We start from the raw sequence: 115,343 nt of genomic DNA on the forward strand, positions 1-115,343 counted from the left end.
CGATGCTTTTGTCGATGTCCCGGAGGATACGCTGTTGCAGGCGTTGCAGCACGATCTGCTGGAGCTGGAAGATAATGCGGTGATCGGGCTGGATGCAGAAGAGCTGAAAAGCAGCCATAAAAAGCGCTGCCTCGATCCCCAGGATCGATCCGTGGTGGTACATGTCTGTCACAGCCCGCAGCGTGAAGTGGAAGTTTTGCAGGATCAATTATTGGCCATGATGGAGGCGGATCCCTCGCTAACCGCTCGCGATATTATCGTGATGGTGGCCGATATTGATGCCTATACGCCATATATTCAGGCGGTATTCGGCAACGCATCTTCAGATCGCTATCTGCCTTTTGCCATTTCGGATCGCCGCGCCAGCTTCGCCCATCCGGCGATTATGGCCTTTCTTAACCTGCTCGCTTTGCCGGAAAGCCGCTTCGCCTGTGAAGAGGTGCTGGCGCTGCTGGAGGTACCGGCACTGGCAACGCGCTTTGCTATTGATGAGGAAGGGCTGCGCCGGTTGCGTATGTGGGTCGAGGAATCCGGTATTCGCTGGGGGCTGGATGATGATAACGTGCGTGAGCTGAAGCTACCGCCCACCGGTCAGCATACCTGGCGTTTTGGCATCACGCGTATGTTGCTCGGTTATGCCATGGAAAGCATGCATGGCGACTGGGACGGCATCCTGCCTTACGATGAATCCAGCGGATTAATCGCCGAGCTGGCCGGTAATCTGGCAGAACTGCTGATGCAGCTTAACCACTGGCGTCAGGTACTGGCTCAGCCGCGTACGCTGAGCGACTGGCAACCGCTGTGCCGCGAAATGCTGCAAACCTTTTTTGCTGCCGATGTGAATACCGATGCTGCGCTGATGCTAATTGAAGAGCAGTGGCAGCAGGTGATGGCCTATGGTCTGCAGGCGCGCTACGTTGATAGCGTTCCGGCTACGCTGCTACGCGATGAGCTGGCCTCACGCCTCGATCAGCAGCGCATCAGCCAGCGTTTCCTGGCCGGGCCGGTTAACTTTTGTACCCTGATGCCGATGCGTTCGGTGCCGTTTCGCGTGGTATGTCTGCTGGGCATGAATGACGGCGTCTATCCGCGTACGCTGCCGCCGCTGGGGTTTGATTTAATGGCGCAGCAGCCGCAAAAGGGCGACCGCAGCCGCCGCGACGATGACCGCTTCCTGTTCCTGGAGGCTTTGCTTTCAGCCCAGCAGAAACTCTATATCAGCTATATTGGCCGCTCGATTCAGGATAATACGGAACGATATCCTTCGGTGCTGGTCACTGAACTGGTGGACTATATTGGGCAAAGTTTTCATCTGCCGGGCGACGAGGCACTGGATGTTGACAGCAGCGCTCAACGGGTACTGGCGCATCTGCACTGTCTGCACAGCCGTATGCCGTTCGATCCGCAAAACTTCGCGCCGCAGGCGGAGTATCGCAGTTTCGCCCAGGAGTGGCTGCCTGCTGCGCGTGGCAGCGGCGAGCCACATCCACCATTTATGCAGCCGCTGCCGCCGCTGGAGATCCATGAGCTGAGTTTTGAACAGCTGCTGCGTTTCTGGCGGCATCCGGTTCGCGCCTTCTTTACCATGCGCCTCGGCGTCAGTTTTGCGCTGGAGCAGACCGAACTGCCAGATGCCGAACCCTTTGTACTGGATGCGCTCGATCGCTATCAGATCAACGCCCAGCTGCTAAACGCGCTGATTGAAGAGGAAGATACCCAACGACTGTTCAATCATCATCGTGCGGCGGGCGTATTGCCATATGGCGCTTTCGGTGAACTCTTCTGGCAGACGCAGCAGGAAGAGATGATGCCGCTCGCTGAACAGGTCAGGGCGTTGCGCGCTGAAAGTCGCAGTATGGAAATCGACCTGACCATTGCCGGCGTCAAACTTAACGGCTGGTTGCCGCAGGTGCAGGATAGTGGCCTGCTGCGTTGGCGACCTGGCGTGTTGAACTTTACCGATGGGCTGGCGCTGTGGCTGGAGCATCTGGCGTGGTGCGCGTTGGGTGGAAAAGGGCAGAGCCGTATGCTGGGGCGCAAAGAGAGCAGCTGGTGCTTTGACGCGATCGATGCGCAGCAGGCGCAGGAGTGGCTTACGCGCTATGTCGAAGGCTATCGTGACGGCATGTGTTCACCGTTGCTGCTGCTGGCGAAAACCGGTGGTGCCTGGCTGGAAGCGAGCTATGACGCTAAAAACGACATCATGCTAATGGATGAGGCCACGCAAACCAAAGCGCGGGCGAAGCTGTTAACCGCCTGGCAGGGCAACTATCAAATGGAAGGCGAGGGGAGCGATCCCTATCTGCAACGGCTGTTCCGCACGCTGGAAGCGGCGCAGCTTGATGCCATTTGCTCTGCAGCCGAACAGTGGCTGTTGCCGCTGCTGCGTTTTAACCGCAGCGATACGCAGAAAAATGATGAGTAGCCAGTTTGACTTACAGTAGATGCGCCTGGCGGGAAGCCAGCCCGCCAGATTTTAGTGGTGATAGTTGTTTTGATCAGCGACACCGCGTTGGAAAAAGGATAACACTCAAGGGGACTAAATGAGAAAGTACGCTGTCTGGACAGCCAGTCTGTTACTGATGTTCACCATGTTTAGCCAGGTGGCCAGCGCTGAGAAAGGCTGGCAGCCTCTCGATCGGACCATTCAAAAGAGCAATAAAGATCCGCGTCACTATCAGGCGATTCGTCTGGATAATGAGATGACGGTATTGCTGGTTTCCGATCCCCAGGCAACGAAATCGCTGGCCGCGCTGACGCTGCCGATTGGTTCGCTGGACGATCCCGATCGGCAGTTGGGCCTGGCACATTATCTTGAGCATATGGTGTTGATGGGCTCGAAGCGCTATCCGCAGCCGGATAACCTGGCAGAGTTTCTGAAGAAACATGGCGGCAGCCATAATGCCAGCACTGCCTCTTACCGCACCGCTTACTATCTGGAAGTGGAAAATGATGCGCTGGCCCCGGCCGTTGATCGCCTGGCGGACGCCATCGCCGAGCCGCTGCTTGATCCGGTTAATGCCGATCGCGAGCGGAATGCCGTTAACGCTGAGCTGACGATGGCGCGTTCCCGCGACGGACACCGGATGGCTCAGGTTGGAGCGGAGACGTTAAATCCGGCGCATCCAGCGGCGCGCTTCTCCGGCGGTAACCTGGAGACGTTGAGCGACAAACCAGACAGCAAACTACACGATGCGCTGCGTCAGTTTTATCAGCAGCACTACTCGGCCAACCTGATGAAAGCGGTTATCTACAGCAATAAACCGCTGCCGGAGCTGGCGACTATCGCCGCGCAGACGTTTGGGCGCGTGAGCAATCGTCACGCCAGCGTCCCTGCGATCAACGTGCCGGTGGTCACCGACCAGCAAAAAGGCATTATCATTCATTACGTCCCGGCCCAGCCGCGTAAACAGCTGCGTCTGGAATTCCGAATTGATAACAATAGCGATCGCTTTCGCAGCAAAACCGATACGCTGATCAGTTACCTGATTAGCAACCGCAGCAAAAATACGCTTTCCGACTGGCTGCAAAGTCAGGGGCTGGCCGATTCCATTGATGCCGGTGCCGATCCGCTCATTACGCGTAACGGTGGTATATTTGGCATTAGCGTTTCGCTAACCGATAAAGGCCTGGCGCAGCGCGATCGGGTAGTCGCGGCGATTTTTGATTATCTTGCTATGCTGCGCGATAAGGGTATCGATAAACGCTATTTCGATGAGATGGCGCATGTGCTGGATATCGATTATCGCTATCCGTCGATTACGCGCGATATGGATTATATCGAATGGCTGGCGGATACCATGCTGCGGGTGCCGGTTGAGCATACGCTTAATGCCTCCTACCTTGCTGACCGCTATGATCCGGCGGAAATCAGCGCGCGCCTGAAAGAGATGACGCCGCAGAATGCGCGCATCTGGTATATCAGCCCCAACGAGCCGCATAACAAAGTCGCTTATTTTGTCGAAGCGCCTTACCAGGTGGATAAAATCAGCGCCGATCTGTTCAATAAGTGGCAGCAGGACGCCGAAAATATCAAGCTGGATCTGCCCGCCCTGAATCCCTATATCCCCGATGATTTTAGTTTAATCCCGGCATCTGAAAAGCCGATAACCCATCCGCAACCGCTGATTAATGAGCCGGGGCTGCGCGTCTTTTATATGCCAAGCCGCTATCATGCCAGCGAGCCGAAAGCCGATATTATGCTGGCATTACGTAATAAGGCGGCGATGGATAGCGCCCGTCATCAGGTGCTGTTCGCCCTGAATGATTATCTGGCGGGTCTGGCGCTTGATGAATTGAGCTCACAGGCGGCGGTCGGCGGCATTAGCTTTTCCACCAGCGGAAGCGATGGCGTCATTTTTAGCGCCAGCGGCTTTACTCAACATCTGCCCAGACTGCTGGTTACCCTGCTGCAGGGCTACGTCAACTATGTTCCGACGGAAGATCAGCTGGCGCAGGCCAGGTCCTGGTATAAAGAACAACTGGATGCGGCAGAAAAAGGCAAAGCTTTTGAGCAGGCGATTCAGCCGGTACAGATGTTGTCGCAGCTTCCCTATACCGAGCGCAGCGAGCGCCGTAAGCTGCTGGACTCCATTAGCCTGCAGGAGCTGAACGACTATCGCCGCATGCTGGCAGAGCAGGCGACGCCGGAGATGCTGGTAGTAGGCAACATGTCCCCGCAAATGGTGACGTCGTTAGCGCGTGAAGTTAAGCAGCAGATTAACTGTCAGGGCAAAAGCTGGTGGCACAGCGAAGATATCCTTATTAACCAGCCGCTACGCGCCAATATTCAGAAGGCGGGCAGCAGCAGCGACTCGGCGCTGGCTGCGGTTTACATTCCTGTGGGCTACGGTGAAGAACAAAGTATTGCTATCAGCTCGCTGTTGAGTCAGATTATTCAACCCTGGTTTTATAACCAGTTACGTACTCAACAACAGCTGGGCTATGCGGTATTTACCTTCCCGATGTCAGTGGGACGCCAGTGGGGCATCGGTTTTCTGCTGCAAAGCAACAGCAAACAGCCCGCTCTGCTGCTGCAACGTTATGAAGCTTTCTATGCCGATGCTGAAAAGCGGCTGCGGGGGTTAAGCCAGCAGGATTTCGCCCAGTATCAGGCGGCGCTGATTAATGAACTGCAGCAGCGTCCGCAAACGCTGGATGAAGAGGCGGCGCGCTATGGCAAAGATTTCTATCGGGAAAATTACGCTTTTGATACCCGTGACCAGGTTATTGAACAACTTAAAACGCTGACGCCGCAGAGCCTGGCAGATTTCTTCCACCAGGCGGTGATCGCTAAGCAGGGACTGGCTATGCTGTCGCAGATTTCCGGCAGCCAGCATGGAAAAGCTGACTATGCATCACCGCAAGGCTGGAAAACCTGGCCGAACGTCAGCAGCCTGCAGCAGACGCTGCCGGTGACAAGCGAGAAGAAATGAGTGACAACAATCCCCAGCGGCTCGATCCGCTAACACTGCCGCTCCGTGGTGAGCGGCTTATCGAGGCGTCAGCGGGAACCGGGAAAACCTTTACTATCGGCATACTCTACCTGAGGCTGTTGCTTGGCCTCGGGCAGGATAATGCTTTTCATCGTCCGCTGTCGGTGGAAGAGATTCTGGTGGTGACCTTTACCGAGGCGGCCACCGCTGAACTGCGGGGACGTATTCGGCAGAATATCCATGAGCTGCGGCTGGCCTGCGTGCGTGGCAGCAGTGCCAATCCGATGCTGGCAGCGCTGATGCAGGAGATTAGCGATCCTGCTGATGCCGCCGCGCTGCTGCTGGCTGCCGAACGGCAAATGGATGAAGCGGCAATTTTTACCATCCACGGATTTTGTCAGCGGATGCTAAACCTCAACGCTTTTGAATCCGGGATGCTGTTTGAGCAGCAGCTGATTGAAGATGAATCTGCGCTGCGCCGTCAGGCCGCTGCCGACTTCTGGCGTCGCCACTGTTATCCTCTGCCGCTGACGATTGCCAAAGTCATTGCGCAGGAGTGGACCGGTCCGGAACAGCTGCTCGCCACCTTAACGCCGTGGCTGCATGGCGAATCGCCAGCGTTAAAATATGCGCCGGATAGTGAAGAAACGCTGGCGCAGCGCCATGAGAAAATCGTGGCGCGCATTGATAACCTGAAGGCGCAATGGCGTGCGGCAGCAGCAGATTTGCGCGATCTGATTGAAAAATCTGGCGTTGATAAGCGGAGTTACAGCAGTAAGCATTTACCAGCCTGGCTGAATAATGTGGCAGCCTGGGTGGAAGAAGAGACTCAGGGTTATACGGTGCCTAAAGATCTGGCACGTTTTCGCCAGAGCGTGCTGCTGGGGAAAACCAAAAAGGGCGAGCCGCCACGCCATCCGCTGTTTACGGCGGTGGATGACTTCTTTGCCGAGCCGCTTTCGCTACGCGATCTGATTATTGCCCGGGCGCTGGAAGATATTCGCCTGGCAACCCGCAGAGAGAAAAAGCTACGGGCGCTGCTCGGCTTTGATGATTTGCTGAGTCGTCTGGATGAAGCACTGCAGCAGCCCGGCGGCGATCTGCTGGCGGAAGCCATTCGTGCCCGCTATCCGGTTGCGTTGATCGATGAATTCCAGGATACCGACCCGCAGCAGTATCGTATTTTCCGGCGGCTTTATATCGCTCAGCCGGAAAATGCGCTGCTGCTGATAGGCGATCCCAAGCAGGCGATTTACGCCTTTCGCGGCGCGGACATTTTTACCTATATGCGTGCCCGTAGCGAAATCAGCGCGCACTATACGCTGGATACTAACTGGCGTTCATCGCCAGCGATGGTCGCCAGCGTCAACCAGCTTTTTTCCCGGCTGGATAATCCGTTTTTATTCAGTCAGATCCCTTTTATTGAGGTGAACGCCGCGCCGTCCAATGAAACGCGCGGTTTCCATCTTGACGGCGCGGTGCAGCCAGCGCTGCGCTTTTGGCTGCAGCCCGGCGACGGTGTGGGCGTTAGCGAGTACCAGCAGTGGATGGCGCGTCAGTGCGCGGCGGAAATCCTCCACTGGCTGCAGGCTGGCCTGCGGGGTGAGGCGCTGGTGGGCAAGCAGGGCGACCAGCGTGCGGTCAGAGCCTCCGACATTACCGTTCTGGTGCGCAGCCGCAGCGAGGCTGCGGTGATACGCGATGCGCTGGAAAGTCTTAATATCCCTTCGGTCTATTTATCTAACCGCGACAGCGTGTTTACTACGCCGGAAGCGCGTGAGCTGCTGTGGCTGCTGCAGGCGGTGCTGGCACCGGAGCTGGAGCGTACCCTGCGCAGCGCGCTGGCCACCAGTATCCTGGGGCTGGACGCCGCCACCATCGACGCCATGAGTCAGGATGAAGATCGTTGGGACGCGCTGGTTGAAGAGTTTGCGGCCTATCGTCAACGCTGGCAGCAGCGCGGCGTGCTGCCTATGCTGCGTGAATTAATGACCCGGCGCAGCATTGCAGAAAATCTGCTGGCCTCAGAAAGCGGCGAACGGCGTCTGACCGATCTGCTGCACCTTGGGGAACTGTTACAGGAGGCCGCCGCGCAGCTGGATAGCGAACATGCGCTGGTGCGCTGGCTGGCACAGCAGGTCGCGCAGCCTAACCATCAGTCCGCCAGTCAGCAGCTGCGTCTCGAAAGCGACCGTCATCTGGTGCAGATTGTGACTATTCACAAATCCAAAGGGCTGGAGTATCCGCTGGTCTGGCTGCCGTTTGCCGCTAACTTTCGCGAGGCGGCGCAGGGGCTATATCACGATCGACAGACTTTTCAGGCGTTGCTGGATTTGAGCGATGATGAAGAGAGCCTGGCGCTGGCCGAGCAGGAAAGGCTGGCGGAAGATTTGCGCCTGCTCTATGTGGCGCTGACCCGCTCTGTTTATCACTGTAGCATCGGCATTGCGCCGCTGATTAAGGGCAACCGTAAAAAAGAAGGTGACAGCGATCTGCACAAAAGCGCGGTGGGCTATCTGGTTCAGCGTGGTGAAGCACTAAACGCCAGCGGATTACAGGAAGCGCTGTATGGCCTAAGCAACGACGCGATAGAGATAGTGATGCCGGAAGAGGCTACGGAAGGGCGCTGGCAGCCGGAAGGCGATAGCATGCCGGAGCTGGACAGCCCGGTGATTTCCCGACCGCTGCAGGATCACTGGCGCGTTACCAGCTACTCCGGTCTGCAACAGCATGGCCCGACGGTTGCGCTCGATCTGGCGCCGCGTTTTGATGTCGATGCGGCAGGAGAAACCACAGACGTTGTTGCGCCAGCACTAACGCCGCATACCTTTCCGCGCGGCGCTTCGCCGGGTACTTTTCTGCATGGCCTGTTTGAAACGCTGGATTTTAACCAGCCTCCGGATGAGACATGGCTGGCGGAGCAGCTACAGCTGGCTGGCTTTGGCGAACAATGGTTGCCGATGCTGTCCGACTGGATTAGCCGGGTATTGCAAACGCCGCTTAATCAGGACGGCATTCATCTGGCGGGATTAACGCCGGGCCGCTATCTGGTCGAGCTGGAGTTTTATCTGCCGATGCATCAGCTGCTAACTGCGCCAGCGCTGGATGCGGTAATGCGTCAGCACGATACGTTGTCGGCACGCGCGCCGGAGCTGAATTTTCAGCAGGTGCAGGGGATGCTGAAAGGCTTTATCGATTTGGTCTTTTGCTGGCAGGGAAAATATTACCTGCTGGATTATAAATCTAACTGGCTGGGCGAAGAGAGTGCCGCCTATACGCCGCAGGCGATGGCGGAAGCGATGATTAGTCACCGCTACGATTTGCAGTATCAGCTTTATACGCTGGCGCTGCATCGCTATTTGCGCCATCGTGTAGCGGATTACGATTATCAGCGCCACTTCGGCGGTGTGTTTTACCTTTTTTTGCGCGGAATGGACGGCAGCGCCAGTGAAAACGGCGTGTTTCATTACCGTCCGTCTGCAGATTTTGTCATGGCGCTGGATCGCCTGTTTACCGGAGACAAGGTGGAAGCGGAATGAGAAAAATCAGCGAGTTGCTGCGCGAGGCGGTAGAAAAACGCCTGATACGCGCGCTGGATCTGCAGTTCGCCCATATGCTGGCGGATGATGAGCAACCCGCGCTGATGCTGGCTGCGGCCTGCGTAAGCGCCGAGGCGGGAGAAGGACACGTTTGCCTGCCGCTCGATCATTTTCGTGACGGTCAACTGTTCGCCGGACGTCAGCCAGAGCTGGCGGCGGAAATCTGGCGCACAGTAGGTCAGCCGGAGGACTGGCAGCATTTGCTTCTGCAAAGCCACGCGGTAAGCGATGGCTCAAAGCCGACGCCGCTGGTGGTCGCGCAGCAGCGGCTTTATTTGCACCGCATGTGGCGAGGCGAAGGCCATGTGGCGCGTTTTATCGCCACCGGGCAGGCGGTGCCCGCTTTCAATGACGCCGATCTGCAGCAGATATTAAATGAGCTATTCGGCGATCGCCCGGACGACTGGCAGAAAATCGCCGCCGCCGTGGCCATTACCCGTCACATCTCTGTGATTTCCGGTGGGCCGGGTACCGGTAAAACCACCACCGTGGCTAAACTGCTGGCGGCGCTGATTCGTCTTTCGCAACAAAAACTGCGTATTCGTCTGGCTGCGCCCACCGGTAAAGCCGCCGCGCGGTTAACGGAGTCGTTAGGCAAGGCGCTGCAGGCGTTGCGGCTAAGCGACGCTGAGCGTACAGCCTTTCCCGAAGAGGCGACCACGCTGCATCGTTTGCTGGGCGCGCAGCCCAACAGCCAGCGGCTGCGCTACCACGCCGGTAACCCGCTGCATCTTGATGTGCTGGTGGTGGATGAAGCCTCAATGGTGGATTTGCCGATGATGGCAAATCTGATTGCCGCTCTGCCAAAACATGCGCGGGTCATTTTCCTGGGCGATCGCGATCAGCTGGCATCGGTCGAAGCGGGCGCGGTATTGGGCGATATTTGCCGCTGCGCTGAAGCGGGCTACAGTACGGCGCGTGCCCGGCAGCTGGCGCTGCTTACCGGCTGCCAGCTGGATGGGGCGGACGGTGAGGATATGCCTGACGTGCGCGACAGTATCTGCCTGCTGCGCAAAAGTTATCGTTTCGATGCCCGTTCCGGTATCGGTCAGCTGGCGCAGGCGGTAAACGCGGGCGATGCCAAAGCGGCGGAAAAGGTTTTCGGCGCGGGCTTTGAGGATATTTGTCGCAGCGAGCTAAGCAGTGCTGAACATTATCAGCAGCTTTTAGAGCAGGGCATTGCAGGTTATGAAGAGTATTTAACGCTGCTACAGCGCAATGCGGATGCAGATGACGTGTTGGCAGCCTTTGCCCGTTACCGGCTGTTATGTGCGCTGCGCGAAGGACCATTTGGCGTGGCGGGTTTGAATGAGCGTATCGAACGCCAGTTGCTGAAGCAGCGACGTATTCGGCGTCCGCAGGCGCAAAGCCGCTGGTATATTGGCCGGCCGGTAATGATTGCACGCAACGACAGCGCGCTGGGGCTGTTTAACGGCGATATTGGCGTTGCGATGAACGATGCCAGCGGCGCGCTGAAAGTATTCTTTCCACTGCCCGACGGCACGATTAAGGCGGTACAGCCAAGTCGTTTACCGCCGCACGATACCGCCTGGGCGATGACGGTGCATAAATCGCAGGGCTCGGAATTCGAACATACGGCGCTGGTGTTGCCTAACCACTATCTGCCGGTGCTGACGCGGGAACTGGTTTATACCGCCATTACTCGCGCACGCAGCCGATTAACGCTCTATACCGATCGGCAAATTTTTGCGCGCGCGGTTGCCGTGCGCACCCAGCGGCGCAGCGGACTGGTGGAGCGCCTGCGCGCCCCGCATCAGGAGATCCTGTTCTAAACCGGTCAGGTCAGATCGGCCATCAAGACTTTAGAACGACGCTGGTAGTTATACATTTGCTTCTTGCTTTCCGGCAGCAGCTCGATATCTACCGGCGTAAAACCGCGCTCCTGGAACCAGTGAATGCTGCGGGTGGTTAATACAAACAGTTTTTTCAACCCCAGCTGACGCGCCTGCAAAGCAACACGCTGCAGCAGCATTTCGCCGCGTGAAGAGCTGCGATAGTCAGGATGAACCGCCACGCAGGCCATTTCACCAATCTGCTCATCCGGGAAAGGATAGAGCGCCGCGCAGGCGATGGTCAGGTTATCGCGCTCGATAATGGTGAATTTATCGATCTCCATCTCCAGCTGTTCACGCGAGCGACGCACCAGAATTCCCTGCTGTTCCAGTGGGCGGATCAGCTCCAGAATGCCGCCGATATCGTTAATAGTGGCGCGTCGGATCTGCTCTGCGGATTCCATCACGATTTGCGTGCCGATGCCGTCACGGGAGAACAATTCCTGTAACAGCGCGCCATCTTCCTGATAGCTGATCAAATGGCTGCGACGCACGCCGCTGCGGCAGGCCTTAACCGCACCGCGCAGAAAGCGCACCGTGCCTGAAAGGTAGTCACCACGCTGTTCCAGGGTTTCAATACGCGCCTGTGCCTCGTTCGGGAACAGTTCAGAAATAATATTGCCTTCATCATCCGTCGCGCCCTGCTCAGAGCAGAAGCCGATCATTTTTTCCGCTTTCAGTTTAATCGCCAGCTGCGTGGCCACCTCTTCCGACGTCAGATTAAAACTTTCTCCGGTCACCGACACGGCTACCGGGCCAATCAAAACAATGGCGTCGCTGTCGAGCTGACGGTGGATCGCCTCTTCATCAATACGGCGAATACGGCCGCTGTGGCAATAGTCGATGCCGTCATCCACGCCCAGCGGCTGAGAGATAATAAAGTTGCCGCTGACCACATTGATATGCGCGCCCTGTAGCGGCGTATTGCTCAGGCTCATCGACAGGCGAGCGGTAATATCCAGCTGCAAACGTCCGGCGGCCTGCTTAACCAGCTCAAGGGATTGTGCATCGGTTACGCGGGTATGCTTGTGGTAGACCGGTTCCAGCTGATGTGCTGCCAGGCTGGCATCAATTTGTGGCCTTGCGCCATATACCACTACCAGACGAATGCCGAGGCTGTGCAGCAGACCAATATCGTTAACTATGCTGGAAAAGTTATCATGCTCAATCGCCTCGCCGCTGAGCATAATGACAAAGGTCTTATCCCGATGGGCGTTGATATAGGGAACGGAATGGCGAAAACCCTGAACCAGTGCGGTACTACGTTCCTTCACGGCAAACCCTCTTTTTGCATGACTATTCGGTTTTTGTGTATTTTTATTCTTTTGTTGCCTGAAGTGCAAGCGGCTTTTATTATCGCTTATCATTTTTCACAATCGGATAATAAGGTTAACAGGCTGCATTTAAGGCTTTTTTCCGGATGACAGCATAAAAGCGATTGGGTTAAAGTTTTCGCCACATTTTTTTCTGGCTTTTTTTTAGACACAACACAGTATCTGGAGCGGCATGTCCGAATCTAATCCCGTTATCAGCCGTCGTCGGCTGTTACAGGGCGCTGGAGCAATATGGCTATTGAGCGTTAGCCGGGTGGGGTTAGCGGCCAGCAGTCATATTGTTGCGGTGCGCATCTGGCCTTCTTCCAGCTATTCCCGCCTGACCATTGAATCAAGCGTGGCCCTGAAATATAAGCAATTTGCCCTGAGTCATCCCGAACGTGTGGTGATCGATATTGAAAACCTGCACCTGAATCGGGTACTGAAAGGGGTAGGGCATCTGGTGCAGAAAAACGATCCCTATATCAAAGCGGCGCGCGTGGGCCAGTTCGATAAAAACACCGTACGCATCGTGCTGGAGCTAAAGCAAAATGTCGCGCCGCGTCTGTTTACGCTGGCACCGGTAGCTGGCTTCCAGCATCGCCTGGTGGTGGATCTCTATTCGGCGTACGACACCCAGGACGATCCGCTACTGGCGTTGCTCAAGGATTATAATCAGGGCGATCTGGAACGTACGCAGCCCGCCGAAGCGCCGCTGCCGGGTAAAGCCGGGCGCGATCGTCCTATCGTTATCATGATCGATCCGGGACACGGCGGCGAAGATCCCGGCGCGCATGGCCTGCATAAGACGCGTGAAAAAGATATCGTGCTGAAAATTGGCCGCCGCCTGAAGGCGCTGATTGATAAAGAGCCGAATATGCGTGCTTATATGACGCGTAATGAAGATGTCTTTATACCGCTGAAGGTGCGGGTGGCTAAAGCGCGTAAGCAGCGGGCCGATCTGTTTGTTTCCATTCATGCTGATGCTTTTACCAGCCGGGCAGCGCGCGGCTCCTCAGTGTTCGCGCTCTCCACTAAAGGTGCAACCTCAGCGGCGGCGCGCTTTCTTGCCCAAACGCAGAATGAATCAGATTTAATTGGCGGCGTAAGTAAAAGCGGCGATCGCTATCTTGACCATACCATGTTCGACATGCTGCAAAGCCAGACCATTACCGATAGCCTGAAATTTGGTAAGGAAGTGCTGACGCGTATAGGCAAAATTAACCACCTGCATAAGCGCAGCGTGGATCAGGCAGGATTTGCGGTATTAAAAGCGCCCGACATTCCATCGATTCTGGTGGAAACAGCCTTTATCAGTAACCCAGCGGAAGAGCGCAAGCTGCGTACGGCGCGCTATCAGCAGCAGGTGGCTGAAGCGATTCTTGGCGGCATCAAAGCCTATTTTTCGAAAGGGGCGGCGCTGGCGCACCATAAGAAGTGAGAGTACCGGGGAGCGCGCTTGCGGGCGAACCGGTTTTTTACCAAACGCCAGATACAAAAAAACACCCTTAAGGGTGTTTTAATGATTGGTTGCGGGAGCCGGATTTGAACCGACGACCTTCGGGTTATGAGCCCGACGAGCTACCAGGCTGCTCCATCCCGCGTCCGGATGTTGTCGCTTCCGTCACGACACGCTATTGCGTACTTCTTAATTGGTTGCGGGAGCCGGATTTGAACCGACGACCTTCGGGTTATGAGCCCGACGAGCTACCAGGCTGCTCCATCCCGCGTCCGTGGAAGCGCACTATACTCTTACCGGATTATGATGCAACCCCTTTTTGAAAATTAATTGGGTTAATAGCGTCAGTTGTTGAATATCTCCGCGTTTTGCTGATTAATCAAACAAAGTGTGCGACTCTTTTTCCGGTAACGCATTTCATTCTTATAACCCCTTTGCTATCTTGCCCTGCACGCAGCTGAGGTGAGAATACAATGAAAGGACGTTGGACGAAGTATTGGGTTACGGGCGCGCTGTTAGCACTGCTGGCGGGCTGTTCCTCTAAGCCGACCGATCGCGGTCAGCAATATAAAGATGGTAAAATTGAGCAGCCTCTGGAGCTGGTGAATCAGCCGAATGCCAAAGGGCGTCCGGTTAACGGTAAAGATTTCGGCGATCAGGTCAGTGAAATACGCTTTGCCTCTTCTTCTTTATATACACGTCAAAATAATACCTATAACGCTATTGAGAACTGGCTGCTGGCAGGGGGCGATACGCGCCAGCTGCGACTGTTTGGCCTGGATGCGTACCAGATGGAAGGGGTGGATAATTACGGCAACGTCCAGTTTACCGGTTATTACACGCCGGTTATCCACGCGCGCTATACGCGCCAGGGCGAGTTCCAGTATCCGCTCTACCGTATGCCGCCGCGTAGTAAAGGCCGCAAATTGCCGAGCCGGGCACAGATCTACAGCGGCGCGCTGGATGAGCGCTATGTGATTGGCTACAGCAATTCGCTGATGGATAACTTTATTATGGATGTGCAGGGCAGCGGCTATGTCGATTTTGGCGATGGGCGTCCGCTGATGTTCTTTGGCTATGCCGGTAAAAATGGCTGGGCCTATCACAGCGTCGGTAAAGAGCTGATCGATCGCGGCGAAGTGAAACGCGAAGATATGTCGATGCAGGCGATCCGTAAGTGGGCCGATGAGCACAGCCCGGAAGAGGTGCGTGCGCTGCTGGAAACCAATAATTCTTTCGTTTTCTTTAAGCCGGAGGAGTTTACGCCGGTGCGCGGCGCCAGCGCGGTGCCGCTGATTGCGAAAGCGTCGGTGGCGGCGGACCGTTCGCTGATCCCGCCGGGCACGGTGCTGCTGGCAGAAGTGCCGCTGCTAAATAATGACGGCAAGTTCACCGGTAAGTATGAGATGCGTTTGATGGTGGCGCTGGATGTAGGCGGGGCCATCAAAGGGCAGCACTTTGATATTTATCAGGGTATCGGGCCCGAGGCGGGGCATATGGCCGGCTTCTTTAATCATTATGGCCGCGTTTGGGTGTTGCGCGCTGCGCCGGGCACCGGCACTACGCTGTTCAGTAACGCGCAAAACAACCCGAATGGTTCAATGCTGGTCAGCGCCAGCCAGTAAACTTCTGTATAGCGGGCCGTTCTGGCCCGCTATTGACTATCAACAAAGGTTATTTCATGAGAGTTCTCTCTGACGCCTGGCGGCAGCGCTTTGGCGGTACGGCGCGCCTCTATGGTCAGGACGCATTACAGCTGTTTGCCGATGCGCACGTCTGCGTGATCGGCATCGGCGGCGTTGGCTCATGGGCGGCGGAAGCGCTGGCGCGTACCGGTATCGGTGCTATTACCCTGATCGATATGGACGACGTCTGCATCACCAATACCAACCGTCAAATTCATGCCTTACAGGGCAATGTTGGCAAGGCAAAAACGGAAGTGATGGCCGGGCGTATCCTGGCGATCAATCCGGAATGCACGGTTCACTGCGTGGACGATTTTATTACGCCCGATAATACTGCGGAGCTGATGGGCGCAGGCTACAGCTATGTGATCGATGCCATCGATAGCGTGCGGCCCAAGGCGGCGCTGCTTGCCTGGTGTCGCCGCAATAAGATCCCGGTGGTGACCACTGGCGGTGCTGGCGGACAAATCGATCCTACCCAGATCCAGGTGAGCGATCTGGCGAAAACGATTCAGGATCCGCTGGCGGCGAAGCTGCGGGAGCGGCTAAAGCAGGATTTCGGCGTGGTGAAAAACAGTAAAGGCAAGCTGGGCATCGACTGCGTATTTTCTACTGAAGCGCTGGTTTATCCTCAGCCGGACGGCAGCGTTTGCGCTTCACGCAGCACGGCAGAAGGCCCGAAGCGGATGGATTGCGCCTCCGGTTTCGGCGCCGCTACGATGGTAACGGCTACCTTTGGTTTTGTGGCGGTATCGCACGTGCTTAAGAAAATGTTGGCGAAGGCGGCGCGTCAGGGTTAGCCGCCGCTGCGCGAACCGCCTGGGCCAGCGCGTCCAGCCCGCTGCTGCGCGAGGCGCTCAGCTGTTCGCGCAGGCCCAGCTCATCAAATAGCTGCAGCGGATCCTGCTGCAGCAAGATTTCCGGCTGCTGTCGTTCAACTGCCGTCAGCAGCACCGCCAGCAGGCCGCGAACGATTCTTCCTTCGCTGTCACCGTAAAAATGCAGGGATCCGTCAGGCAGGCGCTGATGGCCCAGCCAGACGCGATTTTCACAGCCGCTCAGCTCAATTTCCGCGCTTTTCAGCGCATCCGGCAGCGGCGGCAGCTGTTTGCCCAGCAGAATCAGCTGACGATAACGCTCTTCCCAGCCGGGGCAGGCAGCAAATTTTTCTTTTAATGATGAAACGGTGATCAGGGCAGCAAACGGATGTGGAGCGATAAGCGTCATAGTGATTACTCTGCCAGTAAAGTGATGGCGTTATGGATGGCGCGCACCAGCGCATCGACATCCTGCAGGCTATTATAGGGGGCAAAAGAGGCGCGCAGCGTACCGCTGACGCCCAGTGCTGCCATTAATGGTTGCGCGCAGTGCTGACCGGCGCGTACCGCCACGCCGCTTTCGGCCAGCAGCGTGACCACATCGCTGTGATGAATACCGGCAATATCAAAAGAGAGCAGGCTGGATTCACCGCTGCGAAAGCTGCGAAAGCCGGGGATCGCCTGTAGCTGTTCTTCCGCCAGCGTCGCCAGGCTACCGCTCCAGCGTTCTGCCGCCTCGATATCCACCTTTTCCAGCCATTCCAGCGCGGCGCTCAGGCCGATAACGCCTGCGACGTTTGGCGTTCCGGCCTCAAAACGCCAGGGGATCGGCTGCGGCGTAAAGCCATTAAAATCCACATGGCTAAGCATTTTGCCGCCGCCCTGCCAGGGTGCCATCGCTTCCAGCAGCGCCGGTTTACCGTACAGCGCGCCAATGCCCATCGGCCCGTAAAGTTTGTGGCCGGAGAAGGCATAAAAATCAATATCCAGCGCCTGCATATCCGGCGGGCAGTGCACCACGCCCTGTGCGCCGTCTACCATAACCAATGCCCCGGCGGCATGCGCCAGCTGTATCGCCTGCGCCAGATCGGGACAGCCGCCGGTCACGTTGGACATCTGGCTCAGCGCCAGCAGACGCGTTTTACCGGTTAATAGTGTGGGCAACAGGGCCATATCCGGCAGACGATCCTGGCCCAGCGGCCATTTCACCACCCGTGCGCCGGTCTGTTCAGCAACCATTAGCCAGGGCACCAGATTGGCATGATGCTCTGCTTCGCTAACGATAATCTCGTCGCCAAGCTGTAAGGTAGGTCTGAATGCGCTCTGCGCCACCAGGTTGATCGCTTCGGTGGTGCCGCGTGTCCAGATAATCGTCTGTGGATTCGGCGCATTAATCAGGCCAGCCACCTGCGCACGCGCGCTTTCATAACGCTCAGTAAGCTTACGCGCTGCCGCATACTGGCTGCGATGCACAGTACCGGCGCTCAGGCTGTAATAGTGATCGGTGGCCTCAATCACCGCCTGAGGTTTTAATGCGGTGGCGGCGCTGTCCAGATAAACGCCCGCGTTTGCCAGCGCCGGAAACTGCTGGCGGAACTGGGCGGGATTAAATAGGGTCATGCGGTTCTCATTACAATAAAGGTTTAGCTTCTGCGGCCAGGAACAGGCCGAATAGCGCCTAAGCCACTGGCAAAGCAGCAAATCCACGTTATGCTGAAAAGGCAAGGTTTAAACTGTTTACCGCCGATTTACCAGAGCGAATGTTGCTGCTGAGCACCATTCACGCTGGCTGATTGGAACGGTTGGTTTATCGCATTTAATCTGCAAGGAGATAGAAAATGAAAAAACTCGCCGCAGTACTGGCCGCCTGTGCCATGACATTTACTTTAGCCGCCTGTTCCAGCAATTACGTTATGCATACCAATGATGGGCGCACTATTGTTACCGATGGTAAGCCTATGGTAGACGATGATACCGGTATGATCAGCTATAAAGATGCTCAGGGCAACGAGCAGCAGATCAACCGCTCTGATGTCAAAGAGATGGTAGAGATGGGCCAGTAATTTCAGGCAAAAAAAAGCACCGCTTATGCGGTGCTATTAAAATCACTATGGACAGACAGGGTAAATCTACAGGAATAAAAGGTAGCCAGGCTACCCGATCTGAAAAGCGTCAGATCAAATTGCAAACACAACATCACGACCACAAGCCAAAAGCCCTCTGAAATCAGTAGTTTCCTACCTATTCTGAAAACTTTTCGTTCCGGCTCAGGAAGTGCGGCAACTATAGGTATTTGCTGGAGCTTCCTCAACGGACAATTTATAATGTCTCGGATAAAAAAATCTAATACGTAACGCGGCGCTTGCGGGTTGCGTCAAAGTGTTTCAGCCAAGATTTGGAAACCATGTCAAAACGTCTTCCACCATTGAATGCCCTGCGCGTTTTTGATGCAGCAGCGCGTCACCTTAGCTTTACCAAAGCGGCTGAAGAGCTGTTTGTTACCCAGGCAGCTGTAAGCCATCAGATTAAGTCTCTGGAAGATTTTCTCGGTCTGAAGCTGTTTCGGCGGCGTAATCGTTCGTTATTATTGACCGAGGAAGGTCAAAGCTACTATCTGGATATTAAAGAGATTTTCTCGGCGCTTAATGATGCGACGCGTAAGCTGCAGGCGCGCAGTGCCAAAGGCGCGTTGACGGTAAGTCTGTTACCGAGCTTTGCGATCCAGTGGCTGGTGCCACGTCTCTCCAGCTTTAACTCAGCTTATCCGGGAATCGATGTGCGTATCCAGGCGGTAGACCGTGAAGAGGAGAAACTGGCCGACGATGTGGACGTGGCGATTTTTTATGGTCGCGGCAATTGGCCGGGGCTGCGTGTAGAAAAGCTGTACGCTGAATATTTGTTGCCGGTTTGCTCGCCGCAGCTGCTTACGGGCGATAAACCGTTAAAAACACCAGCCGATTTAGAACATATGACGCTCTTGCATGATGCTTCGCGCCGCGACTGGCAATCCTATACGCGCCAGTTAGGCTTGCAGCATATTAATGTGCAGCAGGGGCCGATTTTTAGCCACAGCGCGATGGTGTTACAGGCAGCGATTCATGGTCAGGGCGTGGCGTTGGCGAACAATGTTATGGCCCAAAGTGAAATTGAGGCTGGTCGCCTGGTTTGTCCCTTTAATGATGTGTTAGTCAGTAAAAACGCTTTTTATCTGGTTTGTCATGACAGCCAGGCAGAACTGGGTAAAATAGCCGCCTTTCGACAATGGATTCTGGCAAAAGCCGCAAGCGAACAGGAAAAGTTCCGCTTCCGCTACGCCAATTAACCTGTTTATTTATCCGCGACGGAGTGACCCGGCGCGTTATGTTACGAGGATCGTTCGATGTCCAGTCGTGCAATGTTAATTTTTTCAGCCATCAGCGGATTTTTCTTTGTCGCTTTTGGCGCATTCGGTGCGCACGTCCTGAGTCAATCTCTGGGGCCGAGGGAAATGGCCTGGATTCATACCGGTCTGGATTACCAGGCCTGGCATACGCTGACCATTATCGGCCTGGCTGCAGCAATGCTTCGTCGCGCAAATATCTGGTTTTACTGGAGCAGCGCCTTTCTGGCCCTGGGCGTAGTGCTGTTTAGCGGCAGTCTTTATTGTCTGGCGCTGTCGCATTTGAAGATGTGGGTGTTTATTACGCCAGTAGGCGGCACCTGTTTTCTGATTGGTTGGATTTTAATGTTAATCGGCGCGCTGCGTCTGAAGAGAAAGGCAGATCGCCATGAATAAAGTATTGTTGTATTGCCGTTCCGGTTTTGAGAAAGAGTGTGCGGCAGAGATTACCGATAAGGCGGCGCAACGTGAAGTTTATGGTTTCGCTCGGGTAAAAGAGAATTCCGGCTATGTGCTGTTTGAGTGTTATGAAGCGGCCGAGGCCGACAAGCTGGCGCGTGAACTGCCTTTCAGCGAGCTGATTTTTGCTCGTCAGATGGTGGTGGTGGGTGAGCTGCTGCGTGATTTGCCGCCTGAAGATCGTATCTCCCCGGTGGCCGGGATGATAAACGGCGTGGTAGAGAAGGGCGGCGACCTTCGGGTCGAGGTGCCGGATACCAATGAAGCGAAGGAATTGCTGAAATTTTGCCGTAAGTTTACCGTTCCGCTGCGTAACGCGCTGCGTCAGCAGAAGAGTTTGCTGAATTACGAGAGTGCCAGCCGACCGGTGATCCATGTGTTCTTTATCGCTTCTGGTCACTGTTATGTGGGTTACTCTTATCCCAACAATAATTCGCCGTTTTTTATGGGCATACCGCGGCTTAAATTTCCTTCCGATGCACCGAGTCGTTCTACTCTCAAGCTGGAAGAAGCATTTCACGTGTTTATTCCGGCTGATGAATGGGATGAGCGTTTGGCTGGCGGGATGTATGCGGTTGATCTTGGAGCCTGTCCGGGCGGCTGGACATATCAGTTAGTGAAACGCAGCATGATGGTGCATGCGGTAGACAATGGCCCGATGGCGCCTTCTTTAATGGATACCGGGCAGGTGACGCATCATCGTGAAGATGGGTTCAAATATCGTCCCACGCGCAGCAATATTAGCTGGGTAGTGTGCGATATGGTGGAAAAACCGGTGCGCGTGGCTAATTTGATGGCGGAATGGCTGATCAATGGCTGGTGTCGCGAGGCGATTTTTAATCTGAAGCTGCCGATGAAGAAGCGTTATGAAGAAGTATCGCAGAATCTGGCAATGATTCAGGAGAAGCTGCAGGAGAATGGCATTAACGCCCAGATTCAGGCACGCCAGCTTTATCACGATCGCGAAGAGGTAACGGTGCATATTCGCCGCATTTGGGGCGCAGCGCCGGGCCGTCGCGACGAACGGTAAAACATATTACACCAGCGCTAATCCCGGGCGAATAGTATTGCTTTTGCTAAGGGATTAGCGATTAAGCCTGCATAAAAACAGCAAATAATTAGCCTTTTAAAGGTTAAGCATTAATTCCGTGAATTCTTTCTTTTATTTTATTATCCTGTTTTAAAATACGCATGATTTATCGAGCCTCTGCCGCGTTACTCCTGACCATTTCTTCACACCGTCAGGCAGCGTGTAAGGCTTGTTTTTTATTAAGGTGTTGATAGCTTCGTCTGATTTGATTTTCGCGAAGAGATCTGTTTTGAGCGTCATGGCTATACATTAAAAGTGGTTTCCCCAGCCCCGGCGGTAGCCAGGACCGGGCTTTACTTCTGCAGGCGCAACGCCTTTAGATTACCGTTAAGATTCAGATCGGTACGCAGCGTGGCGACACGCTGGCTAATAAATGCCATCTCACGCTGTTCAATTAACTTCTTGCGCCACCTGTCTGGTACGGCATCAAGCTGTTGATAGAGTGCCTCCAGAGAACCAAACTGCTGTAATAACTGACTGGCGCTTTTGGGACCAATCCCCGCGACACCGGGTATTTTGCTACTGCTGATGCCTGCCAGGCCCCAAAAATCGGGCAGCTTCTCTGGCGTAACGCCAAATTCCTGTTCAATAAAAGGTAAGTCCAGCCACCGTTTCTGAAAATAATCGCGAATGCGAATCTCAGGTGCCAACAGCTGACAATACCCTTTATCCGTTGAAACGATGGTCGCCTGATGACCGTTTTGCGCCACCTTCACGGCCAGCGTAGCCGCCAGGTCATCGGCCTCATCCCCTTCAGCGGACCAGCAGGAAACGCCCGCCTGACGAAACGCCGTCTGCAGCTCGGGCATTTCTCGCTGCAAATCCTCCGGCATTGGCGGACGGCCCGCTTTATAATCGGGTAACAGTTGATGCCGCCAGCCTTCGCGACGCAGTTCATCATCAAATACCGCAACGGCATGCGTCGGCTGTGTATGGCCCAATAACTGCTGTAATGCCGCTACGCAACGATCCTGACAGGGCGAGCCCTGCACGGCATGGATACGACGAATAAGATTGAGCGCATCAACAATTAATAAATGAATAGTCATAGTTAAAGGCGGGCAGCCTGAAGCCACCCGTTTGCGATTATTTAATGATTTCGTAGCACGGTATATAGGCCGTGCCCGGCAGCTTCATGCGGTGCTGAGCCACGAAGCCCTGCAGCAGATCGTCCATGCGATGCATAATGGCCGGGTCGCCATGAAGCCTGTAGGGGCCTTTCTGCCGAATCTCACGGATACCCATCTCTTTTACGTTACCGGCAACGATACCCGAGAAGGCGCGACGTAAGGCCGCTGCCAGTTTTTCCGGCGGCTGATTAGGATAAAGATTAAGATTGGCCATGTTTTCATGCGTAGGCAGGAACGGAACCTGTAGGTCTGGCTCAATACGCAGGGACCAGTTAAAGCTGTAAGCATCGCCGCTTTCACGCCGGTTCTCTTTAACCTGCGGCATCGCTTTTTTCATCTGGCGCGCCACTTCGGCGGCATCGTCAATAATAATGGTGTAATAACGACGCGCCTGCTCACCCACGGTATTCACGATAAACTCATCCAGCACGCGGAAATAATCGGCGCTCTCTTTGGGCCCGGTCAGAATCAACGGCAGCATCTGATCGTTATTTTCCGGGTTCATCAGAATGCCCAGCAGATAAAGTAGCTCTTCCGCCGTACCGACACCGCCCGGGAAAATGATAATGCCGTGAGCGATACGCACAAACGCTTCCAGGCGCTTTTCAATATCCGGCATGATAATCAGCTCATTGACCAGCGGATTCGGCGGCTCGGCGGCAATAATCGATGGCTCCGTCAGACCAATAAAGCGCCCTTCACGGTAGCGCTGCTGCGCATGACCCACCGCAGCGCCTTTCATCGGTGCTTCCATTACGCCTGGTCCGCAGCCGGTACAGATATTGAGTTCGCGCAGACCGAGTTGGGTGCCGACATTGCGGCAATATTGATATTCGGTGGCATTAATCGAGTGCCCGCCCCAGCACACCACCATATTAGGGTTCTCGCCTACGTGCAGGGCACGCGCGTTACGCAGGATAGAAAAAACCAGATTGGTAATATGGACGGAATTATCCAGATCGAGCTGCTGAAAGCGGCCTGCTGTTTCGAACTGACCCGTAACAAACAGAATATCGCGCAGTACGGCAAACAGGTTTGCCTGCAAAGAACGAATAATGCGTCCGTCAACAAAGGCCTCTTCGGGAGGATTGATCAGTTCCAGTTTTACGCCGCGCTCGCGGCGTAGCACATTAATATCGAAGTTTTCAAAGCGGGAGAGCAGTTCATGGCTGCTGTCGGTCTGGCTACCGGAGTTAAGCACGGCGAGAGAACAGTTGCGAAACAGCTGATAGAGATCGCTGCTGGCCGTACGTTTCAGCATGTCGACTTCTAATTGCGACAGCAAATCCATTGAGCCAAGTGGGCTGATATGTGTAATCAAGTGCGCTCCTTTACACCCGCCGGGGTGACAAATGACACCGTGCCGTTACGATAACCGCACGGTGACGAGAAAATCCCTGAGCGGTAGCGTATTGCCACCGCTGCTTCTCAGAGTAGCCTTCTGTACTGAAGTTCCTCAACCGATTCCTGTAACAGCGCGCAGCCCTGCGAGGAACTGCGCAATTTACTGACGCACCAGGCGCGAATGGCTGGGCGAAAAATCAGTATTGCTGCGCCATGGATTAATATCCAGTCCGCCGCGTCGCGTATAGCGGGCATATACCGACAGCGTCTCCGGCTGGCAGAAGCGCAACAGATCGTTAAAGATACGTTCCACGCACTGCTCATGGAACTCATTATGATGACGGAACGAGACCAGATAGCGTAGCAATGCCTCACGCTTGATGCGCGGCCCGCGATAGCGAATTTGTACCGAGCCCCAGTCAGGCTGGTGAGTAATCAGACAGTTCGATTTCAACAGATGGCTGACCAGCGTCTCTTCAACGATCTCTTCGCCTTTGGCATCGGCCAGATAATCAGCGTTGAACTGATAGTCATCGATGCTGATATCCTGCTCATCAATGCAGAAACCATCGAACTGACCAATCGGTTGTCCTTCAATCTCTTGCAGGCGAAACAGCGCCACGCTGACTTCACCCTGCGCGCAGGCGCGCAAATCGCGTTCCAGCGTCTGGCGCACTTCGCCCCAGTCGGCAAAGCGTGTCTGATTAAAACTGTTAAGATAGAGTTTAAAACTTTTTGATTCGATGAGATTAACGCTATCCGCCCGCAGCACGACCTCGCCCACAGCAACCTGGGGAACGCCTTTCGCATTCAGCCACGAGAGCTCATACAATGTCCAGATATCGGCACCATGAAAGGGCAGATGAGTAGGGTAAAGACCCAAAGGCTCACGATTCAGCGAGCGGGGCACCGCCTGCAGCAAGCCAGGTTCATACCGATCCTGATATGCGGTTGGCTTGCCCAGCGTCAGGCCGGCAAGCGCTTGATGTTGTTCATAAGAAGACATAACGTAACCTCAAACCCGTCGGGGAAGACGAGTTGCGTCTTTTCCTGTGATAAAGAAACGGTAAACAAGGCTGTAAGTGTAACTCAGTCAGCCTGGAGTAAAAAAAGATGAATGATCTTATTGCCGCCGCGTTGCGGGACTTCACTCAACAATATTGCCAACGTTGGCAGCAGGATTATGGCCATCTGCCTGCCAGCGCCGGGTTATACGAAGTTCCTTCGCCCTGCGTGACAGAAAATCGTGACGAACACGTTCTGTGGCAGCCGCAGCCTTTTAGCCTGGAACCGCACCTTGCGGCGGTAGAACGGGCGCTGGAGCTACAGCTACAGTCTTCGGTGGTGAGTTATTATACAACGCAATTCGCCGGAGATATGCAGGCGACGTTCGGGCAACGGCCCATCACTTTACTTCAGGTATGGAGCGAGACCGATTTTGAGCGAGTACAGGAAAACCTGATTGGGCATTTGGTCATGAAAAGGCGTTTAAAACAAACTCCGACCCTGTTTATTGCCACCACCTCTTCTGATTCAGAAATTATATCGGTGTGCAATTTAACGGGTGAAGTGATCTGTGAAGTATTGGGAACGCCACGACGTGAAAAACTGGCTGCGGATCTTCGGACTTTTCTTAAGGCATTACAACCGGTTACTGAGATGAGTTAAGCGATTGACTTATCATGTTGTGAGACATCTCTTACATTAGCTGTAAGAGATCGCCAGAAAAAACCACAAGAAAACTGAAAGTTTTTTTGTGAAGATAATGTAAATCATCAACTTAGTGAAATCTGCCTTTTCAGATTTTTGCCAGGCTTAATCGTTAAAGGAAAAGGTATCTTGTTTCCTGTGCTGGCTAAGGCAAACTGTACATTATCGGAAAGGGAATCCGTGGATTGGACAACGTCAGGGAAGGCGTTCATCAGGATGATTTGCCGCACAGGGAAATGCATTAAAGGATGGCTTCAGGAAGAAGCTGGATATTCCAGGATGGAATAAAAGGACACCTCCAGGATGGAGAATGAGAGCCAGACAGGACGACTGGTGGGCCAGGAAAGCCAATGGAGTATCGCCATGAAGGCGTGTTTGTCAGGATGACAACAGGGAAAAGTTTTCATGGATGAGCAGGGAGCATCAAAGTAGCGGGACTGCTGCAAACGAACCGGGGGCACTGTTAATACAGTGCCCCTTTTTTTATGCTGCGCGTTTTCCCGCCGCTCCGGCGATGCTATGCTTGCCGCCCTTAAAATTTCACCCGTTGTGAGGATGCCCATGCACCGTGAACATCAGGTTCGCCAGGGGTTGCTGGCGGTCGAAGCATTACTGAAAACGCATGCGCTATGGCAGAGCGAAGCGCCTGAGACGGCCGCGTTCGACAGCACGCAGCCGTTTTTCCTTGATACCATGCAGCCGCTGGAGTGGTTGCAGTGGGTCTTAATCCCCCGGATGCACGCCTTGCTCGATGCCGAGGCTGCGCTACCGCAAAATTTTGCTATCGCGCCCTATTATGAAATGGCGCTGGAAACCGGGATGCCGGGTCGGCGCGAGTTACTGACTCACCTTAACGCGCTTGATGCGCTATTTATAACGGATCGTTAATGCTGGAAATTATCTATCAGGATGAGTGGCTGGTCGCGGTAAATAAACCGGCCGGATGGCTGGTGCATCGCAGTTGGCTGGATCGCAAAGAGAAAGTCGTGGTGATGCAAACGGTGCGCGATCAAATTGGGCAGCACGTATTTACCGCGCATCGCCTCGATCGTCCTACCTCCGGCGTTCTGCTGATGGGGCTTTCCAGTGACGTTGGTCGTTTGCTGTCGCAGCAGTTTGAGCAGCACCAGATGGTAAAAACCTATCATGCCGTGGTACGTGGCTGGCTGGAGGGCGCGGAGCGGCTCGATTATCCCCTTACCGAAGAGCTGGATAAGATAGGGGATAAATATGCCTCGCCGGATAAAGGACCGCAGCCGGCGGTAACCCACTGGCGCGGACTGGCAATCACGGAACAGCCGGTGGCAATTGGCCGCTATCCTACTTCCCGCTACAGCCTGATGGAGCTTCAACCTGCGACGGGACGCAAACATCAGTTGCGGCGTCATCTCTCTCATTTACGTCACCCGATTATTGGCGATACCACCCACGGCGATTTACGTCAGAACCGCGGTGTGGCGCAGCATTTTGGCTGTGACCGCTTAATGCTGCACGCCAGCAGCCTGGCGCTGAATCATCCGGTCACCGGCGAGCCACTTATTCTACGGGCCGGGCTCGATCATGAGTGGCAGCGACTGATGCAGCAGTTTGGCTGGCAACATCATCTCCCTGATATTCCCAGGGTTGAGTTTGTACAGACGCCAGGTCAGGATAGAGAATCACATTAAGGGAGAAGTTTATGGCGCAGATAGGTATTTTCGTCGGAACGGTTTATGGCAATGCGTTGCTGGTCGCGGAAGAGGCGGAGCCGATCCTGCAAGAGCAGGGACATCAGGTGCAGATTTTTGAAGATCCCAGCTTTAGCGACTGGCAGCAGTACAGCGACAAAGTTGCGCTGATTGTCACGTCCACGACCGGGCAGGGTAATTTTCCTGACAGCATTGCCGGGCTGTATCACGACGTAAAAGATAAGCTGGGGCATCAGCCGCAGCTGCGCTATGGCGTTATCGCGCTGGGCGACAGCAGCTACGATCACTTCTGCGGCGCAGGGAAAACCTTTGACGCCCTGCTGCAGGAGCAGGGCGCAACGCGCACAGGCGATGTGCTGCTGGTGGATGCGATGGAATCACCGGAGCCGGAAAGCGTGACTTCGCCCTGGGTAGAAAACTGGGGCAAGCTGCTGTGATCCTTCCCGCTCCGGTAAGCGTTGCTTTTCGCCGATCAGGTTACCGGAGCGGGATTAAACACCGCCAGTGCATTGCGAATACCCCAGCGGTCGGACCAGGTTTGCTGACGGCCGCTGGCGATATCCAGAATCAATGTGAATAATCGCCAGCCCACTTGTTCAATGCTCTCTTCTCCGGTCGCAATGGTGCCCGCGTTAATGTCCATTAAATCGTGCCAGCGGTTGGCTAACGCGGTGCGCGTCGCCATTTTAATCACCGGAATGGCGGCCAGGCCATAGGGCGTGCCGCGTCCGGTGGTGAAAACCTGTAGCGTAATACCGGAAGCCATCTGCTGCGTGCCGCAGACAAAATCACTGGCGGGCGTGGCGGCATAAATCAGCCCGCGTTTCGTCGGACGCTGTCCCGGCGACAGCACCTCAACGATGGCACTGCGTCCTGATTTGGCAATCGAGCCAAGCGCCTTTTCCACCACATTTGCCAGCCCGCCTTTTTTATTGCCCGGCGAAGGATTGGCACTACGATCGGTTTGGCCCTGACGCAGATATTCATCATACCAGGCCATCTCTTCCAGCAGTCGCTTACCGGTTGCCTCATCTGCCGCGCGCGGCGTTAATAAATGTATCGCATCACGAACCTCGGTGACTTCGGAAAACATCACCGTTGCGCCACAGCGCACCAGCAGATCCGAGGCGTAGCCTACCGCAGGATTCGCCGTTACGCCGGAAAAAGCGTCGCTGCCTCCGCACTGCATGCCGACAATCAGCTCAGAAGCGGGGCAGGTCTCTCGCTGTCGCTGGTTCAGGCGCTGCAGGTGCCGATCCGCCACGCGCAGGATCTCTTGCACCATCGCCTCGAAGCCGACATGACGTTCATCCTGCAAACGCACAATATCTTCTTCGCCGAGGGAGATCGCCTGTACATCATCGCCGTTAGCGGATAACAGCCGCTCCGGCTGGAGTTTCTCGCAGCCAAGGCTCACTACCATCACCTCACCGCCGAAGTTAGCGTTCAGCGCCAGGTTATGAATGGTGCGGATAGGGATAATGGCTGCTGGCGCGTTGATCGCTACGCCGCAGCCGTAGAGATGATTCAGCGCCACCACGCCGTCGACGTTGGGGTAACGCGGCAACAGCTCGCGCTCAATAATGTTGACCACATAATCCACTACGCCTGCCACGCAGTGTACGCTGGTGGTAATTCCCAGCAGATTACGCGTGCCGACGCTGCCATCAGCGTTGCGGTAGCCTTCAAAGGTATAGCCCTCCAGCGGCGGCAGCGGCTCCGGCACGCGCGTCGCCAGCGGCAAGCTTTCCAGTGGCGGCGCTTCCGGCAGTGTTACCAGCGACTCGTCAATCCAGCTGCCCTGAGCAATATCACGCAGCGCGTAGCCAATCACTTCGCCATAACGGCGAATGGTTTCGCCGCGTGCAATCGCGCTCAGTGCCACCTTGTGCCCCTGAGGAACATGTTCCGTCAGGCGCAGGCCGCAGGGAAACAGGCTGCCAGCCGATAAACCGTTGTCATTCACTACGATAGCGACATTGTCGTCTTCGTGTACCCGAATGTATCGCGGTGTCTCTTCACGAATTGTTTTCATTGCTTCGGTATCCAGTAAATGGAAAAGGGTGGAAAGGGAGATGGCGCTGGTGAAAACCGCGTCTTAGGTTTTTGCTGTGAAAAGTATAAGAAGCGGCAACAGGGCGAGCATTATGCAAATGACCTGGTTTCTGTGTGCCGTTTAATTCATTTTCAGGCTTTAGAACAAATGCAAGTGAAGAGGCTCACAAACCTCACCCGCACTCTCTCTGGCTCTCAGCCTGTCGGCCTGAAAAAAGCAATTCCGTGAGCCGTACCGCAGCGAATTATGCAAACGCCATAAAATAAGCATTTTTCACCATCAAATATCGGGCTTTATTCCAGTGAATTGCTCCGTTGCGCTCCATATACTTTTTCCCAGCTTTGACGACTGGTGAGACAACAGCGCTGCGTAATCGATGTTTTTGCTAACAAATAATTATCGCCATGTTTAACCCAACCTCATTCTGATACTCAACGCGAAGTGTATGCAGTCAGAGTGGAAAGTAGCGTACCGCTATATTTCAGGAGTGCATCATGAATTCATTCAGCCAGGCGGAAAGCGCCGTGGAAAAAAGAACCAACGCACGATACTGGATCGTCGTGATGTTGTTTATCGTCACATCTTTTAACTATGGCGACCGCGCCACGCTTTCAATTGCCGGCTCTGAGATGGCGAAAGATATTGGCCTCGATCCGGTCGGCATGGGCTATATCTTTTCGGCATTCTCATGGGCTTATGTGATTGGCCAAATCCCCGGCGGCTGGCTGCTTGACCGTTTCGGCTCGAAGCGCGTCTATTTCTGGAGCATCTTCATCTGGTCGCTGTTTACGCTATTACAAGGATTTGTTGATATTTTTGAAGGCTTTACCGTTATCGTTGCGCTCTTTATGCTGCGTTTTCTGGTGGGGCTGGCGGAAGCGCCATCTTTCCCCGGCAACAGTCGGATCGTTGCCGCCTGGTTTCCGGCACAGGAACGCGGCACCGCAGTAGCGATTTTTAACTCAGCGCAATATTTCGCCACCGTTATTTTCGCGCCCATCATGGGCTGGTTAACCTCGCAGGTTGGTTGGGCGCATGTCTTCTGGTTCATGGGCGGGTTGGGCATCATCCTGAGCTTTATCTGGCTGAAGGTGATCCACGATCCTAACGATCATCCAGGCGTTAACCGGGCCGAGCTGGAATATATGGAGAAAGGTGGCGCGCTGATCAATATGGATGCGAAAAAGAGCCAGGAAAAAGTCAGCGGGCGTGAAAAGTGGCACCAAATTCGTCAGCTGATCACCTCGCGAATGATGCTCGGGATCTATCTCGGTCAGTACTGTATCAACGCGCTTACCTACTTCTTTATTACCTGGTTTCCGGTTTATCTGGTGCAGGCGCGCGGTATGTCGATTCTGAAAGCGGGGTTTATCGCCTCTGTACCGGCTATCTGCGGCTTCCTTGGCGGCGTGCTCGGCGGAGTTATCTCTGACTGGCTGATGCGTAAAACCGGCTCGCTGAATATCGCCCGTAAAACGCCTATCGTTCTCGGCATGCTGCTCTCCATATCAATGGTGACCTGTAACTATGTTGATACCGAATGGGTCGTGGTGTTCTTTATGGCGTTGGCTTTCTTTGGTAAAGGCATCGGCGCGCTCGGCTGGGCGGTCATGGCAGATACCGCGCCTAAAGAGATTAGCGGCCTCAGCGGCGGCCTGTTCAATATGTTTGGCAATATTTCCGGCATCGTTACCCCTATCGCTATTGGCTACATCATCGCCACCACCGGGTCTTATAACGGCGCGCTGATCTATGTGGGGATCCATGCTTTTGTTGCGGTGCTGAGCTACCTGGTATTGGTGGGCGACATCAAACGCATTGAACTGAAAAAAGTAGCGTAAGGAGAGGCGATGAATACGCAAAGCACGCCCGTCATTACCGATATGAAAGTTATTCCGGTCGCCGGTCATGACAGTATGTTGCTCAATATTGGCGGGGCGCACAGCGCTTACTTTACTCGCAATATCGTGGTGTTAACCGATAGCGCCGGGCATACCGGCCTGGGTGAAGCGCCAGGCGGGGAAACCATCTTACAGACGCTAACCGAGGCGATCCCGCAGGTGGTTGGGCATGAAGTCGGCCGCATGAACCGGCTGGTACAGCAGGTACATAAAGGTAATCAGCACGCTGATTTCGATACCTTCGGCAAAGGAGCCTGGACATTTGAACTGCGGGTCAATGCGGTGGCCGCGCTGGAGGCTGCTCTGCTCGATCTGCTGGGCCAGTGCCTGAATGTGCCGGTAGCCGAGCTGCTTGGGCCAGGCAAACAGCGCGATGAAGTCACGGTGCTGGGCTACCTGTTTTATATCGGCGACCGGCAGAAAACCGATCTGCCTTACCTGAGCGGCGAACGGGCAACGCATGAGTGGTATCACCTGCGCCATCAACAGGCGCTGGATAGCGCGGCGGTGGTGCGGCTGGCGGAAGCGGCGCAGGATCGTTACGGCTTTAAAGATTTCAAATTAAAAGGGGGCGTGCTGCCGGGCGAAGAGGAAATAGAGACTGCGCGTGCGCTGAAAAAACGCTTCCCGGACGCGCGGATTACCGTTGATCCTAACGGCGCCTGGATGCTGGATGAAGCAATCGCCCTTTGCAAAGGGCTACAGGATGTTCTCAGCTATGCCGAGGATCCCTGCGGAGCGGAACAGGGATATTCCGGGCGTGAGGTGATGGCGGAGTTTCGCCGCGCCACCGGCCTGCCGGTCGCGACAAATATGATCGCCACCAACTGGCGTGAAATGCAGCACGCAATCATGCTGAACGCGGTCGATATTCCGCTGGCCGATCCGCATTTCTGGACCTTAAGCGGCGCGGTGCGCGTTGCGCAGCTCTGCGATGACTGGGGCCTGACCTGGGGTTGCCATTCCAACAATCATTTCGATATTTCTCTGGCGATGTTCACCCACGTCGGCGCGGCCGCGCCGGGTAAGCCGACCGCCATCGACACTCACTGGATCTGGCAGGAGGGCGATCGGCATTTGACCAAAGCGCCGTTGCAGATCCGTCACGGCAAAATTGCCGTACCCGATAAGCCCGGACTGGGCATTGAGCTGGACTGGGAACGCCTGCAACAGGCGCACGAATTGTATAAAACCTTGCCGGGCGGCGCGCGGAACGACGCAACCGCGATGCAGTATCTTATTCCCGGCTGGACTTTCGATCGCAAGCGCCCGGCATTCGGGCGCAGCAAAGCATAAGGAATCGACCATGAGCCAACAGAACGCCACGCCGAGAATTACCGCTATGCAGGTCATCCCGGTTGCCGGTCACGACAGTATGCTGCTCAACCTGAGCGGGGCGCACGCGCCTTTTTTTACCCGCAATATTGTCATCATCAAGGATAACGCCGGCCATACCGGCGTAGGTGAAATTCCCGGCGGTGAGAAAATCCGCCAGACGCTGGAAGAGGCCGCGGCTCTGCTTATCGGCCATACGCTGGGCGAATATAAAAACCTGCTCAGCCTGGTGCGCACCACCTTTGCCGATCGCGACGCCAGCGGACGCGGTACGCAAACTTTTGACCTGCGCACCACCATTCATGTGGTTACCGGCATTGAAGCCGCGCTGCTTGATCTGCTGGGGCAGTTCCTTGGCGTTAATGTTGCCAGCCTGTTGGGTGAAGGGCAGCAGCGCGATCGGGTCGAGATGCTGGGCTATCTGTTCTACGTGGGCGATCGGCGCAAAACGTCGCTGCCCTATCAGAGTGAGCCGGATGCCAGCTGCGACTGGTATCGCCTGCGTCACGAGGAGGCGCTGACGCCGCAAACGGTCGTCAGGCTGGCCGAGGCGGCGTATGAGAAATATGGCTTCAACGATTTCAAACTAAAGGGCGGGGTGCTGGCAGGCAGCGAAGAGGCGGAAGCGGTAACCGCGCTGGCGCAGCGTTTTCCGGAGGCGCGCGTTACGCTTGATCCCAACGGTGCCTGGTCGCTGGAAGAGGCGATTAAGCTGGGTAAACAGCTGCGCAACGTACTGGCTTATGCGGAAGATCCGTGCGGTGCCGAGCAGGGTTATTCGGGACGTGAAGTGATGGCAGAGTTCCGCCGCGCCACCGGTCTGCCGACCGCTACCAATATGATTGCCACCGACTGGCGCCAGATGGGGCATACCTTGTCGCTGCAGTCGGTCGATATCCCGCTGGCCGACCCGCATTTCTGGACCATGCAAGGCTCGGTGCGCGTGGCGCAAATGTGTCATGAGTTCGGCCTGACCTGGGGTTCCCACTCCAATAATCACTTCGATATTTCTCTGGCGATGTTTACCCATGTTGCCGCCGCCGCGCCAGGCAATATTACCGCCATTGATACGCACTGGATCTGGCAGGAAGGCAACCAGCGCCTGACGAAGCAGTCGCTGGAGATCAAGGGCGGCATGGTGCAGGTGCCGCAGAAGCCAGGGCTGGGCGTTGAGCTGGATATGGATCAGGTAATGAAAGCCAATGCGCTTTATCAACAGCATGGGCTGGGGGCGCGCGATGATGCGCAGGCAATGCAGTTCCTGGTGCCGAACTGGCGCTTTGATAACAAACGTCCGTGTCTGGTGCGCTAAGCGCGCTTAACCGAGAGGAAACAACATGTCCTGGTCCAACCATTTTCGTCAACGTCTGCTAAGCGGTGAAACGCTGATCGGCAGCTGGTGTTCACTGGCAAATCCTATTACCACAGAGGTTCTTGGCCTGGCGGGTTTTGACTGGCTGGTGCTGGACGGCGAACATGCGCCGAACGATATCACCACCTTTGTACCGCAGCTGATGGCGCTTAAAGGCAGCCCCAGCGCGGCGGTGGTTCGTCCGCCCTGCAATGAGCCGGTGATTATCAAACGCCTGCTGGATATTGGCTTTTATAACTTTTTGATCCCGTTTGTCGAAAGCGAAGAGGAAGCTGCACTGGCGGTGGCCTCAACGCGCTATCCGCCCGCCGGTATTCGCGGCGTCTCGGTTTCGCATCGCAGCAACATGTACGGCACGCTGCCGGACTACAACCTCGATATCAACAGTAATGTCAGCGTGCTGGTGCAAATTGAGAGCCAGCAGGGCGTGGAAAATCTCGACAGCATTGCGAATGTTGATGGCGTGGACGGCATTTTTGTTGGCCCGGGCGATCTTTCCGCTGCGCTCGGCTATCTGGGGCAGCCTGCCCATCCTGAAGTGTTAAAAGTTATTCAGCATATCTTTGCGCGGGCGAAAGCCGCAGGCAAACCGAGCGGCATTCTTGCCCCGGTCGAGGCTGACGCGCGCCGCTATCTGGAATGGGGAGCAACCTTTGTTGCCGTGGGAAGCGATCTGGGCGTGTTCCGTAACGCCACGCAGGCGCTTTGCGATCGTTTTAAAAAATAGCTTAACAAGGGGAATAGCAATGAAAGTGGGATTTATTGGTCTGGGCATCATGGGCAAACCGATGAGCAAAAACCTGCTGAAAGCGGGTTATACGCTGGTGGTTCGTGATTCCAATACGCAAAACGAGGCGGAGCTGGTTGAGCTGGGTGCCACCACGGCGAAAACGCCGAAAGAGGTCGCCGAACAGTGCGACGTCATCATTACCATGCTGCCAAACTCGCCGCACGTTAAAGAGGTGGCGCTGGGCGAAAATGGCATCATCGAGGGGGCAAAACCCGGCACGGTGCTGATTGATATGAGCTCGATTGCGCCGCTGGCCAGCCGCGAAATTCATCAGGCGCTGACGGCAAAAGGCATCAGCATGCTGGATGCGCCGGTGAGCGGCGGCGAACCCAAAGCGATCGATGGCACGCTGTCGGTGATGGTGGGCGGCGACAAAGCGGTTTTCGACCGTTATTACGATCTGATGAAAGCGATGGCCGGTTCGGTTGTGCATACCGGTGATATCGGCGCAGGAAACGTGACCAAGCTGGCGAACCAGGTCATTGTCGCGCTGAATATTGCCGCGATGTCAGAAGCGCTCTCGCTGGCGACCAAAGCGGGCGTTAACCCGGATCTGGTTTATCAGGCTATCCGTGGCGGGCTGGCGGGCAGTACGGTGCTGGATGCCAAAGCGCCAATGGTGATGGATCGTAACTTCAAACCGGGTTTCCGTATCGACCTGCATATTAAAGATCTCAGTAATGCGCTGGATACCTCGCATGGCGTTGGCGCGCAGTTGCCGTTAACGGCCGCCGTCATGGAAATGATGCAGGCGTTAAAAGCAGATGGCATGGGCACCTCCGATCACAGTGCGCTGGCCTGCTATTATGAAAAGTTAGCGAAGGTTGAAATTTCACGCTAGCCATCCGCACCGGTTACAGAGCCGGTCAGGCTGACCGGCTTCGTTTTCTGGCTGCGGCCAGCTCAACAGCGCTCGGACTACTTATGAAAATCGTTATCGCACCGGATTCGTATAAAGAGAGTTTATCCGCCCTGCAGGTCGCTTCGGAGATTGAAAACGGCTTTCGGGCAATCTTTCCCGATGCTGAATATGTCAAACTGCCGGTGGCGGATGGCGGCGAGGGCACCGTAGAGGCGATGGTAGCGGCCACGCAGGGTAAAATTGTCAGGTTACGGGTTACCGGCCCTTTAGGCGAGCCGGTTGATGCTTTTTATGGTTTGTCTGGCGATGAAAGCTGCGCGTTTATTGAGATGGCCGCAGCCAGTGGCCTGGAGCTGGTGCCGCCCGCGCAGCGCGATCCGCTGGTCACCACCTCCTGGGGCACCGGTGAGCTTATCGCTAACGCGCTGGATCGCGGCGTACAACATTTTATTATCGGCATCGGCGGAAGTGCGACAAACGATGGCGGCGCCGGGATGGTGCAGGCGCTGGGGGCCAGGCTGCTTAACGCGCAGGATGAGCAGATTGGTTACGGCGGCGGAGCGTTACCGCAGCTGGCGCGCATTGATATCAGCCAGCTCGATCCACGCCTGCGTCAGTGCCGCTTTGAGGTGGCCTGCGATGTTACCAACCCGCTGACGGGCGATGAAGGGGCTTCGGCGATTTTTGGTCCGCAGAAAGGTGCGACGCCAGCGTTAGTTACCCAGCTTGATAGCGCGCTGGCGCACTACGCGGGCATTATTCAGCGCGATCTCGATATTGACGTGCTGCATATTCCCGGCGGCGGCGCGGCGGGAGGAATGGGCGCGGCCCTGCATGCTTTTTGCCAGGCAGAACTGCGGCGCGGAATCGAAATCGTTACCGAAGCGTTGGGGCTGGATGAGTTAGTCAAAGATGCCACGCTGGTGATCACCGGCGAAGGCCGCATCGACAGTCAAACCGTTCACGGCAAAGTGCCCATTGGCGTGGCAAAAGTCGCGAAGCGCTACAACAAGCCGGTAATTGGCATTGCCGGCAGCCTGACGGCAGATGTCGGCGTGGTTCACCAGCATGGCCTGGACGCGGTTTACAGCGTGATCTATTCCATCTGTACGCTGGAAGATGCGCTGGATAACGCGGCGCAAAACGTACGTATGACGGCACGCAATATCGCCGCAACCCTGAAAATCGGTCAGGCTTTCAATCAGGACTGATTCAAAATGTGGCGCGCCTCCTGCGCCACATTTTCCATCTCATCCAGCAGCTCCAGCAGCTCAGGTTCCAGCGCCATCACTTCGCCATCCAGCCGCAGGCTATGTTCAATCTGTCGGCACAGCTGTTTCATGCGCGGTACGCCGCTGTAGCTGGCGCTGCCGTGCAGTTTATGGATGATTTCCCGCAGCCCGTTCTGTCGGTTTTCCGCCAGGCTCTGCTCGATTTTCTCCTGCACCTCCGGCAAAAAATCAAGCAGCATTTTCAGCAGGTCGCGTGCCAGATCGGGTTTGTTGGCTGCCTGACGCAGCGCCAGCTGCCAGTCAAGGGAGGCCGGAATTACAGGCGCTTCCGGCACGCCCGGCAGAAGCGCTGGAGAATAACGTGCCAGCAGGTGACTGAGTTTCACCTCATCAATCGGTTTGGCAAGATAATCATTCATCCCCGCTTTGATTAAGTGTTCGCGCTCGCCATCAATGGCATGGGCCGTCACCGCGATAATCGGCGTATTGGCATGCTGGGGCAGCTCACGAATCAGCTCGCTGGCACGAATGCCGTCGATTTCCGGCATCTGAATATCCATCAGAATAATATCCAGCGCCTGCTGACGGGCAACCTGAATCGCTTTTTCGCCGCTGTCGCACAGCACAATATTTTCCACCTGCTCCTCCAGCAGCGCGCCAATTAGCTTCAGGTTGGCGGGATTGTCATCAACCGCCATGACCGCTAACGGCAGACGAGCGCGGGCGGGCAGGTCATAGCGTTTGCGCGCCCGCAAATCGAGCATCACAGGCAGCAGCCGCGTGCGGGTTACCGGCTTGCATAAACAGGCATCGATACCGTGCGTTTTTAACTGCTCCGCCTGCAACAGCATCTGGCTGGAAAGGGCCATAATTACGCAGTCGGCGCGTGCCTTCAGGCTGTTAATAAAAGCCTGTGACAGCACGCTGTCGCTGCTTTGGCAGACAGGCAAACCGATCAGCAGCATATCGTAACGCGTCTCGGTAAGACCTTCGAGCGTCAGGCTGTAGCTGACCGTAAGCGGCATGGTGCTTAAAATATCCAGCGCCGCCTGCGCTGCGGCCGGATTCGCCTCAACATAGGCAAGGCGCTTGCCGCGCAGCCCATCCAGCGCGCGAGGATCGCTGGCGGCGTTTGGATTTAGCGCCAGGCTGACATGGAACCAGAATGTCGAACCCTGGCCCAGACGGCTGTGAAAAGCGATATCGCCGCCCATCTCTTTCACCAGCTTCTGCGTAATAACCAGCCCAAGACCGGTTCCGCCGTGACGCCGGGAAATGCTGGCATCGGCCTGACGAAAAGCCTCAAACAGCTGCGACTGCTGTTTCTCAGCAATGCCAATACCGGTATCGTGTACCTGCACTTCCAGCTCGACGCTGCTGTTGCTTAAGCCGCGCTTTTCCACTCGAATATCAATATTGCCGCGTTCGGTAAACTTCACCGCGTTACCGATCAGGTTGGTTAAAATCTGTTGCAGGCGCAGCGGGTCGCCAATCACATTATCCGGCACCTCGGCCTGAACATTAATCGTCAGCTCCAGTCCTTTATCATGGGCGGAAGGTGCCAGCAGCACCAGCGTCTCATCCAGCGTGGCGCGCAGCGGGAACGGAATTGTTTCCAGCACCAGCTTCCCGGCCTCCAGCTTCGAGAAATCCAGCACGTCATTGATAATGCTAAGCAGGTTATTAGCCGAGCGTTCAATAGTATGCAGATAGTCGCGCTGCGTGGAGGTGAGGGGTGTTTTTAAGGTCTGACGCGTAAAGCCGATAACGCCGTTAAGCGGCGTGCGCAGCTCGTGCGACATATTGGCAAGGAATTCTGATTTGATGCGGGCCGCCTCCTGCGCCCGGCGCTTGGCCAGATCCAGCTCAACGTTCTGGATTTCCATCTGCTCCAGCGTTTCACGCAGGTCAGAGGTCGCCTGATCGATATTCTGCTGCATCTCTTCATGGTAGGCGGTCAAAGACATCGCCATGGCGTTAATGCCGTTTTTCAGCATATCCAGTTCGCCAAGCATATAGCCTTCAACGCGGCTATCGAGCTGACCGCGACGAATACGATCCACCGTGCTGACCATATTGCGTATCGGACCAGTAACGTCGCGCATCAGGCGATAGGCGAACATCATGGCGATACAGAGGCAAAACAGCAGCAGCAGCGTAGAGACAAACACTTCTTTATATTGCTGAAGCCTGACCGACTGCAGATCCAGCTCAATTGCCACGTAGCCCAGCGGATTACCGGTAGGCTTAACGTCCCGCCCAGGCGATTCATCCGGATAGTAATTTTCTGATACCACCGGCGTGCGCAGAACAATGACATTACCGAGGCGTTCAATCGTTGTAAATTTAGGCGGCTTAGCATCTTCTGACAGGCGCAGCAGTTCCTGATTCAGGTGATAATTAGAGGTAACAAATATCTGATGATTGTTATCAAATACTGTAATGGCGCGCACGATATCTGAATGGCGGCGATGCAAAAGGCTCACCAGCTGGCGTACTGATTCGCGGCTGTGAAAGGTCATGCCATATTCACTGGAAACCGCCAACGGTTCGATAATATTTGCCCCGGCATCCACTAGCTGGCGCTGTAGCTCGTTATAGCGATGCACCACAAAAAAAGTACTGAGCAGCAGACCAATCATTAAGGTCGGTGCCAGTATTAAAATCATCATCCTTGCCCGCAGGCTGTATTTGGTCATGATAGTCCGGTATGAGACAATTGCGCTGGGCAGTAACGCATCAGTCAGGCGTGACTTCGCATAGCAATTATTCAGAGATTCTATTCCACTATGGCGCAATTCTACTCCGCAAAACGGCGTGTGACGACCCGACAAACAATTACGGTCACTATTCACGATCTTGATGCTTTCGGCCAGGGCGTGGCTCGCCATCAGGGCAAGACGCTATTTGTCAGCGGCGCACTGCCGGGCGAGCAGGTAGAGGTTGAGCTGCAGGAGGATAAACGTCAGTACGCACGCGGTCGCGCACGACGAATTCTTCAGCCCAGCGAGCAACGCGTTACGCCGCGTTGCCCATATTTTACCGTTTGCGGCGGTTGTCAGCAGCAGCACGCTTCGCAGGAACTGCAGCAGCAGAGTAAGGCCAACGCGTTGGCGCATCTGCTCACGCGGGAAACCGCACAGGCAACCCGGGTGGATGAGATTATCGGCGACAGTGCTTACGGCTATCGCCGCCGTGCGCGACTTGGTCTGCAATATCAGGCCAAAACGCAGACGCTCACGATGGGCTTTCGTAAAACTGCATCAAACGACCTGGTTTCCATCGACCATTGCCCCATTTTGAAGCCCGAGCTTGATGCGCTGCTGGTGCCGCTCAGGGCCTGTCTCGCCTCGCTACAGGCAGTACGACGTCTGGGGCATGTTGAGCTGGTGCAGGCGGATAACGGTCCGGTGCTGGTGTTGAGACATCTTGATGCGCTAAGCGTTGGCGATCGGCAAAAGCTGGAACGCTTTTCGCATGAGCACCAACTGGCGTTGTTTCTGGCACCGGATAGCGAGCAGTTACAACACATTAGCGGCGAGCCGCCTTACTATATGTCGCATCAGTTGAAACTGAGCTTTAGTCCGCGCGATTTTATTCAGGTCAATGACGCGGTCAATCAAAAAATGGTGGCGAAGGCGCTGGAGTGGCTCGATCTACAGCCGCACGACCGGGTGTTAGATCTGTTTTGCGGCATGGGAAACTTTACCGTGCCGATAGCAAAGGCTGCACAAAATGTTGTGGGTGTGGAGGGCGTAGCAGCTTTAACAGCACAAGGTGCGTATAATGCCCGCCAGAATTGTCTTGAAAACATCACCTTTTTTCATGAGAACCTGGAAGAAGATGTGACGTGCCAGCCCTGGGCGGCGCACGGTTTTGACAAGGTGTTACTGGATCCGGCACGTGCGGGCGCAGCAGGCGTGATGCAACATATTGTTAAACTTGCGCCACAACGTATTGTTTACGTTTCCTGTAACCCGACTACACTTGCCCGCGACAGTCAGGTACTGCTGTCGTCCGGTTACCAGTTAGAAAGGGTTGCGATGCTCGATATGTTTCCGCATACCGGTCATCTTGAATCCATGGTGCTATTCGGTAAAACATAAGTATCTTTACAGGTTGCCAGGAGAGGTTATGGTTGCGGTAAGAAGCGCACATTTGAATACGGCGGGTGAGTTCGCGCTCGATGAATGGATCACCAGTTTGGGGATCGTGAACCCGCAATCAAGTGAACGACTGGCCGATACCTGGCGCTATTGTGAGTCTGTCACTCAGGCGCATCCCGATCAGGGGTTGCTGCTGTGGCGCGGCATTGAAATGGTCGAGATCCTGTCGATGCTGAGCATGGACAATGACACCCTGCGCGCCGCGCTGGTTTTTCCGCTGGCGGATGCTGACATCGTTTCAGAAGAGAAGCTGGAAGAAACCTTTGGCAAGGCGATTGTTTCGCTGGTGCATGGCGTGCGCGATATGGATGCCATACGTCAACTTAAGGCGATCCATAACGATTCGATGGCTTCCGAGCAGGTGGATAACGTGCGCCGCATGCTGCTGGCGATGGTGGAAGATTTCCGCTGCGTGGTGATCAAGCTGGCTGAGCGGATCGCCCATCTGCGTGAAATGAAGGATGCGCCGGAAGATGAGCGCGTTCTGGCGGCCAAAGAGTGTACCAATATCTACGCCCCGTTAGCCAACCGTCTCGGCATCGGGCAGCTCAAGTGGGAGCTGGAGGACTTCTGCTTCCGCTATCTTCATCCGGACGAATACAAACGTATTGCAAAGTTGCTGCATGAGCGTCGTATCGACCGCGAGCAATATATCGAAACCTTCGTGGAAAGCCTGCGCACCGAGATGACGCGCGAAGGCGTGAAGGCTGAGGTCTATGGCCGTCCAAAACATATCTACAGCATCTGGCGCAAGATGCAGAAGAAGTCGCTGGCGTTTGACGAACTGTTTGACGTGCGGGCGGTGCGAATTGTCGCCGAGCGCCTGCAGGATTGCTATGGCGCGCTGGGGATTGTGCATACGCTGTATCGTCATCTGCCGGATGAGTTTGATGACTATGTGGCGAATCCAAAGCCCAATGGCTATCAGTCGATTCATACCGTGGTGCTTGGCCCCGGCGGCAAAACGGTTGAGATTCAAATCCGTACCCGGCAAATGCATGAAGACGCGGAGCTGGGGGTGGCTGCCCATTGGAAATATAAGGAAGGCACCGGCGGGCAGGCGCGCGGCGCACATGGACATGAAGAACGCATCGCCTGGCTGCGTAAGCTGATCGCCTGGCAGGAAGAGATGGCGGACACCGGCGAGCTGCTGGAAGAGGTGCGCAGCCAGGTATTTGACGATCGCGTGTATGTGTTTACGCCAAAGGGCGACGTTGTGGATCTGCCTGCAGGCTCGACGCCGCTTGATTTCGCCTATCACATCCACAGCGATATTGGTCACCGCTGCATCGGTGCCAAGATTGGCGGCCGTATTGTGCCCTTTACCTATCAGTTGCAGATGGGCGATCAGATTGAAATCATCACGCAAAAGCAGCCCAACCCCAGTCGCGACTGGCTAAACCCTAATCTGGGCTATGTCACGACCAGCCGTGGCCGTTCCAAAATCCACGCCTGGTTCCGCAAGCAGGATCGCGATAAGAATATCGTGGCGGGCCGCCAGATTCTGGATAACGAACTGAATCAGCTGGATATTAGTCTGAAAGAGGCGGAGAAGCTGCTGCTGCCGCGCTATAACGTTGGTACGCTGGATGAATTACTGGCGGCGATCGGTGGTGGTGATATACGTCTGAATCAGATGGTTAACTTCCTGCAGGCGAAGCTGAATAAGCCAAGCGCGGAGGAGGAAGACCGCGAGGCGCTGCGCCAGCTGACGCAGAAAAGCCATACGCCGCAGCGCGCCGGGAAAGAGAGCGGGCGGGTGGTGGTGGAGGGCGTCGGCAATCTGATGCACCACATTGCCCGCTGCTGTCAGCCGATTCCTGGCGACGATATCGTAGGTTTTATTACTCAGGGGCGGGGGATCTCCATCCACCGCGCCGACTGCGATCAGCTGGCGGAGCTGATGTCGCATGCGCCGGAGCGAATTGTGGATGCGGTCTGGGGCGAAAGCTACTCCAGCGGCTACTCGCTGGTGGTGCGCGTGACCGCCAACGATCGCAGCGGGCTGCTGCGCGACATTACCACTATTCTCGCCAATGAGAAGGTGAACGTGCTGGGCGTCTCCAGCCGCAGCGATACGCGTAAGCAGCTGGCAACCATTGATATGGATATTGAAATTTACAATCAGCAGGTGCTGGGTCGCGTTCTGGCGCGCCTTAATCAGGTTCCCGACATTATTGACGCCCGACGTCTTCATTAATTATCTGACATGTCGCGCCAGGCGCGGCATGTCGCTCCCGCTTATTGGTATTAAGGTTTCACTATGACTGCTCTTGATCGTCTGCTGACTATTATGCAGACCCTGCGCGATCCGCAGCACGGCTGCCCCTGGGATCGCGAACAAACTTACGCCACGATTGCCCCCTATACATTAGAAGAGACCTATGAGGTGATCGATGCCATTCAGCGCGAAGACTATGACGATCTGCGCGATGAGTTGGGCGATCTGCTGTTTCAGGTGGTTTTTTATGCCCAGATGGCGCGGGAAGAGGGGCGTTTTACTTTCGATGATATTTGTCACGGCATCGCTGATAAGCTGGAACGCCGTCATCCGCATATTTTCGCCGACGCGCAGGTAAAAGACAGCGAAGAAGTGCTGCATAACTGGGAGCAGATTAAGCAGCAGGAGCGCGCCGGGAAGGCACAGCACTCGGCGCTGGATGATATTCCACAGGCGTTACCGGCACTGATGCGTGCGCAAAAAATCCAGAAGCGTTGCCGCAGCGTAGGCTTTGACTGGAACGCATTAGGGCCGGTCGTTGATAAAGTGCATGAAGAGATGGATGAAGTAATGCACGAAGCGCAACAGGCAGTGGTGGATGAGGCGAAGCTGGAGGAAGAGGTAGGCGATCTGCTGTTTGCTACCGTGAACTTGGCGCGTCATCTGGGCACCAAAGCGGAGACGGCATTGCAAAAAGCCAACGTGAAGTTTGAGCGACGTTTTCGTCAGGTCGAGCAGATTATTGCGGCGCAGGGCATGAATATGAATGACGCCACGCTGGAGCAGATGGAAGCCGCCTGGCAACAGGTTAAAGCGGGGGAGAAAGCGCTTTAGCTTACACGTTTCAGCTTTTAGCAAAAAATATTCGCTTACTATGACCCAAATCAACCCTCCAGACGCATTGCCCAGGTAAGGTAGGGCCGTCATCAGGTGTGGCGATGGCGGCAATGATCAATTGTGAGTAAGAGGTGAATCCAGTATACTGTTTTCCCGTCCTGGTTATTCCACCGTCTTTAAACCTCAACTCTCAGGTTCAGCATGACAACGAACTATATTTTTGTGACCGGCGGGGTCGTATCCTCTCTGGGTAAAGGCATTGCCGCAGCCTCCCTCGCAGCCATTCTTGAGGCGCGTGGCCTGAACGTGACCATCATGAAACTGGACCCGTACATCAACGTGGATCCAGGCACCATGAGCCCGACGCAGCACGGTGAAGTCTTTGTTACCGATGACGGCGCTGAAACCGATCTCGATTTAGGTCACTATGAACGTTTCATCCGCACCCGGATGTCGCGTCGCAATAACTTTACCACTGGCCGCATCTATTCTGAGGTGCTGCGCAAAGAGCGCCGCGGTGATTATCTGGGCGCCACCATTCAGGTTATTCCGCACATCACCAATGCCATTAAAGAACGCATTATCGAAGGCGGCGAAGGTCACGATGTGGTGCTGGTGGAAATCGGCGGTACCGTCGGCGATATCGAATCCTTGCCTTTCCTGGAAGCCATTCGTCAGATGGCAGTAGATGTCGGACGCGAACATACCCTTTATATGCACCTGACGTTAGTGCCCTATATGGCCGCAGCGGGTGAAGTTAAAACCAAGCCGACACAGCACTCAGTTAAAGAGTTGCTCTCCATTGGTATCCAGCCTGATGTGCTGATCTGCCGTTCCGATCGCGCCGTGCCGGCTAACGAACGGGCGAAAATCGCGCTGTTCTGTAACGTGCCGGAAAAAGCGGTTATCTCTCTGAAAGACGTTGATTCCATTTATAAGATTCCTGGCCTGTTGAAATCACAGGGCCTGGACGATTATATTTGTAAACGATTCAGCCTGAACGTGCCGGAAGCTAACCTCTCTGAATGGGAGCAGGTGATTTACGAAGAATCGAATCCGGGCGGCGAAGTCACCATCGGTATGGTTGGCAAATATGTCGAACTGCCGGATGCGTATAAATCTGTGATTGAGGCGCTGAAGCATGGCGGCCTGAAAAATCGCGTAACGGTTAACATCAAGCTGATCGATTCGCAGGATGTGGAATCGCGCGGCGTTGAAGTACTGAAAGATCTCGATGCGATTCTGGTGCCGGGTGGCTTTGGTCCGCGCGGTATCGAAGGCAAAATCCTCACCGCTCAATATGCGCGTGAAAATAATATTCCTTATCTGGGCATTTGCCTGGGTATGCAGGTGGCGCTGATGGAGTTTGCCCGTAACGTTGCGGGCATGGCTGATGCCAACTCAACGGAATTTGTGCCAGACTGTAAATATCCGGTGGTGGCGTTGATCACCGAATGGCGCGATGAAAACGGCAACGTTGAAGTCCGCAGTGAGCAGAGCGATCTCGGCGGTACCATGCGCCTCGGCAGCCAGCAGTGTCAGCTGACAGAAAATAGCCTGGTGCGTCAGCTGTACGGCTCCGATACCATCGTTGAGCGTCATCGTCACCGCTATGAAGTTAACAACATGCTGTTAAAACCTATCGAAGCGGCGGGTCTGCGCATTGCAGGTCGCTCCGGGGACAATCAGCTGGTTGAGATTATCGAAAACCCGAACCACCCGTGGTTTGTTGCGTGTCAGTTCCATCCGGAATTTACCTCAACGCCCCGCGATGGTCACCCGCTGTTTGCCGGCTTTGTGAAAGCCGCAAGCGAGTACCAGAAGCATCAAGTGAAGTAAGCGTTTTTATAACAGTGCGCGAACGTTTCGCGCACTGTTTGTCTGAGTTTTAGCTTAACTTGTACTGAGGAAAAACTAATGTCCAAAATCGTTAAAGTCATCGGTCGTGAAATCATCGACTCACGTGGTAACCCGACTGTTGAAGCTGAAGTTCATCTGGAAGGCGGTTTTGTAGGTATGGCTGCCGCGCCGTCAGGGGCTTCTACCGGCTCTCGCGAAGCGCTGGAACTGCGTGACGGTGACAAATCTCGTTTCCTGGGTAAAGGCGTCACCAAAGCCGTTGCTGCGGTTAACGGTCCGATTGCTGAAGCTATCCTGGGTAAAGATGCCAAAGATCAGGCGAACATCGATAAGATCATGATCGACCTGGATGGTACCGAAAACAAATCTAACTTTGGTGCTAACGCGATTCTGGCTGTTTCTCTGGCAAGCGCCAAAGCTGCTGCCGCAGCTAAAGGCATGCCGCTGTATGAGCACATCGCTGAACTGAACGGCACGCCGGGCAAATTCTCTATGCCGCTGCCGATGATGAACATCATCAACGGTGGTGAGCACGCCGACAACAACGTCGACATCCAGGAATTCATGATCCAGCCGGTTGGCGCTTCCTCTGTGAAAGAAGCGATCCGCATGGGTTCTGAAGTGTTCCATCACCTGGCGAAAGTGCTGAAAGCGAAAGGCATGAACACCGCTGTGGGTGACGAAGGCGGCTATGCGCCGAACCTGGGTTCCAACGCGGAAGCGCTGGCCGTTATCGCTGAAGCGGTAAAAGCAGCAGGCTACGAGCTGGGCAAAGACATTACTCTGGCGATGGACTGTGCGGCATCCGAGTTCTACAAAGATGGCAAATACGTTCTGGCTGGCGAAGGCAACAAAGCGTTCACTTCTGAAGAGTTCACTCACTTCCTGGAAGATCTGACCAAACAGTATCCGATCGTTTCTATCGAAGACGGTCTGGACGAATCTGACTGGGAAGGCTTCGCTTACCAGACTAAAGTGCTGGGCGACAAAATCCAGCTGGTGGGCGATGACCTGTTCGTCACCAACACCAAGATCCTGAAAGAAGGCATCGAGAAAGGCATCGCTAACTCTATCCTGATCAAATTCAACCAGATTGGCTCTCTGAGCGAAACTCTGGCTGCTATCAAGATGGCGAAAGATGCAGGCTACACTGCCGTTATCTCTCACCGCTCTGGCGAAACGGAAGATGCTACCATCGCTGACCTGGCGGTAGGTACTGCAGCTGGCCAGATCAAAACCGGTTCTATGAGCCGTTCTGACCGTGTAGCTAAATACAACCAGCTGATTCGTATCGAAGAAGCGCTGGGTTCTAAAGCACCGTTCAACGGTCTGAAAGAAGTGAAAGGTCAGTAATAAGACTTTTCAGCTCGCATCTCAATAATGCGACCTGCGTATTTTCTGAAAAGCCCCGTCTTGTGATGGGGCTTTTTTATTATTACCTTGTTAATTAACCAGTTGCAGTGTAAAAGCGCTTTTCCAGAACTGTCTGATTTGGATTAAGGAAGGGTTAATTCTTAACAGAAATATGTAAACCTTACGTCATTAATTGTAATGATACGGAAGGTTTAAAATGAAATATCGCGCTGATATTGACGGTCTACGCGCACTTGCCGTGCTGCCGGTGATCGCCTATCACCTGGGCGTGACCGGTATACCTGGTGGATTCACCGGGGTTGATATCTTTTTCGTGATATCTGGCTATCTCATCTGCGGCATTATTTATCAGAGTGCCATGAAAGGTGAGTTTTCTTATCTGGAGTTCTACAAGCGACGCTGCTTACGTATTTTGCCGCCGCTGTTTGTGGTGCTGATAGCCACCTTGTTGTTTGGCTACCATAACCTGCTTCCGGCGCAGTTTACCGAACTGGGCAATAGCGCTATCGCCACCACGCTTTTCTCTTCGAATATTTTCTTTTGGCAGCAGACCGGTTACTTCGCCGGCCCGGCAGAACTAAAACCTCTGCTGCATACCTGGTCTCTGGCAGTAGAAGAACAGTTCTACATTCTGTTTCCAATCGTGCTGCTGTTTGCTGTACGCTGGTTCCGTCATCGAGTTACGCAGGTCATGCTGGCCATTATCGCCGTGTCGTTTCTGCTTAGCGTGGTTGGCGTGCTGAAAAAGCCCGACTTTACCTTTTATATGTTGCCTACACGCGCATGGGAGCTGGCAATTGGCGGGCTTATCGCGGTTTCGACCCTGGAAACACGTATGGCGGCCGTGCGTCAGGAAATCAGACATCTGATGAGCCTTGCCGGCCTGGCGCTGATTCTGTTCGGCTTTTTCTGGCTCAGCACCAGCAAACCGTTTCCGTCGTGGAACGCGCTCTGGCCGTGTCTCGGAAGTTTCCTGCTGATTCTGGCGGGCCGGGAGGCCATCGTAAACCGCATTCTGGCATTAAAGCCGGTGGTTTATATCGGCATGATCTCCTACTGCCTCTATCTCTGGCACTGGCCGCTTATCGTTTACAGCAAGATGTTCCTGAATATGGACGAAGGCATGCGCGATCTGCTGGTGCTGACGTTAACTTTTGGCCTGGCTATCGCTTCCCGCTATCTGATTGAAATTCCTTTCCGCTATAAGCTATCGAATCTGAACCCGGTAGCGGTTTCCGCTTTTTCCGTCATTGGCCTGGTCCTTATCGCTTCGGCTACGCTGTATAAAAGTCACATCAGCAATGAGTCCGGTAATTTTTCCGATCAGGCGCTGGCGGTAGCAAAATTTTCCCAGTATCACGGCTCCGAAGAGTATTTTTATCAGTACCGTTTAGGGAAATGCCTTATTGATGGCAACAATGAGGCAAAAGGGCACTTCGATCGTGATTTCTGCCTGAAAACCTCCAGCACCGAGAAAAATTATCTGCTGGTGGGCGACAGCCACGGTGCTCATCTGTGGCGTGCGCTTAGCCTGGCGGCGGGAGAGAATGTTAACCTGATGCAGGCAACATCCGCAGGTTGTAAGCCGGTATCGCACCAGTCCATTGATAACAAATGTACTGAACTGATGGAGTATATTTATCAGCAGTGGATCCCTAAACACAAAGTGGATGGCATTATCATTTCTGCTCGCTGGCTACCGGAGGATATCGCGCCGTTGAAGGACACGCTGAAAGCGCTGAAAAAAATTAACAACAATATTACGGTGATGGGGCCGACAATTGAGTACGCCGAGGCGCTGCCCGATTTGCTGGCCTATCAGGAGAGCGGGCGCAAAGATTTAGTCTCCAGATCCATTAACCACAATATTAAAGGTACCGATCTACGCATGCGGCAGGCGATGGCGGAAGAGAAGGTAGGTTATATCTCGGTATATAACATTATGTGTCCGAATGATGTTTGCCATGCGCTGGCGTCAAACGGTCAACCGAGCGCATTTGACTATGGTCATTTCACGCTAAGCGGCGCGAACGACGTTGCCCGTCAGGCAATGGCGCAGATGCATAAAAACAAATTTATGTAACGCAACACCGCCGCCCGCCATCAGCGCGGGCGGCTCTCTGCACTCTTCAGTTTGTGCCTTTTCTGGCCACGACATTTGGCGTCACCTCCTTCATCTGCCATAATCTGCGCCCTTATTTCTCCTGACGAGAGTGCGTAATGCAGTACCCGATTAATGAAATGTTCCAGACGTTGCAGGGCGAAGGTTTTTATACCGGCGTTCCGGCAATTTTTATCCGCTTGCAGGGATGCCCGGTTGGCTGCAGCTGGTGCGATACCAAACATACATGGGATAAGCTGGCCGATCGGGAAACCTCGCTGGGCGATATTCTGCTGAAAACGGTGGAAACCGATGCCTGGGGCGCTGCCGATGCCGATGCGTTATTAAATACCATTAATCAGCAGCAGTGGACGGCGCGCCATGTCGTGATTACCGGCGGTGAGCCTTGTATTCATGACCTGACGCCGTTAACGGAAGCGTTGCAGCAGGCCGGTTTCAGCTGTCAGATCGAGACCAGCGGAACCTATGCGGTGCGCTGCACGGCGCAAACCTGGGTAACGGTATCGCCTAAAGTGAATATGCGCGGTGGTTATGATGTGCTGGATCAGGCGCTGGTACGCGCCGATGAGATTAAGCATCCGGTGGCGCGTCAGCGCGATATCGATGCGCTGGATCTGCTGCTGGCTCGTCTGAAAGATCAGAAAGCACGCATTATTGCGCTACAGCCGATCAGCCAGAAAGAGGACGCAACGCGCCTCTGCATTGCGACCTGTATTGCCCGTAACTGGCGTCTCTCCATGCAGACCCATAAATATCTTAATATCGCCTGATTTGACGCCGGACGCGGCTGGCTGAAATGCAGCAACCGGTAAGCCAGTGGGCTTTCCGGTTGCCTGTAGAGAAAGGTTGCTGTTAATTGTGCGTTGCGGAAAACGCGCGTTAAACGGCGCTTATTCGCCGCGATATACGCAGCCAGCGGTGCAGGTTTCTTTGATCATCACTGCGCTAAGCAGCGGCACGACCGGTTTCATCTGTTGCCAAATCCACTGCGCCAGCACTTCGCTGGTGGGATTTTCCAGGCCTGCAATATCGTTCAGATAATAGTGATCCAGACGATCGTATACCGGTTTAAAAGCGGCCTTCAGCTCGGCGAAATCCATAATCCAGCCGGTATAAGGGTCGACATCGCCGGTGATTTCAAGACGCACCAGGAATGAGTGACCGTGCAAACGCCCACACTTATGGCCTTCAGGCACATGCGGCAGACGATGAGCGGCTTCGAACTGGAAATCTTTAAAAAGCGTAGTTGCCATAATCGGTATCTCAGTTGTTGCAAAAACCGGCGAAGTCTACCGGAAAAACAGTTTTTTCGCATCCGTTTCCCCCGCTACCGTGACTTTTAACGCTGCTCAATAAATGCGCTCCGATTAAATCTTTGATAAGTAAGCTCTTTAATAAGAAGCTAAAGCGTTAAGCTTTATCACCAAAAGCGTTTAGGCGTTTTGGTTATTTATTATTTCTAACCCTTATTTACCGGTTAATATGCGACTCGGTAACCTCTACGCTATCTTCCGTCTCTGAACGGTTTGGCATCACTGATACTGGAATCATCAAGGCAATGACGACTCAGGCTCCCCCAGGTTCTTTGCTCCCGCTTCAGCCGGAGCAACTCGCCCGCTTGCAGGCGGCGACCCAAGGTTTATCAACGACGCAGCTGGCATGGATTTCTGGCTATTTCTGGGGGGTGGTTAACCAGTCGCCCGGTGCTGTTGCCGCCGTGCAGAGCGCGCCCGCGCCCGCCGCAGAGACACCGGCCATTACGCTGCTCTCCGCTTCGCAAACCGGCAATGCGCGCCGTGTCGCTGAGCAGCTGCGTGATGATTTACTGGCAGCGAAACTGAATGTGAAGCTGGTGAATGCCGGTGATTATAAGTTCAAACAGATCGCTCAGGAAAAACTGCTGGTGGTGGTGACCTCTACGCAGGGCGAAGGCGATCCGCCGGAAGAGGCGGTTGCGCTGCATAAATATCTGATGTCCAAAAAGGCACCGAAGCTGACGGAGACCGCGTTTGCAGTGTTTGGCCTGGGCGACACGTCATATGAGTTTTTCAGCAAGGCCGGGAAAGATTTCGATACCAGGCTGGCTGAGCTGGGCGCGGAACGGCTGCTCGATCGCGTTGATGCTGATGTGGAATTTGCTGCTGATGCGGAAAAGTGGCGTAAAGAGATCGTTGCGCTGCTGCAAAAGCGCGTTCCCACCGACACGCCGGCGCAGGCCGTTGCTACCGCCAGCGGCACCTATAATGAAGTTTTCACCACGCCCTATACGCGTGACGAGCCGCTGGTCGCCACGCTTTCGGTTAACCAGAAAATTACCGGCCGTGGCTCCGATAAAGATGTGCGTCATATTGAAATCAATTTAGGCGATGCCGGGCTGCGCTATCAGCCGGGCGACGCGCTTGGCGTCTGGTATGAAAATGATCCGGCGCTGGTAAAAGAGCTGACTGAGCTGTTATGGCTGCGCGGCGATGAAATCGTTGAGGTGAAAGGGCAAAGCCTGCCGCTCTCACAGGCGTTGCAGCAGCATTTTGAGCTGACGGTTAACACGCCGCAAATCGTTGAGCAGTACGCCAAACTGGTACGCAACGAAAAGCTGCTGGCGCTGGCGGCGGATAAGGCCCAGCTGCAGCATTATGCGCAAACCGTACCGATTGTGGATATGGCGCGCCAGGCGCCCGGCGAGCTGAACCCGGAGCAGCTGCTGTCGCTGTTGCGTCCGCTGACGCCGCGCCTCTATTCCATCGCCTCTTCACAGGCTGAGACGGAAAACGAAGTGCATATCACCGTTGGCGCGGTGCGTTATGAAATTGATGGTCGTCCACGTGCGGGCGGCGCTTCCAGCTATCTGGCCGACAGGCTGGAGGAAGAGGGAGAAGTGCGGGTGTTTATCGAGCATAACGATAACTTCCGCCTGCCTGCCGATCCTGATGCGCCGGTGATTATGATTGGGCCGGGTACCGGGATCGCGCCGTTCCGCGCCTTTATGCAGCAGCGTGAAAACGACGGTGCCAGCGGGAAGAACTGGCTGTTCTTCGGCAATCCGCATTTCACCGAAGATTTTCTTTATCAGGTGGAATGGCAGCGCTATGTCAAAGAGGGGCTGCTGACCCATATTGATTTAGCCTGGTCGCGCGACCAGCAGCATAAAATTTATGTTCAGGACAAAATCCGCGAAAAAGGTGCGGAAGTGTGGCGCTGGCTACAGGAAGGCGCGCATATTTATGTCTGCGGCGATGCCAACCGTATGGCAAAAGACGTTGAGCAGGCGTTACTGGAAGTGGTAGCCGGGCAGGGCGGAATGGACCTTGAGTCGGCTGATGAATTTTTAAGTGAGCTGCGCATTGAGCGCCGTTATCAGCGAGATGTTTACTAATGAGTGAAAAACACCCAGGACCGCTGGTCGTCGAAGGAAAACTCTCCGATGCGGAGCGCATGAAAAAAGAGAGCAATTTTCTGCGCGGGACGATTGCCGAAGATTTACAAAATGGCCTGACCGGCGGCTTTAGCGGCGATAACTTTCTGCTGATCCGTTTTCATGGTATGTATCAGCAGGATGACCGCGATATTCGCGCCGAACGCGCCGAGCAGAAGCTGGAGCCGCGTCACGCAATGATGCTGCGCTGCCGTTTACCGGGCGGCATCATTACGCCGAAGCAGTGGCTGGCGATTGAGAAGTTCGCGACGGAAAACACACTATACGGCAGCGTCCGTCTGACGAACCGCCAGACTTTCCAGTTTCACGGCATTCTGAAAAAGAATGTGAAACCGGCGCATCAGATGCTGCACGAAGTGGGGCTGGACGCGATCGGCACGGCGAACGATATGAACCGCAACGTGCTGTGCAGCTCTAACCCGGTGGAGTCTGAACTGCATCAGGAAGCGTATGAGTGGGCGAAGAAAATTTCCGAGCATCTGCTGCCGCGTACCCGTGCTTATGCCGAGATCTGGCTGGACGAGAAAAAGGTCGCCACTACCGAAGAGGAGCCGATCCTCAGCGCAACCTATTTGCCGCGTAAGTTTAAAACCACCGTTGTGGTGCCGCCGCATAACGATGTCGATCTGCACGCGAACGACCTGAACTTTGTCGCCATCGCCGAGAACGGCAAGCTGGTAGGCTTTAACCTGCTGGTAGGTGGCGGTTTGTCCATCGAGCACGGCAATAAAGAGACTTACGCCCGTACCGCCAGCGAGTTTGGTTATCTGCCGCTGGATAAAACGCTGGCGGTTGCCGAAGCGGTAGTAACGACGCAGCGCGACTGGGGCAATCGTACCAATCGTAAGAATGCCAAGACCAAATATACCCTTGAGCGTGTTGGCGTTGAGACGTTTAAAGCAGAAGTGGAGCGTCGGGCCGGGATCACTTTTGAGCCGATCCGTCCTTATGAGTTCACCACGCGTGGCGATCGCTTTGGCTGGGTGAAGGGAATCGATAATAAGTGGCATTTAACGCTGTTTATTGAAAATGGCCGTCTGCTTGATTATCCGGGGCGTCCGTTGAAGAGCGGCATTGCGGAGATTGCCAAAATTCATCAGGGCGATTTCCGTTTGACTGCCAATCAGAATTTGATTGTGGCGGGCGTACCGGAAAGCGAGAAGGCACGCATTGAGGAGATTGCTCGCTCACATGCATTAATGGAGAACGTGACCGCGCAGCGTGAAAACTCAATGGCCTGCGTGTCGTTTCCGACCTGCCCGCTGGCGATGGCGGAAGCGGAGCGTTTTCTGCCTGCCTTTGTGACGCGTGTGGAAGAGATTATGTCAAAGCACGGCGTCGGCAATGAGCATATCGTGTTGCGCGTGACCGGTTGTCCGAACGGCTGCGGGCGCGCCATGCTGGCGGAGTTGGGGCTGGTAGGTAAAGCGCCGGGTCGTTATAACCTGCATCTTGGCGGCAACCGCAGCGGCACACGTATTCCGCGCATGTATCGTGAAAATATCACTGAAGATGAGATTCTGGCGCATATCGATGAGCTGGTAGGCCGTTGGGCGCAAGAGCGCACGCCGGGCGAAGGCTTTGGGGATTTCACCATTCGCGCCGGTGTTGTCAAACCGGTGGTCGATCCAGCCCGGGATTTCTGGGAATAACGGAGGGGATGATGTCTGTACTCGATCTTGCAGCACTGAATGAGTTACCGAAAGTTGAGCGCATCATGGCGCTGGCTGAGGTAAATACGCAGCTGGAAGCGCTGTCCGCCGAGGATCGCGTGATCTGGGCGCTGGAAAACCTGCCGGGTGAGTTTGTTCTCTCTTCCAGCTTTGGTATTCAGGCGGCTGTATCGCTGCATCTGGTTACGCGCCAGAAGCCAGACATCCCGGTGATCCTGACCGATACCGGCTATCTGTTCCCGGAGACGTACCGTTTTATTGATGAGCTGACGGAGAAGCTGGATCTGAACCTGAAGATATTTCGTGCGGAGCAGTCGCCGGCGTGGCAGGAAGCGCGTTACGGTAAGCTGTGGGAGCAGGGCGTGGAAGGGATTGAGCGCTATAACGAGATCAATAAGGTTGAGCCGATGAATCGTGCGTTACAGACGCTCGGTGCACAGAGCTGGTTTGCCGGTTTGCGTCGCGATCAGTCCGGCAGCCGTGCAAATTTGCCGGTGCTGGCGATCCAGCGTGGCGTATTTAAAGTGTTGCCAATCATCGACTGGGATAACCGTCAGGTTTATCAATATTTGCAGCAGCACGGTTTGGGCTATCACCCGCTATGGGATGAAGGCTATTTGTCCGTGGGCGATACGCATACCACGCGCAAGTGGGAGCCGGGCATGGCCGAGGAGGAGACGCGTTTCTTCGGTTTAAAACGTGAATGCGGGCTGCATGAGTAAGTTTGTGCAGCGAATTTAAGAGAAAGGCGGCTGAAAGGCCGCCTTTTGTTTTCAGGAGGCTTTACTCCGGCCCCATTCGCCGCTTCCCCGAGCATCGACGTTGTCTGTTTGCCTCTGGCTTAGTTTCTGTGGAGCAGCGGCGGTTTGGCGCTGGCTGCGATCCGGCACAAGGTTCAGCGGCGGACGGGGCGCTCCGTAAAGACGTCGTGAACCCATCCCTGGGGACTCCGCCGCGTCATCCCTGACGCGGAGGCTTTACTCCGGCCCCGTCTGCCGCTTCCCTGTGCATCAGTGTTGTCTGTTTGCCGCTGGTTTTGCTTTAAATGCACCGGCACGGAGCCTGCTTCAGACAGAACAGCCGCGCGCATTCCTGCTAACGCTTAACCCTCAGCCAGCGCCTTTAACGCTTCTGAGGTCAGCGAAATATTCACCTTAATCACCTCATAATGCGCCACTGCTACAAAAGGATCTTCCGCCAGAATCGTATCCAGACGATCGCGATCGATATCCTTCGCCATAATCACCCCGCCGCTGCGCGGATCCTTACGGCCTGCGGCAATAAAAACCTCAGCAGCAAAATAACGTTTCAGCCAGTCAACATGCGCTTCGGTCAGGGCCTCAACCTCTTCAATCGGGCGATGGTAGCTCAGATTAATAATGTACATTATGACTCCTTATTGGTAGCAGGTGGATTAGCCAGCTCGTTAATCAAAGGAAACAGAATCCGCACGCTATCGCGCGCTCGCGCGCTGATGCGTCCAGGTAACCATCGATCAAGATAATTCAAATTATCCCGCGCGGTCTGATGATGACTGATGCCCTGCGGAAAATGGCGTGACATGTTCCGCTGCTGCGTCCCGTCTTTCTTGCCTAAATCCCAGTTTGCAGCACGCACCGTCAGCAACGGAAAACCCGCAGCATCAAAAGCGTTAGGCAGTGGATAAGGCGCGCTATGGGCTGGACGCGTGGCGGCGTTAATACCGTAACGATGAGCAATATCCAGCGCCCGATCGCGCGTCTGTTTGATCACCGCCGAGGCGGTATTTTTCCCGCTGTTAAAATAGAGTCGGTCGCCGACAATTAAACTATCAAGGTCGATCACTAACAGCGTATTCTTGCGATCGTTCGCCTTCATCCTGGCGATATAGGCATCCATGCCGTGTAAATCATCCTGATGAGCGCTGAGCGCCACAAAACGCACGCCATAATGCAGCGGCTTATGACTAAGCTGCTGCGCCAGCTCCAGCATCACGCCAAGCCCGGATGCGTTATCATCCACCCCCTGAAGACGCAGCCCACCGATATCCTTCCCGGTTTCCTCTTCACTCACTGGTCGCCAGGTATCCAGGTGCGCAATCACTAAAATCTCCTGCGGCACCTCTCCGGCACGCGCAGCAATCACCGACGTGGCGGTAAGATTGCGCCAGTGCGTCTTACCACTATTATCGCGCCACGGGGCCCGGGTTTTAAAATCGCGCTTATCGCTCTTATAACCCATCTCTTCAAACTGTTGCTGAAGATAGTTGGCGGTCAACAGCTCTGCCGGACTACCTGCCATGCGGCCAGGGAACCAGGTGGCGATATGACGTAATTGCTGCTCTGCAAACTGGCCGGGAACCGGGGTGCTGGCGCTAACCGGCAAACTGATGCCGCAGCTGAGCAACGCGGCCAGCGCGCTCAGGCGGAGCAAGGAAAACATACCATAGTCCTTAGACGTCATCCGATGACGCAGAAACGAAATAATTTTGCTTCGATAGTATGAAATTGTGATGCAGATTGCACAATTTCAATTGCTCTTAAATACCCGAAATATCATCTGTTAAGCACCTTTTATGCAAAGCTATGCCATGCCTATATTCCATTCGGTAACTACTCATTCCAATTCGTAATTTCATCTGCCTGAAGCTGCAGTCGTATAGTCGCGTTAACTTTTTGTTATTCAATATAAGGTCGACGTGGATTATCTCCCTATATTTGCCGATCTAAAAGCCAGGCCGGTGTTGGTTGTCGGCGGCGGCGATGTGGCGGCGCGCAAAATTGAACTGCTGCGGCGCGCTGGCGCGCAGGTCCAAATCGCCGCGCGCACGCTCTGTCCGGAACTCCAGACGCTGGCGGATAACCAGCAGGTTGAGTGGCTGGCAACTCAATTTGAAGAACAGCAGCTCGATCGGGTTTATCTGGTCATTGCCGCAACCGATAACAGCGAACTGAACGCTCAGGTTTTCGCTGCCGCTAATGCGCGTCGGTTGCTGGTTAACGTTGTCGACGATCAACCGAAATGCTCTTTTATCTTCCCGTCGATTGTTGACCGCTCGCCGCTGGTGGTTGCTATCTCCTCCAGCGGTACCGCGCCGGTGCTGGCGCGTATGCTGCGTGAAAAACTGGAAGCCTTGCTGCCGACTAACCTCGGCGCAATGGCGCAGGTAGCGGGCGAATGGCGCGACAAAGTCAAACAGCGTTTCAGCAAAATGTCCGATCGCCGTCGCTTTTGGGAGCGCGCCTTCAATGGCCTGTTTGCCAGTCAGATGGCGGCCGGCAATGTGCAGGGCGCAAAACAAACGCTGGATGCGCAGTTAACCGATGAAACGTCTCATCAGGGCGAAATTATTTTAGTTGGCGCAGGGCCAGGCGATGCCGGGCTGTTGACGCTGCGGGCTTTGCAGGTGATGCAGCAGGCGGATGTCGTGCTCTATGACCACCTGGTAAGCGAGGAAATTCTGGATCTGGTGCGTCGCGACGCCGACCGGCTGTGCGTGGGTAAACGTGCTGGCGCGCATTCAGTGGCGCAGGAAGAGACTAACCGCTTACTGGTATCGCTGGCCAGCAAGGGCAAACGCGTGGTGCGCCTGAAAGGTGGCGATCCCTTTATCTTTGGTCGCGGCGGTGAAGAGTTACAGGCTGCCGCCGCCGCAGGCATTCCTTTTCAGGTGGTCCCTGGCGTAACCGCAGCCTCCGGCGCTACCGCCTATGCCGGGATCCCATTGACCCACCGGGATTATGCCCAGAGCGTGCTGTTTATTACCGGCCATTGTCGTGCCGATGGTCAGGCAATTGACTGGCCGTCACTGGCGCGCGCGCAGCAAACGCTGGCGATCTATATGGGCACGGTAAAGGCGGCGGAAATAGCCGGGCAGCTGATAGCTCATGGTCGCGCGGCATCAACACCGGTTGCTGTCATTGGTCGCGGCACGCGTCAGGATCAGCAGGTGCTGACCGGAACGCTTGCCGAGCTGGAACAGCTGGCGCAGCAGGCGCCGACGCCTGCGCTGCTGGTCATTGGCGAAGTGGTTAATCTCCACGCGCAACTGGCCTGGTTTCAACATTCAGTACAGCAGGCCGGACGTAATTCCGCCGTTGTGAATTTGGCTTGAGGAAAAATCATGGATCAAAAACGACTGACTCATCTGCGTCAACTGGAGGCGGAAAGTATCCATATTATCCGCGAAGTGGCGGCTGAATTTGGTAATCCGGTAATGCTTTACTCCATTGGTAAAGATTCATCGGTCATGCTGCACCTGGCTCGCAAAGCTTTTTATCCCGGCACGCTGCCGTTCCCGCTGCTGCACGTTGATACCGGCTGGAAATTCCGCGAAATGTATGAGTTTCGCGATCGTACGGTAAAAGAGATCGGCGCGGAGTTGATTGTTCATCGCAATCCGGAAGGCGTAGCGATGGGTATCAATCCCTTTATTCACGGTAGCGCCAAGCACACCGACATTATGAAGACCGAAGGGCTGAAGCAGGCGCTGAACAAATATGGTTTCGATGCGGCTTTTGGCGGCGCGCGTCGCGATGAAGAAAAATCGCGTGCAAAAGAACGTATTTACTCGTTCCGCGATCGCTTCCACCGCTGGGATCCGAAAAACCAGCGCCCGGAGCTGTGGCATAACTACAACGGGCAGATCAACAAAGGCGAAAGCATCCGTGTCTTCCCGCTTTCCAACTGGACCGAGCTGGATATCTGGCAGTACATCTTTCTGGAAAATATTGAAATCGTACCGCTCTATCTGGCCGCTGAGCGTCCGGTGCTGGAGCGTGACGGCATGCTGATGATGATTGATGACGATCGTATCGACCTGCAGCCAGGCGAAAAGATAACGCCGCGGATGGTGCGCTTCCGTACCCTGGGCTGCTGGCCGCTGACCGGCGCGGTGGAATCGTCAGCGCAAACGCTGCCGGAAATTATTGAAGAAATGCTGGTTTCCACCACCAGCGAGCGACAAGGCCGCGTTATCGATCGCGACCAGGCTGGCTCAATGGAGCTGAAGAAACGTCAGGGCTATTTCTAAGGGGACGCCAGATGAATACCGTTATTGCACAACAGATCGCCGACAAGGGCGGGGTGGAAGCCTGGCTGCACGCGCAGCAGCACAAGAGCCTGCTGCGTTTTCTCACCTGCGGCAGCGTGGACGATGGTAAAAGTACACTGATTGGTCGTCTGCTGCATGATACGCGCCAGATTTATGAAGATCAGCTTTCCTCGCTGCATAATGACAGCAAGCGCCACGGTACTCAGGGCGAGAAGCTTGATTTGGCGCTGCTGGTGGATGGCCTGCAGGCAGAGCGCGAGCAGGGCATTACCATCGATGTCGCTTACCGCTATTTCTCCACCGAAAAGCGAAAGTTTATTATTGCTGACACGCCGGGACATGAGCAGTACACGCGCAATATGGCTACCGGCGCCTCAACCTGCGATTTGGCGATCCTGTTAATTGACGCGCGTAAAGGCGTACTGGATCAGACCCGTCGTCACAGCTTTATCTCTACGCTGCTGGGCATTAAACACCTGGTGGTGGCGATCAATAAAATGGATCTGGTGGAGTACAGCCAGGATCGTTTTGAGCAGATCAAACAGGAATATTTTGATTTCGCAGCGCAGCTGCCGGGCGATGTGGACATTCGGTTTGTTCCGATGTCGGCGCTGGAAGGCGATAATGTCGCCACGCAAAGCACCACCATGAGCTGGTACAGCGGCCCCACGCTGCTGGACGTGCTGGAAACGGTGGAAGTTAATCGTGTTGTGGAAAGCCAGCCGATGCGTTTCCCGGTGCAATACGTCAACCGGCCTAACCTCGATTTCCGGGGCTATGCCGGTACGCTGGCTTCCGGCATTCTGCGCGTGGGCCAGCGCGTGAAGGTGCTGCCTTCCGGCGTTGAGTCAAGCGTGGCGCGCATCGTAACCTTTGATGGCGACTTGCCGGAAGCAGGACCGGGCGAAGCGGTGACCATCGTATTAAACGATGAAATTGATATTAGCCGTGGCGATCTGCTGGTGGCGGCAGATGAAACGCTGAAAGCGGTGCAGGGCGCTTCGGTTGATGTCGTCTGGATGGCGGAACAGGCGTTGACGCCAGGTCAGAGCTTTGATGTGAAAATTGCCGGTAAAAAAAGCCGTGCCCGTGTCGAAAGCATCGATTATCAGGTCAATATCAATAATCTGACCCATAACAATCAGGTAGAGGCGCTGCCGTTGAATGGCATTGGGCTGGTAAACGTCACCTTTGATGAGCCGATGGTTCTGGATGCCTATCAACAGAATCCGGTAACCGGCGGGTTGATCTTTATCGATCGCCTGACAAACGTCACCGTGGGCGCCGGAATGATCCGTCAGCCGCAGCAGCAGGCTACTGCCAGCCATGGCGAGTTCTCCGCCTTTGAGCTGGAGCTGAATGCGCTGATCCGTCGTCACTTCCCGCACTGGGAAGTGCGCGATCTGCTGGCGGGCAAGCAATAAGATGGCGACGCATGATGAGAATGTAGTCTGGCACGCGCACGCGGTAACGCGTGCCGATCGTCAGCGGCAGCATGGCCATCAGGGTGTGGTGCTCTGGTTTACCGGCCTCTCGGGGTCGGGAAAGTCAACGGTCGCCGGGGCGCTGGAGCAGGCGCTGCATCAGTTGGGCGTCAGCACGTATCTGCTGGATGGTGATAATGTCCGGCACGGCCTCTGCCGTGATTTAGGCTTCAGCGACGCCGACCGTAAGGAGAACATCCGTCGTGTGGGCGAAGTGGCAAGGCTAATGGTGGATGCCGGATTAGTAGTGCTGACCGCCTTTATTTCACCACACCGTGCAGAACGGCAGATGGTGCGTGAAATGCTGGGCACAGGGGAGTTTATCGAAGTGTTTGTCGATACGCCGCTGGCGATCTGCGAAGCGCGCGATCCCAAAGGGTTGTATAAAAAAGCACGGGCAGGCGAGCTGCGTAACTTTACCGGAATCGACTCCGTTTATGAGGCGCCGGAACAGCCGGAAATCCATCTTGATGGCGAACAATTGGTAACAAAATTAACCGCACAACTGTTAGATCTGCTGCGTCGGCGCGATATTATCGAATCCTGAGATTGCAGCGGCAAACGGCCAGAGAGCGGGCCGTGATGCGCAACAACAGGATACCTATGCATAATGTTACACCCCTGCTGGCCCGTAAAACTCACAGTGACCAGGACGACCGTGCCTGGTCCTTTCCCGGCGGCGTAATCGGTTTTGTTTCTTACTGGTGCGCTCTGGCGATCCCTTTCCTGCTGTATGGTTCCAATACGCTGTTTTTCCTGCTTTATACCTGGCCCTTCTTTCTGGCGCTGCTGCCGGTGGCTGTGTTGATCGGTATTACCTTTAGTCTGCTGCTGCGCGGTCACCTTATCTGGACGTTGCTGCTGACGCTGGTTACCGTAACCTGTCTTTTATGGCTGCTCTTTTCCTGGCTAACCGGCTGGTAAGGCACGCTGTCGCTGACACCACAGGCAATAGCGGCAGCCCTGCAAGGGACGGGTTTATCTACTGCCGCTGATGATCAAACGCGACCACGCGTTACAAATCTTTACCTGCAGCACTATTTTCAGGCACACCGTGCAGAAAGCGGCGCAATTTCACCGGTAGAGTGGAGTCCGGTGAAAAGTTATGGGATGATTGGGCCGTTTTTCAGGGGGCGGGGATGGGAAAACTGACGCTGCTGTTACTTGCATTACTTGTTTGGCTACAGTATTCGCTGTGGCTGGGCAAGAATGGTATTCATGATTACACCCGCGTCAGCGATGACGTAGTGGTACAACAGGCGAGTAATGCCAAATTAAAAGCGCGTAACGATCAGCTGTTTGCCGAAATCGACGATCTAAACGGCGGTTTGGAAGCAATTGAGGAGCGTGCGCGCAATGAGCTGGGAATGATTAAACCCGGAGAGACCTTCTATCGCCTGGTGCCGGATCAAAACAAACGTAACGGGCAGCAGGCTTTGCCAAATCAACAACGATAGCAATGACCACTATAACTGACGCCTGGCCGGATATTATCGCCGTGGTGCCCGCTGCCGGTATCGGTAGCCGTATGCAATCGGGGCGCCCTAAGCAGTACCTGACCATCGGTCAGTCCACCATTCTGGAGCACAGCATCGCCAGCCTGCTGGCACATCCGGCCATTAACCGGGTGATTGTCGTGCTTAGTCCGGACGATAACTATTTTCAGCAGCTGCCGCTGGCTAATGACAGCCGTATTCATACGGTAACCGGTGGGAAACAGCGCGCCGATTCGGTGCTGGCGGGCCTGCAGGCGGTTGAACAGGCCGACTGGGCGCTGGTGCATGATGCGGCTCGTCCCTGTCTGGCCGCTGAGGATTTAAGCCGTCTATTGTCGCTTTGCCGTCACAGCCGCGTTGGCGGCATTCTTGCCGCGCCGGTATGCGATACCATGAAACGCAGCGAACCGGGCAAAGACGCCATCGCGCATACGGTTGAGCGGGAGGCCTTATGGCATGCGCTGACGCCGCAGCTGTTTCCTTTAGCGTTACTGCGTCAGTGTCTGGAGCGCGCCCTGCACGAAGGGGCCATCATTACCGATGAGGCCTCGGCGCTGGAATATTGTGGTTATCATCCTGAACTGATCGCTGGCCGCAGCGATAATATAAAAGTCACCCGCCCGGAAGATCTGGCGCTGGCGGCGTTTTATCTTACTCAACGACATAACAAGGAGTACGCATAATGCGTATTGGTCACGGTTTTGACGTCCATGCTTTCGGTGGCGAAGGCCCGTTGATTATTGGCGGCGTGCGGATTCCGTTTGAGCAAGGCTTTATCGCCCATTCCGATGGCGATGTGGCGCTGCATGCCCTGACGGATGCATTGCTGGGAGCCGCTGCCATGGGGGATATCGGCAAACTTTTTCCCGATACCGATCCTGCATTTAAAGGCGCGGATAGCCGTGGGCTGCTGCGTGAAGCCTGGCAACGTATCCAGGCAAAAGGCTACCGGCTGGTTAATGTCGATGTCACTATCATCGCACAGGCACCGAAAATGCTGCCGCATGTGCCGCAAATGCGCATCAATATCGCCGAGGATCTCGGCTGCCATATGGATGATGTTAATGTCAAAGCGACTACCACTGAAAAGCTTGGCTTTACCGGACGCGGCGAAGGCATTGCCTGCGAAGCCGTGGCGCTGATCGCGCGGACGGAGGCATAATGGCTTTACCTGAATGGCAGTGGCTTTACGGTAAGCCTGCGATCCGCGGGCAGTTAAAGGCCAGTCCGGAAGATTTCATGGTGGTTGAAGATCTCGGCTACGAGGCTGACGGCGAAGGTGAGCATCTGCTGGTGCGCATCCGTAAAACCGGTTGTAATACGCGCTTTGTCGCCGATGCGCTGGCAAAATTTGCGGGTATTCATCCGCGTGATGTCAGCTTTGCCGGTATGAAAGATCGCCATGCGGTGACTGAACAAACGCTCTGTTTGCGTCTGCCGGGCAAAGAGACGCCAGATTTTTCCGCGTTTACCCTGGAAGGCTGTGAGATCCTGCATCTGGCGCGCCATAAACGTAAATTACGTACCGGCGCGCTGGCGGGCAATGCTTTCAGGCTGGTGCTGCGTCAGATCAGCGATCGCGCGGCGCTGGAGGAAAGGCTGCTGCGCGTGCAGAACGGTGGCGCGCCTAACTATTTCGGCCAACAGCGTTTTGGTTTTCAGGGCAACAACCTGGAGCAGGCGAAACGCTGGGCCAGCAATGAAATCCGCGTGCGTGAACGGAGTAAACGCAGCTTTCTGCTTTCCGCTGCGCGCAGCGTTATGTTTAATCAGGTGGTCAGCGATCGTCTGGCGCAACAGGGCAGCCTGACTCAGGCGATAACGGGCGATGCGCTGCAGTTGACCGGTCGCGGCAGCTGGTTTGTTGCGACAGAAGAAGAGCTGCCGCAGCTGCAGATGCGGATTGATAATAATGAATTACGCATCACCGCGCCGTTACCCGGCAGCGGGGAGTGGGGAAGCCGTGACGCCGCGTTGGCTTTTGAGCAGCAAAGTCTGGCCGACAGCCTGGCGTTTATCCAGTTGCTTGAGCGGGAACGGGTAGAAGCCGCTCGCCGGGCGATGTTGGTTATTCCGCGCGACCTGCACTGGAACTGGCGCGATGATGCCACGCTGGAGCTCAGTTTCTGGCTGCCAGCCGGCAGTTTTGCCACCAGCATAGTCAGGGAACTTTTCGAACAGGAAGGTAACGATGCGGATATTGCTGAGTAATGATGATGGGATCCATGCGCCAGGCATTCAAACGTTGGCAAAAGCCCTGCGTGAAATCGCCGAGGTGCAGGTGGTCGCGCCCGATCGTAATCGCAGCGGCGCTTCCAACTCGCTGACGCTGGAAACCCCGTTACGTACTTTTTCTTATCCCAATGGGGATATCGCCGTGCAGATGGGGACGCCCACCGACTGTGTATTCCTTGGCGTCAATACGCTGATGCGCCCAAAGCCCGATATTGTGGTTTCCGGCATTAATGCCGGGCCTAATCTCGGCGATGACGTGATCTATTCCGGCACGGTAGCGGCGGCGATGGAAGGGCGACATTTAGGGCTCCCTGCGCTGGCGGTCTCGCTGGATGGCCAGCATCACTATGAAACTGCCGCTGCGGTCACCTGCGCTATTTTGCAGGGATTGCAGCGTGAGCCGCTGCGCACCGGCCGCATTTTGAATATCAATGTTCCCGATCTGCCGTTGGATCAAATCAAAGGTATTCGCGTTACTCGCTGCGGCAGCCGTCATCCCGCCGATAAAGTTATTCCACAGGAAGATCCGCGAGGTAATACGCTTTACTGGATCGGCCCGCCGGGCGATAAACATGACGCCGGCCCGGATACCGATTTTGCCGCCGTTGACGAAGGCTATGTCTCTGTGACGGCGCTGCATGTCGATCTCACCGCCCATCAGGCGCAGGACGTGGTGGCGGGCTGGCTAACCAAAGCCGGAGTCGAGTCGCTATGGTAAGCAGACGCATCGAGGCTTTGCTGGATCAGCTACGTCAGCAGGGCATTGAGGATGAGCTTTTACTGAAAGCGATTGGCGACGTGCCACGCGAGCGCTTTGTTGATGAAGCGCTGGAACATCAGGCATGGGAAAACATGTCACTGCCCATTGGATCCGGGCAAACCATTTCGCAACCTTATATGGTGGCGAAAATGACCTCTTTGCTGGAGCTGAAGCCAGATTCACGTGTGCTGGAGATCGGTACTGGCTCCGGTTATCAAACGGCGATTCTGGCCCATCTGGTCGATCATGTTTGTTCCGTTGAGCGTATTAAAGGGCTGCAATGGCAGGCGAAGCGCCGCCTGAAACAGCTTGATTTACATAATGTTTCGACGCGCCACGGCGATGGCTGGCTGGGTTGGGCTGCACGCGCGCCGTTTGATGCCATAATTGTCACCGCTGCGCCGCCGGAAATCCCTGAGGCTCTGCTGGCTCAACTTGATGAAGGCGGCATTATGGTTTTGCCGGTTGGGGAAGAAATACAGCAGCTGAAACGCATTCGACGTAAGGGCGGTGAGTTTATTGTCGATGTTATTGAGCCGGTACGGTTTGTGCCGCTGGTGCAGGGCGATCTCGCCTGACGGCCCGGCACCAGGCTACGCATTTCTTCACAACTGATTAATAGCACGGGAATTGGGTTGTTGTTAGTATCAGCCATTCCATTCGTCAGCAATGGATAGCGAACGTGAACACTTACGTTCGTCGTTTCAAGGCTCGTCACAGATTTGTTATCACGGGGGATAAATGAGCACAGGAAGCCCACTTTTTACTTTGAGCCGCCTTGCGGCTGTTTCATTAATTGGATTTTGGCTGACGGGTTGTACTTCTGATGATAACGCTCAGGCTCCTATTAGCACGGTTGGCAGTCAGTCTCAGCCTCAGGGCGGTAATACAGTCTCTGGCGGAATGTTAAGCGGCGCGTCATCTTCCAGACCTGTATTTTCGTCTGGTACTAATAATAGTAACAACGCTAATGTAATGACGCAGAATGGCCGTATCGTCTATAAGCGCAGTTATGAGAATATTCCGAAAGGTAGCTATAGCGGTGAGACATATACCGTTAAACGAGGCGATACGTTGTTCTATATTGCCTGGATTACCGGCAATGATTTTCGCGATTTAGCCCAGCGCAATAACATCGCTGCGCCTTACAACCTCAATGTGGGTCAGGCTTTGCAGGTTGGTAACGGCTCAGGTTCACCGATTACCGGTGGCAATGCGATTACGGTCGCGGACGCTACGCAGGGGGGCGTGCCGACCACGCCGGGCTCAACACAAATCAAATCTTCTACAGTTGCGCAGCAACCGGTTATTACGTATTCTGATGATTCAGGAAAATCAGGTGGGGGCAAAATGTTGCCTTCAGCGGGGAACACAACTGTTGCAACGACAACAGCCCCGGTTACCGCACCGCCGACGGTAAGCAGTACAACGTCCAGTTCAACCCCTGTGGCTGGTTGGCGTTGGCCCACCGACGGTAAGATTATCGATAACTTTTCTGCTGCAGAAGGCGGCAATAAAGGTATCGATATCGCAGGATCGCGAGGACAGCCAGTGGTTGCCACCGCATCCGGTCGTGTAGTGTATGCAGGTAATGCGCTGCGCGGTTACGGTAATCTGATTATCATCAAACACAACGATGATTACCTGAGTGCCTACGCCCATAACGACACTATGCTGGTCCGGGAACAACAAGAAGTTAAGGCGGGGCAGAAAATAGCTACTATGGGTAGCACCGGAACCAGTTCAGTTAGATTACATTTTGAAATTCGTTACAAGGGGAAATCCGTAAACCCGTTGCGTTATTTACCGCAGCGATAAACGGGCAGAGCCTTGAAGTTCTGCCCAGGGATCACGGGTAGGAGCCGCTTATGAGCCAGAATACGCTGAAAGTTAATGAGTTACATGAAGATGCGGAATTCGACGAGAACGGAGCTGAGATTTTCGACGAGAAGGCTCTTGTTGAAAATGAACCTGGTGATAATGAACTAGCTGAAGAAGAGTTGTTGTCACAGGGTGCGACGCAACGTGTTTTAGATGCGACGCAGCTTTACCTCGGTGAGATTGGTTATTCGCCGCTTTTAACGGCAGAGGAAGAAGTATTTTTTGCTCGCCGCGCACTGAAAGGCGACATTCCTTCTCGTCGTCGCATGATCGAAAGTAACTTACGACTGGTGGTAAAGATTGCTCGTCGTTACAGCAATCGTGGTCTGGCGCTATTGGACCTGATTGAAGAAGGTAACCTGGGCTTGATTCGTGCTGTTGAGAAGTTTGACCCGGAGCGTGGGTTCCGTTTCTCAACGTACGCCACCTGGTGGATTCGTCAAACGATTGAACGGGCAATTATGAACCAAACCCGTACAATTCGTCTGCCGATTCACATCGTCAAGGAGTTGAACGTTTATCTGCGCACCGCGCGTGAACTATCGCACAAGCTGGATCATGAGCCGAGTGCGGAAGAGATCGCCGAGCAGCTGGATAAACCAGTTGATGACGTAAGCCGTATGTTACGTCTCAACGAACGCATTACCTCAGTTGATACGCCATTAGGCGGAGATTCTGAGAAAGCGCTGCTGGATATCCTGGCCGATGAGAAAGATAACGGTCCGGAAGACACCACGCAGGACGATGACATGAAACAGAGCATCGTTAAGTGGTTGTTTGAGCTGAATGCCAAGCAGCGTGAAGTATTGGCACGTCGTTTCGGCCTGCTGGGCTACGAAGCGGCAACGCTTGAGGATGTAGGCCGTGAAATCGGTTTAACCCGCGAGCGTGTACGTCAGATTCAGGTTGAAGGTCTGCGTCGTCTGCGTGAAATTCTGCAGGCGCAGGGCCTGAGCATTGAAGCTCTGTTCCGCGAGTAACAATGTTCCTGCAATAAGGTAATGCGAAAGCGGTGGTCTCAGACCACCGCTTTTTTATTGCCTGCATTCCGCGACCGCCGCTGAATGCAGGAAGGTTTACAGCAATGATTTAAGCCGATAAATCCATTCCAGTGCCTGACGCGGCGAAAGGGTATCGGGATCCAGCGCTTCCAGTGCTTCAACCGCAGGCGACGTTTCTTCGACCAGCAGCGGCAGTTGTGGGCCATCAGCCTTTGTTGCCGCAGCCGTGCCCGATAACGCCTCCAGCTCTTTCAGCTTTTGCCGGGCGCGCTTAATGACTTCTTTGGGGACGCCTGCCAGCGCAGCAACCGCCAGACCATAGCTTTTACTGGCCGCGCCTTCCTGTACGCTGTGCATAAACGCGATGGTATCGCCATGCTCCACGGCATCCAGGTGGACATTGGCCACGCCCTCCATTTTTTCCGCCAGGGTAGTCAGCTCAAAATAGTGGGTAGCGAACAGCGTCATTGCCTTAATACGACTGGCAAGGCTTTCAGCACAGGCCCAGGCAAGAGAAAGACCGTCATAGGTTGAGGTTCCGCGACCAATTTCATCCATCAACACCAGGCTGTGTTCTGTGGCGTTATGCAGAATATTCGCCGTTTCGGTCATCTCCACCATAAAGGTTGAACGGCCTGAGGCGAGATCGTCCGCCGCGCCGACGCGCGTAAAGATGCGATCGACCGGACCGATAGTCGCCTGCTCTGCCGGAACAAAACTGCCAATACAGGCCATCAACACTATCAGCGCCGTTTGACGCATGTAGGTACTTTTACCGCCCATGTTCGGACCGGTAATCACCAGCATGCGGCGCTGCGGTGAAAGCGAAAGCGGATTGGCAATAAAGGGTTCTTTCAGCACCTGTTCAACCACGGGGTGACGACCGCCGGAAAGCTTGATGCCGGGCTTATCGCTTAATGTCGGACGCGTATAGTTCAGCGTCCAGGCGCGTTCAGCCAGATTGGTTAAGACATCAAGTTCGGCCAGCGCAGCGGCGCTTTGCAGCAACGCATCCAGGTGCGGTAGCAGCAGGTCGAAAAGCTCCTCATACAGTGCCTTTTCCAGCGCCAGCGCCTTACCTTTAGAGGTAAGTACTTTATCTTCATACTCTTTCAGCTCTGGAATAATGTAACGTTCAGCATTTTTCAGCGTCTGGCGGCGCACATAATGGATTGGCACCAGATGGCTCTGCCCACGGCTAACCTGGATGTAATAACCATGTACCGCATTGAAGCCTACCTTTAACGTATCCAGCCCTAACTTTTCACGTTCGCGGATTTCAAGACGATCAAGGTAGTCGGTCGCGCCATCAGCCAGCGCGCGCCACTCATCCAGCTCGGCGTTATAACCCGGCGCGATTACGCCGCCGTCACGCACCAGCACCGGTGGCGTTTCGATAACGGCACGTTCCAGCAGCTCACGCAGTTCGCTAAATTCCCCCATCTGCTGACGCAGCGTGGGAAGATGTCCGGCATCCACATCGGCTAACAGAGCGTTCAGCTCCGGTAACTGCTGAAACGCGTGACGCATACGCGCCAAATCGCGCGGGCGCGCAGTGCGCAGCGCCAGACGCGCCAGGATGCGTTCTAAATCGCCAACCTGACGCAGGATCGGCTGCAGTTCGCCACTGAGATCCTGCAGAGCAGCAATGCTTTCCTGACGTTGCGCGATCACGCGGCTGTCTCTTACCGGCGTATGCAGCCAGCGTTTCAGCATGCGGCTGCCCATCGGCGTGACCGTTTTATCCAGCACGGCGGCCAGCGTATTATCAACGCCGCCCGCCAGATTCTGGGTAATTTCCAGGTTACGGCGCGTAGCAGCATCCATGATGATGCTGTCCTGCTGGCGCTCCATCGTTAACGAGCGAATATGGGGCAGTGAGGTGCGCTGCGTATCTTTGACATATTGCAGCAGGCAGCCGGCGGCACGCAGGGCGACATGCGCATTTTCAACGCCGAAGCCGGTAAGATCGCGCGTACCGAATTGCAGGTTAAGCTGCTGACGCGCGGTATCCAGTTCATATTCCCAGAGCGGACGACGGCGCATACCGCGACGATTTTCAATCAAATCCATCGCGGCAAAATCTTCCGGATAGAGCAGCTCGGCCGGGTTAGTGCGCTGCAGCTCAGCGGCCATCGCTTCGCGGTCTGCCGGTTCGCTCAGCAGAAAACGGCCCGAACTGATATCCAGTGTGGCATAGCCGAAACCGCGCGCGTCCTGCCAGATAGCCGCCAGTAAATTGTCCTGGCGCTCGTTAAGCAGGGCTTCATCGCTAATTGTACCCGGCGTGACGATGCGCACGACTTTGCGCTCGACCGGGCCTTTGCTCTGCGCCGGATCGCCAATCTGTTCGCAAATCGCTACCGACTCGCCCAGCTGTACCAGCCGGGCCAGGTAGTTTTCCACAGCATGATAAGGCACGCCCGCCATGGGGATCGGCTCGCCAGCGGAGGCGCCGCGCCTGGTCAGGGAGATATCCAGCAGTTGAGAGGCGCGTTTGGCATCGTCATAAAACAGTTCATAGAAATCACCCATGCGATAAAACAGCAGGATGTCGGGATGCTGTGCCTTCAGACGAAGGTACTGCTGCATCATCGGGGTGTGGTTACCAATATCCATATCTGTCGATCCTTTCACGGTCATGTCACTCAACTTGCATGTTCCTGTTGGTCTCAGCGGCGGTCTGGGGATTCAGGCGGATCCTATCGCTAAAGTATCAAAAGCGCTACCCGACGTTAGCAGGCGTAACGTCAGAAAGGGAGGGTTATTATCTACCGCTACCCACTTCTTCGGCTCGGCTCGCAAAGTATAAGAAGCTTGTGCCAGGTCAAAAGGGCAGAGTGAATAACGCTACCCACAGCAAAATTAAGGTTATAGAATGAGCGCCTTTTTCATAACCCGCTGGGTCGTAACTTTTTGAGGTTGTAATGCAGACTTTACCTTCTTGTCCTGAATGCCATTCTGAATATACCTGGCAGGATGGCGACACGCTGAACTGTCCTGAATGTGGTCACATCTGGTCGCAGCAGGAAACGGGAGCGCCACAGGATCAGGGGCTGGTTGTGCGTGATGCCAACGGTACTCTGCTGGCAGATGGCGACAGCGTGACGGTCATCAAAGATCTGAAGGTTAAAGGCAGCTCTTCTGCGCTAAAGATCGGTACCAAAGTTAAAGGGATCCGTCTGGTGGAAGGGGATCATAACATCGATTGTAAGATCGAGGGCTTTGGTCCGATGAAACTGAAATCTGAGTTCGTTAAAAAGAACTGAGTTTCCTGCAACGTCAGGCAAAGCAGCTAAGCATTGGCTTTGCTGCTGCCTTTCTGTTTAGCTGAACAGCAGATCGATGGCGTCGCACTGCGCCTCGCTCAGGGTTCCGCCGCTATTACGCGAGCGCGGCGTCATGTAGCCATATTTACGTGCCACTGCCGTTTTAATCGTGGTCACAAAGTCATCGCCCACCGTATAAATTGCCATCAGTTTACCAATGCGTTGCTGAAACTGCGTGAGCGCAGCCAAATCTCCATCCCGCCAGCTTTGCATCGCTTCGGCAAACATCGCCGGCACCAGATTATTTAACCCGCTAATCACGCCTGCGCCGCCAGCCAGCAGGTTAGGCAACAGATATTCATCATAGCCGGAGAGCACGGCAAAATCGCTGCGCACCTTTTTGGTTTCTTCTATTAATGAACGGTTATGTGACAGGCAATCTGTGGTGTCTTTGATGCCGATGAAATTGGGCAGCTCTGCCGCCAGTTCCGCCACCAGCATCGCATCAAGATCGCAACCGGTACGTGCCGGAAAGTTATAGGCGAACCATTTGCCTTCCAGCTCACGATCGAGCTGTCGATAGTAAGCTAACAGCTGTTGTCGGGTTTGCCCGTAATACCAGGGCGGCAGCACCATTACGGCATCAAAGCCGCTCTCCCAGGCAAGATGCGCTAACTCCAGCATGTCGCTGTTACAGCTGCTGGAAATATTAGCCACCATGCTGAGCCGGGACATGCTGCGGGATTCACGTATTAATAATTTACGCTCTGCTTGCGTCAGTGAAACAAACTCGCCGATGCTACCCATCAGCAATAGCGTATCAATGCCGGATGCGTCCAGACGCGCAAAATGCTGCGCCAGTGCATTCAGATCTAAATGGTTATCTGCCGTAAATGGGGTTACCGAGGGGCACCAAACGCCGGAAAAAGCAGGCTGATTTTGCATATTGTTCTCCGCAGACGACAATTGAAACGGTGTTTTAAATTAATCATTTTTATGTGTGCGTGTCACAGCAAGTAGCACGATAATCCAACCGCGATCTCAATTATCGTCTTTACTTAACGCTCTTTTCTGAAAAATATGGCGTGATTTATCCATCCTGTCGTTTCATCCTGTGTAACGAACGCTGAAATAGCATCCATACTGAATCTCAATGGCAATTTCCTGTGGTGCTAATATGTTGACTGGTAACCTTGCTAAGTCAGTTCGTCGCCCGCATATAAAGCAGGAACCTGCCTCGCAAAATAACCATGCTGTCCGGACGAAACGGCAAAAAGGTGACGCCTTGCGCGCGCTTTGTTGTTAACGTTGGGCAGAGCATCCAGGGATGAGAAAATGAGTGACGAACAACTGAAAGCGTTAAGCGCCATTAACGGAAAGCTGCTGCTGCAGCACCAGGCAAAGGTTACCACCGCCGAATCTTGCACCGGCGGCTGGATTGCTAAAGTTTTGACCGATATTGCCGGTAGCTCCGCCTGGTTTGAACGCGCTTTTATCACCTACAGTAATGATGCCAAGCAGCAGATGATTGGCGTATCTGAACAGAGTTTGCAGCAGTGGGGCGCAGTCAGCGAACAGGTGGTAAAAGAGATGGCCGCTGGCGCGTTAAAAGAGGCCAGAGCGGACTTCGCCATTGCCGTTAGCGGCATTGCCGGACCGGACGGCGGCACCACGGAAAAACCGGTCGGCACCGTCTGGTTCGGCTTTGCCACAGCAGCAGGCGAAACGGTGCAAAAACGCTTTGTATTTCAGGGTGATCGAGAGGCTGTGCGGCGGCAAGCGGTAGCGACGGCGCTGCAGATTTTACATGATGATTTTCTCAAAAATTTGACTTGATACTGTATGATTATACAGTATAATTACCATCCAATGAACGAGAGCACTGCACACAACCGTGGCGTGCTTTACCCCGGCATGATTAGGAGTAAAAATGGCTATTGACGAAAACAAGCAAAAGGCTCTGGCAGCAGCGCTGGGCCAAATTGAGAAGCAATTTGGTAAAGGCTCCATCATGCGCCTGGGTGAAGACCGCTCAATGGATGTGGAAACCATCTCGACCGGTTCGCTTTCGCTTGATATCGCCCTTGGTGCTGGCGGCCTGCCAATGGGCCGTATGGTTGAAATTTACGGTCCGGAATCGTCCGGTAAAACCACGCTGACGCTACAGGTCATCGCCGCCGCTCAACGTAAGGGCAAAACCTGTGCCTTTATCGACGCCGAACATGCGCTGGATCCGGTTTACGCGAAAAAGCTGGGCGTTGATATTGATAACCTGCTCTGTTCTCAGCCGGATACCGGTGAACAAGCGCTGGAAATCTGTGATGCGCTGGCGCGTTCCGGTGCGGTAGACGTTATCATCGTCGACTCCGTTGCGGCGCTGACGCCGAAAGCGGAAATCGAAGGTGAAATCGGTGACTCACACATGGGTCTCGCCGCACGTATGATGAGCCAGGCGATGCGTAAGCTGGCCGGTAACCTGAAGCAGTCCAATACGCTGCTGATCTTTATCAACCAGATCCGTATGAAAATCGGTGTTATGTTCGGTAACCCGGAAACCACGACCGGTGGTAACGCGCTGAAGTTCTACGCCTCTGTGCGTCTTGATATTCGCCGTATTGGCGCGATCAAAGAGGGCGATAACGTCGTCGGCAGTGAGACCCGTGTCAAAGTGGTTAAAAACAAGATTGCCGCGCCGTTTAAACAGGCTGAATTCCAGATCATGTACGGTGAAGGGATTAACATCTACGGCGAGCTGGTGGATCTTGGCGTGAAGCACAAGCTGATCGAGAAGGCGGGTGCCTGGTATAGCTACAATGGCGATAAAATCGGCCAGGGTAAAGCGAATGCCAGCAACTACCTGAAAGAAAACAGCGCTGTGGCTAATGAAATCGAGCAGAAACTGCGTGATATGCTGCTGAACAATCCTGTTGAGGAAGGTAAAGCGGCCGTCCCGGCGGAGAATTACGAAGATACCGCTAGCGAAACTAACGAAGACTTCTAATTCCTCACCCCGGTCAGCCTGGCTGCCCGGGGTTTTTTTGTTCTAATACTTTGTATCCTGCCGCAATTCTCGCTACCCTCGCTTTTTACTGCTTATCTCAACCTACCAACCTGACGGAAGCGTAATGACTGACAAGCCCGCAACTCCGGTCACTTTTGCACGCCTGTTGGATCGTGCTACGCGTATTCTTGCCATGCGCGATCATAGCGAAGCCGAGTTCCGTCGTAAGATGGCGCAGTCAGCTGCGCGTGCCGCGATGCGCCATGATGAACCGGCTGAGGATATTCCGGAAGAGCTGATGGAAAAGGTTATCGCCTGGTGCTATGAGCATAGCTGGCTGGACGATGTCCGTTTTGCCCAACGTTTTGTCATCAGCCGCAGCCGTAAGGGCTATGGCCCGCAGCGTATCCGCATGGAGCTGGCGCAAAAGGGAATAGGACGCGAACTGGCGGAAACCGCCCTGAGCGAGGCAGAGATCGATTGGGGCGCTCAGGCTTTAGACGCGGCCGAACGTAAATTTGGCCTGCCGTTGCCGCAGGAATGGAAACAAAAATCCAAAGTGCTGCGTTATCTGCAGGCGAAAGGGTTTTTCATGGAAGATATCCAGTCGATTTATCGAAATAATGATGATTGAACCGCGATGGGATTTTACTTCCCTCGGAAGAAAATTTATCTTATTCCCACTTTTTGTTGGTAACTCTTCACGCAGCCGTGTGGAACGCCCGCCCGGTGCCAAGGGAAGAACCTTCGTTAGCGTATTCCAGGATATTTATGAGCAAGAGTACTGCTGAGATCCGTCAAACGTTTCTCGATTTTTTCCATAGTAAGGGACACCAGGTTGTTGCCAGCAGCTCCCTCGTACCCCATAACGATCCGACGTTATTGTTTACTAACGCCGGGATGAACCAGTTTAAAGACGTTTTCCTTGGACAAGACAAGCGCAGCTACTCGCGTGCCACCACTTCGCAGCGCTGCGTGCGTGCCGGTGGTAAACATAATGACCTGGAAAACGTTGGCTATACCGCGCGTCACCATACTTTCTTTGAAATGCTGGGTAATTTCAGCTTCGGCGATTATTTCAAGAAAGAAGCGATTGCTTTTGCATGGGAGCTGCTGACGTCAGCGCAGTGGTTTAACCTGCCAAAAGAGCGCCTGTGGGTGACCGTGTACGAAACCGATGATGAAGCCTGGGACATTTGGGCCAATGAAATTGGCGTGCCCGCTGAGCGCATTATCCGTATCGGTGATAATAAAGGCGGCGCTTACGCTTCAGATAATTTCTGGCAGATGGGCGATACCGGACCATGCGGCCCGTGCAGCGAAATTTTCTACGATCATGGCGACCATATCTATGGCGGCCCGCCGGGCAGCCCGGAAGAAGATGGCGATCGCTATATCGAGATCTGGAATATCGTCTTTATGCAGTTTAACCGTCAGCCTGACGGTACGATGCTGCCGCTGCCTAAACCTTCTGTTGATACCGGCATGGGTCTGGAGCGTATTTCTGCGGTGCTGCAGCACGTTAACTCTAACTATGAAATCGATCTGTTCCAGAAGCTTATTGCTTCTGTGGCAGAGGTCACAGGCAGTACCGACCTCAGCAATAAATCGCTACGGGTTATTGCTGACCATATTCGTTCCTGTGCTTTCCTGATTGCCGATGGCGTTATCCCTTCAAATGAGAACCGTGGCTATGTGCTGCGTCGTATCATTCGTCGTGCGGTGCGTCATGGCAACATGCTGGGCGCTAAAGGCAGCTTCTTCTATAAACTGGTTGGCCCGCTGATTGAAGTGATGGGCAGTGCCGGTGAAGATCTGCAACGCCAGCAGACGCAGGTAGAGCAGATTCTTAAAACTGAAGAAGAGCAGTTTGCTAAAACGCTGGAGCGTGGTCTGGCGCTGCTGGATGAAGAACTGGCGAATCTGCAGGGCGATACGCTGGATGGCGAAACTGTTTTCCGCCTGTATGATACCTTCGGCTTCCCGGCAGACCTGACGGCTGATGTGTGCCGTGAGCGTAATCTGAAAATTGATGAAGAAGGCTTTGAGCAGGCAATGGAGCGTCAGCGTCAGCGCGCGCGTGAAGCCAGCGGTTTTGGCGCTGACTACAGCAATGTTATCAGCATCGATTCAGCTTCATCTTTCAGGGGTTACGACAACCTTGCGTTAAAAGCGGCTATAACTGCCATCTATGTTAACGGCCAGCCGGCAGATGAAATCACCGCCGGAGAAGAAGGGGTGATTGTACTCGATGAGACGCCGTTTTATGGCGAATCAGGCGGGCAGGTAGGCGATACCGGCGTGCTGAAAGGGCTTAACGCTGAGTTTAACGTAAGCGATACACAGAAATATGGTCAGGCTATTGGTCACACAGGCAAGCTGCTCTCTGGTCACCTGCGCATTGGCGATCGACTGGATGCTCAGGTTGACGAGGCGCGTCGTGCGCGCATTCGCCTGAACCACTCAGCCACGCATCTGTTGCATGCTGCGCTGCGTCAGGTTCTGGGAACGCATGTCGCTCAGAAAGGCTCGCTGGTAAACGATAAATATCTGCGATTCGATTTCTCGCACGCCGAGGCGATGAAGCCGCAGGAGATCCGTGAGGTTGAGGATATCGTTAACGCGCAGATCCGTCGTAACCTGCCGGTTGAGACCCATATCATGGATCTCGAAGAGGCCAAAGCGAACGGCGCAATGGCGCTGTTTGGCGAGAAATATGATGCGCGCGTGCGCGTACTGTCGATGGGCGACTTCTCGACCGAACTGTGTGGCGGCACGCACGCCAGCCGCACGGGGGATATCGGCCTGTTCCGCATTACCTCTGAATCAGGCACGGCCGCAGGTATTCGTCGTATCGAGGCGATAACGGGCGAAGCAGCGCTGGCGCAGGTCAACGCGCAGGCTGAACAATTGCACGATATCGCGCAGCTGGTTAAAGCCAACAGCAGCAATCTGAATGAAAAAGTGCGTGCTATGATCGATCACACGCGCGCGCTGGAAAAAGAGTTGCAGCAGTTAAAAGATCAGCAGGCGGCTCAGGAAAGCGCTTCGCTGAGCAGCAAATCCAAAGATATCAACGGTATAAAACTATTGGTTAATGAACTGAGCAATGTCGATCCTAAACTGTTGCGGACCATGGTTGATGAGTTAAAAAATCAGCTGGGCTCGGCAGTGATCGTCCTGGCGACGGTAGCAGACGGAAAGGTTTCTCTGATTGCCGGCGTAACAAAAGATCTTACCGACCGTGTTAAAGCGGGTGAGCTGATTGGCGCGGTGGCGCAGCAGGTTGGCGGTAAAGGCGGTGGACGCCCGGATATGGCGCAGGCGGGTGGTACGGATGCACAGGCGCTGCCTGCTGCGCTGGCCAGCGTTGAGTCATGGGTGTCTGCTAAACTGTAAGGGATAAAAAAGCAGTGCGGAAAGCGCCGTGGATAGCCTCCGCTGGCGCTTTTTAATGCAAACCGTACTCTGTAATAACAAAGTCAGGTTGCGGGTAATGATTTCGGCTAAACTAACTATCAGCAGAATGTATTAGCGTGACAAGATGCGTTGATGTATTTGTCATCATCTACGTTTAGCGCTATATGATGGATAATGCCGGGGACCCGACAGGCCCGACTCTTTTAATCTTTCAAGGAGCAAAGAATGCTTATTCTAACTCGTCGAGTTGGTGAAACCCTCATGATTGGCGATGAGGTGACGGTAACGGTACTGGGAGTGAAAGGTAATCAGGTTCGTATTGGTGTGAATGCGCCAAAAGAAGTTTCAGTACACCGTGAAGAAATCTATCAGCGTATCCAGGCTGAAAAGAGCCAACCACAGTAAAAGCTATACCGAATCCCGCGCCTCGCTCTCATTACCGCGAGGCGCAATGTTTTTCCCGCCCTGTTTTTTTCTCTGTTGTTTTCCCCTGATTGTGAACTGCCCCCTGTTTCGCTGTTGATAATTCACTCTTTTTGTCGGCAAAATATGCGGATTGCGTGGCTTTTGTGCAAACAAACATTTGTTGGGAAAAATTGTTTGACTTATAAGTGCGGGAAAGTAATATGTGCGCCACGCAGTGCCGATGAGCGGAAACAAAGTTCAGCAGCACAGTTCGCAAGAACGCGTAAGGTGAGATGGCCGAGAGGCTGAAGGCGCTCCCCTGCTAAGGGAGTATGCGGTCAAAAGCTGCATCGAGGGTTCGAATCCCTCTCTCACCGCCATTTAATGATGCATCCGTAGCTCAGCTGGATAGAGTACTCGGCTACGAACCGAGCGGTCGGAGGTTCGAATCCTCCCGGATGCACCATCTCCAGGAAGTAAAACGATACAGTGTTAGCAGCCTGTGTCACGGTGAGTTGTCAGCACCCTGTGTTATACAAGAATTTGTAATGCATCCGTAGCTCAGCTGGATAGAGTACTCGGCTACGAACCGAGCGGTCGGAGGTTCGAATCCTCCCGGATGCACCATTTTCTCTGAAGCGTTAACGTCTTCTTTAGTATTTCCTCAGGTCAGTTGCAGTTCCCCCTGTTTTTCCGATGCATCCGTAGCTCAGCTGGATAGAGTACTCGGCTACGAACCGAGCGGTCGGAGGTTCGAATCCTCCCGGATGCACCATCTTCAGATTTACTCCTCTGTTTATTCTCTGGTACTACTCTTCACACTCTTGCATTACCCTTTATTCTCTCGCATTACTTTTTACTTTCTCGCGTTACCTTCCAAATTTTCCTGTTGCGTTTTCTCATTATCTTCTTTAGCGACCCCTGTACGACCTCATTCAGGTTCCTGAACTCTCTGACCTTTTTCTGATTCCTAAATTTCCCAATAGATTCAAAGCATTTGCTGTTCATTGCTACCGGCGACAACCCGCATACTTTACGTTAAAGTAAAGGGGCATTTATTCACAGCCGGGAGAGGATATGTACGATCGCTATGATGGTCTGATTTTTGATATGGACGGTACACTCCTCGATACCGAAACGACTCATCGTCAGGCCTGGGATCGGGTGCTGACGCGTTATGGTTTGTCGTTTGATGAACAGGCGATGATTGGGCTGAATGGCTCACCAACATGGCGCGTGGCGGAATTTATCATTGCCAGCCATCAGGCCGATCTGGATCCTTTCCAGCTGGCTGCTGAAAAAACAGCCGCCGTGAAAACCATGCTTTTTGACAGCGTTCGTGCTTTGCCGCTTATCGATGTGGTGAAAGCTTATCACGGGCGTAAACCTATGGCGGTGGGGACCGGCAGTGAACATGCAATGGCCGATGCTTTGTTGCAGCATCTGCATCTGCGTCATTATTTTGACGTTATCGTTGGTGCTGATGATGTAACGCGCCATAAACCTGAACCCGACACTTTTCTGCGTTGCGCTGCGTTAATGGGCGTGGATGCTGAAAAATGCGTGGTGTTTGAGGATGCCGACTTTGGCCTGCAGGCAGCGCAAGCCGCTGGTATGGCTGCGGTAGATGTTCGCTTATTGTGAATGACATTCTGAGTTACGGTTCGTTATTTGCCAGCAGTTTTTTGAGCGCCACGCTGCTACCGGGGAGCTCTGAGGTGCTGCTGGTTACGTTACTACTGGCAGGGAATTCGCCGGCATTAGGTCTGATTTGTGTCGCAGCCGTGGGGAACACGCTCGGCGGATTAACAAACGTTGTTATTGGTCGCTTACTGCCGCCAAAGCAGGGGCGATGGCATAACACAGCAATGGCGTGGTTGCGTCGGCTTGGTCCTGCAGCGCTGTTATTCAGTTGGTTACCGCTGATTGGCGATCTGCTGTGTGTACTGGCTGGCTGGTTGCGTTTCTCATGGCTCCCGGTAGTGCTGTTTTTGGCTATTGGCAAGACTCTGCGTTACGTAGTGGTCGCGACCGCAACTTTACAGGGCATGGCGTGGTGGCATTGATTCCTTCAGAATCGGGGCTACGGTAAACATTATGCTAAACAAAAATAAATTATTCTCTGAGCGGGAGGTCACTTTGATCCCGGACGTATCACAGGCGCTTTCCTGGCTGGAAGCACATCCTGACGCCCTGAAAGGTATTGGTCGAGGCATTGAGCGTGAAACGCTACGTGTCAGGCCAGACGGTAAACTCGCGACCACCGGCCATCCGGCGGATCTTGGCGCAGCGTTGACCCATAAATGGATTACCACTGATTTCGCTGAATCACTGCTTGAGTTTATTACACCCGTCGATCGCGATATCGATCATCTGCTGGCGTTTTTACGCGATATACATCGTCATGTTGCCCGCGAGTTAGGCGAAGAGCGTATGTGGCCTTTCAGTATGCCCTGCGTGATTGAAAACAGCGATGCTATCCAGCTGGCGCAATATGGCAGCTCGAACATTGGACGCATGAAAACGCTCTATCGCGAAGGTCTGAAAAATCGCTACGGCGCGTTGATGCAGACTATTTCCGGCGTGCATTACAACTTCTCGCTGCCGCTCTCTTTCTGGCAGGCGTGGGCTGGCGTTAAAGATATGGAAAGCGGCAAAGATGCCATCTCTGCCGGCTATTTACGCTTGATCCGTAACTACTATCGCTTTGGCTGGGTTATTCCCTATCTGTTTGGCGCTTCGCCTGCGGTTTGTTCTACTTTCCTGCAGGGGAAAGAGAGCAGCCTGCCTTTTGAGCGCAACGAGCGCGGTATGCTCTGGTTACCCTATGCTACCTCGCTGCGCTTAAGCGATTTGGGGTATACCAATAAATCGCAGAGCAATCTGGGCATTACGTTTAATACCCTGAACGGCTATGTCGAGGCGTTGAAAAAGGCGATTAAAACCCCTTCTGAAGAATATGCCCGTATAGGCGTAAAAGATGAAGAAGGGCGCTGGTTACAGCTTAATACCAACGTGCTGCAGATAGAGAACGAACTCTATGCGCCTATTCGTCCCAAACGCGTTACGCGTTCTGGCGAGGCGCCGTCTGATGCGCTGGCGCGCGGTGGCATTGAATATATTGAAGTGCGTTCGCTGGATATTAACCCTTTCTCACCGGTTGGTGTAGATGAAACGCAGGTGCGCTTCCTCGATCTGTTCCTGATCTGGTGTACGCTGGCAGACGCGCCGGAAATGAGCAGCGCTGAACTGCAATGCACGCGGCAAAACTGGAATCGCGTTATCCTTGAAGGTCGTAAGCCGGGTCAGACCATCGGCATAGGCTGTGAAGATACCCGTCAGCCGTTAACGATGGTGGGCAAAGCGCTGTTTGCCGACCTGAAACGTGTAGCGGAAGTTCTCGATAGTCAGTCGGGATCGCCTGATTACCAGCAGGTGTGCGATCGCCTGGTCGCCTCTTTTGACGATCCTGAGTTAACCTATTCTGCGCGCATCTTACAGACGATGCTGGATAACGGCATCAGCGGAACCGGGCTGGCGCTGGCCGAGCAGTATCGTCAGATGCTGACGGAAGAGCCGTTGCAGGTATTAACCGGGGAAGATTTCACTCAGGAAGCGATACGCTCGCGTTATGCGCAGCAGGAGCTGGAAGCGGCAGATACCCTGAGTTTCGCTGAGTTTTTGGCGAGCAAGAAAGGATAGAAAAGAAAATGGCCACAATCACTGTGGCCAAACTAACATCTCTGTTGTCAGGGATGATGATAACAAATGCGCGTCTTTCACTTATTCAGACGCACGGCGAACAGAAAAGTTTCATCGTTCACAAAAAAATTTTTAGCTGAGGTAACGATATGCCATTACTGGACAGTTTTACCGTTGATCATACCCGTATGGCCGCGCCGGCAGTACGCGTCGCCAAAACCATGAATACGCCTCATGGCGATACCATCACGGTATTTGATCTGCGTTTCTGCGTGCCCAATAAAGAAGTTATGCCGGAACGCGGTATCCACACGCTTGAGCATCTGTTCGCAGGCTTTATGCGTAACCACCTGAATGGCGACGGCGTAGAAATTATTGATATCTCTCCGATGGGATGCCGCACCGGCTTTTATATGAGCCTGATCGGTACGCCTTCCGAGCAGCGCGTTGCTGATTCATGGAAAGCGGCGATGAATGATGTGCTGAAGGTCAATGACCAGAACCAAATCCCGGAACTGAACGAATATCAGTGCGGGACCTATCAGATGCACTCGCTGGATGAGGCCAAAGATATTGCCCGTCACATCATTGAGCATGACGTACGTGTTAACCACAATGATGAGCTGGCGCTGCCGCAGGATAAGCTGAAAGAACTGGAAATCCACTAAGCGTAAAGCATAAAAAAGGGCCGCGTTTGCGGCCCTTTTTATTGGCGGCGAATCAGGAGCCAATACTGGATTGCAGCGGCTGTTGGGGCGTTACCCTTATCTGCTTCACCATATTGTCCTGCACATCAAGAATATCGATATCATAGTTATTTATCTGGATACGCGTGCCTGCCTGCGGGATCTCTTCCAGTTCTTCCAGCAGCATGCCGTTAACCGTACGCGCCTCTTCCTGAGGTAAGTGCCAGTTAAATGCTTTATTGATTTCCCGCACGTTAGCCGTACCTTCAATCAGCACTGAACCATCGCTCTGCGGCATCACTTCTTCAGCCAGTGAAGGAGACATGGAGGTCGTAAAATCACCGACAATCTCTTCCAGAATATCTTCGATGGTAACCAGTCCCTTGATATCGCCATACTCGTCCACCACCAGCCCAACTTTCTTCTTGTTGCGCTGAAATTTAACCAGCTGCACGTTAAGCGGCGTGCCTTCCGGCACGTAGTAAATTTCATCAGCAGCGCGCAGCAGGTTCTCTTTAGTGAACTCTTTTTTCTCTGTCATCATGCGCCACGCTTCGCGTACGCGCAGCATGGCCACGGCGTCGTCCAGCGAGTCACGATATAATACGATCCGGCCATGAGGAGAATGGGACACCTGGCGTTCAATGGATTTCCACTCATCGTTGATATTGATGCCGACGATTTCATTACGCGGCACCATGATGTCATCCACGCTCACCTTTTCCAGATCCAGCACCGATAGCAGCATCTCCTGGTGACGGCGCGACATGAGCGAACGGGATTCATACACGATGGTGCGCAGCTCATCTTTATTCAGCGCTGAACTGATTGAACCGTCCGATTTGATGCCGATCATACGCATCAGCAGGCGTGTAATGGTATTTAGCAGCCATACCAGCGGCATCATAATGATCTGCAACGGGCCAAGCAGCAGGCTGCTGGGATAGGCAACCTTTTCCGGATAAAGCGCGGCAATGGTTTTTGGCAGGACTTCCGCGAAAATCAACACCGCAAACGTCAGTATGCCGGTGGCAATGGCGACGCCTGCATTACCATACAGGCGCATCCCAACGATGGTCGCCAGCGCCGAGGCGAGAATATTGACCAGGTTGTTGCCGATCAGCACCAGGCTTATCAAACGGTCTGGGCGTCGCAGTAATTTCTCCACGCGACGGGCACTGCGGTTGCCGTTTTTGGCTTTATGACGCAGCCGGTAACGGTTAAGGGTCATCATGCCGGTCTCGGAGCCGGAAAAGTAAGCCGAGACCAGAATCATCACGACCAGCGTAATAATCAGTGTGGTGGTTGAAACGTGTTCCAACGCGGAATCCTTTTATCAATCAGTGAGTGAGCAGATGCTGTAGTACGCGGCTGCCGAAGTAAGACATGGTCAACAGCAGCGCACCACCACAGTTAAACCAGACGACGCGGCGTCCACGCCAGCCTTCATGATAATGCCCCCAGAGCAAAACGATATAAACAAACCAGGCCAGAATCGACAGCACGGCTTTATCCACGTTTTCGGGGGAAAAAAGATTATCCATATAAAACAGGCCAGTACAGAGTACCAGCGTCAGCAATACGACGCCAACCTGCGTGATATGAAACATTTTGCGCTCAATGGTCATCAGCGGCGGTACATCGTTACTGAAGGCTAAGCGCTTATTTTTCAGCTGGTAATCGATCCATGCCAGCTGCAGTGCGTAAAGCGCGGCGATAATTAGCGTGGCATAGGCAAAAAGCGCCAGCCCGATATGGATCATCATGCCAGGCGTGGTTTCCAGATGCGTAATAAACGCATTCGGCACGAAGGTCGCAAAGGCGAGATTGATAAGCGCAAAGCTATAAACAATCGGCAGCAGCAGCCAGCCACGATTACGCGAAGCGACAATGGTCATGATGATGCAGATCAGCAAACTTACCAACGAACCAATGTTCAGCAGGCTAAGGTTTTGAGCGCCATTAACGAAGATGCGCTGCTGAAGCGCCACCGCATGCGCCGCCAACGCCAGCGTTGCCGACAGGACGGCCATGCGTCGCCAGGCGCCGTTATTCCGCAGCAGGCTGGGAATGATCAGAGCAAGGCTAAATGAGTAGGCAAAGAGCGCCAGAATCGCGAAAGCAGACATAGAATGGTCAAATATCGGAAAGATGAAGAAAAATGCAGTATAGCGCCAGCCGGAGTTTGCTCCAAACGTTCTCATTGTGGATTGCAGAGATCGCCAATGCTTCGTGTTATAATCCGTCACATTGTGTCGCCCAGGCGGCTCTGTTTTATCTTGAGCGAGAGACAATGTTTGATAATTTAACCGATCGATTGTCGCAAACCCTGCGCAATATCAGCGGCCGCGGAAGGCTGACCGAAGAAAACGTCAAAGAAACCCTGCGTGAAGTGCGCATGGCGCTGCTGGAGGCGGACGTTGCGCTGCCGGTAGTGCGTGAATTTATTAACCGCGTAAAAGAGCGCGCGGTTGGGCACGAAGTGAATAAAAGCCTGACGCCGGGTCAGGAGTTTATCAAGATTGTGCGTAATGAGCTGGTTGAGGCGATGGGATCGGAAAACCATGCCCTTAACCTCGCCGCGCAGCCGCCAGCCGTGGTGCTGATGGCCGGCCTGCAGGGTGCGGGTAAAACCACCAGCGTTGGCAAGCTCGGTAAATTCCTGCGTGAAAAGCACAAGAAAAAAGTGCTGGTTGTTTCTGCCGACGTCTATCGTCCGGCGGCGATCAAGCAGCTGGAAACGCTGGCGCAGCAGGTAGGGGTGGATTTTTGTCCGTCTGACCTGAGCCAGAAGCCGGTTGATATCGTTAACAACGCGCTAAAAGAAGCAAAGCTTAAATTCTACGATGTTCTGCTGGTGGATACTGCCGGTCGTCTGCACGTAGATGAAGCGATGATGGATGAGATCAAACAGGTACACGCCGCGATTAATCCGGTGGAGACGCTGTTTGTGGTCGATGCCATGACCGGTCAGGATGCGGCAAACACGGCGAAGGCGTTTAACGAAGCGCTGCCGTTAACCGGCGTTATTTTGACCAAGGTCGACGGCGATGCTCGCGGCGGTGCGGCGCTCTCTATTCGTCATATCACCGGCAAGCCGATTAAGTTTATGGGCGTCGGTGAAAAGACCGAAGCGCTGGAGCCGTTTTATCCCGATCGTCTGGCGTCACGTATCCTCGGCATGGGCGATGTGCTGTCGCTTATCGAAGATATCGAAAGCAAAGTTGATCGCGCCCAGGCAGAAAAGCTGGCGAACAAGCTGAAGAAAGGCGACGGCTTTGACCTGAATGACTTTCTGGAACAGCTAAAACAGATGCGCAATATGGGCGGCATGGCCAGCCTGATGGGAAAACTTCCCGGAATGGGGCAGCTGCCGGATAACGTAAAGTCGCAGATGGATGACAAAGTACTGGTGCGCATGGAGGCGATGATCAACTCCATGACGCGCAAAGAGCGTGAAAAACCTGAGATTATCAAGGGGTCACGCAAGCGTCGTATCGCCGCAGGTTCCGGTATGCAGGTGCAGGATGTCAACCGTATGCTCAAGCAATTCGACGATATGCAGCGCATGATGAAAAAGATGAAAAAGGGCGGCATGTCAAAAATGCTGCGCGGAATGAAGGGCATGATGCCACCGGGCTTTCCGGGGCGTTAAGCTGTTCCAATGTAAAGTCCCGACAGTTTGCTCAGTTTAGATTGCTTTTTGCGCCAAAATGAGTAAAATTTTCGGGCTTTTTATACGACACCCGGGCCCCGTTCCTCGATGGGGCCCGGTTGTTTTATTAACTGAAGAGGATGTTATGGTAACAATTCGTTTGGCACGTCACGGCGCGAAAAAGCGTCCGTTCTATCAGGTTGTCGTTACTGACAGCCGCAACGCACGTAATGGTCGTTTCATTGAGCGTGTAGGCTTCTTCAACCCGATCGCATCTGGTCAGGCTGAAGCACTGCGTCTGGACCTGGACCGTATTGAGCACTGGGTTGGCCAGGGCGCTACGCTGTCCGATCGCGTTAACGCGCTGATCAAAGAAGCTAAAAAAGCAGCTTAATCTGTCACGGTGGTTAGCATGAGCAAACAACTCGCCACACAGCCTCCCGTTAATCCCGTTACGTTGGGAAAAATGGGAGCGGCCTACGGCATTCGGGGTTGGCTCAAAGTGTTTTCTTCCACCGAAGATGCCGACAGCATCTTTGACTACCAGCCCTGGTTCATTCAACGCGCCGGTAAATGGCAGCAGATTGAGCTGGAAAGCTGGAAGCACCACAATCAGGACATCATCATCAAAGTCAAAGGCATTGATGATCGTGATGCGGCGGCCCAGTTGACTAACTGTGAAATTTTAGTCGACTCCACGCAGTTGCCGAAGCTGGAAGAGGGTGATTACTACTGGAAAGACCTGATGGGTTGCAAAGTAGTTACCGTTGACGGCTATGAAATGGGTAAAGTCATTGATTTGATGGAAACCGGCTCAAACGACGTACTGGTCGTGCAGGCAAACCTGAAAGATGCGTTCGGTGTGAAAGAGCGGTTAATTCCGTTTCTTGATGAACAGGTTATCAAGAAAGTCGATCTCACTACCGGCACCATTGAAGTAGATTGGGATCCTGGTTTTTGACCTCCGAACAAAACGGTAATCCTACGGCGTGCTCTATGTGGATTGGTGTAATTAGCCTGTTTCCAGAGATGTTTCGCGCTATTACCGACTACGGGGTAACTGGCCGGGCAGTAAAAAATGGCCTGCTCAGCGTCCAAAGCTGGAGTCCGCGTGACTTCACGCATGACCGGCATCGCACCGTGGACGATCGTCCTTACGGCGGCGGTCCGGGGATGTTGATGATGGTACAACCCTTACGGGATGCCATCCACGCAGCGAAAGCGGCGGCGGGAGAGGGCGCTAAGGTGATTTATCTGTCACCTCAGGGGCGCAAGCTCGATCAAGATGGAGTTTGCGAACTGGCAACGCAGCAGAAGTTAATTCTGGTTTGCGGACGCTACGAAGGGATCGATGAGCGCGTGATCCAGACTGAAATCGATGAAGAATGGTCGATTGGGGATTACGTACTCAGCGGTGGAGAGTTGCCAGCGATGACGTTGATTGATTCAGTCGCCCGGTTTATACCTGGTGTGCTGGGCAAGCAGGCGTCAGCCGAAGAAGATTCGTTTTCTGAAGGTTTGCTGGACTGTCCGCATTATACCCGCCCTGAAGTGTTGGAAGGGCTGGAGGTTCCGCCAGTATTACTGTCGGGCAACCATGCTGAAATTCGCCGTTGGCGCCTGAAACAGTCGCTTGGCCGTACCTGGCTTAGAAGACCTGAACTTCTGGAAAACCTGGCTCTGACTGAAGAGCAAGCAAAGTTGCTTAGCGAGTTCCAGCAGGAATTCAGCGCGCAACAAAACTATGATGCGGAAGGCTAGCCTTCCGATAAGATCAGTTTACCCAGGATAAGAGATTTAATTATGAGCAACATTATCAAGCAAATCGAACAAGAGCAGATGAAGCAGGACGTACCTTCTTTCCGTCCGGGTGATTCCGTGGAAGTGAAAGTATGGGTCGTTGAAGGTTCTAAAAAGCGTCTGCAGGCATTCGAGGGCGTGGTTATCGCTATTCGTAACCGCGGTCTGCACTCTGCATTCACTGTTCGCAAAATTTCCAATGGCGAAGGTGTTGAGCGTGTATTCCAGACTCACTCACCGGTCATTGACAGCATCACCGTGAAACGTCGTGGTGCCGTGCGTAAAGCGAAACTGTACTACCTGCGTGAGCGTACTGGTAAAGCTGCTCGTATCAAAGAGCGTCTTAACTAAGAGCTCGCGTAAGCGACATCTTAAAGTTAATAGCAATAAAGGGGTTAGCATCAAGCTAACCCCTTTTTTTATGCATAAAAAAGAGTGGCTCTATAGCCAGCCTCGCTAATTCACTGCGCCAGCCGACAGTTGTATAAAAAATGTCATAAACGGCGGAACCTCTTATGCCCGCAGCCTACACAAAGGGAATCGTGTATTAGTTGTACTGATGTTCTTTTCACCAGATTAAACACGAGTTTGAACTAACAATCTTCAGCAATCGGCATGGCGATGACCTTATCGCGACCGAACCCTTGTTGATTTAACTCTGGAGTCTATCGAACATGACTAACGGCATTCAGCGTCAACCCGCGGTGCAAAATTTTTCCCGTCCAATCAATAACCAGACCGATGCTGCAGGCAGCAGCCAGACACAGGGCGTGCGTAGCCATGGCGCCAGCTCTGTTGGGCATACAGGCAATGTAGCGGCGGCAGGAGGCGTTGATGCGCAACGCCAGAAGAACATCACCGAATTGAAAAACCTGATGAAGGAATTTTTCACTGCCGGTGAAGGAATGGAAGCACTGATTGATTCGCGCGCCACCGAACTGCACGAAATGGGATATAACCCGGACAGCGCCCGCAGCGTGCTGACGAAAGGCAAGAAGCTTGATGCAGCTACCGATGCAGCCCTGGGCGCGCTGGGCGCGGTTGCCTTTGCAACCTCCTCTTTTCCGGCAGAAGCGCTGGCAAAAGTAGCGAACAACTACTTTGGTTTTCCTCCAGGCACGCTGACCGCTGAGGCGGTTAACGGTGCCATCGGCGGAGGCACGGCCATGGTAATGAAATCGTTCTGGGACAAGGTATCGGCCAATGCGCAGCATGATGCGAAATGGATGGATGCCAATATGGATAAACTGGAGCCGGCAATGCAGGAAACGGTCAAACATCGCGAAGGGTTGGGCCATAATATGAAACAGGCACTATTGGGCGGAACCGGTTATAACGCGCGCAATGTGATTACCGGCACGGTAGCAGCCAGCGTAGCCGGGCTGTCGGAAAAACAGATCTATGCGGCTAATACAGCAACCAGTACGCCGCTGACCGTGGCAGCGGGCGCTCTTAGCGGGTACGTACAGAACAAAGCAAATAATCTGCATGGTCCTGAATTTTTGCTGGGACGCACCGACTGGAAAGAGCGTTTTAAGCAGCTTGATGACACTCAGGTTATGGATCAGGTTGTAAAGGGCGGCGCAAAACGGTTAGCGGACGCTGCGCAGGGTTTGGTTTCCCCACGCCAACTCACCAAAGGTGGCATGAATATTTTGTCAGGCAATATGGTTGCCGAAACGATGGCGCTTGGCGCTGGTCTGGCGGGCGTGAATAGTCTGCGCAATATGACCCGTCATGCAATGGAGAAAGAGACTGGCAATATTAACGTGCAGCAGGCAGTCGAGCAGTTGGTTAACCTTTTTGGTGCTGCCGCTGCTTATGCCGGTCAGGGCGTCGCGGGAACCATCGCCGGTAAGCCCGTCGACACTAATGAGCAGGCAATAGACAGCTTCTTTGATAAGCATCCCGCGCTGGATATCAATAATAGCCGACGCAAGGATAACGCCGCAGAAAACACGACAACCGGTAATCCGCTAACGGCAAGCGCAGCGGGGCAGGACGGAACAGCGGCTACTGGCAATGACAACGCGCCAGCCGATCAGACAGTGGACATTCCTTTGCGCCCGCTAACCCAGTCAGGTCATCAGGCGACCGCCTCCTCTTCACGAGCCGATAACGCATCTCAACAAAGCCTTGATAGCGCTTTTGTCGCCCGTCCAAAAAGTGCCAGCAGTCAGGAAAGCTTTCAGTCAGCCATTAGCAGAGCAAGTTCTCCTGAGGAGTTAAGCGCGCTTCAGGCACAGCAAAAAATTGCCGCAGCGTCAGGTGAATGGCCGTTAAAAAATACGTGATGGGCAGGCTGACAGCTTTAAACGCTTGCTCTGCCAGTTAAAAGTTAAACAGGATAGCGGCAGATAAGAAACAGGTGCGCGGTGGGTCAGGGATGACCTATAACGTAACCGCAGGATGACCTGTGATGAAATCTTCGCGCCGTAAATGATAGATCGCGGCAGTGACAGGCCCGCTGTCCAGTACGATCAGCCCATAACGCAGAGCGATTAACTGTGCGCCACAGCTATGCGCCACCGCCCGACTGGGCGCGTTGGCTTCAGCCGCTAAAATTTCAATGATGTTAATTTCAGGGCGACGGAATCCCTCTCTGGCCAGCTGCATCACAGCCTGACGGGCAATGCCTTTGCGTTGTTCTTTCTGTCGTACCCAATAGCCTATTGCGCAGTGTTCACCAGGCGTTTGCCCATAGCGAATCCCGGCGGCGCCCAGAAAACGATGATCGCTGGCGGCAAAAATTCCCATTTCATTCGCTTCGCCTTGTTCCCGTTGACGATCGATCAGGCGGAACCATTCAATAGCTTCATCAGGCTGATAATTCTCATGCGCCCAGGACATCCATGGTTTTAGCGAAGAGAGTGACTCATTAATTGCCGCTGCGTAGTCAGCGGCATCCGTGGCCAGCATCGGCCGTAAATAAATTTCCATGTAGTCTCCGTAGAAGCATTTACTCAGTAGCCAGCGGAAAAGAGAGCGTTATAAGGGATTGTTAAAAAAAGCATTGTTGCTTAATTTCACGCTAATAGCCTGGAGCAGCTTAACATTTCTTAAATAACACGAAAAATCAGTATGTAAACTTTATTATACATAATGAGTTTGAGGATTGTGGTTGGTTTTCTTATATAAATCCATATTATTCAAATAATTAAAGTTATAATCTGGAGGTGTGGCTTATTGCAGTAAAAAAAGATGTACACACAGGTGATGGTCTGTATTTCCTGTGTTACATTATTTGCTCACCGCAATGACGAAAAGGCCAGAAAGAGGATCGCCAACATGCAGAAAGACGCGCTGAATAATGTCCATATCATAGAAGAACAGATTTTAATTACCCCAGAACAGCTGAAACAAAAGTTTCCACTGAACGCCGAGCTTGAGGCACAGGTTGCTGTGGCACGTCAGACTATCTCTGACATTATTGCTGGCCGGGATCATCGTCTGTTAGTGGTATGCGGCCCCTGTTCTGTTCACGATCCTGAAGCAGCGCTCGCTTATGCCCGTCAGTTAAAAGATCTTTCTGAACAGCTGAAGGATCAGCTCTATATCGTCATGCGTGTCTATTTTGAAAAACCTCGCACTACCGTTGGCTGGAAAGGATTAATCAACGATCCCTATATAGATAACTCTTTTGATGTGGAAGCGGGCTTACATATTGCCCGGCAGCTGCTGGTGAATCTGGTTGAAATGGGATTACCGCTGGCCACTGAAGCGCTGGATCCCAACAGCCCTCAATACCTGGGCGATCTTTTTAGCTGGTCAGCTATCGGTGCGCGTACCACAGAATCACAAACGCATCGTGAAATGGCTTCCGGGCTGTCAATGCCGGTTGGCTTTAAGAACGGCACGGACGGTAGCCTTGGCACCGCTATTAACGCCATGCGCGCCGCAGCCATGCCGCACCGTTTTGTTGGTATCAATCAGGCTGGTCAGGTTTGCCTGCTTCAGACACAGGGCAACCCGGACGGGCACGTTATTTTACGCGGCGGCAAAACCCCAAACTATAGTCCGGCGGACGTTGAGCAGTGCGAAAACGAGATGTTGAAAGCGGGATTACGTCCGGCGCTGATGATAGATTGCAGTCATGGCAATTCAAATAAAGACTATCGCCGCCAGCCAGGCGTTGCTGAATCCGCCGTTGCGCAAATCAGGGACGGCAACCGTTCCATTATCGGCCTGATGCTGGAAAGCCATATTTATGAAGGCAGCCAGTCTTCTGAGCAGCCTCGCAGTGAGATGCGTTATGGTGTATCGGTTACCGATGCCTGTATTAGCTGGGAAACTACCGCGCAGCTGTTACAACGTATTCATCGGGATCTCAGCGGCGTACTGGCGGCGCGTTTGTCACAGGAGAGTTAAAAAGAGATGGTGGCTGAACTCAACGCGCTGCGTGATCAGATTGATGAGGTAGATAAGGCATTGCTCGGTTTACTGGCTAAACGGCTGCAGCTGGTGGCCGAAGTCGGGGAAGTAAAAAGCCGCTATGGCTTGCCGATCTATGTGCCTGAGCGTGAAGCGAGCATGCTGGCTTCGCGTCGTAAAGAGGCGGAGGCGCTCGGTGTGCCGCCGGACTTGATTGAAGATATATTGCGTCGCGTCATGCGGGAATCCTATTCCAGCGAAAATGATAAAGGCTTCAAGACGCTCTGTCCTGAATTGCGTCCGGTAGTTATCGTAGGCGGTAAAGGGCGTATGGGGCAGCTGTTTGAGAAGATGCTGACGCTCTCCGGCTATCAGGTCAAAATCCTCGATAAAGAGGAGTGGGAGCAGGCGCCGTCGTTATTGCAGGATGCGGGGATGGTTATCGTTAGCGTGCCCATCCATCTGACAGAACAGGTGATCGCCCGGCTGCCTCCGTTACCGGACGATTGCATATTAGTCGATATCGCCTCGGTAAAAAATCGGCCATTACAGGCGATGCTGGCGGCGCATTCGGGGCCGGTATTAGGGCTACATCCCATGTTTGGCCCCGACAGCGGCAGCCTGGCGAAGCAGGTCGTGGTGTGGTGTGATGGTCGTCAGCCTGAGGCTTATCAGTGGTTTCTGGAGCAAATTCAGGTGTGGGGCGCGCGGCTACATCGTATCAGCGCCGCTGAGCACGATCAAAACATGGCCTTTATACAGGCGCTGCGTCACTTCGCTACCTTTGCTTACGGCTTACATCTTGCTGAGGAAAATGTTCAGCTTGAACAGTTGCTGGCACTTTCGTCGCCAATTTACCGGCTGGAGCTGGCAATGGTGGGGCGACTGTTTGCACAGGATCCGCAGCTTTATGCCGATATCATTATGTCTTCAGAAAGTAATCTGGCGTTGATTAAGCGTTACTATCAGCGTTTCGGTGAAGCCATTGCGTTACTGGAACGGAGCGATAAACAGGGCTTTATTGATAGCTTCCGTAAAGTTGAGCAGTGGTTTGGCGATTATGCGCCGCGCTTTATGCTGGAAAGCCGTTCGCTGCTGCGTTCAGCTAATGATAATCGGGTGTAACCTGCGGAAGGTTTAATCCGCGTAAAATGAAAGCCCGTTATAACAACGGGCTTTTTTGTTACGCCTGCGGTGGCTGTCCGTTAGAGGCGGTAATACCGCCGTCAACCGGCAAATTAACGCCAGTGATATAGCGGGCATCGTCACTGGCCAGGAAGGCGATGGCGGCAGCGATATCCTCTGCTGCACCCGGACGACCAAGCGCAATACGCTCGTTAAACTTCGCCATCAGCTGGGCATTGTTCAGCATCTCTTCGGTCATATCCGTGATGGTCAGGCCCGGACAGATGGCATTGACCCGTACGCCATCTTTACCGTAATCCATCGCCAGGGCGCGCGTGAAGTTAGTAATAGCGCCTTTCGCAGCATTATAGATACTCATACCCCAGTCGCCGCCCAGTCCGGACACGGAAGAGATGTTGATAACGTTGCCGCCGCTTTCCAGCAGCATTGGCATGAAAGCGCGAGTACAGTAGAAAACGCCATCAAGGTCGGTAGACATTACCTTTTTCCAGTCTTCATCGCTGGCTTGATGAATTTTTCCTGATGCATTCACACCGGCATTATTGATCAATACATCCGCGTGACCGTAATGCTCGCGTACCTGTTCTGTCAGGGCCTCTACATCTTCCCGTTTCGACACGTCGGCAACAACAACCAGATGATCGCCCGCTTTAAGCGTGGCAAAGGTATTATTCAGTTTTTCCCGGGTACGTCCTGTCAGCACCACACTTGCGCCTTCTTCCGCAAAGCGTTTGGCGCTTGCCGCACCAATACCTGAGCCTGCACCGGTAACCACAACGACTTTGTTACTGAAGCGATCCATTTTGCCTCCTTGTTACTGACAACTCGCTAATCCCGATGATTAGCAGCCTGTTAAGCCTGGCATAAGACCCTGGTCAGTCAGCAAGGAAAATAAAAATATAGGATAACTTATTGTTTATAAAGCTATTTTAAGTTTTAGTAAATGTGAATGGCAGCGTTGTATCACAGGAAGGGGATAACAAACATAATGGCGCATTTTAAATGGTCGCGAAACCATGGTGGATAAAGCCGGACGAATGCTTTCGTCCGGCTACAATCGGCAGAATTATTACGGTTCGACCGGCACAATATTCTCGCCGGGGTAGCAGCCTAATACCTTTAACGAACGAGTAATGGCACGCAGCTCCTGTAGCGCCTGCTGCATCTCATTTGTACGTAGATTGCCCTGTACATCCAGATAGAACATCTCTTCCCACGGATTGCCGTTGATAGGGCGCGACTCCAGTTTGCTCATGATAAGGTTGTGCTGGCGCAGTACCAGGAGCGCCTCAACCAGCGCGCCGGATTGCTGGCCGGTGGCCATAATCAGGGTGGTTTTCGCTGGCACCTGTTCAGAAACATCAACGGACTTACGTGCCAGAACAATAAAGCGGGTAATATTCTGTTGCTGATTCGCCAGATGACGTTCCAGTACCTGCAAATGATAAAGCTCACCGCCCGCCTCGCTGCCTAATGCGGCGACTTTTGGTGAGTTGAGCGCAGCGACTTTCTCCATCGCTGCCGCAGTGCTTTCGGTATATTCAATTTTCCAGTGCGGGAAACGGTTTATAAACTGGCTGCACTGCTGGAATGGCTGGGGATGACTGTAAACCGTTTCGATCTGCTGTAGATCGGTCGAGCCGGTTACCAGAACACAGTGATCGATAGGCACCGTCATCTCACCGACAATCGACAGGCTGGTTTGCTGCAGGAGATCGTAAACTTCATTAATTGAGCCAGAGCTGGTGTTCTCAATCGGCAATACGGCGTAATCCGCCTGACCGCTTTCGACTTCCTGAATAATATCCTGGAATTTTTGACAGCCGCTCTCAATCACATTTTCAAAGTGGCGTGCGCCATATTTACGCGCCGCCAGATGAGAGTAAGAGCCTTTGGGACCAAGGAAAGCAATACGCGCTGATTGTTGATTGGTTTGGTTGAGGTGCTTTTGCAGCAGCGCCTGCTGGGTAAGAACGGAATCTTCGATAATCAGCTGAAACAGACGCGTAATAAAATGGGCATCCAGTTGATGGCTTTTGCCAAGCGTAATTAAGCGCTCTAGCAGATCGCGCTCACGATCGATATCGCGCACCGGACGATGCGTAGCCATTTTAGCTTTAGCCACTTCAATTGCCAGCGTTCGTCTTTCAGCGAGCAAACCCAGCAAATTTTCATCGATGGCGCTGATTTTATCGCGCAAGGCCAATAGCGGATTTTCCGGTTTCATAGCTTTACCTGTCAGATGTCCATAATAAAAAAGCCTCCCGGTGTGGGAGGCTTTATTGTTCGTCTTCGCTTTCTTTTTCCTGCGACGAAACGCCTCCCAAATCAGGGGAAGGTAAAAAAGAAAGCGAAGAAAAACGAAAATTTCATCATATAACCTGCTGCTGTGGATGATGTTAAAGTAACCGTAGCCTTTTGCTACTGTCAATAAAAAACGCGCCCGCAGGCGCGTTTAATAATCCTGTCAGACAAGACGCTCAACGTAAAATCAATAGGTTACGAGCGCCTATTAGTGCCTAATTCACCCTAAAATGACCTGGTCGGTGGACATTATGTGGACGCGCCCACGCATAGGGCTAAAGCGTATGGCATCGGTCAAATAGTCGGGTGCAAAGTGTGCATACACCATTGTCTGTTCAATTTTCGTATGCCCCAAAATCCTTTGCAGCGTGATTATGTTGCCGCCATTAATCATGAAGTGGGTTGCAAAAGTGTGGCGGAAAACATGAACTGCCTGACCTTTTGGAAGGTCCGGTTTAATTTTGCGCAATACCTTGCGTACGCGATCATAACTTGTATCGAACAGCTTCTCGGATTTTCTCGTCAGAATGTAATCGGCAACTTCCTGCGATATTGGAACGGTTCGCGCTGGTCCTGTTTTTGTCTTCACAAAGTTAACTCTGTTCTTGATCACGTTCCTGCCATCCAGCTTACTGGCCTCTCTCCATCTTGCCCCTGTGTTGAGACTAAGAACGATGGACTGTCCCCACCCCGGTAGACGATCCTGCCCTATAGTTTGAGCATAGGAGGAGCGTATGGGCACACCACGATTTACACCTGAATTTAAGGAAGAAGCCGTCCGTCAGTTAACGGAACGCGGTTATTCCGTTGCCGAAGTATCTGACCGTCTGGGCGTTTCCGCACACAGTCTCTATAAGTGGTTACGGGCTATCAAGCCTGATAACAGCGAACAGCATGCCCGGGATTTACTGGAAGCCAAAAGCGAGATCCTGAAACTACGGGCGCAGCTAAAACGCACCGAAGAAGAACGGGATATCCTGAAAAAGGCCGCGCGGTACTTTGCAAGGGAGCCCGACTGAAGTACCGTTTTATCAATGAACACCGCACTGTATGGGGTGTGATGACGATGTGTCGGGTACTGAATGTCGCCCGGGCCGGGTTCTACGCGTGGCTGCACAACCCGATCTCGGCGCGTGATAAAGATAACCAGCGTCTGCTGATGCTTATCCGTGACTTATATTCACTGAGCGGAGGCGTATACGGTTACCGGCGGGTTCATGGCGATCTGAACGAAATCGGGGAAACTTGCGGCAAAAACCGGGTGGGTCGTATTATGCAACTGAACCGGATCAAAGCCGTGCGCGGCTATAAGGCACCACGCCGTATCGCCGGCAGAGCTTCCGTTGTTGCCCCTAATCGCGTGCAGCGGCAGTTTACTGTTACCCGGGCCAATCAGGTCTGAGTCACCGATATTACTTATATCCGCACCTGGCAGGGATGGTTGTATCTGGCGGTGGTTATCGATCTCTTCGCCCGTAACGTGGTTGGCTGGTCGATGAAGCCCACTCTCTCACGCGAACTGGCGCTGGACGCATTGATGATGGCCGTATGGCGTCGAAAACCGGATGGCGGGGTTATCGTACATAGCGATCAGGGCAGCCAGTACGGCAGCGACGACTGGCAACGGTTCTGTCGGGCCAATAATCTGGCACCCAGTATGAGCCGGCGTGGCAGCTGCCGGGATAATGCGGTGGCCGAATCGTTCTTCAGTTCACTGAAAAAAGAACGGATCAGGAAAAGAATATACAAAACCCGGGATCTGGCCCGGGCCGATATCTTCGATTACATTGAAGTGTTCTACAACCGGGCCCGACGTCACAGTCATCTCGGTGGCGTCAGTCCGGAGGCCTTCGAACAGGCCTTGTCGTGAGGACAGAATTTGTCTACTGTCGTGGGGTCAGTCCAGCCTGGTAAATTATCGTTCGTCAAATATTTTAATAATAGCCATTCTGTATATAAAATAACCTGGAATTATGAGTGCGAACGATGATATTCCCCATATATAACGGGATTCATCAATTGAAAAGAAGAAAAACCATATACAAAATAAAAGACCAGCAGAGGCAATTCCCATACCTAAACCGCGTAAAATTCTAGAAATTATTAACCTTATTATATCTTGCGTGTTCATAATCCACCAAAAAAGTATTTACAGACTTCATTAAATGCATTTCGGTTTATATCTGCCATGCTGCAAGCGTCAAGAAATGGTTTGACTTTATCTTCGACCAGAAAATAGAATAAATCTAAATCACCCATGCTTCTCAGTTTGTAATATAAAGCAGGATGCTGGTTTTCAAGTTTTCGGGCTGTATAGATAGCCCTGGAGGTTTCAGCGCCAATTGTCATCACGCTTCCTATTACCAACCCAGCAGCAAATGACGCCATTATACGTGAGGATATGGCAGCACCTAGTTTTATTCCTGTTAACTCAGCGAAGATAAACTTTCCAGCCATTACACCAGTAAAGTTTTTTGCAATCCCCTGAACGTTGTCCATGTTAACTTTAGTGATAAAATCGTTTATAATGGCATTGACGAGTCTTTGAACCTCTTGGTTCACAGACATCCCTCGTTTTAGCAAATTTGCCATTCTTACCCGATCGTCAAAGTTAGAATTGCGATTAGCTGTATCTAAAAAATCATGACCGAGATAATACATGCTAACTGGAAAAGTTAACATGCCGTGAGCAACTGAAGCTAATAAGCCTGTATCATCAATCTCCAGACTTTTTAACATTCTTTTTGCCAGTTTTTTGGCGCTGTCCATATTATGTATCCCTACTCATTATAATGTTGATATAAATATATATTTAAGACCAAAAAATTAACACTATACGTTCATTAAGTTAGATTGATGTGTAAGTTATTCACTACTCTGCTTATGATTGACTACAACTGAGGCCAGTTTCTCAATCAAACGCTCGCATGCTTCAACATCTTTAAGATTCCGTAGCTTAACTTTTGCCGTTTGAGGCAAATCGTCACGCGTACAAAGGTTTAGTTCGATCTCAACATCCTTTCTGTCCAATAATCCCATAATAACCTCCGCTAACTTTCTTGCCTGAGTGGCCACTTCAAATATAAGGTTAAGTCTATCCGGTGCCTTAGAAAGGCAAATCACATTGCCTACCTCGAAACCGTAACCGTAAAAAAATCTTTCATATCTGCCGACAGCTCGGGGGGCATACGATATGTACGCCCCCCAGGATGGACTGGTGCAGGGGTTTGCCGGTTAGTTCTTGAATGAAAAGCTCCAACGGAAAAACCCCGATAAACGGGGTTTTTTATTGTGATGTGGTCGATATGTAGATATTGGTTGAAATAATTCCTTTTATTTCAATGTTCTACAAGGGAATTAAACGCGCCCGCAGGCGCGTTGTATCGTTAATTGCACCCGGATAAACAGGGGCGCATCAGAATTTATACTTCATCATCAACTGGCGTTAAGCCTTTCACACTGGCAGCGGCGCGACGCGCTTCGCCTTTATGCTGAACTTTGTTTAGCTGGCGTTCCAGTTTACTGATGAGCTCATTGATAGCGGCATACATATCTTCATGGGTTGCGCTGGCGACCAGCGGGCCATTAGGCGTGTTGATTGTTGCATCAGCAACATATTCCTTTGGCGCTTTTGAAAGAACGATATGCGGATTGATTAAATGAGTTTGCCACTTTTCGAGCTTGGAGAGACGGTCTTCGACATGCTGGCGGATAGCCGGGGTGATTTCCATTTGTTTGCTGGTAATGTTCACAATCATCATGTTTACCTCTCTGTCATTGCCGTCGTAGTAAGTGTAGCATACCGGGAAGATAAGGGATTTTTGTGATGAAAATCACATTAAGATGTCACTTTTTGTCAAGGAAATGAAATCTGTGAGGGGGTACGGTAAATGTGCTGAAACCCCTTGTAGAACCCCTTGTCACAGGGCAAACTCAGAGAGTTAACAGCAGGGAATAAAGACAAATCTGCTGTTTTTGTAAACAAAAAAGCAGCCTGCAGGCTGCTTTTTTGCTGTGCGGCTTAATCAGGCCTGATTTGCAGCGATAAGCTTAGCGACTTTGTCTGCCTGCGCATTCAGTTGCAGCTTGCGATAGGCATTTTCCATTAACGGCAGCGCAGTGCGCGTCGCCTGGGTATCCGGATAATCTTTCAGCATTTGCTCAACGCGATTGACTACCGCGACATAGGCTTCGCGTTTCGTGTAGAATTGCGCCACGGAAAGCTCATATTTTGCCAGACGATTTTTCAGATAGACTAAGCGCTGGCGCGCATCGGTGGCATACTGGCTGTTCGGCCAGCTACGCAACAGCTGAGAAAAGTCGCGGAAGGCCGCGCGCGCATGTTCAGGATCGCGATCGGAGCGATCGATACCGAAGAAGCCTTGCAGAGCGGAATCGTCTAACGCCATATCCGTCAGGCCCTTCATATACAGAACATAATCGATGTTCGGATGTGTCGGGTTCAGGCGCATAAAGCGATCGATAGCAGCCTGGGCCATCGGCAGGTCAGCGTTTTTATAGTAGGCGTAGATCAGATCCAGCTGAACTTGTTGGGCGTAAGGGCCAAATGGATAACGGTTATCCAGTGCTTCCAGTTGCGTTATTGCGCCTTTAAAGTTACCGTCCTGCAGTTTTTGCTGAGCCGTTGCATAAAGCTCAGAAGGCGGACTGTCAGGCACTTGATCCTTAGAGCTTGAACAACCCGCAAGAGCCAGGCTCAACGTGGCTGCAGCCACCAGATATTTCATACGCGTCATGACGATTTGATTATCCTCAGAGTGTGTTATTGCGGAAGCTGTCCATTAAGCTCCCGATAGTGACCAGGTACGATAGCACATTATATTAAACGGCATCGCCGTGAAAACCCAACGTTAACGAAGAAGCTGTTTATGGCACAACAAGTAAAACTCACCGCAACGGTCTCCGAATCGCAACTCGGACAACGCTTAGATCAGTCTTTGGCGGAATTGTTCCCTGATTATTCGCGTTCGCGCATAAAAGAATGGATTCTCGATCGTCGTGTGAGCGTCAACGGTAACATCGTTGATACGCCGAAGGAAAAAGTATTGGGCGGCGAAGCCGTGGCAATCGAGGCGGAAATTGAAGAAGAAGCACGCTGGGAAGCGCAAAATATTCCCCTGGATATCGTCTATGAAGATGAACATATTCTGGTTATTAACAAGCCGCGCGATCTGGTAGTGCATCCGGGCGCGGGGAATCCGGACGGTACCGTCCTGAATGCGCTGTTGCATCACTATCCGGCCATTGTTGACGTACCGCGTGCGGGCATCGTCCACCGTCTTGATAAAGATACCACCGGCCTGATGGTCGTGGCGAAAACTGTCCCGGCGCAAACGCACCTGGTTGAATCGCTGCAGCTGCGTGAAATTACCCGTGAATATGAGGCAGTTGCCATCGGCAATATGACTGCCGGCGGCGTTGTTGATGAACCCATTAGTCGTCATTCAACCAAGCGTACCCATATGGCCGTTCATCCGATGGGAAAACATGCGGTAACGCACTATCGGGTTATGGAGCATTTCCGGGCCCATACGCGTCTGCGTCTGCGTCTGGAAACTGGCCGTACTCACCAGATTCGTGTGCATATGTCGCACATTAACCATCCGCTGGTGGGCGATCCGCTGTATGGCGGTCGTCCGCGTCCGCCGAAAGGCGCTTCAGATGCGTTTATCGCAACGTTACGCGGCTTTGATCGCCAGGCGCTACATGCCACCATGCTGCGCCTTTATCATCCGGTAACCGGTATTGAGATGGAATGGCATGCGCCACTACCACAGGATATGGTCGATCTGATCGATGCGCTGAAAGCCGATACGGAAGCATTTAAGGATCAGCTGGACTGGCTATGAACGATCTGATTGTTCCTGACTGGCCAGCACCAGCAACAGTACGCGCCTGCAGCACTACGCGTGCCGGTGGCGTCAGCGTGGCGCCTTGGGATTCGCTTAACCTGGGCGATCACGTTGGTGACCAGCCTGCAGCGGTGCAGGCTAACCGGCAACGCCTGGTTGATATGGCCGATTTACCTGCGATGCCCTGGTGGCTGGAGCAGGTTCATGGCACCGAGGTTGTTCGCCTTGATGGAAGGCAGCCAGCCACGCGTCGCGCTGATGCAGTCTGGAGCAATCAGGCCGGAACGGTTTGCGCGGTGATGACAGCCGACTGCCTGCCGGTTCTCTTCTGTTCTTTTGATGGTAAAGAAGTCGCGGCAGCCCATGCGGGCTGGCGTGGGCTCTGCGCTGGGGTTCTGGAAAATACGCTTCGTCAGTTTTCCGCTCCGCCTGAGGAGATTCACGTCTGGATGGGGCCGGCAATAGGGCCAGAAGCCTTTGAAGTCGGCCCTGAGGTCAGAGCCGCCTTTATGGCTCATGATCCGGCGGCAGCTGGCGCTTTTCGTGCTGCTGGCGATAAATTTTATGCCGATCTGTGGCAGCTGGCGCGTCAGCGTCTGGCAGCGCAGGGCGTAGCCTCTGTTAGCGGGGGTGGACGCTGCACCTGGCATGATTCTGCTCATTTTTTCTCCTGGCGACGCAGCGGTACTACCGGACGTATGGCAAGTTTGATCTGGCTGATATAACCTTACGCCACAAGACGATCCAGGGTGCGCTTTTTTTCACCGTAATACAGATCAAAGACCTTGAAAATCTGAGGCCAGGCCTCATCTCATCTCCAGTAGCATTTTGACCTGTATTGGGAGGAATCATGCGTCTGGATCGTCTTACTAATAAATTCCAGCTTGCGCTCGCCGATGCTCAATCCCTCGCCCTTGGGCGCGATAACCAATTCATTGAACCTCTTCACTTGATGAGCGCTTTGCTCAATCAGGAAGGCGGCACTGTGCGTCCTTTACTGGCGACCGCAGGGGTGGATGTAGGTGGATTACGTAACGGTGTCGAGCAGGCTATCAGCCGTCTGCCACAGGTAGAAGGTACTGACGGCGACGTCCAGCCTTCCGCCGATCTGGTGCGGGTACTTAACCTGTGCGACAAGCTGGCGCAGAAGCGCGGCGACAACTTTATTTCATCAGAGTTATTTGTTCTGGCTGCGCTTGATTCGCGCGGTTCGCTGGCGGATTTAATGAAATCCGCAGGGGCGACAAGCGACAAGCTAACAAAAGCCATTGAACAAATGCGTGGGGGAGAAGGCGTGAACGATCAGGGAGCCGAAGACCAGCGCCAGGCATTAAAAAAATACACTATCGATCTTACCGAGCGTGCGGAGCAGGGCAAACTTGATCCGGTGATTGGCCGTGATGAAGAGATCCGCCGTACTATCCAGGTATTGCAACGGCGCACCAAAAATAACCCGGTGCTGATTGGTGAACCTGGCGTTGGTAAAACTGCCATTGTTGAAGGACTGGCGCAGCGTATCGTTAATGGTGAAGTGCCGGAGGGGCTGAAAGGCCGTCGGGTACTGGCGTTGGATATGGGATCGCTGGTGGCTGGCGCTAAGTATCGCGGAGAGTTTGAAGAGCGTCTAAAAGGGGTGCTGAACGATCTCTCTAAGCAGGAAGGCAACGTTATTCTGTTTATCGATGAGCTGCATACTATGGTCGGCGCCGGGAAAGCGGATGGCGCTATGGATGCGGGCAACATGCTGAAGCCTGCGCTGGCGCGCGGGGAGCTGCACTGCGTTGGCGCAACCACGCTTGACGAGTATCGGCAGTATATTGAAAAGGATGCCGCGCTGGAGCGTCGTTTTCAGAAAGTCTTCGTGGCGCAGCCGAGCGTTGAAGATACCATCGCTATTCTGCGTGGTCTGAAAGAGCGTTATGAGCTGCATCACCATGTACAGATCACCGATCCCGCTATCGTCGCTGCTGCCACGCTGTCACATCGTTATATCGCCGATCGCCAGTTGCCAGATAAGGCAATCGACCTGATTGATGAGGCCGCTTCCAGTATCCGTTTGCAAATCGATTCCAAGCCAGAAGCGCTGGATCGTCTGGAGCGTCGCGTTATCCAACTGAAACTGGAGCAACAGGCGCTGAAGAAAGAGTCGGATGAGGCCAGCATCAAACGTCTGGAAATGCTGGAAGACGAACTCAATCAGAAAGAGCGCGAATACGCTGAGCTGGAAGAGGAGTGGAAAGCGGAAAAAGCGTCGCTCTCAGGCACCCAGAACATTAAAGCAGAGCTGGAGCAGGCGAAAATTGCGCTGGAACAGGCGCGTCGTTCCGGCGATCTCGGGCGTATGTCTGAACTGCAATATGGCAAAATCCCTGAGCTGGAAAAACAGCTCGCGGCAGCCACGCAGTCAGAAGGCAAAACCATGCGCTTACTGCGTAACCGGGTAACGGACGTTGAGATTGCAGATGTACTGGCGCGTTGGACCGGTATTCCGGTTGCGCGGATGATGGAAGGCGAACGCGAAAAACTGCTGCGCATGGAGCAAGATCTGCATCAGCGGGTCATCGGGCAGAATGAAGCAGTAGAAGCGGTTTCTAATGCAATACGCCGTAGCCGTGCTGGTTTATCCGATCCGAACCGCCCGATTGGTTCATTTCTGTTCCTGGGACCGACCGGGGTCGGTAAAACCGAACTGTGCAAAGCGCTGGCTAATTTCCTGTTCGACAGCGACGACGCGATGGTGCGTATTGATATGTCGGAGTTTATGGAGAAGCATTCGGTGTCGCGGCTGGTGGGGGCACCTCCGGGCTACGTAGGATATGAGGAAGGGGGATATCTTACCGAGGCCGTACGGCGTCGCCCTTATTCTGTGATCCTGTTGGATGAAGTAGAAAAGGCGCATCCTGACGTCTTCAATATTCTGTTGCAGGTGTTAGATGACGGCCGCCTGACGGATGGGCAGGGACGTACCGTCGATTTCCGCAATACCGTAGTGATTATGACCTCTAACCTGGGGTCCGATCTGATTCAGGAACGTTTTGGCGAGCTGGACTATAGCGCAATGAAGGATGTAGTGATGTCGGTAGTGAGTCATCATTTCCGTCCTGAGTTTATTAACCGTATTGATGAGGTTGTGGTGTTCCATCCGCTGGGTGAAAAACATATCGCCTCTATTGCTAAGATCCAGCTGCAACGGCTGTACAAGCGTCTGGAAGAGCGCGGCTTTACGGTAAATATGTCTGAAGAGGCATTAAAACTGCTGGGGCAGAATGGGTATGACCCGGTATATGGCGCTCGTCCATTGAAACGTGCGATTCAGCAGCAGGTAGAAAACCCGCTGGCACAGCAAATATTGTCTGGAAAACTGGTTCCGGGCAAAGCGATAGATATAGATGTACAGGATGGCATTATTACAGCACGTCAATAAATCATGTAAAAATGGGCCGAAAGGCCCATTTTTGTCTCTGTGAAGTACTTTTTTGCATGGTTTGTAGGCATTGTGCGTGAAATGTGAACGGTTGAATTTATTTTTGCAATTAGCGCTTGCGGGGTCTCAAGAACTCCCTATAATGCGCCTCCATCGACACGGCACAACGGCTTACGCCACGCGGTGTTGAGCGGTTCAGTAAGATGAATCGCCGGAGAAAAACTTCTGAAAAAAGGGGTTGACTCTGAAAGAGGAAAGCGTAATATACGCCACCTCGCGACAACGGCACGAAGCGCCGGTCGCACTGCTCTTTAACAATTTATCAGACAATCTGTGTGGGCACTCACGGACGGGATATCGCAAAAATAATTGCAGTATCAAGTCTCAGAGTGAACACGTAATTCATTACGACGTTTTTCTTTGAGCATCAGACTTTTAAATTGAAGAGTTTGATCATGGCTCAGATTGAACGCTGGCGGCAGGCCTAACACATGCAAGTCGAACGGTAACAGGGAGCAGCTTGCTGCTCCGCTGACGAGTGGCGGACGGGTGAGTAATGTCTGGGGATCTGCCCGATGGAGGGGGATAACCACTGGAAACGGTGGCTAATACCGCATAACGTCGCAAGACCAAAGTGGGGGACCTTCGGGCCTCACACCATCGGATGAACCCAGATGGGATTAGCTAGTAGGTGGGGTAACGGCTCACCTAGGCGACGATCCCTAGCTGGTCTGAGAGGATGACCAGCCACACTGGAACTGAGACACGGTCCAGACTCCTACGGGAGGCAGCAGTGGGGAATATTGCACAATGGGCGCAAGCCTGATGCAGCCATGCCGCGTGTATGAAGAAGGCCTTCGGGTTGTAAAGTACTTTCAGCGGGGAGGAAGGGAGCGAGGTTAATAACCTGGTTCATTGACGTTACCCGCAGAAGAAGCACCGGCTAACTCCGTGCCAGCAGCCGCGGTAATACGGAGGGTGCAAGCGTTAATCGGAATTACTGGGCGTAAAGCGCACGCAGGCGGTCTGTCAAGTCGGATGTGAAATCCCCGGGCTCAACCCGGGAACTGCATTCGAAACTGGCAGGCTAGAGTCTTGTAGAGGGGGGTAGAATTCCAGGTGTAGCGGTGAAATGCGTAGAGATCTGGAGGAATACCGGTGGCGAAGGCGGCCCCCTGGACAAAGACTGACGCTCAGGTGCGAAAGCGTGGGGAGCAAACAGGATTAGATACCCTGGTAGTCCACGCCGTAAACGATGTCGACTTGGAGGCTGTGAGCTTGACTCGTGGCTTCCGGAGCTAACGCGTTAAGTCGACCGCCTGGGGAGTACGGCCGCAAGGTTAAAACTCAAATGAATTGACGGGGGCCCGCACAAGCGGTGGAGCATGTGGTTTAATTCGATGCAACGCGAAGAACCTTACCTGGCCTTGACATCCACGGAATTCTGCAGAGATGCGGAAGTGCCTTCGGGAACCGTGAGACAGGTGCTGCATGGCTGTCGTCAGCTCGTGTTGTGAAATGTTGGGTTAAGTCCCGCAACGAGCGCAACCCTTATCCTTTGTTGCCAGCGATTCGGTCGGGAACTCAAGGGAGACTGCCGGTGATAAACCGGAGGAAGGTGGGGATGACGTCAAGTCATCATGGCCCTTACGGCCAGGGCTACACACGTGCTACAATGGCGCATACAAAGAGAAGCGACCTCGCGAGAGCAAGCGGACCTCATAAAGTGCGTCGTAGTCCGGATCGGAGTCTGCAACTCGACTCCGTGAAGTCGGAATCGCTAGTAATCGTGGATCAGAATGCCACGGTGAATACGTTCCCGGGCCTTGTACACACCGCCCGTCACACCATGGGAGTGGGTTGCAAAAGAAGTAGGTAGCTTAACCTTCGGGAGGGCGCTTACCACTTTGTGATTCATGACTGGGGTGAAGTCGTAACAAGGTAACCGTAGGGGAACCTGCGGTTGGATCACCTCCTTACCATGCTGAATCCCGGCCGTGAAGTGCTCACACAGATTGTCTGATGAAATGTACGAGCAAGGCGTCTTGCGAAGCAGACTCAGTGTCCCCTTCGTCTAGAGGCCCAGGACACCGCCCTTTCACGGCGGTAACAGGGGTTCGAATCCCCTAGGGGACGCCACTTGCTGGTCTGTGAGTGAAAGTCACCTGCCAAATTATCTTAAAACTGACTTACGAGTCGGCTTTAAGATATTGCTCTTTAACAATCCGGAAACAAGCTGAAAATTGAAAACGGAACAACTTTAATCCAGTTGTTCACGATTCTCTCAATTCTCGCACTCACGAGTGTCGCAAGACGCTTGCGGGTTGTGAGGTTAAGCGAATAAGCGTACACGGTGGATGCCCTGGCAGTCAGAGGCGATGAAGGGCGTGCTAATCTGCGATAAGCGCCGGTAAGGTGATATGAACCGCTATTAACCGGCGATACCCGAATGGGGAAACCCAGTGCAATCCGTTGCACTATCATGCCATGAATACATAGTGGCATGAGGCGAACCGGGGGAACTGAAACATCTAAGTACCCCGAGGAAAAGAAATCAACCGAGATTCCCTGAGTAGCGGCGAGCGAACGGGGAACAGCCCAGAGCCTGAATCAGCATGTGTGTCAGTGGAAGCGTCTGGAAAGGCGCACGGTACAGGGTGACAGTCCCGTACACGAAGATGCATGTGCTGTGAGCTCGATGAGTAGGGCGGGACACGTGGTATCCTGTCTGAATATGGGGGGACCATCCTCCAAGGCTAAATACTCCTGACTGACCGATAGTGAACCAGTACCGTGAGGGAAAGGCGAAAAGAACCCCGGCGAGGGGAGTGAAACAGAACCTGAAACCGTGTACGTACAAGCAGTGGGAGCCTCTTTATGGGGTGACTGCGTACCTTTTGTATAATGGGTCAGCGACTTATATTCTGTAGCAAGGTTAACCGTATAGGGGAGCCGTAGGGAAACCGAGTCTTAACCGGGCGTTAAGTTGCAGGGTATAGACCCGAAACCCGGTGATCTAGCCATGGGCAGGTTGAAGGTTGGGTAACACTAACTGGAGGACCGAACCGACTAATGTTGAAAAATTAGCGGATGACCTGTGGCTGGGGGTGAAAGGCCAATCAAACCGGGAGATAGCTGGTTCTCCCCGAAAGCTATTTAGGTAGCGCCTCGTGAACTCATCTCCGGGGGTAGAGCACTGTTTCGGCTAGGGGGCCATCCCGGCTTACCAACCCGATGCAAACTGCGAATACCGGAGAATGTTATCACGGGAGACACACGGCGGGTGCTAACGTCCGTCGTGAAGAGGGAAACAACCCAGACCGCCAGCTAAGGTCCCAAAGTCATGGTTAAGTGGGAAACGATGTGGGAAGGCCCAGACAGCCAGGATGTTGGCTTAGAAGCAGCCATCATTTAAAGAAAGCGTAATAGCTCACTGGTCGAGTCGGCCTGCGCGGAAGATGTAACGGGGCTAAACCATGCACCGAAGCTGCGGCAGCGACACGTAAGTGTTGTTGGGTAGGGGAGCGTTCTGTAAGCCGCTGAAGGTGGACTGTGAGGTCTGCTGGAGGTATCAGAAGTGCGAATGCTGACATAAGTAACGATAAAGCGGGTGAAAAGCCCGCTCGCCGGAAGACCAAGGGTTCCTGTCCAACGTTAATCGGGGCAGGGTGAGTCGACCCCTAAGGCGAGGCCGAAAGGCGTAGTCGATGGGAAACGGGTTAATATTCCCGTACTCGGTGTTACTGCGAAGGGGGGACGGAGAAGGCTATGTTGGCCGGGCGACGGTTGTCCCGGTTTAAGCGTGTAGGCTGACTTTCCAGGCAAATCCGGAAAGTTAAGGCTGAGGCGTGATGACGAGGCACTACGGTGCTGAAGCAACAAATGCCCTGCTTCCAGGAAAAGCCTCTAAGCATCAGGTAACAACGAATCGTACCCCAAACCGACACAGGTGGTCAGGTAGAGAATACCAAGGCGCTTGAGAGAACTCGGGTGAAGGAACTAGGCAAAATGGTGCCGTAACTTCGGGAGAAGGCACGCTGGCACGTAGGTGGAGGGACTTGCTCCCCGAGCCGAAGCCAGTCGAAGATACCAGCTGGCTGCAACTGTTTATTAAAAACACAGCACTGTGCAAACACGAAAGTGGACGTATACGGTGTGACGCCTGCCCGGTGCCGGAAGGTTAATTGATGGGGTTAAGGGCAACCTGAAGCTCCTGATCGAAGCCCCGGTAAACGGCGGCCGTAACTATAACGGTCCTAAGGTAGCGAAATTCCTTGTCGGGTAAGTTCCGACCTGCACGAATGGCGTAATGATGGCCAGGCTGTCTCCACCCGAGACTCAGTGAAATTGAACTCGCTGTGAAGATGCAGTGTACCCGCGGCAAGACGGAAAGACCCCGTGAACCTTTACTACAGCTTGACACTGAACATTGAGCCTTGATGTGCAGGATAGGTGGGAGGCAGTGAAGTGCGGACGCCAGTTCGCACGGAGCCATCCTTGAAATACCACCCTTTAATGTTTGATGTTCTAACCTGGCGCCGTAATCCGGCGTGGGGACAGTGTCTGGTGGGTAGTTTGACTGGGGCGGTCTCCTCCCAAAGTGTAACGGAGGAGTACGAAGGTCAGCTAATCACGGTCGGACATCGTGAGGTTAGTGCAATGGCATAAGCTGGCTTGACTGCGAGAGTGACGGTTCGAGCAGGTGCGAAAGCAGGTCATAGTGATCCGGTGGTTCTGAATGGAAGGGCCATCGCTCAACGGATAAAAGGTACTCCGGGGATAACAGGCTGATACCGCCCAAGAGTTCATATCGACGGCGGTGTTTGGCACCTCGATGTCGGCTCATCACATCCTGGGGCTGAAGTAGGTCCCAAGGGTATGGCTGTTCGCCATTTAAAGTGGTACGCGAGCTGGGTTTAGAACGTCGTGAGACAGTTCGGTCCCTATCTGCCGTGGGCGCTGGAAGACTGAGAGGGGTTGCTCCTAGTACGAGAGGACCGGAGTGAACGCACCGCTGGTGTTCGGGTTGTCATGCCAATGGCACTGCCCGGTAGCTAAGTGCGGAAGAGATAAGTGCTGAAAGCATCTAAGCACGAAACTTGCCTCGAGATGAGTCTTCCCTGGGGCCCTGAGCCCCCTGAAGGGACGTTGAAGACGACGACGTTGATAGGCCGGGTGTGTAAGCGCAGCGATGCGTTGAGCTAACCGGTACTAATGACCCGTGAGGCTTAACCTTACAACGCCGGAAGCGTTTTGGGGAACTGAGAGTATTTTCAGCCTTGTTGACGGATACGCGTGCGTGGCCCTTTGGGCGGCGTGCGGAAACAGAATTTGCCTGGCGGCAAGAGCGCGGTGGTCCCACCTGACCCCATGCCGAACTCAGAAGTGAAACGCCGCAGCGCCGATGGTAGTGTGGGGCCTCCCCATGCGAGAGTAGGGAACTGCCAGGCATCAAAACAACGACGGAGCCTCAGCGAAAGCTGAGGCTTTTTCGTATCTGCAGTTTACCGCCACTCCGCGACTTTCCGCTGCTTTTCATTACTATAGTTTCGAAAATTACCTGTTTCCTTTACTATTTCAGCCTGGCGGGAAGCTGTAGTATTCGCCACTTCACAAAACCGATCCTTTAAAACAAAACATTTTATTAACATCGCGCTTTAATGCTTTACTGTTTTTTTAGCCTTTTAGGCAGCAAGGAACCACAGTGAGGCACAATATGGCTGATGTTATAACCACCAGTAAGCAAACCGAAGAGCTCGCAGCGGGATCCCACAAAGCTCGTATTCGCGCAATCATCGGTGCATCGTCAGGCAATCTTGTCGAATGGTTTGATTTCTACGTTTACTCTTTTTGCTCCCTCTATTTCGCGCATATTTTTTTCCCAACGGGAAACCCCACCACGCAACTTGTACAAACCGCCGGTGTTTTCGCTGCGGGTTTTTTAATGCGTCCGATTGGGGGATGGCTTTTTGGCTGGATTGGCGATCGTCATGGACGTAAAACCTCCATGCTGATCTCTGTCTGCATGATGTGTTTCGGCTCCCTGGTTATCGCCTGTTTACCTGGCTATGCCACCTTAGGAGTCTGGGCACCAATACTGCTGCTGCTGGCACGTCTGTTTCAGGGATTATCGGTAGGTGGAGAATATGGCACCAGCGCGACCTATATGAGCGAGGTTGCGATAGAAGGGCGCAAGGGTTATTACGCATCCTTTCAGTACGTTACCCTGATCGGTGGCCAGCTGCTGGCACTGCTTACCGTGGTGATATTACAGCATGTGCTGGAACCGGAAGCGCTGCGTAGTTGGGGATGGCGTATTCCTTTTGCGCTGGGGGCGGTGCTGGCGATCGTTGCGCTCTTTCTGCGGCGTTCGCTAAACGAAACAACCAGTGATAAAACCCGACAGCATCAGGATGCCGGTCGGCTACGGGGTTTATGGAAACATCGGCGCGCTTTTTTAATGGTACTGGGTTTTACCGCTGGCGGATCCCTGAGTTTCTACACCTTCACCACTTATATGCAAAAGTACCTGGTCAATACCGCCGGTATGGATGCCAAAAGCGCCAGTGCATTGATGACCCTGGCGCTGTTTATTTTTATGCTTATTCAGCCGCTGATGGGCGCGTTATCCGACCGAATCGGGCGTCGTAACTCCATGCTGATGTTTGGTGCCGGTGCGACGCTGTGCACGGTGCCGATCCTGACACTGCTTCAGAATAGCGAAAGCAACTGGCTGATATTTATATTGGTTATGCTGGCGCTCCTGATCACCAGCTTTTACACCTCTATCAGTGGGATAGTTAAAGCAGAGATGTTTCCACCGGAAGTACGCGCGCTGGGTGTTGGTCTTTCATATGCGGTGGCGAATGCTATTTTTGGCGGCTCGGCGGAATATGTCGCGCTGTCGCTCAAGGCTGCGGGAAATGAGACCTTGTTTTTTTGGTATGTTTCGGGGATGGGCGCGCTGGCGTTGCTGGTATCGCTGATGCTGCACCGTAAAGGGCAGGGCATGAAACTCTAAGTTACTGACCTGCATTCCACAGCGCAAAACCGGCCGCTGCGCCGGCAATATCCCAGCTCAGGTCCTTCCAGCTCCAGCCGCTTCCTTCCGGGCGGCTGTCATAAAATTCTTTAGCCGCGCCAAGACTAAAGGCAAACATCAATCCGAAACTGTTGCTGTGATGCTGCGACCAGTTTTGCTGCTGCCCATATTCGTTGCCAGCGGCAGAGAGAAACGCAGAACCAATAAAATGCTGGACTTTATCCTGACCAGTCCAGCGATCCTGCGCCATATGGCTACATCCCGTACAGCATAAACATATCAAGATCGTTGCTATTTTCATCGCCGCTCCTGGATCAGAAAGAGACATTAAGGCGGGATATAACATCCTGTGGTTTACAGAATACGGCTTATCAGTCGGTCAATTCTGATACGGCGCAGTCGTCTGATTAGTTTGCGTACTTTTACCGGATAGTCGGCAATACTGTCGAGATCGCGGAAATGTTTGACCACGCTGGTATGCTGGCGAATCAGCGACAGCTCACGCTCGCGCTGCTCCGCCAGCTGCTGTAGAGGATCATGGATCAACACCGCATTTTCCAGATCCAGGCGCCAGGCGCGCGGGTTAAGGTTGTTGCCGGTAATCAGCATCCACTCTTCGTCCACCCACATTCCCTTGAGGTGATAGCTGTTTTCACCATCTTTCCACAGGCGCACGGTCAGCTGACCATTACTCACGTAGTATTGCAGCCTGCTCAGGAAACGTCGCAGATTAATCTCGTACAAATAGGGCAGCGCGCCGATAATTTTAAACGGTTGATCTTCGGGAATATAAAAATCATTTGCCGTTTTATCGCCAACGATAATTTCCACTTCTTTCCCCTGACGCAACAGCCAGATAATATTGCGCACCAGAATCGCCGGCAAATTGAAATAAGGCGTACAGAGCGTCAGCTTATGTTCCGTACAGGGCATCAAATGATAGATGGTTTTATTCAGCAGGCTACGCTTTCCCAGCCCAACCAGCGGCGTTACCGCCAGCTCTTCGTTACCGGCATTCGGGGTAAAAATGTAATCAAAACCGCGCAGATCCTGGCGGAACTGGCGGGTTTCATTTTTGATTTCCGGGCTTTTGGGCCGCTCATGACGATCGAGCCGATGGACTGCGACCGCGTTTTTCAGGTTGCGATCGATCCATTCAAACATGGTATTAGCTAACTGCGGATTACGAATCAGCTGATAGCGATCGTAGCGATATTTGTCATGTTGGTGCAGATAGACGTCATTGATGCTGGCACCGCTGTAGAGCAGCGTATCGTCAATAATAAAGCCTTTCAGATGCAGCACGCCCAACGCTTCCCGGGTATTAACCGGGATCCCGTATACCGGAATAGCGATATCCGGATGCTGGCTGGCCATATCGCAATACCAGTCGGCGTTCGTCACGCCTTTAGCATCGCCGATACGGCCACGCTGTGCCCGATGCCAGTCAACCAGAACACTGATATCCAGTTCCGGGCGTGCGCGTCTGGCAGCGTAAAGCGCGGACAGGACGGTGCGTCCGGCATCATCATTTTCCAGATAGAGCGCGACAACGCAGATGCGCTTTGTTGCACTGGCGATTTTTTCCAGCAGCGTAGCGCGGAACTCGGATGGCGAGTAAAGCGTGGTTACATCAGCAACTGACTGAGACAGTTTGGGCAGCTGTGCAAGGTGTTGTTGGTGTTTATTGCGCTTAAATTTGGACAACATCACAGTGCGCTTCTTCTCTATTCATTGAGTGGTCTTCTGCCATAACATCATGGTTCTAACCGACAATATTAACATTAACACGACGCAAAGGGCGATCTTCACAAGTTAATGTTGCTCGCCAGCGTGAGTAAGAGGCAGATGCAGACTAACAATACCATCCTCCAGCTGCACATCTACGCTGAATCCCAGCTTTTTCGCCAGGGTAATCATGCCCTGGTTATTAGGCATGGTAATACCATTTAACTGCAACAGGCCATGACTACGGGTATAAGCCAGCATTTTTTCCAGCAGGCGTCTGCCAAGCCCCAGGCCTTTTAAATCCGAGCGTACCAAGATAGAAAACTCCGCATCGATATTGTCCGCATCAGAAATGGCCCGGGTAACGCCGATAATTGCCTTCTCACCCTGCTGTTCGCGCACGGCAACAAAAGCCATTTCTCGATCGTAGTCGATTTGCGTCATATTGGCTAAATCCTCATGGGTAAACTCATTGATCTCGCTAAAGTAGCGATAGTAAAGATCTTCTTTGGTTACCTGAGCAATAAAGCGCTGCAGCAACGGCTCATCTTCCGGCAGGATAGGACGGAGCAGACAACGCTCACCATTTTTCATGGTGATCCACTCTTCCAGGGTATGCGGATAAGGGCGAATAGCGAGCCGTGATTCATTGACGCCATTAAATCTGGCCAGCGTCAGGGTGACATCCAGCAGGGTAAACTCATCACCAGCGGCCAGGAGAGGATGTATATCAAGCCGCTGGATCTCCGGGCAATCTACGATCAGGTTAGAAACCTGTACCAGTACCTGGCTTAACGCCGCGATATCCAGCGGACGCAGCGCGCTGCGTCCGCGGATCTTACCGCTCTTAATCGCCTGAATAACCAGATAGCGCGCCAGAGTCATATTAAGCGGCGGCAGCGCCACAGAGGCGTGCCGATCCGCCCGCCACTCTACGCCCCCTTCGCCCAGCATAATCACCGGGCCGAACAGCGGATCCTGTTCAACCACGATCCGCAGTTCCTGAGCTCCGGCGCGATTTGCCATGCTCTGTACCAGTAACCCATGAATCCTTGCCTGCGGCCAGGCCAGCTTAACCCGATCGATAATGGCTTCGGCCCCCTGCTGAACCTCACCTGGAGTGCGCAGATAAAGCATCACGCCCTGAACATCAGATTTATGAGGAATATCCGGCGACCGCAGCTTCAGCGCGACGGGGTAACCGATTTGACCGGCAATATGCACGGCTTCAGCGCTGTCGCCTGCGATCCAGGTAGGCAGCGTGGTCAGGCCATAAGCCTGTAAAATTGCCTGCACCTCATGTGTGTCGAGCTGCGTCGCTCCTTCGTCTAATGCCTGTTGAATCAGCTGATGAGCGTAAGCGGTATCCTGTTTCAGCGTTGCCGGCAGGGCGGGCGTTTCCCGCAGCTGCTTTTGGTTGCGCCGATACTCG

93 protein-coding genes, 7 tRNA genes, 3 rRNA genes, 2 pseudogenes and 1 other annotated feature (2 of these 106 only partly in view) are annotated in these 115,343 nt (G+C 53.7%); of the genes and pseudogenes, 76 read left to right on the top strand and 29 right to left on the bottom strand.

What is annotated here, in order from left to right; genetic code table 11:
• From recC to recD, 4 genes are all read left to right on the top strand, one after another.
• Nucleotides 1–2,425, top strand: the 3' portion of a protein-coding gene (recC, locus tag B1H58_RS11275; protein WP_085070343.1) for an exodeoxyribonuclease V subunit gamma. The gene continues 965 nt to the left of window position 1, outside the view; only the last 2,425 of its 3,390 coding nucleotides appear in the window; its start codon lies beyond the left edge, outside the window; its stop codon occupies nt 2,423–2,425.
• Nucleotides 2,426–2,543: 118 nt separating this feature from the next.
• Nucleotides 2,544–5,435 carry a pitrilysin gene (ptrA, locus tag B1H58_RS11280; protein WP_085070346.1) on the top strand — a complete coding sequence of 964 codons (2,892 nt, stop codon included), beginning with the start codon at nt 2,544–2,546 and terminating at the stop codon, nt 5,433–5,435.
• Entirely contained in the window at nt 5,432–8,974 is a 3,543-nt protein-coding gene (gene recB / locus B1H58_RS11285) for an exodeoxyribonuclease V subunit beta (RefSeq protein WP_085070348.1), read from the top strand. Before ptrA ends, recB begins: the two co-directional genes overlap by 4 nt.
• Nucleotides 8,971–10,827 carry an exodeoxyribonuclease V subunit alpha gene (recD, locus tag B1H58_RS11290; RefSeq protein WP_085070350.1) on the top strand — a complete coding sequence of 619 codons (1,857 nt, stop codon included), beginning with the start codon at nt 8,971–8,973 and terminating at the stop codon, nt 10,825–10,827. Before recB ends, recD begins: the two co-directional genes overlap by 4 nt.
• Before the next feature lie 5 nt (nt 10,828–10,832).
• Here recD and argA read toward each other — a convergent pair whose 3' ends face one another.
• Nucleotides 10,833–12,161, bottom strand: a complete 1,329-nt coding sequence (argA, locus tag B1H58_RS11295; RefSeq protein WP_085070352.1) for an amino-acid N-acetyltransferase — start codon at nt 12,159–12,161, stop codon at nt 10,833–10,835.
• Nucleotides 12,162–12,393: 232 nt separating this feature from the next.
• On the opposite strand from argA, the gene amiC reads away from it, so the two are divergent.
• On the top strand, nt 12,394–13,641 hold the full coding sequence (gene amiC / locus B1H58_RS11300) for an N-acetylmuramoyl-L-alanine amidase AmiC (RefSeq protein ID WP_085070354.1): 1,248 nt from the start codon (nt 12,394–12,396) through the stop codon (nt 13,639–13,641).
• An 86-nt stretch (nt 13,642–13,727) separates the two neighbouring features.
• Here amiC and B1H58_RS11305 read toward each other — a convergent pair.
• Together B1H58_RS11305 and B1H58_RS11310 are read right to left on the bottom strand one after the other, a co-directional pair.
• A tRNA-Met gene (locus B1H58_RS11305) sits at nt 13,728–13,804 on the bottom strand.
• Between the two features lie 49 nt (nt 13,805–13,853).
• Nucleotides 13,854–13,930: transfer RNA gene (locus B1H58_RS11310), tRNA-Met, on the bottom strand.
• Between the two features lie 202 nt (nt 13,931–14,132).
• Between B1H58_RS11310 and mltA the strand changes: the two genes are divergently transcribed.
• Entirely contained in the window at nt 14,133–15,284 is a 1,152-nt protein-coding gene (gene mltA, locus B1H58_RS11315; RefSeq protein WP_085070356.1) for a murein transglycosylase A, read from the top strand.
• A gap of 56 nt (nt 15,285–15,340) precedes the next feature.
• Entirely contained in the window at nt 15,341–16,144 is an 804-nt protein-coding gene (tcdA, locus tag B1H58_RS11320) for a tRNA cyclic N6-threonylcarbamoyladenosine(37) synthase TcdA (protein ID WP_085070358.1), read from the top strand.
• Here the strand turns inward: tcdA and csdE are convergent.
• Both csdE and csdA read right to left on the bottom strand, forming a co-directional pair.
• Nucleotides 16,107–16,571 carry a cysteine desulfurase sulfur acceptor subunit CsdE gene (csdE, locus tag B1H58_RS11325; RefSeq protein ID WP_085070360.1) on the bottom strand — a complete coding sequence of 155 codons (465 nt, stop codon included), beginning with the start codon at nt 16,569–16,571 and terminating at the stop codon, nt 16,107–16,109. The genes tcdA and csdE overlap by 38 nt on opposite strands.
• 5 nt (nt 16,572–16,576) lie before the next feature.
• Nucleotides 16,577–17,782, bottom strand: coding sequence for a cysteine desulfurase CsdA (csdA, locus tag B1H58_RS11330; RefSeq protein WP_085070362.1), 1,206 nt, complete (start codon nt 17,780–17,782; stop codon nt 16,577–16,579).
• 218 nt (nt 17,783–18,000) lie between these two features.
• On the opposite strand from csdA, the gene B1H58_RS11335 reads away from it, so the two are divergent.
• The 4 genes from B1H58_RS11335 to rlmM all read left to right on the top strand — a co-directional run bounded on the left by B1H58_RS11335 (nt 18,001) and on the right by rlmM (nt 21,030).
• Nucleotides 18,001–18,225: a YgdI/YgdR family lipoprotein gene (locus B1H58_RS11335; protein WP_085070364.1), complete on the top strand. Its 225-nt coding sequence runs from the start codon at nt 18,001–18,003 to the stop codon at nt 18,223–18,225.
• Nucleotides 18,226–18,566: 341 nt separating this feature from the next.
• Nucleotides 18,567–19,484: a glycine cleavage system transcriptional regulator GcvA gene (gene gcvA / locus B1H58_RS11340; protein ID WP_085070366.1), complete on the top strand. Its 918-nt coding sequence runs from the start codon at nt 18,567–18,569 to the stop codon at nt 19,482–19,484.
• A 57-nt stretch (nt 19,485–19,541) separates the two neighbouring features.
• The gene (locus B1H58_RS11345) at nt 19,542–19,937 is read left to right on the top strand and encodes a DUF423 domain-containing protein (RefSeq protein WP_085070368.1); all 396 of its coding nucleotides are present in this window, start codon (nt 19,542–19,544) and stop codon (nt 19,935–19,937) included.
• Nucleotides 19,930–21,030 (top strand): 23S rRNA (cytidine(2498)-2'-O)-methyltransferase RlmM, encoded by a 1,101-nt coding sequence (gene rlmM / locus B1H58_RS11350; protein WP_085070370.1) that lies wholly within the window; start codon nt 19,930–19,932, stop codon nt 21,028–21,030. The genes B1H58_RS11345 and rlmM overlap by 8 nt, the downstream gene beginning before the upstream one ends.
• 353 nt (nt 21,031–21,383) lie before the next feature.
• Here rlmM and xni read toward each other — a convergent pair whose 3' ends face one another.
• The 3 genes from xni to queF form a co-directional block, all read right to left on the bottom strand.
• Nucleotides 21,384–22,139 (bottom strand): flap endonuclease Xni, encoded by a 756-nt coding sequence (xni, locus tag B1H58_RS11355; RefSeq protein ID WP_085070372.1) that lies wholly within the window; start codon nt 22,137–22,139, stop codon nt 21,384–21,386.
• Between the two features lie 37 nt (nt 22,140–22,176).
• Nucleotides 22,177–23,541 carry a nucleotide 5'-monophosphate nucleosidase PpnN gene (gene ppnN / locus B1H58_RS11360; protein ID WP_085070374.1) on the bottom strand — a complete coding sequence of 455 codons (1,365 nt, stop codon included), beginning with the start codon at nt 23,539–23,541 and terminating at the stop codon, nt 22,177–22,179.
• Between the two features lie 183 nt (nt 23,542–23,724).
• The gene (queF, locus tag B1H58_RS11365) at nt 23,725–24,570 is read right to left on the bottom strand and encodes an NADPH-dependent 7-cyano-7-deazaguanine reductase QueF (protein ID WP_085070376.1); all 846 of its coding nucleotides are present in this window, start codon (nt 24,568–24,570) and stop codon (nt 23,725–23,727) included.
• Nucleotides 24,571–24,677: 107 nt separating this feature from the next.
• Here queF and syd point away from each other — a divergent pair, with 107 nt between their 5' ends.
• The 4 genes from syd (at nt 24,678) to B1H58_RS11385 (ending at nt 27,399) form a co-directional block, all read left to right on the top strand.
• On the top strand, nt 24,678–25,232 hold the full coding sequence (syd, locus tag B1H58_RS11370) for a SecY-interacting protein (protein ID WP_085070378.1): 555 nt from the start codon (nt 24,678–24,680) through the stop codon (nt 25,230–25,232).
• 603 nt (nt 25,233–25,835) lie between these two features.
• A complete protein-coding gene (locus tag B1H58_RS11375) occupies nt 25,836–26,162 on the top strand; it encodes a YqcC family protein (protein WP_085070380.1) in 327 nt (108 codons plus the stop codon).
• Nucleotides 26,162–26,941, top strand: a complete 780-nt coding sequence (gene truC / locus B1H58_RS11380; RefSeq protein ID WP_085070382.1) for a tRNA pseudouridine(65) synthase TruC — start codon at nt 26,162–26,164, stop codon at nt 26,939–26,941. Before B1H58_RS11375 ends, truC begins: the two co-directional genes overlap by 1 nt.
• 11 nt (nt 26,942–26,952) lie before the next feature.
• Nucleotides 26,953–27,399 carry a flavodoxin gene (locus B1H58_RS11385; RefSeq protein ID WP_085070384.1) on the top strand — a complete coding sequence of 149 codons (447 nt, stop codon included), beginning with the start codon at nt 26,953–26,955 and terminating at the stop codon, nt 27,397–27,399.
• A 35-nt stretch (nt 27,400–27,434) separates the two neighbouring features.
• Here B1H58_RS11385 and garD read toward each other — a convergent pair whose 3' ends face one another.
• Nucleotides 27,435–28,997, bottom strand: a complete 1,563-nt coding sequence (gene garD / locus B1H58_RS11390) for a galactarate dehydratase (RefSeq protein ID WP_085070386.1) — start codon at nt 28,995–28,997, stop codon at nt 27,435–27,437.
• Between the two features lie 18 nt (nt 28,998–29,015).
• On the opposite strand from garD, the gene B1H58_RS20625 reads away from it, so the two are divergent.
• From B1H58_RS20625 to B1H58_RS11420, 7 genes are all read left to right on the top strand, one after another.
• Nucleotides 29,016–29,246 carry a hypothetical protein gene (locus tag B1H58_RS20625; RefSeq protein WP_157130168.1) on the top strand — a complete coding sequence of 77 codons (231 nt, stop codon included), beginning with the start codon at nt 29,016–29,018 and terminating at the stop codon, nt 29,244–29,246.
• A gap of 266 nt (nt 29,247–29,512) precedes the next feature.
• Nucleotides 29,513–30,859, top strand: a complete 1,347-nt coding sequence (locus B1H58_RS11395) for an MFS transporter (protein ID WP_085070388.1) — start codon at nt 29,513–29,515, stop codon at nt 30,857–30,859.
• Nucleotides 30,860–30,868: 9 nt separating this feature from the next.
• Nucleotides 30,869–32,215 carry an enolase C-terminal domain-like protein gene (locus B1H58_RS11400; protein ID WP_085070390.1) on the top strand — a complete coding sequence of 449 codons (1,347 nt, stop codon included), beginning with the start codon at nt 30,869–30,871 and terminating at the stop codon, nt 32,213–32,215.
• A 10-nt stretch (nt 32,216–32,225) separates the two neighbouring features.
• The gene (gene gudD, locus B1H58_RS11405; RefSeq protein ID WP_085070392.1) at nt 32,226–33,566 is read left to right on the top strand and encodes a glucarate dehydratase; all 1,341 of its coding nucleotides are present in this window, start codon (nt 32,226–32,228) and stop codon (nt 33,564–33,566) included.
• Nucleotides 33,567–33,591: 25 nt separating this feature from the next.
• The gene (gene garL, locus B1H58_RS11410) at nt 33,592–34,353 is read left to right on the top strand and encodes a 2-dehydro-3-deoxyglucarate aldolase (protein WP_085070394.1); all 762 of its coding nucleotides are present in this window, start codon (nt 33,592–33,594) and stop codon (nt 34,351–34,353) included.
• Nucleotides 34,354–34,366: 13 nt separating this feature from the next.
• Nucleotides 34,367–35,257, top strand: coding sequence for a 2-hydroxy-3-oxopropionate reductase (gene garR, locus B1H58_RS11415; protein ID WP_085072294.1), 891 nt, complete (start codon nt 34,367–34,369; stop codon nt 35,255–35,257).
• Nucleotides 35,258–35,340: 83 nt separating this feature from the next.
• A complete protein-coding gene (locus B1H58_RS11420; RefSeq protein WP_085070396.1) occupies nt 35,341–36,489 on the top strand; it encodes a glycerate kinase in 1,149 nt (382 codons plus the stop codon).
• On the opposite strand, the gene barA is transcribed toward B1H58_RS11420, so the two are convergent.
• A complete protein-coding gene (gene barA, locus B1H58_RS11425; RefSeq protein ID WP_085070398.1) occupies nt 36,480–39,209 on the bottom strand; it encodes a two-component sensor histidine kinase BarA in 2,730 nt (909 codons plus the stop codon). The genes B1H58_RS11420 and barA overlap by 10 nt on opposite strands.
• A 90-nt stretch (nt 39,210–39,299) precedes the next feature.
• Here barA and rlmD point away from each other — a divergent pair, with 90 nt between their 5' ends.
• From rlmD to queE, 7 genes are all read left to right on the top strand, one after another.
• Complete coding sequence (gene rlmD / locus B1H58_RS11430; RefSeq protein WP_085070400.1) at nt 39,300–40,616, top strand: 23S rRNA (uracil(1939)-C(5))-methyltransferase RlmD; 1,317 nt, start codon at nt 39,300–39,302, stop codon at nt 40,614–40,616.
• A gap of 28 nt (nt 40,617–40,644) precedes the next feature.
• Nucleotides 40,645–42,876 (top strand): GTP diphosphokinase, encoded by a 2,232-nt coding sequence (relA, locus tag B1H58_RS11435; protein ID WP_085070402.1) that lies wholly within the window; start codon nt 40,645–40,647, stop codon nt 42,874–42,876.
• A 63-nt stretch (nt 42,877–42,939) separates the two neighbouring features.
• A complete protein-coding gene (gene mazG, locus B1H58_RS11440; RefSeq protein WP_085070404.1) occupies nt 42,940–43,731 on the top strand; it encodes a nucleoside triphosphate pyrophosphohydrolase in 792 nt (263 codons plus the stop codon).
• Nucleotides 43,732–43,935: 204 nt separating this feature from the next.
• Complete coding sequence (gene pyrG / locus B1H58_RS11445; RefSeq protein WP_085070406.1) at nt 43,936–45,573, top strand: glutamine hydrolyzing CTP synthase; 1,638 nt, start codon at nt 43,936–43,938, stop codon at nt 45,571–45,573.
• 78 nt (nt 45,574–45,651) lie between these two features.
• Nucleotides 45,652–46,947, top strand: coding sequence for a phosphopyruvate hydratase (gene eno, locus B1H58_RS11450; protein ID WP_085070408.1), 1,296 nt, complete (start codon nt 45,652–45,654; stop codon nt 46,945–46,947).
• 217 nt (nt 46,948–47,164) lie between these two features.
• Nucleotides 47,165–49,051, top strand: a complete 1,887-nt coding sequence (locus B1H58_RS11455) for an acyltransferase family protein (protein WP_085070410.1) — start codon at nt 47,165–47,167, stop codon at nt 49,049–49,051.
• Nucleotides 49,052–49,188: 137 nt separating this feature from the next.
• On the top strand, nt 49,189–49,860 hold the full coding sequence (queE, locus tag B1H58_RS11460) for a 7-carboxy-7-deazaguanine synthase QueE (RefSeq protein ID WP_085070411.1): 672 nt from the start codon (nt 49,189–49,191) through the stop codon (nt 49,858–49,860).
• Nucleotides 49,861–49,980: 120 nt separating this feature from the next.
• Here queE and queD read toward each other — a convergent pair whose 3' ends face one another.
• A complete protein-coding gene (gene queD / locus B1H58_RS11465; RefSeq protein WP_085070413.1) occupies nt 49,981–50,343 on the bottom strand; it encodes a 6-carboxytetrahydropterin synthase QueD in 363 nt (120 codons plus the stop codon).
• A 305-nt stretch (nt 50,344–50,648) separates the two neighbouring features.
• Here queD and cysJ point away from each other — a divergent pair, with 305 nt between their 5' ends.
• The 3 genes from cysJ to cysH are packed head-to-tail and all read left to right on the top strand — an operon-like array spanning nt 50,649 to nt 54,918.
• The gene (gene cysJ, locus B1H58_RS11470) at nt 50,649–52,463 is read left to right on the top strand and encodes an NADPH-dependent assimilatory sulfite reductase flavoprotein subunit (RefSeq protein ID WP_085070415.1); all 1,815 of its coding nucleotides are present in this window, start codon (nt 50,649–50,651) and stop codon (nt 52,461–52,463) included.
• A complete protein-coding gene (cysI, locus tag B1H58_RS11475) occupies nt 52,463–54,175 on the top strand; it encodes an assimilatory sulfite reductase (NADPH) hemoprotein subunit (protein ID WP_085070417.1) in 1,713 nt (570 codons plus the stop codon). The genes cysJ and cysI overlap by 1 nt, the downstream gene beginning before the upstream one ends.
• An 11-nt stretch (nt 54,176–54,186) precedes the next feature.
• The gene (gene cysH, locus B1H58_RS11480) at nt 54,187–54,918 is read left to right on the top strand and encodes a phosphoadenosine phosphosulfate reductase (protein WP_085070419.1); all 732 of its coding nucleotides are present in this window, start codon (nt 54,187–54,189) and stop codon (nt 54,916–54,918) included.
• A gap of 380 nt (nt 54,919–55,298) precedes the next feature.
• On the opposite strand, the gene B1H58_RS11485 is transcribed toward cysH, so the two are convergent.
• Together B1H58_RS11485 and B1H58_RS11490 are read right to left on the bottom strand one after the other, a co-directional pair.
• The gene (locus tag B1H58_RS11485; protein WP_085070421.1) at nt 55,299–55,583 is read right to left on the bottom strand and encodes a YciI family protein; all 285 of its coding nucleotides are present in this window, start codon (nt 55,581–55,583) and stop codon (nt 55,299–55,301) included.
• A complete protein-coding gene (locus tag B1H58_RS11490) occupies nt 55,583–56,617 on the bottom strand; it encodes an aminopeptidase (RefSeq protein ID WP_085070423.1) in 1,035 nt (344 codons plus the stop codon). The genes B1H58_RS11485 and B1H58_RS11490 overlap by 1 nt, the downstream gene beginning before the upstream one ends.
• Before the next feature lie 256 nt (nt 56,618–56,873).
• On the opposite strand from B1H58_RS11490, the gene cysG reads away from it, so the two are divergent.
• From cysG to rpoS, 13 genes are all read left to right on the top strand, one after another.
• Nucleotides 56,874–58,289 (top strand): siroheme synthase CysG, encoded by a 1,416-nt coding sequence (cysG, locus tag B1H58_RS11495; protein ID WP_085070425.1) that lies wholly within the window; start codon nt 56,874–56,876, stop codon nt 58,287–58,289.
• A 9-nt stretch (nt 58,290–58,298) separates the two neighbouring features.
• On the top strand, nt 58,299–59,207 hold the full coding sequence (cysD, locus tag B1H58_RS11500) for a sulfate adenylyltransferase subunit CysD (protein WP_085070426.1): 909 nt from the start codon (nt 58,299–58,301) through the stop codon (nt 59,205–59,207).
• Nucleotides 59,208–59,218: 11 nt separating this feature from the next.
• On the top strand, nt 59,219–60,652 hold the full coding sequence (cysN, locus tag B1H58_RS11505) for a sulfate adenylyltransferase subunit CysN (RefSeq protein WP_085070427.1): 1,434 nt from the start codon (nt 59,219–59,221) through the stop codon (nt 60,650–60,652).
• Nucleotide 60,653: 1 nt separating this feature from the next.
• Nucleotides 60,654–61,259: an adenylyl-sulfate kinase gene (cysC, locus tag B1H58_RS11510; protein WP_085070429.1), complete on the top strand. Its 606-nt coding sequence runs from the start codon at nt 60,654–60,656 to the stop codon at nt 61,257–61,259.
• 56 nt (nt 61,260–61,315) lie between these two features.
• Nucleotides 61,316–61,636 (top strand): DUF3561 family protein, encoded by a 321-nt coding sequence (locus B1H58_RS11515; protein WP_085070431.1) that lies wholly within the window; start codon nt 61,316–61,318, stop codon nt 61,634–61,636.
• Nucleotides 61,637–61,851: 215 nt separating this feature from the next.
• The gene (gene ftsB / locus B1H58_RS11520) at nt 61,852–62,169 is read left to right on the top strand and encodes a cell division protein FtsB (RefSeq protein WP_085070433.1); all 318 of its coding nucleotides are present in this window, start codon (nt 61,852–61,854) and stop codon (nt 62,167–62,169) included.
• 2 nt (nt 62,170–62,171) lie between these two features.
• On the top strand, nt 62,172–62,891 hold the full coding sequence (gene ispD, locus B1H58_RS11525; protein WP_085070435.1) for a 2-C-methyl-D-erythritol 4-phosphate cytidylyltransferase: 720 nt from the start codon (nt 62,172–62,174) through the stop codon (nt 62,889–62,891).
• Nucleotides 62,891–63,370 carry a 2-C-methyl-D-erythritol 2,4-cyclodiphosphate synthase gene (gene ispF / locus B1H58_RS11530; protein ID WP_085070436.1) on the top strand — a complete coding sequence of 160 codons (480 nt, stop codon included), beginning with the start codon at nt 62,891–62,893 and terminating at the stop codon, nt 63,368–63,370. Before ispD ends, ispF begins: the two co-directional genes overlap by 1 nt.
• Nucleotides 63,370–64,419 carry a tRNA pseudouridine(13) synthase TruD gene (truD, locus tag B1H58_RS11535; protein ID WP_085070438.1) on the top strand — a complete coding sequence of 350 codons (1,050 nt, stop codon included), beginning with the start codon at nt 63,370–63,372 and terminating at the stop codon, nt 64,417–64,419. The genes ispF and truD overlap by 1 nt, the downstream gene beginning before the upstream one ends.
• Nucleotides 64,400–65,161 carry a 5'/3'-nucleotidase SurE gene (gene surE, locus B1H58_RS11540; RefSeq protein WP_085070440.1) on the top strand — a complete coding sequence of 254 codons (762 nt, stop codon included), beginning with the start codon at nt 64,400–64,402 and terminating at the stop codon, nt 65,159–65,161. The genes truD and surE overlap by 20 nt, the downstream gene beginning before the upstream one ends.
• Complete coding sequence (locus tag B1H58_RS11545) at nt 65,155–65,781, top strand: protein-L-isoaspartate(D-aspartate) O-methyltransferase (protein ID WP_085070442.1); 627 nt, start codon at nt 65,155–65,157, stop codon at nt 65,779–65,781. The genes surE and B1H58_RS11545 overlap by 7 nt, the downstream gene beginning before the upstream one ends.
• A gap of 163 nt (nt 65,782–65,944) precedes the next feature.
• Nucleotides 65,945–67,021 carry a murein hydrolase activator NlpD gene (nlpD, locus tag B1H58_RS11550; protein ID WP_085070444.1) on the top strand — a complete coding sequence of 359 codons (1,077 nt, stop codon included), beginning with the start codon at nt 65,945–65,947 and terminating at the stop codon, nt 67,019–67,021.
• Between the two features lie 50 nt (nt 67,022–67,071).
• Nucleotides 67,072–68,064 carry an RNA polymerase sigma factor RpoS gene (rpoS, locus tag B1H58_RS11555; RefSeq protein WP_085070446.1) on the top strand — a complete coding sequence of 331 codons (993 nt, stop codon included), beginning with the start codon at nt 67,072–67,074 and terminating at the stop codon, nt 68,062–68,064.
• Between the two features lie 96 nt (nt 68,065–68,160).
• Here rpoS and mutS read toward each other — a convergent pair whose 3' ends face one another.
• Nucleotides 68,161–70,704: a DNA mismatch repair protein MutS gene (mutS, locus tag B1H58_RS11560; protein WP_085070447.1), complete on the bottom strand. Its 2,544-nt coding sequence runs from the start codon at nt 70,702–70,704 to the stop codon at nt 68,161–68,163.
• 308 nt (nt 70,705–71,012) lie between these two features.
• Here mutS and B1H58_RS11565 point away from each other — a divergent pair, with 308 nt between their 5' ends.
• Nucleotides 71,013–71,354, top strand: coding sequence for a zinc ribbon domain-containing protein YjdM (locus B1H58_RS11565; RefSeq protein ID WP_085070449.1), 342 nt, complete (start codon nt 71,013–71,015; stop codon nt 71,352–71,354).
• 57 nt (nt 71,355–71,411) lie between these two features.
• Here the strand turns inward: B1H58_RS11565 and B1H58_RS11570 are convergent, their stop codons facing one another.
• The gene (locus tag B1H58_RS11570; protein WP_085070451.1) at nt 71,412–72,299 is read right to left on the bottom strand and encodes a dihydrodipicolinate synthase family protein; all 888 of its coding nucleotides are present in this window, start codon (nt 72,297–72,299) and stop codon (nt 71,412–71,414) included.
• Nucleotides 72,300–72,689: 390 nt separating this feature from the next.
• On the opposite strand from B1H58_RS11570, the gene pncC reads away from it, so the two are divergent.
• The 13 genes from pncC (at nt 72,690) to luxS (ending at nt 82,550) form a co-directional block, all read left to right on the top strand.
• The gene (pncC, locus tag B1H58_RS11575) at nt 72,690–73,190 is read left to right on the top strand and encodes a nicotinamide-nucleotide amidase (RefSeq protein ID WP_085070452.1); all 501 of its coding nucleotides are present in this window, start codon (nt 72,690–72,692) and stop codon (nt 73,188–73,190) included.
• 94 nt (nt 73,191–73,284) lie between these two features.
• A complete protein-coding gene (recA, locus tag B1H58_RS11580) occupies nt 73,285–74,355 on the top strand; it encodes a recombinase RecA (protein WP_085070454.1) in 1,071 nt (356 codons plus the stop codon).
• A 124-nt stretch (nt 74,356–74,479) separates the two neighbouring features.
• Nucleotides 74,480–74,989 carry a regulatory protein RecX gene (locus B1H58_RS11585; RefSeq protein ID WP_085070456.1) on the top strand — a complete coding sequence of 170 codons (510 nt, stop codon included), beginning with the start codon at nt 74,480–74,482 and terminating at the stop codon, nt 74,987–74,989.
• Nucleotides 74,990–75,126: 137 nt separating this feature from the next.
• A complete protein-coding gene (gene alaS / locus B1H58_RS11590; protein WP_085070458.1) occupies nt 75,127–77,754 on the top strand; it encodes an alanine--tRNA ligase in 2,628 nt (875 codons plus the stop codon).
• Between the two features lie 246 nt (nt 77,755–78,000).
• Nucleotides 78,001–78,180 carry a carbon storage regulator CsrA gene (gene csrA / locus B1H58_RS11595; RefSeq protein WP_038624529.1) on the top strand — a complete coding sequence of 60 codons (180 nt, stop codon included), beginning with the start codon at nt 78,001–78,003 and terminating at the stop codon, nt 78,178–78,180.
• A gap of 287 nt (nt 78,181–78,467) precedes the next feature.
• Nucleotides 78,468–78,560: transfer RNA gene (locus B1H58_RS11605), tRNA-Ser, on the top strand.
• A gap of 9 nt (nt 78,561–78,569) precedes the next feature.
• Nucleotides 78,570–78,646: transfer RNA gene (locus B1H58_RS11610), tRNA-Arg, on the top strand.
• 84 nt (nt 78,647–78,730) lie between these two features.
• Nucleotides 78,731–78,807 (top strand) — tRNA-Arg (locus B1H58_RS11615).
• 71 nt (nt 78,808–78,878) lie between these two features.
• A tRNA-Arg gene (locus B1H58_RS11620) sits at nt 78,879–78,955 on the top strand.
• A 302-nt stretch (nt 78,956–79,257) separates the two neighbouring features.
• Entirely contained in the window at nt 79,258–79,824 is a 567-nt protein-coding gene (yqaB, locus tag B1H58_RS11625) for a fructose-1-phosphate/6-phosphogluconate phosphatase (protein WP_085070462.1), read from the top strand.
• Nucleotides 79,821–80,246, top strand: coding sequence for a YqaA family protein (locus B1H58_RS11630; RefSeq protein ID WP_085070464.1), 426 nt, complete (start codon nt 79,821–79,823; stop codon nt 80,244–80,246). The genes yqaB and B1H58_RS11630 overlap by 4 nt, the downstream gene beginning before the upstream one ends.
• 31 nt (nt 80,247–80,277) lie before the next feature.
• Complete coding sequence (gene gshA, locus B1H58_RS11635) at nt 80,278–81,882, top strand: glutamate--cysteine ligase (protein ID WP_085070466.1); 1,605 nt, start codon at nt 80,278–80,280, stop codon at nt 81,880–81,882.
• Between the two features lie 149 nt (nt 81,883–82,031).
• Nucleotides 82,032–82,550 carry an S-ribosylhomocysteine lyase gene (luxS, locus tag B1H58_RS11640; protein WP_085070468.1) on the top strand — a complete coding sequence of 173 codons (519 nt, stop codon included), beginning with the start codon at nt 82,032–82,034 and terminating at the stop codon, nt 82,548–82,550.
• 52 nt (nt 82,551–82,602) lie between these two features.
• Here luxS and B1H58_RS11645 read toward each other — a convergent pair whose 3' ends face one another.
• Both B1H58_RS11645 and B1H58_RS11650 read right to left on the bottom strand, forming a co-directional pair.
• Nucleotides 82,603–83,889, bottom strand: coding sequence for an HlyC/CorC family transporter (locus B1H58_RS11645; RefSeq protein WP_085070470.1), 1,287 nt, complete (start codon nt 83,887–83,889; stop codon nt 82,603–82,605).
• 19 nt (nt 83,890–83,908) lie between these two features.
• On the bottom strand, nt 83,909–84,697 hold the full coding sequence (locus B1H58_RS11650; RefSeq protein ID WP_085072295.1) for a cytochrome C assembly family protein: 789 nt from the start codon (nt 84,695–84,697) through the stop codon (nt 83,909–83,911).
• A gap of 164 nt (nt 84,698–84,861) precedes the next feature.
• Between B1H58_RS11650 and ffh the strand changes: the two genes are divergently transcribed.
• The 6 genes from ffh to B1H58_RS11680 all read left to right on the top strand — a co-directional run bounded on the left by ffh (nt 84,862) and on the right by B1H58_RS11680 (nt 90,317).
• Nucleotides 84,862–86,223: a signal recognition particle protein gene (gene ffh, locus B1H58_RS11655; protein WP_085070472.1), complete on the top strand. Its 1,362-nt coding sequence runs from the start codon at nt 84,862–84,864 to the stop codon at nt 86,221–86,223.
• A 145-nt stretch (nt 86,224–86,368) separates the two neighbouring features.
• Entirely contained in the window at nt 86,369–86,617 is a 249-nt protein-coding gene (gene rpsP, locus B1H58_RS11660; protein ID WP_033739514.1) for a 30S ribosomal protein S16, read from the top strand.
• Nucleotides 86,618–86,635: 18 nt separating this feature from the next.
• The gene (gene rimM, locus B1H58_RS11665; RefSeq protein ID WP_085070474.1) at nt 86,636–87,184 is read left to right on the top strand and encodes a ribosome maturation factor RimM; all 549 of its coding nucleotides are present in this window, start codon (nt 86,636–86,638) and stop codon (nt 87,182–87,184) included.
• A gap of 35 nt (nt 87,185–87,219) precedes the next feature.
• Nucleotides 87,220–87,984: a tRNA (guanosine(37)-N1)-methyltransferase TrmD gene (gene trmD, locus B1H58_RS11670; RefSeq protein ID WP_085070476.1), complete on the top strand. Its 765-nt coding sequence runs from the start codon at nt 87,220–87,222 to the stop codon at nt 87,982–87,984.
• Nucleotides 87,985–88,026: 42 nt separating this feature from the next.
• Entirely contained in the window at nt 88,027–88,374 is a 348-nt protein-coding gene (rplS, locus tag B1H58_RS11675; RefSeq protein WP_085070477.1) for a 50S ribosomal protein L19, read from the top strand.
• A 323-nt stretch (nt 88,375–88,697) separates the two neighbouring features.
• Nucleotides 88,698–90,317, top strand: a complete 1,620-nt coding sequence (locus tag B1H58_RS11680; RefSeq protein WP_085070479.1) for a hypothetical protein — start codon at nt 88,698–88,700, stop codon at nt 90,315–90,317.
• 97 nt (nt 90,318–90,414) lie between these two features.
• Here the strand turns inward: B1H58_RS11680 and B1H58_RS11685 are convergent, their stop codons facing one another.
• Complete coding sequence (locus tag B1H58_RS11685) at nt 90,415–90,963, bottom strand: GNAT family N-acetyltransferase (RefSeq protein ID WP_085070481.1); 549 nt, start codon at nt 90,961–90,963, stop codon at nt 90,415–90,417.
• 348 nt (nt 90,964–91,311) lie between these two features.
• Between B1H58_RS11685 and B1H58_RS11690 the strand changes: the two genes are divergently transcribed.
• Together B1H58_RS11690 and tyrA are read left to right on the top strand one after the other, a co-directional pair.
• Nucleotides 91,312–92,391 (top strand): 3-deoxy-7-phosphoheptulonate synthase, encoded by a 1,080-nt coding sequence (locus B1H58_RS11690; protein ID WP_085070483.1) that lies wholly within the window; start codon nt 91,312–91,314, stop codon nt 92,389–92,391.
• 6 nt (nt 92,392–92,397) lie between these two features.
• The gene (tyrA, locus tag B1H58_RS11695) at nt 92,398–93,519 is read left to right on the top strand and encodes a bifunctional chorismate mutase/prephenate dehydrogenase (protein WP_085070485.1); all 1,122 of its coding nucleotides are present in this window, start codon (nt 92,398–92,400) and stop codon (nt 93,517–93,519) included.
• Between the two features lie 58 nt (nt 93,520–93,577).
• Here tyrA and budC read toward each other — a convergent pair whose 3' ends face one another.
• The 4 genes and pseudogenes from budC to B1H58_RS11710 all read right to left on the bottom strand — a co-directional run.
• Nucleotides 93,578–94,342, bottom strand: coding sequence for a meso-2,3-butanediol dehydrogenase (gene budC, locus B1H58_RS11700; protein ID WP_085070487.1), 765 nt, complete (start codon nt 94,340–94,342; stop codon nt 93,578–93,580).
• A 267-nt stretch (nt 94,343–94,609) separates the two neighbouring features.
• Nucleotides 94,610–95,767, bottom strand: coding sequence for a bifunctional chorismate mutase/prephenate dehydratase (pheA, locus tag B1H58_RS11705; protein WP_085070489.1), 1,158 nt, complete (start codon nt 95,765–95,767; stop codon nt 94,610–94,612).
• A 23-nt stretch (nt 95,768–95,790) separates the two neighbouring features.
• Nucleotides 95,791–95,917 (bottom strand) — a sequence feature (Phe leader region).
• Nucleotides 95,869–95,913, bottom strand: coding sequence for a hypothetical protein (locus B1H58_RS21300; RefSeq protein WP_418304153.1), 45 nt, complete (start codon nt 95,911–95,913; stop codon nt 95,869–95,871). It overlaps the preceding feature by 45 nt.
• A gap of 147 nt (nt 95,918–96,064) precedes the next feature.
• Nucleotides 96,065–96,517 (bottom strand): annotated as a pseudogene (locus B1H58_RS11710) (tyrosine-type recombinase/integrase); the annotation flags it as partial.
• A gap of 61 nt (nt 96,518–96,578) precedes the next feature.
• Between B1H58_RS11710 and B1H58_RS11720 the strand changes: the two are divergent.
• Nucleotides 96,579–97,714, top strand: a pseudogene (locus B1H58_RS11720) (IS3 family transposase).
• Nucleotides 97,715–97,971: 257 nt separating this feature from the next.
• Here the strand turns inward: B1H58_RS11720 and B1H58_RS11730 are convergent.
• The 4 genes from B1H58_RS11730 to bamD form a co-directional block, all read right to left on the bottom strand.
• Nucleotides 97,972–98,613 carry a hypothetical protein gene (locus B1H58_RS11730; protein ID WP_085070495.1) on the bottom strand — a complete coding sequence of 214 codons (642 nt, stop codon included), beginning with the start codon at nt 98,611–98,613 and terminating at the stop codon, nt 97,972–97,974.
• Nucleotides 98,614–98,709: 96 nt separating this feature from the next.
• Nucleotides 98,710–98,883, bottom strand: coding sequence for a hypothetical protein (locus tag B1H58_RS20825; RefSeq protein ID WP_167373289.1), 174 nt, complete (start codon nt 98,881–98,883; stop codon nt 98,710–98,712).
• 383 nt (nt 98,884–99,266) lie between these two features.
• Complete coding sequence (gene raiA / locus B1H58_RS11740; protein ID WP_085070499.1) at nt 99,267–99,602, bottom strand: ribosome-associated translation inhibitor RaiA; 336 nt, start codon at nt 99,600–99,602, stop codon at nt 99,267–99,269.
• Nucleotides 99,603–99,869: 267 nt separating this feature from the next.
• Complete coding sequence (bamD, locus tag B1H58_RS11745) at nt 99,870–100,601, bottom strand: outer membrane protein assembly factor BamD (protein ID WP_085070501.1); 732 nt, start codon at nt 100,599–100,601, stop codon at nt 99,870–99,872.
• A gap of 132 nt (nt 100,602–100,733) precedes the next feature.
• Between bamD and rluD the strand changes: the two genes are divergently transcribed.
• The 8 genes from rluD (at nt 100,734) to B1H58_RS11785 (ending at nt 112,162) form a co-directional block, all read left to right on the top strand.
• Nucleotides 100,734–101,714, top strand: a complete 981-nt coding sequence (gene rluD / locus B1H58_RS11750) for a 23S rRNA pseudouridine(1911/1915/1917) synthase RluD (protein WP_085070503.1) — start codon at nt 100,734–100,736, stop codon at nt 101,712–101,714.
• Nucleotides 101,711–102,442, top strand: a complete 732-nt coding sequence (gene yfiH, locus B1H58_RS11755; protein WP_085070505.1) for a purine nucleoside phosphorylase YfiH — start codon at nt 101,711–101,713, stop codon at nt 102,440–102,442. Before rluD ends, yfiH begins: the two co-directional genes overlap by 4 nt.
• A 125-nt stretch (nt 102,443–102,567) precedes the next feature.
• Complete coding sequence (gene clpB, locus B1H58_RS11760) at nt 102,568–105,141, top strand: ATP-dependent chaperone ClpB (RefSeq protein ID WP_085070507.1); 2,574 nt, start codon at nt 102,568–102,570, stop codon at nt 105,139–105,141.
• 437 nt (nt 105,142–105,578) lie between these two features.
• Nucleotides 105,579–107,120, top strand: a 16S ribosomal RNA gene (locus tag B1H58_RS11765).
• Nucleotides 107,121–107,204: 84 nt separating this feature from the next.
• Nucleotides 107,205–107,280, top strand: a tRNA-Glu gene (locus B1H58_RS11770).
• Between the two features lie 191 nt (nt 107,281–107,471).
• Nucleotides 107,472–110,377, top strand: a 23S ribosomal RNA gene (locus B1H58_RS11775).
• Between the two features lie 98 nt (nt 110,378–110,475).
• A 5S ribosomal RNA gene (rrf, locus tag B1H58_RS11780) occupies nt 110,476–110,591 on the top strand.
• Together the 16S, 23S and 5S rRNA genes with 1 tRNA gene alongside form the textbook arrangement of a ribosomal RNA operon.
• A gap of 266 nt (nt 110,592–110,857) precedes the next feature.
• Nucleotides 110,858–112,162, top strand: coding sequence for an MFS transporter (locus B1H58_RS11785; protein ID WP_085070509.1), 1,305 nt, complete (start codon nt 110,858–110,860; stop codon nt 112,160–112,162).
• Between the two features lies 1 nt (nt 112,163).
• Here B1H58_RS11785 and B1H58_RS11790 read toward each other — a convergent pair whose 3' ends face one another.
• From B1H58_RS11790 to B1H58_RS11800, 3 genes are all read right to left on the bottom strand, one after another.
• Nucleotides 112,164–112,484: a YfiM family lipoprotein gene (locus tag B1H58_RS11790; protein WP_085070511.1), complete on the bottom strand. Its 321-nt coding sequence runs from the start codon at nt 112,482–112,484 to the stop codon at nt 112,164–112,166.
• Nucleotides 112,485–112,537: 53 nt separating this feature from the next.
• Nucleotides 112,538–113,893: a CDP-diacylglycerol--serine O-phosphatidyltransferase gene (pssA, locus tag B1H58_RS11795; protein WP_085070513.1), complete on the bottom strand. Its 1,356-nt coding sequence runs from the start codon at nt 113,891–113,893 to the stop codon at nt 112,538–112,540.
• Between the two features lie 105 nt (nt 113,894–113,998).
• On the bottom strand, nt 113,999–115,343 hold the 3' portion of the coding sequence (locus B1H58_RS11800) for a bifunctional acetate--CoA ligase family protein/GNAT family N-acetyltransferase (protein WP_085070515.1). 1,319 nt of this gene lie beyond the right edge of the window; the window shows 1,345 of its 2,664 coding nt (coding positions 1,320–2,664); the start codon falls outside the window, past its right edge; it ends in the stop codon at nt 113,999–114,001.

This window comes from Pantoea alhagi (assembly GCF_002101395.1).
GTDB classification, from domain to species: domain Bacteria; phylum Pseudomonadota; class Gammaproteobacteria; order Enterobacterales; family Enterobacteriaceae; genus Mixta; species Mixta alhagi.

Bases quoted from the DNA above. Each gene is read 5' to 3' on its own strand.
- ptrA (WP_085070346.1), top strand. From the start codon at position 2,544: ATGAGAAAGTACGCTGTCTGGACAGCCAGTCTGTTACTGATGTTCACC.
- recB (WP_085070348.1), top strand. From the start codon at position 5,432: ATGAGTGACAACAATCCCCAGCGGCTCGATCCGCTAACACTGCCGCTC.
- recD (WP_085070350.1), top strand. From the start codon at position 8,971: ATGAGAAAAATCAGCGAGTTGCTGCGCGAGGCGGTAGAAAAACGCCTG.
- amiC (WP_085070354.1), top strand. From the start codon at position 12,394: ATGTCCGAATCTAATCCCGTTATCAGCCGTCGTCGGCTGTTACAGGGC.
- mltA (WP_085070356.1), top strand. From the start codon at position 14,133: ATGAAAGGACGTTGGACGAAGTATTGGGTTACGGGCGCGCTGTTAGCA.
- tcdA (WP_085070358.1), top strand. From the start codon at position 15,341: ATGAGAGTTCTCTCTGACGCCTGGCGGCAGCGCTTTGGCGGTACGGCG.
- csdE (WP_085070360.1), bottom strand. From the start codon at position 16,571: ATGACGCTTATCGCTCCACATCCGTTTGCTGCCCTGATCACCGTTTCA.
- csdA (WP_085070362.1), bottom strand. From the start codon at position 17,782: ATGACCCTATTTAATCCCGCCCAGTTCCGCCAGCAGTTTCCGGCGCTG.
- B1H58_RS11335 (WP_085070364.1), top strand. From the start codon at position 18,001: ATGAAAAAACTCGCCGCAGTACTGGCCGCCTGTGCCATGACATTTACT.
- gcvA (WP_085070366.1), top strand. From the start codon at position 18,567: ATGTCAAAACGTCTTCCACCATTGAATGCCCTGCGCGTTTTTGATGCA.
- B1H58_RS11345 (WP_085070368.1), top strand. From the start codon at position 19,542: ATGTCCAGTCGTGCAATGTTAATTTTTTCAGCCATCAGCGGATTTTTC.
- rlmM (WP_085070370.1), top strand. From the start codon at position 19,930: ATGAATAAAGTATTGTTGTATTGCCGTTCCGGTTTTGAGAAAGAGTGT.
- xni (WP_085070372.1), bottom strand. From the start codon at position 22,139: ATGACTATTCATTTATTAATTGTTGATGCGCTCAATCTTATTCGTCGT.
- queF (WP_085070376.1), bottom strand. From the start codon at position 24,570: ATGTCTTCTTATGAACAACATCAAGCGCTTGCCGGCCTGACGCTGGGC.
- syd (WP_085070378.1), top strand. From the start codon at position 24,678: ATGAATGATCTTATTGCCGCCGCGTTGCGGGACTTCACTCAACAATAT.
- B1H58_RS11375 (WP_085070380.1), top strand. From the start codon at position 25,836: ATGCACCGTGAACATCAGGTTCGCCAGGGGTTGCTGGCGGTCGAAGCA.
- truC (WP_085070382.1), top strand. From the start codon at position 26,162: ATGCTGGAAATTATCTATCAGGATGAGTGGCTGGTCGCGGTAAATAAA.
- B1H58_RS11385 (WP_085070384.1), top strand. From the start codon at position 26,953: ATGGCGCAGATAGGTATTTTCGTCGGAACGGTTTATGGCAATGCGTTG.
- garD (WP_085070386.1), bottom strand. From the start codon at position 28,997: ATGAAAACAATTCGTGAAGAGACACCGCGATACATTCGGGTACACGAA.
- B1H58_RS20625 (WP_157130168.1), top strand. From the start codon at position 29,016: ATGGAAAAGGGTGGAAAGGGAGATGGCGCTGGTGAAAACCGCGTCTTA.
- B1H58_RS11395 (WP_085070388.1), top strand. From the start codon at position 29,513: ATGAATTCATTCAGCCAGGCGGAAAGCGCCGTGGAAAAAAGAACCAAC.
- B1H58_RS11400 (WP_085070390.1), top strand. From the start codon at position 30,869: ATGAATACGCAAAGCACGCCCGTCATTACCGATATGAAAGTTATTCCG.
- gudD (WP_085070392.1), top strand. From the start codon at position 32,226: ATGAGCCAACAGAACGCCACGCCGAGAATTACCGCTATGCAGGTCATC.
- garL (WP_085070394.1), top strand. From the start codon at position 33,592: ATGTCCTGGTCCAACCATTTTCGTCAACGTCTGCTAAGCGGTGAAACG.
- B1H58_RS11420 (WP_085070396.1), top strand. From the start codon at position 35,341: ATGAAAATCGTTATCGCACCGGATTCGTATAAAGAGAGTTTATCCGCC.
- barA (WP_085070398.1), bottom strand. From the start codon at position 39,209: ATGACCAAATACAGCCTGCGGGCAAGGATGATGATTTTAATACTGGCA.
- rlmD (WP_085070400.1), top strand. From the start codon at position 39,300: ATGGCGCAATTCTACTCCGCAAAACGGCGTGTGACGACCCGACAAACA.
- relA (WP_085070402.1), top strand. From the start codon at position 40,645: ATGGTTGCGGTAAGAAGCGCACATTTGAATACGGCGGGTGAGTTCGCG.
- mazG (WP_085070404.1), top strand. From the start codon at position 42,940: ATGACTGCTCTTGATCGTCTGCTGACTATTATGCAGACCCTGCGCGAT.
- pyrG (WP_085070406.1), top strand. From the start codon at position 43,936: ATGACAACGAACTATATTTTTGTGACCGGCGGGGTCGTATCCTCTCTG.
- eno (WP_085070408.1), top strand. From the start codon at position 45,652: ATGTCCAAAATCGTTAAAGTCATCGGTCGTGAAATCATCGACTCACGT.
- B1H58_RS11455 (WP_085070410.1), top strand. From the start codon at position 47,165: ATGAAATATCGCGCTGATATTGACGGTCTACGCGCACTTGCCGTGCTG.
- queE (WP_085070411.1), top strand. From the start codon at position 49,189: ATGCAGTACCCGATTAATGAAATGTTCCAGACGTTGCAGGGCGAAGGT.
- queD (WP_085070413.1), bottom strand. From the start codon at position 50,343: ATGGCAACTACGCTTTTTAAAGATTTCCAGTTCGAAGCCGCTCATCGT.
- cysJ (WP_085070415.1), top strand. From the start codon at position 50,649: ATGACGACTCAGGCTCCCCCAGGTTCTTTGCTCCCGCTTCAGCCGGAG.
- cysI (WP_085070417.1), top strand. From the start codon at position 52,463: ATGAGTGAAAAACACCCAGGACCGCTGGTCGTCGAAGGAAAACTCTCC.
- cysH (WP_085070419.1), top strand. From the start codon at position 54,187: ATGTCTGTACTCGATCTTGCAGCACTGAATGAGTTACCGAAAGTTGAG.
- B1H58_RS11485 (WP_085070421.1), bottom strand. From the start codon at position 55,583: ATGTACATTATTAATCTGAGCTACCATCGCCCGATTGAAGAGGTTGAG.
- B1H58_RS11490 (WP_085070423.1), bottom strand. From the start codon at position 56,617: ATGTTTTCCTTGCTCCGCCTGAGCGCGCTGGCCGCGTTGCTCAGCTGC.
- cysD (WP_085070426.1), top strand. From the start codon at position 58,299: ATGGATCAAAAACGACTGACTCATCTGCGTCAACTGGAGGCGGAAAGT.
- cysN (WP_085070427.1), top strand. From the start codon at position 59,219: ATGAATACCGTTATTGCACAACAGATCGCCGACAAGGGCGGGGTGGAA.
- cysC (WP_085070429.1), top strand. From the start codon at position 60,654: ATGGCGACGCATGATGAGAATGTAGTCTGGCACGCGCACGCGGTAACG.
- B1H58_RS11515 (WP_085070431.1), top strand. From the start codon at position 61,316: ATGCATAATGTTACACCCCTGCTGGCCCGTAAAACTCACAGTGACCAG.
- ftsB (WP_085070433.1), top strand. From the start codon at position 61,852: ATGGGAAAACTGACGCTGCTGTTACTTGCATTACTTGTTTGGCTACAG.
- ispD (WP_085070435.1), top strand. From the start codon at position 62,172: ATGACCACTATAACTGACGCCTGGCCGGATATTATCGCCGTGGTGCCC.
- ispF (WP_085070436.1), top strand. From the start codon at position 62,891: ATGCGTATTGGTCACGGTTTTGACGTCCATGCTTTCGGTGGCGAAGGC.
- truD (WP_085070438.1), top strand. From the start codon at position 63,370: ATGGCTTTACCTGAATGGCAGTGGCTTTACGGTAAGCCTGCGATCCGC.
- surE (WP_085070440.1), top strand. From the start codon at position 64,400: ATGCGGATATTGCTGAGTAATGATGATGGGATCCATGCGCCAGGCATT.
- B1H58_RS11545 (WP_085070442.1), top strand. From the start codon at position 65,155: ATGGTAAGCAGACGCATCGAGGCTTTGCTGGATCAGCTACGTCAGCAG.
- nlpD (WP_085070444.1), top strand. From the start codon at position 65,945: ATGAGCACAGGAAGCCCACTTTTTACTTTGAGCCGCCTTGCGGCTGTT.
- rpoS (WP_085070446.1), top strand. From the start codon at position 67,072: ATGAGCCAGAATACGCTGAAAGTTAATGAGTTACATGAAGATGCGGAA.
- mutS (WP_085070447.1), bottom strand. From the start codon at position 70,704: ATGGATATTGGTAACCACACCCCGATGATGCAGCAGTACCTTCGTCTG.
- B1H58_RS11565 (WP_085070449.1), top strand. From the start codon at position 71,013: ATGCAGACTTTACCTTCTTGTCCTGAATGCCATTCTGAATATACCTGG.
- B1H58_RS11570 (WP_085070451.1), bottom strand. From the start codon at position 72,299: ATGCAAAATCAGCCTGCTTTTTCCGGCGTTTGGTGCCCCTCGGTAACC.
- pncC (WP_085070452.1), top strand. From the start codon at position 72,690: ATGAGTGACGAACAACTGAAAGCGTTAAGCGCCATTAACGGAAAGCTG.
- recA (WP_085070454.1), top strand. From the start codon at position 73,285: ATGGCTATTGACGAAAACAAGCAAAAGGCTCTGGCAGCAGCGCTGGGC.
- B1H58_RS11585 (WP_085070456.1), top strand. From the start codon at position 74,480: ATGACTGACAAGCCCGCAACTCCGGTCACTTTTGCACGCCTGTTGGAT.
- alaS (WP_085070458.1), top strand. From the start codon at position 75,127: ATGAGCAAGAGTACTGCTGAGATCCGTCAAACGTTTCTCGATTTTTTC.
- csrA (WP_038624529.1), top strand. From the start codon at position 78,001: ATGCTTATTCTAACTCGTCGAGTTGGTGAAACCCTCATGATTGGCGAT.
- yqaB (WP_085070462.1), top strand. From the start codon at position 79,258: ATGTACGATCGCTATGATGGTCTGATTTTTGATATGGACGGTACACTC.
- gshA (WP_085070466.1), top strand. From the start codon at position 80,278: ATGCTAAACAAAAATAAATTATTCTCTGAGCGGGAGGTCACTTTGATC.
- luxS (WP_085070468.1), top strand. From the start codon at position 82,032: ATGCCATTACTGGACAGTTTTACCGTTGATCATACCCGTATGGCCGCG.
- B1H58_RS11650 (WP_085072295.1), bottom strand. From the start codon at position 84,697: ATGTCTGCTTTCGCGATTCTGGCGCTCTTTGCCTACTCATTTAGCCTT.
- ffh (WP_085070472.1), top strand. From the start codon at position 84,862: ATGTTTGATAATTTAACCGATCGATTGTCGCAAACCCTGCGCAATATC.
- rpsP (WP_033739514.1), top strand. From the start codon at position 86,369: ATGGTAACAATTCGTTTGGCACGTCACGGCGCGAAAAAGCGTCCGTTC.
- rimM (WP_085070474.1), top strand. From the start codon at position 86,636: ATGAGCAAACAACTCGCCACACAGCCTCCCGTTAATCCCGTTACGTTG.
- trmD (WP_085070476.1), top strand. From the start codon at position 87,220: ATGTGGATTGGTGTAATTAGCCTGTTTCCAGAGATGTTTCGCGCTATT.
- rplS (WP_085070477.1), top strand. From the start codon at position 88,027: ATGAGCAACATTATCAAGCAAATCGAACAAGAGCAGATGAAGCAGGAC.
- B1H58_RS11680 (WP_085070479.1), top strand. From the start codon at position 88,698: ATGACTAACGGCATTCAGCGTCAACCCGCGGTGCAAAATTTTTCCCGT.
- B1H58_RS11685 (WP_085070481.1), bottom strand. From the start codon at position 90,963: ATGGAAATTTATTTACGGCCGATGCTGGCCACGGATGCCGCTGACTAC.
- B1H58_RS11690 (WP_085070483.1), top strand. From the start codon at position 91,312: ATGCAGAAAGACGCGCTGAATAATGTCCATATCATAGAAGAACAGATT.
- tyrA (WP_085070485.1), top strand. From the start codon at position 92,398: ATGGTGGCTGAACTCAACGCGCTGCGTGATCAGATTGATGAGGTAGAT.
- budC (WP_085070487.1), bottom strand. From the start codon at position 94,342: ATGGATCGCTTCAGTAACAAAGTCGTTGTGGTTACCGGTGCAGGCTCA.
- pheA (WP_085070489.1), bottom strand. From the start codon at position 95,767: ATGAAACCGGAAAATCCGCTATTGGCCTTGCGCGATAAAATCAGCGCC.
- B1H58_RS11730 (WP_085070495.1), bottom strand. From the start codon at position 98,613: ATGGACAGCGCCAAAAAACTGGCAAAAAGAATGTTAAAAAGTCTGGAG.
- B1H58_RS20825 (WP_167373289.1), bottom strand. From the start codon at position 98,883: ATGGGATTATTGGACAGAAAGGATGTTGAGATCGAACTAAACCTTTGT.
- raiA (WP_085070499.1), bottom strand. From the start codon at position 99,602: ATGATTGTGAACATTACCAGCAAACAAATGGAAATCACCCCGGCTATC.
- bamD (WP_085070501.1), bottom strand. From the start codon at position 100,601: ATGACGCGTATGAAATATCTGGTGGCTGCAGCCACGTTGAGCCTGGCT.
- rluD (WP_085070503.1), top strand. From the start codon at position 100,734: ATGGCACAACAAGTAAAACTCACCGCAACGGTCTCCGAATCGCAACTC.
- yfiH (WP_085070505.1), top strand. From the start codon at position 101,711: ATGAACGATCTGATTGTTCCTGACTGGCCAGCACCAGCAACAGTACGC.
- clpB (WP_085070507.1), top strand. From the start codon at position 102,568: ATGCGTCTGGATCGTCTTACTAATAAATTCCAGCTTGCGCTCGCCGAT.
- B1H58_RS11785 (WP_085070509.1), top strand. From the start codon at position 110,858: ATGGCTGATGTTATAACCACCAGTAAGCAAACCGAAGAGCTCGCAGCG.
- B1H58_RS11790 (WP_085070511.1), bottom strand. From the start codon at position 112,484: ATGAAAATAGCAACGATCTTGATATGTTTATGCTGTACGGGATGTAGC.
- pssA (WP_085070513.1), bottom strand. From the start codon at position 113,893: ATGTTGTCCAAATTTAAGCGCAATAAACACCAACAACACCTTGCACAG.